Source organism: Pseudomonas shirazensis (assembly GCF_014268785.2).
GTDB lineage: Bacteria > Pseudomonadota > Gammaproteobacteria > Pseudomonadales > Pseudomonadaceae > Aquipseudomonas > Aquipseudomonas shirazensis.
Map to the genome: position 1 here is coordinate 952142 of NZ_JABWRD020000001.1, position 113204 is coordinate 1065345.

The 113204-nt window shown below is 61.5% G+C and carries 107 protein-coding genes and 3 pseudogenes (2 of these 110 running past the window's edge); 56 read left to right on the forward strand and 54 right to left on the reverse strand.

Features of this window, described 5'->3' with window-relative positions:
• The 6 genes from HU736_RS04080 to HU736_RS04105 form a co-directional block, all read left to right on the forward strand.
• Positions 1 to 373, forward strand: the 3' portion of a protein-coding gene (locus HU736_RS04080) for a VOC family protein (protein WP_101319171.1). The gene continues 23 nt to the left of window position 1, outside the view; the window shows 373 of its 396 coding nt (coding positions 24-396); its start codon lies off the left edge, out of view; it ends in the stop codon at positions 371 to 373.
• A complete protein-coding gene (locus HU736_RS04085; protein ID WP_186698228.1) occupies positions 370 to 825 on the forward strand; it encodes a MaoC family dehydratase in 456 nt (151 codons plus the stop codon). Before HU736_RS04080 ends, HU736_RS04085 begins: the two co-directional genes overlap by 4 nt.
• A complete protein-coding gene (locus HU736_RS04090; RefSeq protein WP_186698226.1) occupies positions 822 to 2054 on the forward strand; it encodes a CaiB/BaiF CoA transferase family protein in 1233 nt (410 codons plus the stop codon). The genes HU736_RS04085 and HU736_RS04090 overlap by 4 nt, the downstream gene beginning before the upstream one ends.
• Positions 2051 to 2869, forward strand: coding sequence for a shikimate dehydrogenase (aroE, locus tag HU736_RS04095; protein ID WP_186698224.1), 819 nt, complete (start codon positions 2051 to 2053; stop codon positions 2867 to 2869). Before HU736_RS04090 ends, aroE begins: the two co-directional genes overlap by 4 nt.
• 4 nt (positions 2870 to 2873) lie before the next feature.
• Positions 2874 to 3311 carry a type II 3-dehydroquinate dehydratase gene (gene aroQ / locus HU736_RS04100; protein ID WP_186698222.1) on the forward strand — a complete coding sequence of 146 codons (438 nt, stop codon included), beginning with the start codon at positions 2874 to 2876 and terminating at the stop codon, positions 3309 to 3311.
• Between the two features lie 114 nt (positions 3312 to 3425).
• Entirely contained in the window at positions 3426 to 4301 is an 876-nt protein-coding gene (locus HU736_RS04105; protein WP_101319181.1) for an AEC family transporter, read from the forward strand.
• Positions 4302 to 4310: 9 nt separating this feature from the next.
• Here the strand turns inward: HU736_RS04105 and HU736_RS04110 are convergent, their stop codons facing one another.
• From HU736_RS04110 to HU736_RS04145, 8 genes are all read right to left on the reverse strand, one after another.
• The gene (locus HU736_RS04110) at positions 4311 to 5453 is read right to left on the reverse strand and encodes an HlyD family secretion protein (RefSeq protein ID WP_101319183.1); all 1143 of its coding nucleotides are present in this window, start codon (positions 5451 to 5453) and stop codon (positions 4311 to 4313) included.
• Complete coding sequence (locus HU736_RS04115; RefSeq protein WP_103437247.1) at positions 5450 to 7099, reverse strand: MFS transporter; 1650 nt, start codon at positions 7097 to 7099, stop codon at positions 5450 to 5452. The genes HU736_RS04110 and HU736_RS04115 overlap by 4 nt, the downstream gene beginning before the upstream one ends.
• 86 nt (positions 7100 to 7185) lie before the next feature.
• The gene (locus HU736_RS04120) at positions 7186 to 8208 is read right to left on the reverse strand and encodes an XdhC family protein (RefSeq protein ID WP_186698220.1); all 1023 of its coding nucleotides are present in this window, start codon (positions 8206 to 8208) and stop codon (positions 7186 to 7188) included.
• A 107-nt stretch (positions 8209 to 8315) separates the two neighbouring features.
• Positions 8316 to 9662, reverse strand: coding sequence for a c-type cytochrome (locus tag HU736_RS04125; RefSeq protein ID WP_103437249.1), 1347 nt, complete (start codon positions 9660 to 9662; stop codon positions 8316 to 8318).
• Positions 9663 to 9684: 22 nt separating this feature from the next.
• Positions 9685 to 11928 (reverse strand): xanthine dehydrogenase family protein molybdopterin-binding subunit, encoded by a 2244-nt coding sequence (locus tag HU736_RS04130; RefSeq protein ID WP_186698218.1) that lies wholly within the window; start codon positions 11926 to 11928, stop codon positions 9685 to 9687.
• Positions 11925 to 12383, reverse strand: a complete 459-nt coding sequence (locus HU736_RS04135; protein ID WP_101319193.1) for a (2Fe-2S)-binding protein — start codon at positions 12381 to 12383, stop codon at positions 11925 to 11927. Before HU736_RS04135 ends, HU736_RS04130 begins: the two co-directional genes overlap by 4 nt.
• A gap of 154 nt (positions 12384 to 12537) precedes the next feature.
• Positions 12538 to 13428: a LysR family transcriptional regulator gene (locus HU736_RS04140; RefSeq protein WP_186698216.1), complete on the reverse strand. Its 891-nt coding sequence runs from the start codon at positions 13426 to 13428 to the stop codon at positions 12538 to 12540.
• 179 nt (positions 13429 to 13607) lie between these two features.
• Entirely contained in the window at positions 13608 to 14507 is a 900-nt protein-coding gene (locus HU736_RS04145; protein WP_103437253.1) for a LysR family transcriptional regulator, read from the reverse strand.
• A gap of 99 nt (positions 14508 to 14606) precedes the next feature.
• On the opposite strand from HU736_RS04145, the pseudogene HU736_RS22000 reads away from it, so the two are divergent.
• Positions 14607 to 14663 (forward strand): annotated as a pseudogene (locus HU736_RS22000) (DUF1348 family protein); the annotation flags it as partial.
• 25 nt (positions 14664 to 14688) lie between these two features.
• Here the strand turns inward: HU736_RS22000 and HU736_RS22125 are convergent.
• The 3 genes and pseudogenes from HU736_RS22125 to HU736_RS04160 form a co-directional block, all read right to left on the reverse strand.
• Complete coding sequence (locus HU736_RS22125; RefSeq protein WP_258035208.1) at positions 14689 to 15210, reverse strand: methyl-accepting chemotaxis protein; 522 nt, start codon at positions 15208 to 15210, stop codon at positions 14689 to 14691.
• Between the two features lie 30 nt (positions 15211 to 15240).
• Positions 15241 to 15741 (reverse strand): annotated as a pseudogene (locus tag HU736_RS22130) (PAS domain-containing protein); the annotation flags it as partial.
• A gap of 142 nt (positions 15742 to 15883) precedes the next feature.
• Positions 15884 to 16099 (reverse strand): TIGR02450 family Trp-rich protein, encoded by a 216-nt coding sequence (locus HU736_RS04160; RefSeq protein WP_186698214.1) that lies wholly within the window; start codon positions 16097 to 16099, stop codon positions 15884 to 15886.
• Positions 16100 to 16234: 135 nt separating this feature from the next.
• Between HU736_RS04160 and HU736_RS04165 the strand changes: the two genes are divergently transcribed.
• The 19 genes from HU736_RS04165 (at position 16235) to HU736_RS04255 (ending at position 36210) form a co-directional block, all read left to right on the forward strand.
• Positions 16235 to 16540, forward strand: coding sequence for a DUF6482 family protein (locus HU736_RS04165; protein ID WP_186698525.1), 306 nt, complete (start codon positions 16235 to 16237; stop codon positions 16538 to 16540).
• Positions 16534 to 16716 (forward strand): DUF2256 domain-containing protein, encoded by a 183-nt coding sequence (locus HU736_RS04170; protein WP_103437257.1) that lies wholly within the window; start codon positions 16534 to 16536, stop codon positions 16714 to 16716. The genes HU736_RS04165 and HU736_RS04170 overlap by 7 nt, the downstream gene beginning before the upstream one ends.
• Before the next feature lie 120 nt (positions 16717 to 16836).
• Positions 16837 to 18459: a methyl-accepting chemotaxis protein gene (locus HU736_RS04175; protein WP_186698212.1), complete on the forward strand. Its 1623-nt coding sequence runs from the start codon at positions 16837 to 16839 to the stop codon at positions 18457 to 18459.
• Positions 18460 to 18589: 130 nt separating this feature from the next.
• Positions 18590 to 19831 (forward strand): cystathionine gamma-synthase family protein, encoded by a 1242-nt coding sequence (locus tag HU736_RS04180; protein WP_186698210.1) that lies wholly within the window; start codon positions 18590 to 18592, stop codon positions 19829 to 19831.
• A gap of 141 nt (positions 19832 to 19972) precedes the next feature.
• Entirely contained in the window at positions 19973 to 21412 is a 1440-nt protein-coding gene (locus tag HU736_RS04185) for an amino acid permease (RefSeq protein WP_103437260.1), read from the forward strand.
• A gap of 49 nt (positions 21413 to 21461) precedes the next feature.
• Positions 21462 to 22352, forward strand: a complete 891-nt coding sequence (locus HU736_RS04190; protein WP_186698208.1) for a LysR substrate-binding domain-containing protein — start codon at positions 21462 to 21464, stop codon at positions 22350 to 22352.
• A 32-nt stretch (positions 22353 to 22384) separates the two neighbouring features.
• Positions 22385 to 23773, forward strand: coding sequence for a threonine synthase (thrC, locus tag HU736_RS04195; RefSeq protein WP_186698206.1), 1389 nt, complete (start codon positions 22385 to 22387; stop codon positions 23771 to 23773).
• Entirely contained in the window at positions 23770 to 24207 is a 438-nt protein-coding gene (locus HU736_RS04200) for an Lrp/AsnC family transcriptional regulator (protein ID WP_186698204.1), read from the forward strand. The genes thrC and HU736_RS04200 overlap by 4 nt, the downstream gene beginning before the upstream one ends.
• A gap of 103 nt (positions 24208 to 24310) precedes the next feature.
• A complete protein-coding gene (locus HU736_RS04205) occupies positions 24311 to 25351 on the forward strand; it encodes a homoserine dehydrogenase (protein WP_186698201.1) in 1041 nt (346 codons plus the stop codon).
• Positions 25352 to 25364: 13 nt separating this feature from the next.
• Positions 25365 to 26783: an aldehyde dehydrogenase family protein gene (locus HU736_RS04210; RefSeq protein ID WP_186698199.1), complete on the forward strand. Its 1419-nt coding sequence runs from the start codon at positions 25365 to 25367 to the stop codon at positions 26781 to 26783.
• A 151-nt stretch (positions 26784 to 26934) separates the two neighbouring features.
• Entirely contained in the window at positions 26935 to 27957 is a 1023-nt protein-coding gene (locus HU736_RS04215; protein ID WP_186698197.1) for a LacI family DNA-binding transcriptional regulator, read from the forward strand.
• A gap of 63 nt (positions 27958 to 28020) precedes the next feature.
• Positions 28021 to 28800: a sugar phosphate isomerase/epimerase family protein gene (locus HU736_RS04220; RefSeq protein ID WP_186698195.1), complete on the forward strand. Its 780-nt coding sequence runs from the start codon at positions 28021 to 28023 to the stop codon at positions 28798 to 28800.
• Positions 28793 to 29743: a sugar kinase gene (locus HU736_RS04225; protein ID WP_186698193.1), complete on the forward strand. Its 951-nt coding sequence runs from the start codon at positions 28793 to 28795 to the stop codon at positions 29741 to 29743. Before HU736_RS04220 ends, HU736_RS04225 begins: the two co-directional genes overlap by 8 nt.
• 65 nt (positions 29744 to 29808) lie before the next feature.
• A complete protein-coding gene (locus tag HU736_RS04230) occupies positions 29809 to 31095 on the forward strand; it encodes an MFS transporter (protein WP_186698191.1) in 1287 nt (428 codons plus the stop codon).
• A 9-nt stretch (positions 31096 to 31104) separates the two neighbouring features.
• Positions 31105 to 32085 (forward strand): 2-hydroxyacid dehydrogenase, encoded by a 981-nt coding sequence (locus HU736_RS04235; protein ID WP_186698189.1) that lies wholly within the window; start codon positions 31105 to 31107, stop codon positions 32083 to 32085.
• 153 nt (positions 32086 to 32238) lie between these two features.
• Positions 32239 to 32961 carry a GntR family transcriptional regulator gene (locus HU736_RS04240; RefSeq protein WP_150569301.1) on the forward strand — a complete coding sequence of 241 codons (723 nt, stop codon included), beginning with the start codon at positions 32239 to 32241 and terminating at the stop codon, positions 32959 to 32961.
• Positions 32958 to 33746 (forward strand): SDR family oxidoreductase, encoded by a 789-nt coding sequence (locus tag HU736_RS04245; protein ID WP_101319239.1) that lies wholly within the window; start codon positions 32958 to 32960, stop codon positions 33744 to 33746. The genes HU736_RS04240 and HU736_RS04245 overlap by 4 nt, the downstream gene beginning before the upstream one ends.
• A 92-nt stretch (positions 33747 to 33838) precedes the next feature.
• Positions 33839 to 34771 (forward strand): 3,5-dioxohexanoate:acetyl-CoA acetone transferase, encoded by a 933-nt coding sequence (kce, locus tag HU736_RS04250; RefSeq protein WP_103437273.1) that lies wholly within the window; start codon positions 33839 to 33841, stop codon positions 34769 to 34771.
• 98 nt (positions 34772 to 34869) lie between these two features.
• Positions 34870 to 36210 carry an MFS transporter gene (locus tag HU736_RS04255; RefSeq protein WP_186698187.1) on the forward strand — a complete coding sequence of 447 codons (1341 nt, stop codon included), beginning with the start codon at positions 34870 to 34872 and terminating at the stop codon, positions 36208 to 36210.
• Between the two features lie 67 nt (positions 36211 to 36277).
• Here the strand turns inward: HU736_RS04255 and HU736_RS04260 are convergent, their stop codons facing one another.
• A complete protein-coding gene (locus HU736_RS04260; RefSeq protein ID WP_103437275.1) occupies positions 36278 to 36949 on the reverse strand; it encodes a DUF3313 domain-containing protein in 672 nt (223 codons plus the stop codon).
• A gap of 329 nt (positions 36950 to 37278) precedes the next feature.
• Between HU736_RS04260 and HU736_RS04265 the strand changes: the two genes are divergently transcribed.
• Both HU736_RS04265 and HU736_RS04270 read left to right on the forward strand, forming a co-directional pair.
• A complete protein-coding gene (locus tag HU736_RS04265; RefSeq protein ID WP_437180448.1) occupies positions 37279 to 40146 on the forward strand; it encodes an HD domain-containing phosphohydrolase in 2868 nt (955 codons plus the stop codon).
• A 107-nt stretch (positions 40147 to 40253) separates the two neighbouring features.
• Positions 40254 to 41438 carry an MFS transporter gene (locus HU736_RS04270; RefSeq protein WP_103437276.1) on the forward strand — a complete coding sequence of 395 codons (1185 nt, stop codon included), beginning with the start codon at positions 40254 to 40256 and terminating at the stop codon, positions 41436 to 41438.
• A 44-nt stretch (positions 41439 to 41482) separates the two neighbouring features.
• Here HU736_RS04270 and HU736_RS04275 read toward each other — a convergent pair whose 3' ends face one another.
• Positions 41483 to 42616, reverse strand: a complete 1134-nt coding sequence (locus HU736_RS04275) for an MFS transporter (protein WP_411563200.1) — start codon at positions 42614 to 42616, stop codon at positions 41483 to 41485.
• Positions 42617 to 42811: 195 nt separating this feature from the next.
• Positions 42812 to 43699, reverse strand: a complete 888-nt coding sequence (locus tag HU736_RS04280) for a LysR family transcriptional regulator (RefSeq protein WP_186698183.1) — start codon at positions 43697 to 43699, stop codon at positions 42812 to 42814.
• Between the two features lie 137 nt (positions 43700 to 43836).
• Between HU736_RS04280 and HU736_RS04285 the strand changes: the two genes are divergently transcribed.
• From HU736_RS04285 to HU736_RS04295, 3 genes are all read left to right on the forward strand, one after another.
• A complete protein-coding gene (locus HU736_RS04285; RefSeq protein ID WP_186698180.1) occupies positions 43837 to 45192 on the forward strand; it encodes an MFS transporter in 1356 nt (451 codons plus the stop codon).
• Positions 45193 to 45207: 15 nt separating this feature from the next.
• On the forward strand, positions 45208 to 45645 hold the full coding sequence (aroQ, locus tag HU736_RS04290) for a type II 3-dehydroquinate dehydratase (protein WP_186698178.1): 438 nt from the start codon (positions 45208 to 45210) through the stop codon (positions 45643 to 45645).
• Positions 45646 to 45803: 158 nt separating this feature from the next.
• The gene (locus HU736_RS04295; protein ID WP_186698175.1) at positions 45804 to 46475 is read left to right on the forward strand and encodes a dTMP kinase; all 672 of its coding nucleotides are present in this window, start codon (positions 45804 to 45806) and stop codon (positions 46473 to 46475) included.
• Here HU736_RS04295 and HU736_RS04300 read toward each other — a convergent pair.
• The 5 genes from HU736_RS04300 to HU736_RS04320 all read right to left on the reverse strand — a co-directional run bounded on the left by HU736_RS04300 (position 46465) and on the right by HU736_RS04320 (position 52967).
• Positions 46465 to 47727, reverse strand: a complete 1263-nt coding sequence (locus tag HU736_RS04300) for an OprD family porin (RefSeq protein WP_186698173.1) — start codon at positions 47725 to 47727, stop codon at positions 46465 to 46467. The genes HU736_RS04295 and HU736_RS04300 overlap by 11 nt on opposite strands.
• Before the next feature lie 102 nt (positions 47728 to 47829).
• Entirely contained in the window at positions 47830 to 49482 is a 1653-nt protein-coding gene (locus HU736_RS04305; RefSeq protein ID WP_186698171.1) for an AMP-binding protein, read from the reverse strand.
• Positions 49479 to 50225 (reverse strand): nitroreductase, encoded by a 747-nt coding sequence (locus HU736_RS04310; RefSeq protein WP_186698169.1) that lies wholly within the window; start codon positions 50223 to 50225, stop codon positions 49479 to 49481. Before HU736_RS04310 ends, HU736_RS04305 begins: the two co-directional genes overlap by 4 nt.
• Positions 50226 to 50268: 43 nt before the next feature.
• Entirely contained in the window at positions 50269 to 51615 is a 1347-nt protein-coding gene (locus tag HU736_RS04315) for an MFS transporter (RefSeq protein WP_186698167.1), read from the reverse strand.
• Positions 51616 to 51941: 326 nt separating this feature from the next.
• The gene (locus HU736_RS04320; protein WP_186698165.1) at positions 51942 to 52967 is read right to left on the reverse strand and encodes an AraC family transcriptional regulator; all 1026 of its coding nucleotides are present in this window, start codon (positions 52965 to 52967) and stop codon (positions 51942 to 51944) included.
• Between the two features lie 434 nt (positions 52968 to 53401).
• On the opposite strand from HU736_RS04320, the gene HU736_RS04325 reads away from it, so the two are divergent.
• Positions 53402 to 54967 (forward strand): PQQ-dependent sugar dehydrogenase, encoded by a 1566-nt coding sequence (locus HU736_RS04325; RefSeq protein WP_225912969.1) that lies wholly within the window; start codon positions 53402 to 53404, stop codon positions 54965 to 54967.
• Between the two features lie 6 nt (positions 54968 to 54973).
• On the opposite strand, the gene HU736_RS04330 is transcribed toward HU736_RS04325, so the two are convergent.
• The 5 genes from HU736_RS04330 to HU736_RS04350 form a co-directional block, all read right to left on the reverse strand.
• Positions 54974 to 55708 (reverse strand): proteasome-type protease, encoded by a 735-nt coding sequence (locus tag HU736_RS04330; RefSeq protein WP_186698160.1) that lies wholly within the window; start codon positions 55706 to 55708, stop codon positions 54974 to 54976.
• Between the two features lie 63 nt (positions 55709 to 55771).
• A complete protein-coding gene (locus HU736_RS04335) occupies positions 55772 to 56551 on the reverse strand; it encodes a transglutaminase family protein (protein WP_103437280.1) in 780 nt (259 codons plus the stop codon).
• A complete protein-coding gene (locus HU736_RS04340) occupies positions 56548 to 57498 on the reverse strand; it encodes an alpha-E domain-containing protein (RefSeq protein ID WP_101319263.1) in 951 nt (316 codons plus the stop codon). Before HU736_RS04340 ends, HU736_RS04335 begins: the two co-directional genes overlap by 4 nt.
• 3 nt (positions 57499 to 57501) lie before the next feature.
• Positions 57502 to 58911: a circularly permuted type 2 ATP-grasp protein gene (locus HU736_RS04345; RefSeq protein WP_186698158.1), complete on the reverse strand. Its 1410-nt coding sequence runs from the start codon at positions 58909 to 58911 to the stop codon at positions 57502 to 57504.
• Between the two features lie 255 nt (positions 58912 to 59166).
• On the reverse strand, positions 59167 to 60213 hold the full coding sequence (locus tag HU736_RS04350; protein WP_367615289.1) for a GGDEF domain-containing protein: 1047 nt from the start codon (positions 60211 to 60213) through the stop codon (positions 59167 to 59169).
• Between the two features lie 231 nt (positions 60214 to 60444).
• On the opposite strand from HU736_RS04350, the gene treS reads away from it, so the two are divergent.
• The 5 genes from treS to HU736_RS04375 all read left to right on the forward strand — a co-directional run bounded on the left by treS (position 60445) and on the right by HU736_RS04375 (position 64512).
• Positions 60445 to 62508 (forward strand): maltose alpha-D-glucosyltransferase, encoded by a 2064-nt coding sequence (gene treS / locus HU736_RS04355; protein ID WP_186698156.1) that lies wholly within the window; start codon positions 60445 to 60447, stop codon positions 62506 to 62508.
• 138 nt (positions 62509 to 62646) lie between these two features.
• Positions 62647 to 62874, forward strand: coding sequence for a hypothetical protein (locus HU736_RS04360; RefSeq protein ID WP_186698154.1), 228 nt, complete (start codon positions 62647 to 62649; stop codon positions 62872 to 62874).
• A 77-nt stretch (positions 62875 to 62951) separates the two neighbouring features.
• A complete protein-coding gene (locus tag HU736_RS04365; RefSeq protein ID WP_186698152.1) occupies positions 62952 to 63401 on the forward strand; it encodes a GNAT family N-acetyltransferase in 450 nt (149 codons plus the stop codon).
• A 589-nt stretch (positions 63402 to 63990) separates the two neighbouring features.
• Positions 63991 to 64248 (forward strand): hypothetical protein, encoded by a 258-nt coding sequence (locus HU736_RS04370; RefSeq protein ID WP_186698150.1) that lies wholly within the window; start codon positions 63991 to 63993, stop codon positions 64246 to 64248.
• 27 nt (positions 64249 to 64275) lie between these two features.
• Complete coding sequence (locus HU736_RS04375) at positions 64276 to 64512, forward strand: hypothetical protein (RefSeq protein ID WP_186698147.1); 237 nt, start codon at positions 64276 to 64278, stop codon at positions 64510 to 64512.
• Positions 64513 to 64536: 24 nt separating this feature from the next.
• Here HU736_RS04375 and HU736_RS04380 read toward each other — a convergent pair whose 3' ends face one another.
• Positions 64537 to 68265 carry an autotransporter domain-containing protein gene (locus tag HU736_RS04380; protein ID WP_186698145.1) on the reverse strand — a complete coding sequence of 1243 codons (3729 nt, stop codon included), beginning with the start codon at positions 68263 to 68265 and terminating at the stop codon, positions 64537 to 64539.
• 347 nt (positions 68266 to 68612) lie between these two features.
• Between HU736_RS04380 and HU736_RS04385 the strand changes: the two genes are divergently transcribed.
• From HU736_RS04385 to HU736_RS04400, 4 genes are all read left to right on the forward strand, one after another.
• A complete protein-coding gene (locus tag HU736_RS04385) occupies positions 68613 to 68921 on the forward strand; it encodes a putative quinol monooxygenase (RefSeq protein WP_103438774.1) in 309 nt (102 codons plus the stop codon).
• Between the two features lie 135 nt (positions 68922 to 69056).
• Positions 69057 to 69305, forward strand: coding sequence for a CsbD family protein (locus HU736_RS04390; protein ID WP_101319281.1), 249 nt, complete (start codon positions 69057 to 69059; stop codon positions 69303 to 69305).
• 328 nt (positions 69306 to 69633) lie between these two features.
• Positions 69634 to 70362 carry a helix-turn-helix transcriptional regulator gene (locus tag HU736_RS04395; RefSeq protein WP_186698143.1) on the forward strand — a complete coding sequence of 243 codons (729 nt, stop codon included), beginning with the start codon at positions 69634 to 69636 and terminating at the stop codon, positions 70360 to 70362.
• Positions 70363 to 70441: 79 nt separating this feature from the next.
• Entirely contained in the window at positions 70442 to 71398 is a 957-nt protein-coding gene (locus HU736_RS04400) for a DMT family transporter (protein ID WP_186698140.1), read from the forward strand.
• A gap of 142 nt (positions 71399 to 71540) precedes the next feature.
• Here the strand turns inward: HU736_RS04400 and HU736_RS04405 are convergent, their stop codons facing one another.
• From HU736_RS04405 to HU736_RS04425, 5 genes are all read right to left on the reverse strand, one after another.
• Complete coding sequence (locus HU736_RS04405) at positions 71541 to 72479, reverse strand: alpha/beta hydrolase (protein WP_186698139.1); 939 nt, start codon at positions 72477 to 72479, stop codon at positions 71541 to 71543.
• Positions 72480 to 72540: 61 nt separating this feature from the next.
• Complete coding sequence (locus HU736_RS04410; protein ID WP_103437291.1) at positions 72541 to 73557, reverse strand: transketolase family protein; 1017 nt, start codon at positions 73555 to 73557, stop codon at positions 72541 to 72543.
• Entirely contained in the window at positions 73554 to 74402 is an 849-nt protein-coding gene (locus HU736_RS04415; RefSeq protein ID WP_186698137.1) for a transketolase, read from the reverse strand. Before HU736_RS04415 ends, HU736_RS04410 begins: the two co-directional genes overlap by 4 nt.
• A gap of 17 nt (positions 74403 to 74419) precedes the next feature.
• Positions 74420 to 75718, reverse strand: a complete 1299-nt coding sequence (locus HU736_RS04420) for an MFS transporter (RefSeq protein ID WP_186698135.1) — start codon at positions 75716 to 75718, stop codon at positions 74420 to 74422.
• A gap of 99 nt (positions 75719 to 75817) precedes the next feature.
• A complete protein-coding gene (locus tag HU736_RS04425) occupies positions 75818 to 76567 on the reverse strand; it encodes an SDR family NAD(P)-dependent oxidoreductase (RefSeq protein ID WP_103437294.1) in 750 nt (249 codons plus the stop codon).
• A 195-nt stretch (positions 76568 to 76762) separates the two neighbouring features.
• Between HU736_RS04425 and HU736_RS04430 the strand changes: the two genes are divergently transcribed.
• A complete protein-coding gene (locus tag HU736_RS04430) occupies positions 76763 to 77680 on the forward strand; it encodes a LysR substrate-binding domain-containing protein (protein ID WP_186698133.1) in 918 nt (305 codons plus the stop codon).
• A gap of 29 nt (positions 77681 to 77709) precedes the next feature.
• Here HU736_RS04430 and HU736_RS04435 read toward each other — a convergent pair whose 3' ends face one another.
• The gene (locus HU736_RS04435) at positions 77710 to 78528 is read right to left on the reverse strand and encodes an alpha/beta fold hydrolase (protein ID WP_186698130.1); all 819 of its coding nucleotides are present in this window, start codon (positions 78526 to 78528) and stop codon (positions 77710 to 77712) included.
• Positions 78529 to 78593: 65 nt separating this feature from the next.
• On the opposite strand from HU736_RS04435, the gene HU736_RS04440 reads away from it, so the two are divergent.
• From HU736_RS04440 to HU736_RS04450, 3 genes are all read left to right on the forward strand, one after another.
• Positions 78594 to 78908, forward strand: coding sequence for an ArsR/SmtB family transcription factor (locus HU736_RS04440; RefSeq protein WP_202883882.1), 315 nt, complete (start codon positions 78594 to 78596; stop codon positions 78906 to 78908).
• Between the two features lie 503 nt (positions 78909 to 79411).
• Positions 79412 to 80770 carry an SNIPE associated domain-containing protein gene (locus HU736_RS04445; RefSeq protein WP_186698126.1) on the forward strand — a complete coding sequence of 453 codons (1359 nt, stop codon included), beginning with the start codon at positions 79412 to 79414 and terminating at the stop codon, positions 80768 to 80770.
• Between the two features lie 3 nt (positions 80771 to 80773).
• The gene (locus HU736_RS04450) at positions 80774 to 81124 is read left to right on the forward strand and encodes a hypothetical protein (protein WP_186698124.1); all 351 of its coding nucleotides are present in this window, start codon (positions 80774 to 80776) and stop codon (positions 81122 to 81124) included.
• A 523-nt stretch (positions 81125 to 81647) separates the two neighbouring features.
• On the opposite strand, the gene HU736_RS21745 is transcribed toward HU736_RS04450, so the two are convergent.
• The 8 genes from HU736_RS21745 to HU736_RS04490 form a co-directional block, all read right to left on the reverse strand.
• Complete coding sequence (locus tag HU736_RS21745; RefSeq protein WP_225912970.1) at positions 81648 to 81857, reverse strand: hypothetical protein; 210 nt, start codon at positions 81855 to 81857, stop codon at positions 81648 to 81650.
• Positions 81858 to 81986: 129 nt separating this feature from the next.
• On the reverse strand, positions 81987 to 83297 hold the full coding sequence (locus HU736_RS04460; protein ID WP_186698122.1) for an MFS transporter: 1311 nt from the start codon (positions 83295 to 83297) through the stop codon (positions 81987 to 81989).
• 92 nt (positions 83298 to 83389) lie between these two features.
• The gene (locus tag HU736_RS04465; RefSeq protein ID WP_186698120.1) at positions 83390 to 84607 is read right to left on the reverse strand and encodes a fumarylacetoacetate hydrolase family protein; all 1218 of its coding nucleotides are present in this window, start codon (positions 84605 to 84607) and stop codon (positions 83390 to 83392) included.
• A gap of 26 nt (positions 84608 to 84633) precedes the next feature.
• Complete coding sequence (locus HU736_RS04470) at positions 84634 to 85692, reverse strand: Ldh family oxidoreductase (protein WP_186698118.1); 1059 nt, start codon at positions 85690 to 85692, stop codon at positions 84634 to 84636.
• Between the two features lie 4 nt (positions 85693 to 85696).
• Entirely contained in the window at positions 85697 to 87289 is a 1593-nt protein-coding gene (locus HU736_RS04475) for an aldehyde dehydrogenase (NADP(+)) (protein WP_186698115.1), read from the reverse strand.
• Positions 87290 to 87324: 35 nt separating this feature from the next.
• Positions 87325 to 88866 carry a UxaA family hydrolase gene (locus HU736_RS04480; protein WP_186698113.1) on the reverse strand — a complete coding sequence of 514 codons (1542 nt, stop codon included), beginning with the start codon at positions 88864 to 88866 and terminating at the stop codon, positions 87325 to 87327.
• A 158-nt stretch (positions 88867 to 89024) separates the two neighbouring features.
• Entirely contained in the window at positions 89025 to 89993 is a 969-nt protein-coding gene (locus HU736_RS04485; protein WP_186698111.1) for a LysR family transcriptional regulator, read from the reverse strand.
• 34 nt (positions 89994 to 90027) lie between these two features.
• Positions 90028 to 90978, reverse strand: a complete 951-nt coding sequence (locus HU736_RS04490; RefSeq protein WP_186698108.1) for a LysR family transcriptional regulator — start codon at positions 90976 to 90978, stop codon at positions 90028 to 90030.
• 100 nt (positions 90979 to 91078) lie between these two features.
• Between HU736_RS04490 and HU736_RS04495 the strand changes: the two genes are divergently transcribed.
• The 3 genes from HU736_RS04495 (at position 91079) to HU736_RS04505 (ending at position 94080) form a co-directional block, all read left to right on the forward strand.
• Complete coding sequence (locus HU736_RS04495) at positions 91079 to 92392, forward strand: L-fuconate dehydratase (protein ID WP_186698106.1); 1314 nt, start codon at positions 91079 to 91081, stop codon at positions 92390 to 92392.
• A 66-nt stretch (positions 92393 to 92458) separates the two neighbouring features.
• A complete protein-coding gene (locus HU736_RS04500) occupies positions 92459 to 93760 on the forward strand; it encodes an MFS transporter (RefSeq protein ID WP_103437306.1) in 1302 nt (433 codons plus the stop codon).
• A 152-nt stretch (positions 93761 to 93912) separates the two neighbouring features.
• Positions 93913 to 94080: a hypothetical protein gene (locus HU736_RS04505; protein ID WP_181003859.1), complete on the forward strand. Its 168-nt coding sequence runs from the start codon at positions 93913 to 93915 to the stop codon at positions 94078 to 94080.
• Between the two features lie 96 nt (positions 94081 to 94176).
• Here HU736_RS04505 and HU736_RS04510 read toward each other — a convergent pair whose 3' ends face one another.
• The 4 genes from HU736_RS04510 to HU736_RS04525 form a co-directional block, all read right to left on the reverse strand.
• Positions 94177 to 94455, reverse strand: coding sequence for a DUF6555 family protein (locus HU736_RS04510; RefSeq protein WP_103437307.1), 279 nt, complete (start codon positions 94453 to 94455; stop codon positions 94177 to 94179).
• A gap of 115 nt (positions 94456 to 94570) precedes the next feature.
• Positions 94571 to 95110: a hypothetical protein gene (locus HU736_RS04515; protein ID WP_186698103.1), complete on the reverse strand. Its 540-nt coding sequence runs from the start codon at positions 95108 to 95110 to the stop codon at positions 94571 to 94573.
• Positions 95111 to 95121: 11 nt separating this feature from the next.
• Complete coding sequence (locus HU736_RS04520) at positions 95122 to 96342, reverse strand: zinc-dependent alcohol dehydrogenase (protein ID WP_101319414.1); 1221 nt, start codon at positions 96340 to 96342, stop codon at positions 95122 to 95124.
• Positions 96343 to 96456: 114 nt separating this feature from the next.
• Positions 96457 to 97008 carry an ATP-dependent Clp protease proteolytic subunit gene (locus tag HU736_RS04525; RefSeq protein ID WP_103437310.1) on the reverse strand — a complete coding sequence of 184 codons (552 nt, stop codon included), beginning with the start codon at positions 97006 to 97008 and terminating at the stop codon, positions 96457 to 96459.
• Between the two features lie 186 nt (positions 97009 to 97194).
• Between HU736_RS04525 and HU736_RS04530 the strand changes: the two genes are divergently transcribed.
• Genes HU736_RS04530 through HU736_RS04550 form a run of 5 tightly spaced genes read left to right on the forward strand, consistent with a single transcriptional unit; the run spans position 97195 to position 101531 of the window.
• Complete coding sequence (locus tag HU736_RS04530; RefSeq protein WP_186698101.1) at positions 97195 to 98112, forward strand: DUF72 domain-containing protein; 918 nt, start codon at positions 97195 to 97197, stop codon at positions 98110 to 98112.
• Positions 98109 to 98894, forward strand: a complete 786-nt coding sequence (locus HU736_RS04535) for an endonuclease/exonuclease/phosphatase family protein (RefSeq protein WP_103437312.1) — start codon at positions 98109 to 98111, stop codon at positions 98892 to 98894. Before HU736_RS04530 ends, HU736_RS04535 begins: the two co-directional genes overlap by 4 nt.
• Complete coding sequence (gene clsB, locus HU736_RS04540) at positions 98891 to 100093, forward strand: cardiolipin synthase ClsB (RefSeq protein ID WP_186698099.1); 1203 nt, start codon at positions 98891 to 98893, stop codon at positions 100091 to 100093. Before HU736_RS04535 ends, clsB begins: the two co-directional genes overlap by 4 nt.
• Positions 100093 to 101052, forward strand: coding sequence for a lysylphosphatidylglycerol synthase domain-containing protein (locus tag HU736_RS04545; RefSeq protein ID WP_186698097.1), 960 nt, complete (start codon positions 100093 to 100095; stop codon positions 101050 to 101052). Before clsB ends, HU736_RS04545 begins: the two co-directional genes overlap by 1 nt.
• A gap of 50 nt (positions 101053 to 101102) precedes the next feature.
• Positions 101103 to 101531, forward strand: a complete 429-nt coding sequence (locus HU736_RS04550) for a hypothetical protein (RefSeq protein WP_103437315.1) — start codon at positions 101103 to 101105, stop codon at positions 101529 to 101531.
• A 91-nt stretch (positions 101532 to 101622) separates the two neighbouring features.
• Here the strand turns inward: HU736_RS04550 and HU736_RS04555 are convergent, their stop codons facing one another.
• Positions 101623 to 101853 carry a metallothionein gene (locus HU736_RS04555; RefSeq protein WP_186698095.1) on the reverse strand — a complete coding sequence of 77 codons (231 nt, stop codon included), beginning with the start codon at positions 101851 to 101853 and terminating at the stop codon, positions 101623 to 101625.
• Entirely contained in the window at positions 101850 to 102332 is a 483-nt protein-coding gene (locus HU736_RS04560) for a phosphotransferase system, HPr-related protein (RefSeq protein WP_181106290.1), read from the reverse strand. Before HU736_RS04560 ends, HU736_RS04555 begins: the two co-directional genes overlap by 4 nt.
• A gap of 188 nt (positions 102333 to 102520) precedes the next feature.
• Here HU736_RS04560 and ligD point away from each other — a divergent pair, with 188 nt between their 5' ends.
• Entirely contained in the window at positions 102521 to 105034 is a 2514-nt protein-coding gene (gene ligD / locus HU736_RS04565; protein WP_186698093.1) for a DNA ligase D, read from the forward strand.
• Positions 105034 to 105282 carry a hypothetical protein gene (locus tag HU736_RS04570; protein ID WP_103437319.1) on the forward strand — a complete coding sequence of 83 codons (249 nt, stop codon included), beginning with the start codon at positions 105034 to 105036 and terminating at the stop codon, positions 105280 to 105282. Before ligD ends, HU736_RS04570 begins: the two co-directional genes overlap by 1 nt.
• A gap of 41 nt (positions 105283 to 105323) precedes the next feature.
• Here the strand turns inward: HU736_RS04570 and ku are convergent, their stop codons facing one another.
• Both ku and HU736_RS21990 read right to left on the reverse strand, forming a co-directional pair.
• Complete coding sequence (gene ku / locus HU736_RS04575; protein ID WP_186698090.1) at positions 105324 to 106196, reverse strand: non-homologous end joining protein Ku; 873 nt, start codon at positions 106194 to 106196, stop codon at positions 105324 to 105326.
• Between the two features lie 18 nt (positions 106197 to 106214).
• Positions 106215 to 106343, reverse strand: coding sequence for a PSPA7_2676 family Cys-rich small protein (locus tag HU736_RS21990; RefSeq protein WP_277989744.1), 129 nt, complete (start codon positions 106341 to 106343; stop codon positions 106215 to 106217).
• A gap of 159 nt (positions 106344 to 106502) precedes the next feature.
• Here HU736_RS21990 and HU736_RS04580 point away from each other — a divergent pair, with 159 nt between their 5' ends.
• On the forward strand, positions 106503 to 107006 hold the full coding sequence (locus HU736_RS04580; RefSeq protein WP_181106284.1) for a CinA family protein: 504 nt from the start codon (positions 106503 to 106505) through the stop codon (positions 107004 to 107006).
• A gap of 11 nt (positions 107007 to 107017) precedes the next feature.
• On the opposite strand, the gene HU736_RS04585 is transcribed toward HU736_RS04580, so the two are convergent.
• The 7 genes and pseudogenes from HU736_RS04585 to HU736_RS04615 all read right to left on the reverse strand — a co-directional run.
• Positions 107018 to 108169: a carboxylate-amine ligase gene (locus tag HU736_RS04585; protein ID WP_186698088.1), complete on the reverse strand. Its 1152-nt coding sequence runs from the start codon at positions 108167 to 108169 to the stop codon at positions 107018 to 107020.
• Positions 108170 to 108173: 4 nt separating this feature from the next.
• Positions 108174 to 109127: a methyltransferase gene (locus tag HU736_RS04590; protein WP_186698518.1), complete on the reverse strand. Its 954-nt coding sequence runs from the start codon at positions 109125 to 109127 to the stop codon at positions 108174 to 108176.
• Positions 109127 to 110467: an iron-containing redox enzyme family protein gene (locus HU736_RS04595; RefSeq protein WP_186698086.1), complete on the reverse strand. Its 1341-nt coding sequence runs from the start codon at positions 110465 to 110467 to the stop codon at positions 109127 to 109129. Before HU736_RS04595 ends, HU736_RS04590 begins: the two co-directional genes overlap by 1 nt.
• Positions 110468 to 110485: 18 nt before the next feature.
• Positions 110486 to 110689, reverse strand: coding sequence for a hypothetical protein (locus HU736_RS04600; protein ID WP_186698084.1), 204 nt, complete (start codon positions 110687 to 110689; stop codon positions 110486 to 110488).
• Positions 110690 to 110744: 55 nt separating this feature from the next.
• Positions 110745 to 110864: pseudogene (locus HU736_RS04605) on the reverse strand (KGG domain-containing protein); the annotation flags it as partial.
• A 176-nt stretch (positions 110865 to 111040) separates the two neighbouring features.
• Positions 111041 to 112336, reverse strand: coding sequence for an NTP/NDP exchange transporter (locus HU736_RS04610; protein WP_186698081.1), 1296 nt, complete (start codon positions 112334 to 112336; stop codon positions 111041 to 111043).
• A gap of 4 nt (positions 112337 to 112340) precedes the next feature.
• Positions 112341 to 113204 carry the 3' portion of an aldo/keto reductase gene (locus HU736_RS04615; protein WP_186698079.1) on the reverse strand. 45 nt of this gene lie beyond the right edge of the window, so 864 of the gene's 909 nt are visible here — the last part of the coding sequence; its start codon lies off the right edge, out of view; it ends in the stop codon at positions 112341 to 112343.

The window sequence follows — 113204 nt, forward strand, 5'->3', positions numbered from 1 at the left end:
ACACGTTGCATTCTTCGTCAAGGACATCCACTGGCACATCGGCTTTTTCAGCGAGGTGTGCGGCATGACCATGCGTGAAGTCCAGGGCAGCCTCGAGCAGCCTGCGCAGTACTGGACCCTGGGCGGGTTGCAGTTCATCCATCAGCCGGACTTTGCCGGCCCGGAAGGACGCATGGCCCACCTGGGCATCATGTGCGAAGACCTCGAGGCCAGCCTGGCTGCTGCGCAGCGCTTCGGCGTCACGCCATTGCCGCAAGGCTTCAACTGGTTCCGCCTGCCGGATGGCCTGGCGATCGAGCTGATTCAGGCCCGTCCGGTCAGCTGCGTAGCCCAGGCATTGGCGATTGACCCACGTGCACAGGAGCAAGCATGAACGTAGTGGAAAAATTCTGGGACGATGCCCGTGAAGGCGACGAGTGCATCAGCCCAAGCTATACCGTGACCCGTGAGCGCATTCTGGCCTACGCCGACCTTACCGGTGACCACACCCCGGTCCACGTCGACGAGGCTTACGCCAACGCCAGCCACTTCGGCTGCCTGGTTGCCCATGGCTTGTTCGGCCTGTCGATTGCCGACGGCCTCAAGACCCAATGCGAATACCGCTTCGTGCCCGGCATGTCGCTGGGCTGGACCTGGGACTTCCTCTTGCCGATCAAGGTCAACGACGTGCTCCACGTGCGCATGCGCGTCGGCTCGATGCGCGCAAGCAAAAGTCGCCCAGGCTGGGGAATCGTGGTCTTGCCGTCGGAGCTGATCAACCAGCACGGCGAAGTGGCGCAGCGTGGCGAGCACCGGTTGATGGTCCCAAGGAGGGCGCAGGCATGAGTCAGGCATTACCACTCGCAGGCATCCGCGTCATCGATTACAGCCACTTTCTCGCCGGCCCGTATGTTGGCCGCTGCCTGGCTGCGCTGGGCGCCGAAGTGATCAAGGTCGAGCGCCCAGGTACAGGTGATGCTGGCCGCCAGCATGCCTTTACCCTCGACGAGCAGCAGAGCGGTTACTTTCTGCAACTGAACATGGGCAAGCAGGGCGCCAGCGTCAACATGCGCGACCCGCGCGGCAAGGCCTTCATGCAGCGCCTGACCGACTCGGCCGACGTATTCATCGAAAACTACCGCCCCGGTGCACTGGAAAAGCTCGGTCTGGGCTACAGCGAGCTGTCGGCGCGCAACCCGCGGCTGGTCTATTGCTCGATCTCGGCCTATGGCCACACCGGGCCTGATGCGCACCGCGCAGGCTTCGGCCTGATCGCCGAAGCCAAGAGCGGCATCATGCAGATGGTCGGCGTGCCGGGCGAGGCGCCGCCGTTGCTGCGTATTTCGCTGGGTGACATGTACACCGGCATTCATGCCGTAGCTGCAATCAACGCGGCGCTGTTGGGCCGGGTCAGCAGTGGCCGCGGCCAGCATATCGACATGGCCCTCTACGACACGCTGGTGTCGATGCACGAATACGCCGTGCAGTGCTACACGCTGTCCGACGGCATCGTGCTGCCCGAGCAGACTGGGCATGACATGCCGACGTCGACCCTGTACGGGGTCTTCCGCGCCGCCGATGGTGACCTGGTCATCGCTGCGCAGGTGGACGACGCCTGGCAGCGCTTCGCCGCCATGCTCGAAGCCAACGGCGGCCCGAGCGGCTTTGGCAGCGACAGCCGCTTCCACAGCCTGAACGGGCGCAACGCCAATCGCGAGGACATTCTGGCGGTGGTGCGCGAGTGGGTCGGCGCGCGGCGGGTGGCGGATATACTCGCTTTGCTCGACAGCATCGACATCCCCAGCGCCAAGGTCCAGCGCATCGACGAGGTGCTCGCCGACCCGCAGATCAAAGCCCGCAACATGGTCATCGAACAGGAGCACCCGCGCTACGGCACCTTGCGCCTGCCTAACCTGCCGTTTCGCTTCTCGGACTGCGATACCACCATTCACCAGGTCGCCCCGGACCTCGGCCAGCACAACGCCGAAATCGCCGCCGGGCTTGGTTTCAGCCCTGAACAGATCGCTGCGATGCAGGCAGATGGGGTCTTGTTCAGCCACGGAGATGCAACATGACTGACCGCTATGCAGTGATCGGGCGGCCGATCAACCACACCAAATCGCCGCTGATTCACGGCCTGTTTGCCCAGGTCAGTGAGCAGGTACTTGAATACGGCGCCATCGAAGGCGAACTTGACGGCTTCGAAGCGCAGGTACTGGGCTTTCGCGAGTCGGGCGGGCTGGGCATGAACATCACTGCGCCGTTCAAGCTGCGCGCGTTCGAGCTGGCCGACCGGCGCAGCGAGCGCGCCCAGCTGGCCGGGGCCGCCAACGCGCTGAAGTTCGAAGACGGGCGCATCGTTGCGGACAACTTCGATGGCATCGGCTTGCTGCGCGATATCGAAAGCAACCTTGGCCAGCCGCTGCGCAACCGCCGGGTGCTGTTGCTCGGCGCCGGTGGTGCAGTGCGCGGTGCGCTGCTGCCGTTTCTGCAGGCAGCGCCGCTGGAGCTGGTCATCGTCAACCGCGATATGTCCAAAGCCGTGGCGCTGCGCAATGAAGTCGACCACCCGCTGCTGCGCATCAGCCGTTACGAAGAGCTGCAGGGCGAGACCTTCGATATCGTTATCAATGCCACCTCGGCCAGCCTCAGCGGTGAGCTGCCGCCGGTGCCTGCTGACGTATTGAACGGTGCCCAGCTGGCCTACGAGCTGGCCTATGGCAAGGGCCTCACGCCATTCCTGCGGCTGGCCCGCGAGCAGGGCGTGCCGAACCTGGCCGACGGCGTCGGCATGCTGGTCGAGCAGGCGGCAGAGGCATTTGCCTGGTGGCGCGGGGTGCGGCCTGAGACGCGCACTGTGATCAACCAACTGACCATCCCACTCGAGTAGCGCCATGAGCGTCAATATCCTGATGCTGCACGGCGTCAACCACAACATGTTCGGCAAACGGGACCCACGCCAGTACGGCACGGCCACGTTGGCAGACATCGATCAGGCCTTGCAGGCGCTGGGTGAGGAACTCGGCGCGCGCATCGAGAGCTTTCAGAGCAACTACGAAGGGGCGATGTGCGAGCGTATTCACCAGGCCTACGAAGAGCGGGTCGATGCCGTGCTGATCAATGCCGGGGCCTGGACCCACTACAGCTACGGCATTCGCGATGCGCTAGCGATTCTGGAAGTGCCGGTGGTAGAAGTGCACATGTCGAACATCCATGCCCGCGAGGCGTTTCGTCATCACTCGGTGTTCGCCGAGGTGGTACGCGGGCAAATTTGTGGGTTTGGCGTTGATACTTACCGGCTGGCGTTGCGAGCAGCGATGGGCATGCTCTGATTGCAGCTGATCTGTTTGCGTTTTATCCACCGCCAGAACGCCGACCGCGAGGCTGCTGGGGCATACTGGGATCTTTTTCGGGCGATCAGCGCTGATCGCTGGTGAGGGCAAGGCATGCTGGCTTCGTTGTTCGCTGTTCTGGCACCGGTGTTTATCGTCGCGGGCATTGGCTACGGCTGGGCCCGCAGCGGTATCGACTATCCCACCGAATTCATCGCCCGACTGGTGATGAACATCGGCACCCCAGCCTTGGTGCTGTCGACCTTGAGCCGGACCAAACTGGACCAGTCGGCCTTTACCAATATGGCGTTGGCCTGCGTACTGTGCATGGCTGGCATGGCCTTGGTCGGGCTGCTGGTCAGCCGCTTGTCTGGCCTGCACTGGCGCGTCTTGTTGCCGGCGTTCATGTATCCCAATACCGGCAACATGGGCCTGCCAATCAGCCTGTACGCCTTTGGCGAGCATGGCCTGGCGCTGGCGGTGGCGTTCTTTCTGACCTTGTCGATCTTCCAGTTCACCGTGGGCATTGCCGTGGCTGGCGGCGCCAGCTCGTTCAAGGCGCTGCTGCGCAACCCGATCGTGATCAGCCTGGCGGGGGCCATGCCGATCATCTTTCTGCAATGGGAATTGCCCAAGTGGCTGGCCAATACCGTCAACCTGCTGGGCGGCATGACCATCCCGTTGATGCTGCTGACCCTCGGCGTGTCGCTGGCCAGCATCCGCCTGCAGCAGGTCGGCAAGGGCATGCTGCTGGGCGGGCTGCGGATCGTTCTGGGTGGCGCGGTTGGCTGGGCAGTGGGTGAGCTGCTTGACCTGGAAACCATGGCCAAGGCCATCCTGGTGTTGCAATCGTCGATGCCGGTGGCAGTGTTCAACTACCTGCTGGCCGTGCGCGCCAAGCGCTCACCTGAAGAGGTCGCCAACCTGGTGATGTGCTCGACGATCCTGTCGTTCGTCTGGTTGCCGCTGGTGCTGGCCTGGTGGCTGTAACCCGCAGCCCTAGTCGCTTGAATGCTCGGCGCGGGTATCGATGCCGACCACCACCGACATCCCTGGGCGCAGGCGCTTGGCGTCGGGCTGGTCCGGGTCGACGGTGATCCGCACCGGGATCCGCTGCGCGATCTTGACGAAGTTGCCGGTGGCGTTGTCGGCTTGCAGCAAGGCGAACTCGGAGCCGGTCGCGGGTGAGATCTGCTGCACGTGGCCGCGCAGTTTCAAGTGATCGAGCGCATCGACGCTGAAGGTCACCGGCTGGCCAATGCGTACCTTGGCCATCTGGGTTTCCTTCATGTTGGCGATGATCCAGTGGTTGTCCGGGACCAGCGGCATCAACTGCGCACCTGAATTGACATACGCACCCAGGCGCGTGCCGATCTGGCCGAGCTGGCCATCGCGCGGTGCGGTGACGCGGGTGTTGTCCAGGTCGATGCGGGCCAGCTCGACCGCAGCCTTGGCGTTTTCTACCGAGGCTTCCAGCGAGGCGCGGTTGACGATCACCGTCTCTACGTCCTGGCGCGCGATCTCCAGCGCGGCCTTGGCCTGGGCCAGGCTTGCCACTGATGCTGCATGATTGGCGCGGCTGACATCCAGCTCGCGGCGCGATACCGAACCGTCGCTGACCAGCGCCTGATTGCGGCGCAGGTCAGCCTGGCTCTTGTCGGCCTGGGCGGCAGCATCGGTGATCGCCGCCTGGCGCTGGACGATGGTCGCCTCGGCGCTCTTGCGCTGCTGCAGGTTGTTGGCCAGCGCGGCCTGCTGTTGCTGTAATTGCGCAATGGCCTGGGCCAGGCGCTGGGTGTAGATGCGGTCATCAAGGCGCACCAGCAGGTCGCCGGCCTTGACGTACTGGAAGTCCTGCACCGGCACTTCGACGACATAGCCGGACAGCTGCGGGCCGATCAGCGTGACCTGGCCACGCACCAGCGCGTTTTCGGTGCTCTCGATATCGCTGCCAAATGGCGGCAGTTGCCAGGCATACAGCACCAGCAGGATGCCGGCCAGGGCCACACCGGCAAAGGTCAGGACAGACAATACCCGCACTCGTCGCGAGCCGCCGGGGTTGCTCGGCTGCGTGGGCGGGGTCTGACCTTCCGGAGTTTCGGCAATGGCGTTGGTAGAGGTGATCGGTGTTTCTTCATTCATTGATTCGAAGCGCCGCGGTTTGAGTCGGAAAGGGCCGCCTGGCGGGTCGTGTGCCAGACCCACAGGCTGCGCAGCGAAATCCAGAGCATGGTCAGTATGGCAATCCCGGCGATCAGCAGGAATACATCGTTGTAAGCCAGCACGTTGGCTTCGCGGGTGGCGGCATTGGCCAACAAGCGGGTGCCGACTTCAATGCGCAGGGCCGGGTCGGCAATGACTCCAGCATAGCCGCCGCCACCGCTTTGGACCCGGGCGTTTACCAGGGGTTCGAGGCGGCTCAGCTGTTCGCTGAGGTTGCTCGAGTGGAATTTCTCGCGCACGGTCTGGAAGGTGCCGAGCAAGGCCGCGCCAAGCAAGCCGCCGAGGTTGTTGCAGATGCCGAACAGTACCGAAAAGCTGACCAGGTTGCGCGGGTTGGCGCGCACGTGGCCGATGCCCAACGCCATCGATGGGCCGAGGAAGAAGGTGCTGCCAAACGCCAGCATGAACTGGCTCAGGTACATCTGCGCTGGCCGGGTCAGGTTGCTCGAGCTGCTGTCCATGTAGGCGCCGACAGCCATCAGCGCCAGCGAGCCGAACAGCGGCAGCACCAGGTGCTTGGGGTTGATGGTCAGGGCACTGGTGACCAGCCCGGCCACGGCGCCCAGCAGCATCACCGCATACAGGCTGCGCAGCTGCTCGGTGCCCAGGTTGAGCGTTTGCAGAAACCCCACCGCGCCGGTCGATTGCTCGGAGGTGACCATGCGGATCAGGATCACGCACAGGGCCAGGCGGATCACCGCGGCGCTGCTCAGCCAGCGGGTCATCAACAACGGGTTGCTGCGGTTGTGCTCGATCGCCAGCCCGGCGCAGATCAAACCGATCGAGGCCGCCAGCGCCATGCCGATCCACGGCGTGTCCAGCCACCATTCGATGCGCCCCAGCGACAGCGCGGCGCAGAGCAGGGCGGTGCCGCTGGCCATCAGGCCGAAAGTGAGAAAATCCAGCGGTTCGAAGGTCTTGAAACGGTCGCCAGGCGGCAACTTCAGCAGTAATACGCAGCCCAGCGCGGTCAGCGCCAAGCCCAGTTCGAACATGTACAAACCGCGCCATTCGGCAATCTGCAGCAGGTCTTCGGAGAAGATCCGCGCCAGCGGTATCGCCAGCTGCGAGGCACCCAGGCCGAGCACCATGGCTTTGAGTCGCCAACGCTCGGGGAAGGCCTGAATCATGTAGTACAGGCCCAGCGAGCTCAGCGCTGCACCGACCATACCGTGGGCTGCGCGCACGGCGATGGCCGAGTTAATGTCGTTGACGAACAAGTGGGCGAAGGTGACCAGTGCATACAGCACCAGAAACACCTCGGTGAACGCGCGCAGGCCAAACTGCTGACGAAACTTCACCAGCAGCAGGTTCATCGACACGTTGGTCATCACGAACGCCGCCGGCAGCCAGGCCATTTCGGCGCTGGTGGCACCGAGCGCGCCTTGCAGGAAGGTCAGGTTGGCGGTCACCAGAGCATTGCCCAGGCCGCCGGTGATCGCCACCAGCAGGCCCACCGCGCCGTAGGCGAGGCGGGTCAGCGGTGGATGCAGCGGGGTCGACGGCGAGCCGGGAATGGTCGGCTTTTCGTGGGGGAGCCACTGGCGTGGGGCGTACTTGTCCATCGGAAGGGCTTGGCCTTGGTCAACTTGCGAAACTGTACGTCAGATCAGTCAAGCGGGTGAAGCTGCTGCAGCAATTTTAGCGCTGCTCAACCGGCCAGCAACTCAAGCTCTTGCGCGCGTTTGGCTTCGGTAACCGACAGCTCGCCCGGCAGTTCGACATTGTTTTTGCAAGCGAGAATCTCCGCCATCACACTCACGGCAATCTCGGCTGGGGTCTTGCTGCCAATGTAAATACCGATAGGACCGTGTAACCGTTTGAGTGACGCCTCGGTTTCGCCAAAGTGCTCGATCAACCGCTCACGTCGTTGCTGGCTATTGCGCCGCGAGCCGATTGCGCCGATATAGAACGCCGGGCCGTGCAGGGCTTCGAGCAGGGCCAGGTCATCCAGCTTGGGGTCGTGGCTCAGGGCCAGAATGCAGGTGCGCAGGTCCGGCACGAACGCCCGCACCACGTCATCCGGCATGCCCACCACCTGCTCGACACCGGCAACACTCCAGCCCGCCATGTGTTCCGGTCGCGGATCGCACACGGTGACCTTGAAACCATTGAACTGGGCCATGGTAGCCACATACTCGGCCAAAGCGCCGGCGCCGATCAGCAACATCCGGTAACCAGGACCAAGGGTGCTGACCATGCGCGCGCCGTCGAAGCTGAATTGCTCTGGCGTCGAAGTATGTTCCAGCGTCGCCGTGCCGCTGGCCAGATCCAGGCTGCGTCGGGCCAGGCCGCCTGCATCCAGCCGTTCCAGCAGCAGGCCAAGGGCTTGATGACAGGGGTTGAATTCGAGCACCAACTCCAGGGTGCCGCCGCAGGGCAGGCCAAAGCGGTGGGCTTCATCGGCGCTGACGCCGTAGCACACCACCTGCGGCAAACCGCCGCTCACACCGCTGCCACCGTAGGCGCGGGTGTAGCGGTGGACCAGGTCATCTTCGATGCAGCCGCCGGAAACACTGCCGATCACCCGGCCGTCCTCGCGCAGGGCCATCATCGAGCCGACCGGGCGTGGCGACGAGCCCCAGGTGCGGGCAACGGTCGCCAGCAGCACCTGCTCGCCAGCCGCCAACCAGTCGCGGGCGGTGCGCAGGACCATCAGGTCAATGCTTTCCATCGGTGTTCCTTGATCTGTTTGTGCACTATGCAGTCATGCTCGCTGACGGTAATCGCCCCGCGAGCACTCCTGTCTTACTGAGCATCGCAGCAGGCTTGAGGTTCCTTTCAACGCATCTGCAGGATGATTGGGCTGCTGCTGGCCGGGTCGGTGTGCTCGCGCAGCTTGGCCACGTCCTTGGCGGGCACTGCAGTGCCGGTGTTGCCCCAACTGCTGCGGACAAAGCTCAGTACCTCGGCGATTTGCTGATCGCTCAGCTGCTCGCGGAATGACGGCATGCGGTAGGCATCCGGCACGCCGGCGGCAACCACCCGTTGGGCACCGTTGAGGGTGATGTTGATGGCCGAGGCGTTGTGCTCGGCCAACGCTGAGGTAGCTCCGGCGAGTGGCGGCATCCATTGAGCCTGACCGCGGCCATCCAACCCGTGGCAACTGGCGCAGGCGGTGACGTAGGTATGCGCTCCGGGCTTGTCCAGCTGCTGCGCAGCCGATATGGCTTGATATTGCCAAGGCGGGCCATCGCGTTTCGGGTCGCCCGGCAACGACTTGAGGTAGTGGGCAATCGCTGCCAGGTCTTCATCGCTCATGAACTGCGTCGAGTTGTTGAAGGCCTCGGTCATCGAGCCGTAGACCACCGCATGCTGGTTGCGCCCGGTTTTGAGGAAGCGGGCAATGTCGGCTTCGCTCCAGCGGCCCAGGCCGGTGTTGTGGTCATTGCGCAGGCTCGGCGCGTACCAGCCGTCGAGCAAGGCCCCAGAGACGAAGGTAGCGCCGCGCTCGCTCAGGGCTTTTTCATCAAAGGCGATGCCGCGTGGGGTATGGCAACTGCCGCAATGGCCGGGGCCCTGTACCAGGTAGGCGCCACGGTTCCACTGGGCATTCTGCTCAGGTTTGGCGGCGTAGGGTTCGGCCTCGGTGAACAGGCCGTTCCACAGTGCGATTGGCCAGCGCAGGTTCAACGGCCAGGGGATTTCCCCGGGCTTGTTGGGCTGGTCGGCTGCTTGCACGCCCTGCATGAAGAAGGCGTACAGCGCCTGCACGTCTTCGTCGCTGAGCTTGGCATAGGACGGGTATGGCATGGCTGGGTACAAGCGGCGCCCGCCGGGCGCGACGCCGTGGCGCACGGCTTGGTCGAACTCGGCCAGGCTGTACTTGCCAATGCCGTGATCGGGGTCGGGGGTGATGTTGGTGGCGTAGATTGCCCCCAACGGAGTCGCCATCTTCAGGCCGCCGGCAAACGGCGCGGCCTCCGGCAGGCTGTGGCAGGCCACGCAGTCGCTGAGGCGGGCGACGTACTCCCCGCGCTGGACCAAGGCCAGGTCGGCATTGCTCTGGGGTGTTGCGGTAAACGGCGACGCTGGTTCACGGGTGACGTACCAGGCCAGCAGGCCGGCCGCGATCAGGCACGGCACGGCGAACAGGGCCAAGGGTCTTGCAAGGCTTTTTCGAGTCATGTGCAGGTCGTCCTGGGCCAGCTTAGCTGAAGGTGTAGCGTGACAGTGGCATGCTGCGGATGCGCTGGCCGGTCAGCTGCGCTACCGCGTTGGCGACTGCCGGGGCGACCGCAGGCAAGGGTGGTTCGCCGATGCCGCCCATCTTCTCGCCGCTTTCGACAATGCGTACATGCACCCGGGCCATGCGCGCCGCCGGCAGGATCGGATACAGGTCGTAGTTGCGTGCGCGCGGCTTGCCATCGACGTACACCGCTTCTTCGAGCAATGCTTGCGACAGCCCCAGCGAGACCGCGCCGTTGACCTGAGCCTCGACGATGGCTGGGTTGACGATGCTGCCAGGGTCGATGGCCTGCCAGATGTCATGCACTTTGACCTGGCCGTTCTCGATCGAGACCTCAGCGATTACTGCTGCATGCGAGCCAAACGGTGAGGCCATGGCTACGCCGCGGGCACGCTTGCTGCCGTCTTCGGCGGTGAACGGGCCCCGTTTCCAGCCACCAGACAGGTCGGCCACCGCCTTGAGCAGGGTGCTCAGGCGTTGGTTACCCTGCAGCAGGTGCATGCGCAGCGCATAGGGGTCCTGGCCGCCTTTGTCGGCCAGTTCGTCGAGAAACGCTTCATAGAAGAAGTCGTTCATCGAGTTGCCCACCGAGCGCCAGTAGCCGAGCATTGCCGGGCCCTTGACATAGATCTGCGCGACGCGACGGTTGGCGATCGCGTACGACTTGCCAGACAAACCTTCGAGTGCCGTCGGATCGCCTTTTTCCGCTGGGCTGCCGGCGATTGCTTCGGTCGGGCCTTCGGTAGCGCTGACAGCTTCGATTGCCACCGGCATGCCGTTGGCGTCCAGCCCGGCACGGAACTTGACCACCGCCATCGGCCGTAGTACGTCGCGGACAAATTCTTCTTCGCGGCTCCAGATCAATTTGATCGGCCGGCCGACGGCCTTGGCCAGGGCGATCGCTTGCGGATAGGGGTTGGCGCTGTCGTAAAGGAAATGCCGGCCAAAGAACCCACCGAGCAGCGGCGAGTGCAGGGTGATCTGCGCAAGATCGAGGCCGGTGCGCTTGGCGATGTCGGCGCGGAACATGTCGGGTGCCTGGTTCGGCAGCCAGACTTCGAGCGAGCCATCGTCGTTGTAGCGGGCCAGTGCTGAAGGTGGCTCCAGCTGCGCGTGGTTGACGAACTGATTGTGGTAAGTGGCCTCGACCTTGGTCTTGGCGCCTTCCAGGGCTTTACTGAAATCGCCTTCAAGCTCTTCTTCGCGCTGCGGCCCGGTCTGCGCCGCTAGGTGCTCGCGGAAGCCGTCGCTGGAGAAGTCCGCCGGCATCGGCCGCACCTTGGAGTCCGCAGTCGGCTCCTGCCATTGCACCTGCAGCGCTTCGGCAGCGCGCTTGGCGTGCCACCAGCGCTCGGCAACCACTGCCACTGCGCCCGGCAGCTGATGCACCGAGTGCACGCCCTTCATGGCCTTGACCTGCGCCTCGTTGCGCACATCAGCTACGGTCATGCCCAGGCGTGGCGCGTGCTGCACGGCGGCGTGGAGCATGCCGTCGACTTTCAGGTCGATGGCGTAGACCGCCTTGCCGGTGGATTTGTCGTAGGCGTCGAGACGCTTGACCGGCTTGCCGATCCAGCGGAACTGGCTCGGGTCGCGCAAGGTGATGCTGTCTGGTTCGGGCACCGGCAGGTCCATGGCCGCGCCGGCCAGCTCGCCGTAGCTAAGCGAACGGCCGGAGCTTGCGTGAATGACCCGACCCGGCTCGGTGCTCAGTTCGCTGACCGGTACGCCCAGCTTGGTGCTGGCGGCCTGTACCAGCATGGCCCGGCCGAGGGCGCCCAGGCGCCGCATGACCGGGTAGCTCAGGCGCACCGACATGCTCCCGCCGGTAATACGCATGCCGTTTTCCAGCACCACGTAAGCTTCACCGGGCGGCGCGGCTTCGACCAGGAAGGTGGCAGGATCGGCATCCAGCTCCTCGCCGACAATCTGCGCCATCGCCGTGAAGGTGCCTTGGCCGCCTTCCATGAACGGGCTGAGCAGGCGGATGCTGTTGTCCGGGCGGATTTCCAGGAACGCCGGCACTTGAGTGCCCAGCGCCGGGGTTGCCGCAGCAGCTGCTTGTACCCGCGAAGTGCCTAGCGGCAGACCGAAGCCCAGCACCAGAGCGCCAATGGCGCTGCCGGCGAGAAAGCGCCGGCGCGACAGGTTGACCGGTTGATCGAGCGCGAGCAGATCGGCGGGGTAGGCGACAGGCTTGGTCATACCACGTCCTCCTGCTTGGCCAGTGCATGCACGGCGTCATGGATCGCGTTGTAGGTGCCGCAACGGCAGAGGTTGATCATTGCCGCAGAAATCTGCTCATCGCTGGGCTTAGGGGTGTGCTTGAGCAGGGCAGTGGCGGCCATGACCTGGCCGGACTGGCAGTAGCCGCACTGTGCGACCTGTTTGTCGACCCAGGCAGCGACCACGCGCTTGCCGACATCGTCGGCCTCGATGGCTTCGATGGTGGTGACCTCCCGGCCAACCACGCCGGCAATCGGCGTTACGCAGGCGCGCACCACATTGCCGTCGACCAGCACTGAACAGGCGCCGCATTGGGCCAGGCCGCAGCCGTATTTGGTGCCGGTCATGCCCAGGTCATCACGGATTACCCACAGCAGTGGAGTATCCGCGTCGGCATCGACCTCGTAGGTCTTTTGGTTGATTCGAAGCTGCATGGCTCACCCGTAATCAGTCGGTTGGATGGATCTCTAGTTTTTATCAGGCCGCCAATGCCCCAGGCCCTGCGCACCCCATGCGGAAAAACTAGCACAAGGTGGTCAAGGCGCAGGCCGCGGCTGCTCAAGCGGTCGGCGGCGTTGCTCATTTCATTCAGTTCAGGCGCAGTGCTTCGATCACGACCTGCATGGCGCGTGAGGTCTCGCGCTGCGCCGAGTAATACAAGTGGTAGCCAGGAAAGCTGCGCCACCACGTTTCAAGCACGGGCACAGCCCGGCCAGCCGCCAGATGGGCGGCAGCCAGATCGTGCGGGACATAGGCCAGGCCATGGCCGTCGAGGGCGGCATTGAGCACCTGGTAGATGCCGTTGAACACCAGCCGGCCCTCGACCCGCACGCTGATTTCGCGCTCGCCGTGCTTGAGCTCCCAGGCATACAGGTTGCCCTGGGTCGGCAGGCGCAGGTTGATACAGGCGTGTTGGCTGAGTTGCTCCGGGGTTTCTGGCATGTGCCGTTCGGCGAAATAAGCGGGCGCAGCGATGATTGCCAGGCGCATGTCCGGGCTGATGCACACCGAGCGGATGTCCTTGCCCAGGCTGTCCCCCAGGCGTACGCCAAAGTCAAACCGGCCCTGGACGATATCGGAGAAGGCGTAATCGCTTTGCAGCTCCAGGTTCAAGCGCGGGTAGCGCGCCAGCAGGCTTTGCAATTTTGGCCAGAGCAAGCTGTCGATGGCATGGTCGCTGGCGGTGATGCGCACGGTGCCGCTGGGCATATCGCCGAGTTCGGCGACCGCGTGCAGTTGTGCTTCGATCAGCTCAAGGCGCGGTGCCACCTCGGCGATCAAGCGTTCGCCTGCCTCGGTAACCGAGACGCTGCGCGTTGTGCGCGTCAGCAGGCGCACACCGAGGCGCGTTTCCAGGTCGCGGATGGTGTGGCTGAGCATCGATTGCGACATGGCCAACTGTGCCGCGGCGCGGGTGAAGCTGCGCTCGCGAGCAACGACGATCAACGCCTGAAGTTGGCTGTAATGCTCTCTGGCCATTGCAGCAGTCCTGAAATCCAGTGGCGTGCGCTAATAATTGGCGCAGAGACGACACTGTAGGCGGGAAGGGCGGCCCTAGAAACCTGCATAAACTGCATGCAGCTATGAGCCTGGTTGATAAATACCGGTGTAGCGTGCGTGGCTGTAGCACGTTTGGCGAGCCGGGCAAGGTGATTTGACTAGACGCGCAGTGCCGCGATCAGCAGGGCCATCGCCCCTGACGGTTGCCGCCGACTGGGGTAATAGAGGTGCAGACCGGGCCACACCGGGCTGAAGTCTTCGAGCATCTGCAGCAGCTGCCCGGACTGCACATACTGCCCAACCAGTTCCGCAGGCAGATAGGCGACGCCAAGCCCGGCCAGTACGGCTTCCACGGCGTCGGAGGTGTTGTTGAAGACCAGTTGCCCGTCCACACGCAGATTGACTTCGCGGCCATCGACTGCAAATTCCCACGCCCATAAATTGCCCCGCGTCGGCAGGCGCAGGTTGATGCAGTTGTGCTGCAACAGGTCGCTTGGCGTCTGCGCCATACCGTGATGCTGCAGGTAAGCCGGGGTGGCGACAACTGCATAGGGCGCATCCGCAGCGATGCGCACGGCGATCATATCCTGTGCCACTGCCTCGCCGAGCCTGACGCCGGCATCGAAACGTTCGGCAACAATGTCGACGAAGCCGCTGTTGGTCGACAGCTCGACCTTGATCCCCGGATGTGCCGGCAAAAACAGCTTGAGCTTGGTCATCAGCACCGCCCGCACAGCGTGATCGGAGGCGGTGATGCGGATCGTGCCGGTAGGGCTGTTGCTCAACTCGGTCAGCGCCTGCAACTGCGTATCGATGGCCTCGAATTGTGGGGCGACGTTCGCCAGCAGTTGCTCGCCGGCCTCTGTCATCGTCACGTTGCGCGAGTTGCGTGACAGCAGGCTGACGCCCAGGCGGGCTTCCAGGGCGCGTACGGCGTGGCTGACGGCTGTCTGTGACACGCCCAGCCGCGCTGCCGCTTTGGTGAAACTACGCGCGTGCGCGACGGCAAAGAACACACTCAGGCCGGAGAACGCATCGCGCAAAGTCTTGGGGTCCATGGAGGGCACTTCACTGGGGAACTGTCGGGCAAACTACAGGGATGGCCTGACGATGAACAGCGTTCTGGTTGAGCGCTGGAGTGAGCAGATAGAGCTAGGCGCTTTGCCTACGAGAAGCATGAGGATTCGGGCCGCTGGTTTCGCTCGTATGGCAATGAGAGATCGCTTGGCGGCCCCATGATCAGCGTTGCTGGCGTTGCTCCAGACGCTGGGCGAACTGGCCAATCACTTCAACCACCCGCTGCGCACCGCGCTGAATATCCTCGATCACCGCGCCAGCCTTGTGCGCCAGCTCAACACCTTGCTCGGTCTTCAGCGTACTCGCCTGCATGCTCGCCACAGCCTGGCGGGCCAGTTCGCGGTTCTTGCCGACCACTTCACTGATCGCCACGGTGGCCTTGCTGGTGCGCTGCGCCAGGTTGCGCACTTCATCGGCGACCACGGCAAAGCCGCGGCCTTGGTCGCCGGCGCGGGCGGCTTCGATCGCCGCGTTGAGGGCCAGCAGGTTGGTCTGCTCGGCGATGCTGCGGATGGCATCGACAATGGTGCCGATCTGCTCGGACTGCTCACTCAGCGCACTGATCGCCTGGCCCATCTGCGTGAGCTCGTCGGCAATGCTCTGCACCATGTTTACGGTCTGTTGCACCACTGCAGAACCCTGCTGGGTACACTCATCGGTGTGCTGAGACGTCTCGAAGGCCACCAGTGCAGCTTGCGATTCGGCCTCGCGCTGCTCGATCTCAGGGGTGATATCACTGGCAAACTTGACGATGCCATAGAGCTTGCCGTGCTCGTCATACAGCGGGTTGTAGGTAGCCTGCAGCCAGACGGTGGCGCCGCGACTGTCCAGGCGCGGGAATTGGCCTGCCTTAAACGTGCCACGATTCAGCGCTGCCCAGAACTCGCGATAGGCGTCACTTTTCGCTTCGCTGGCAGAGCAGAACATCTGGTGATGCTGACCGCGTACCTGATCCAGGCGATAGCCCATGACCTTGAGGAAGTTGGCGTTGGCATTGATCACGCGCCCGTCAAGAGCAAACTCGATGACGGCCATCGAACGTTCAATGGCGTTGATGAAGCTGGCCTGTCCCTGGGCGTGCTGCTGGGCTACACCATGCTCGTCCTGGAGCGTGGCGACGGTCTTGCGCAGCGCAGCCACTTCAGCCTCGAGCGCGGCTTGACTGGCGTGTTCCGCATGCAACAACTGCTGGTGGGTGCTGGCGCGGATAAACATGGCGGCGGGCCTCGGGAACAGAATCTGCGTGTTGGCAGAGTGCCCACACAGGAGGTGCCATTAAGCCACTACCGCCAATAATTGTACAAATATTTATTACTGTACAAGTATGAGAACTTAATTGTCCCGTTCGCGGTCAGGCTCACTTCCAGCCCAGCAGCCACCGGGTGGAGTCGCGCAGTTCCTGCCAGTCGAACACTTCACTGCGTCCGGTCAGCACCGCCTGCAGCTCGACTTGCAGCGGTGTGCCTTCGTCATCACACAGCAATTGGGTGACGATGAAGTGCTTCTCGCGGTTTAGCGGCGCGCGTGCTGTCCATTTCGACAGCGCCAGTTTGCGGGGGTTGAACCTGTTCATGAGAGCTCCATGCGCGGTGGCTGCTGATATCTTTGCGTCTAGGCTATAGACTTATACACGTATTGCAAATTGTACAAGAATCGCCATTTTGTCACAGGGAGCTCCCACATGACCGACGCTACCCGCACTACCTCGATCACCTTGCAGCAGTTGCGCAGTCTTGCTGATGCGGGTTCAGTCGACGAGCTTGAACTGCTGTCTCTGGAGGGCGGCATTTACCTGCTCAGGGTGCATACCGCAACAGGCCTGCAGACTTTGGCCGGTGAGGGCGGCAGGCCGATGCACCTGCGCTCGTCGACGCACTTGCGCAGTTTGCTCGCGGGCATCCCGGCAATGCGCTGCGTGCTCGTCCAGCATGTGGTCCACGATGAGATGTGCGGCCAGCGCGAAGGGCAGATCGAGCCATTGCGCCTGCCATTGTCACTGGAGCAGACGTGGTAGCCGCAAGTACTCCGCGACTGGGCCTGATACTCGGTGACCAGCTGTCATTCGACCTGAGTTCGATCCAGGCACTGGACCCGCAGCGTGACATCCTGGATGAGGTGAAATATTGCTCTGAGCGCTGCCGCCGAGCGCGGCGCAGCGCCGTGGGCGAGGACACTCAGGCAGGTTGCTGAGCGCCACGCTGGAACTGTTCGATTATCGAGCATGATCCGCTTTTGAGCGCTCAATTTTGGCCAAAAGGCGCCGAACGTAATGGGTAGTGCAGCTCACCCTTCGCATTCGGAAGTCTAGCCATGTCCTTGCGCCACTTGAATATTGCCACTCGCTCCTACTTGAGTTTCAGCCTGATCGCCGCACTGGTGGTGATCCTCGGCGGGTTTTCCATCAACAAGATCTCCACCATGCGCGAAGCGGTGGTGTACACCGAACAGGTGACCAACGTCGGCACGCGCTACCTTGGCGAAGTGCGCAGCCACATGCTGGGGCTGCGTATCATCACCATGCGCATGGCCATCGCCCGTCAGCCTGCACAACTGGCGCCCACCCTGGCGCGCCTGGAGGAGCTCAAAGGCCTGCTGGACAAGGGCCTGCAGGGCTACAGCGCGGTGATGCCGGCGCAGGCCAAGCCGGTGTTTGCCGAGATGCAGCAATTGATCAGCCAATATCGGGTGCTGCTCGACCAGTACAAGGGCTTGTCCGATCAGAATCGGCTGGAGCCGATGCAGGGCATGCTCAGCGGCACCATGCAGGATATCTCCACCCGCACCGGAGAGCTGTATGACAGCCTGGTCAAGCTCAGCAGCGAGGCGGCCGCCGCACATACCGCCGAGGCCCGCAAGGACTATCAGCGCGCCTTGTGGCTGACTGCGAGCGTGGTCGGCCTGGTACTACTCCTGACAATCAGCCTGGCCTGGCTGCTTACCCGCAGCATTGTCAGCCCGCTGCGTGCGGCGATTGCCGTGGCCCAGGACATCGCCGCCGGTGACCTGTCGCAGGCGGTGGTGGCTAGCGGCAACGATGAAGCCAGCCAGTTGATGCGTGCATTGGCGGCCATGCAGGCGAGCCTCAAGGATGCGCTGCGCCTGATCGGTGACTCGTCCCAGCAACTGGCAGCAGCCAGTGAACAGATGTCGGCGATCACTCGGCAGACCTCCAATGACCTCAGCCGGCAAACCGACGAGATCCAGCAAGCCGCTACGGCAGTCACCGAGATGAGCGTGGCGGTGGAAGAGGTGGCGCGCAACACCGTCAGCACCTCGAGCATTTCACGCGAGTCCGAAGAAGCGGCCCAGCGCGGGCGTGAGCGGGTAGCTGAGGCCATTCGCTCGATCGGCAAGATGCGCCATGACGTGCACGAGGCCTCGGCGCAGATCGAGGCGTTGTCGGTGCAGTCGCAGGAGGTGGGCAAGGTGCTGGATGTGATCGGAGCGATTGCCGGGCAAACCAACCTGCTGGCGCTCAATGCGGCCATCGAAGCCGCACGGGCCGGTGAGGCTGGCCGAGGCTTTGCGGTCGTGGCCGATGAAGTTAGAGCGCTGGCCGCGCGCACCCAGAGCTCGACGCTGGAGATCGAGGAAATGGTCAATGCCATCCGCACCGGTACCGCGCGGGTGGTCGACTCGATGCTCAGCAACAGTCAGCAGGTTGCGCATACCCTGGAAGTGGCGGAGTTGGCCGGCGAGGCGCTGGATGAGATCACCAGCGGCGCCTCGACCATCCACGAGCGCAATCTGGTAGTGGCCAGCGCCACCGAAGAGCAGGCGCAAGTCGCGCGCGAGGTTGATCGTAACCTGCTGAACATCCGCGATCTGGCCCTGCAGACCTCGGAAGGCGCCGACCAGATCAGCGCAGCCAGCCAGGAACTGGCCAACCTGTCGATTGGTTTGAACGGGATGATGAAACGCTTTCAGCTGTGAAACACCCCAGCCATTAAAATAAACCGCCCTCAGGCCAGCATTACATCGTTTTTCAGCGCTGCTGGCCTTCCCTATAGTCCTCGCATACCCAAACGGAGCACCGACGTGCTCCCTTGATGCGAGACTGGCTATGAACAACAAGAAAACCCTCGACGCCAAGGTCGGCGCCGGCACCCGCGTAGTGTGGGGCGGCGAGCAGGTCAGCCACCCTTACAACGCTACCCAGACGCCGATCGTGGCCAGCGCCGCCTATGGCTACGACGATATCGACACCTGGTATGACGTGGCGCTGGGCAATCAGCCTGGGTTTATCTACAGCCGCATGAGCAACCCCACCGTTGCCGTGCTTGAAGACAAACTGTGCGCGCTGGAGGCCGCCGAGTCCGCAGTCGCCTTCAGCTCTGGCATGGCCGCCATCAGTGGCGTGCTGCACAGCCTGCTGGCCTGTGGCCAACGGGTGGTGTCGACCCGCGACAGCTATGGCGGCACCAACAAGATCTTCGAAGAGTTCCTGCCGCGAATGGGCGTTGAGGTAACCCTGTGCGACACCTACGACACCGAGGCCATCGAGCGAGAGATCGCCCGTGGCTGCAACGTGGTGTACCTGGAAACCCCCACCAATCCGACCCTGAAGGTGCTGGACATCCGCCGCCTGGTCGCAGCGGCCAAGCGGGTAGGGGCGCTGGTGGTGGCGGACAATACCTTCGCCACGCCGTTGAACCAGAACCCGCTGGCGCTTGGTGTTGACGTAGTGGTGCACAGCGCAACCAAGTTCCTCTCCGGCCACGGCGATGTGCTGGGCGGTATTGCCTGCGGCGCTGAAAAACTGATGAGCAAGGTGCGCCACTACCGCGAAATCAACGGCGCCGCGCTGGACCCGTTCTCGGCCTACCTGATCATCCGCGGGATCAAGACGCTGGCCCTGCGCCTGCGTCAGCAGCAAGCGAGTGCCCAGGCGCTGGCGGAGTACCTGTGCACCGAGCCTTTGGTCGAAGCAGTCAACTACCCGGGCCTGGCCGAGCACCCTGGGCATGCCATTGCCCGCGCGCAGATGCGTGGCTTTGGCGCGATTGTCAGCTTCGTGCTCAAAGGTGGCATGCGCGATGTAGCGCAGTTGCTGCCGCTGCTCAAGTACGCCCACCGTGCCGGCAACCTGGGTGCGGTAGAAACCATCTATGGCCCGGCGCGCACCACCAGCCATGTTGAAAACACCCTGGAAGAGCGTCAGGCACTGGGCATTTCCGAAGGCCTGGTGCGCATCTCGGTCGGTATCGAAGACACCGCCGACCTGCTCGCGGACCTGCGTGATGCCTGCACCGTGTTGCGCGAGCGACAGCGTACGCAACCTCAGTGCACTGCAGTGCACGCCTAGCGTGAGCTCAAGGCCTGGCGATAAAAACGTCGCCAGGTCGCTTCATGAAAACCGACAATAACAACAACTGCTGGCTGCCGGACTCACCGTGGCGTCATCGCGGCGGGGCGTGTTCGCCATCACTTTCATGAGAATAAAACCATGCACTCTGAGCACAATGACGCACAGGCCGGCAGCGGCCCTGCGTTCAACAAAGACATGCAAACCCGCCACATCGTCATGCTGGCGTTGGGCGGTGTGATCGGCACTGGCCTGTTCCTCACTTCCGGCTACACCGTCAACCAGGCCGGTCCGCTGGGCGCAGTGATCGCCTACATGATTGGCGCGGTAATGGTCTATCTGGTCATGGTCTGCCTGGGCGAGTTGGCCGTGCAGATGCCGGAAACCGGCTCGTTCAGCAGCTACGCCACCCGCTACCTGGGGCCCGGCACCGGCTACACCGTGGCCTGGCTGTACTGGCTGACCTGGGCGGTGGCCATCGGCTCGGAGTTCACCGCCGCCGGCATCCTGATGGTGCGCTGGTTCCCGGAAACGCCGGTGTGGATCTGGAGCGCGCTGTTTGCGCTGGCGGTGTTCATCAGCAATGTAGTGTCGGTGCGGCTGTTTGCCGAAACCGAATTCTGGCTGTCGCTGATCAAGGTCCTGACGGTGGTGGTGTTCATTGCCATCGGCGGTGGCGCGATCTGCGGGCTGTTCGATGTGCAGCATGCGCAGGGCGCGGGGCTGAGCAACTTTACCCGTGAAGGGCTGTTCCCGACCGGCTTCCTGCCGATCGCCATGACCTTGCTGGCGGTGTCGTTCGCGTTCTCCGGGACCGAGCTGATCGGCATTGCCGCAGGTGAAGCGGCCGATCCGCAGACCAGCGTGCCGAAGGCGATCCGCACCACCATCGTGCGCCTGGCGCTGTTCTTCGTCGGCACCATCTTCGTGCTCGCCACCTTGCTGCCGCGCGAACAGGCCGGCCTGGTCGAAAGCCCGTTCGTGCTGGTGTTCGAGCTGATCGGCATTCCGTACTCGGCCGATATCATGAACTTCGTGATCCTCACCGCGCTGCTGTCGGCGGCCAACTCTGGCCTGTATGCAGCCTCGCGGATGCTCTGGACCCTCAGCGATCAGGGCCATATGCCCAAGTGCTATGCCCGCCTGTCGCGGCGCGGCACGCCGGTCAACGCGATCATCCTGAGCATGGCCGGGGCCGTGGCCTCGTTGCTCAGCAGTGTACTGGCGCCGGATACCGTGTACCTGGCACTGGTGTCGATTTCGGGGCTGGCCGTGGTGGTGGTGTGGATGAGCATTGCCGCCAGCCAGATTGCCTTCCGCCGCCACTACGTAGCTAACGGCGGCCGAGTCGAAGATCTGCACTTTCGCGTGCGTGGCTATCCTTGGGTACCCTTGGGCGCGATCGCTTGCTGCCTGCTGGCCTGTATCGGTATTGCCTTTGACCCGGCGCAACGGGTAGCGCTGTACTTCGGCCTGCCGTTCATAGCGTGGTGCTACTTCGTCTACTGGGTGACCCGCAACAAACGTGCGCAACGCCTGCGCGCCGAGGCTGGCGTGCAGCGTCCGGCTAGCGCTGCCTGAGCCGCGCAAGCGATAGTGCACGCAGTCAATTGCCGAAGAGGTTGCGCCGATGAATCAAAAAACCCTACCGCCGCTGAATTGGCTGCGGGCGTTCGAAGTGTCGGCGCGTTACCTCAACTTCACCCACGCGGCCGAGGAGCTGTGCCTGACCCAGGGCGCGGTCAGCCAGCAGATCCGCCAGCTGGAGAGCCACCTTGGGGTCGCGTTGTTCAAGCGCCTGCCACGCGGGCTGGGCCTGACCGAAGAAGGCCAGTCCTATCTGCCGGTGGTGCAGGACGCCATCAGCCGGCTGGCAGTGGGCACCAACGAGATCTTCGGCCACAACCAGCGCCGCCCGGTGAAGGTGCGTGGCAGCTTGAGTTTCCTGCAGTACTGGCTGGCACCACGGCTGGCGGATTTTTGCCGAGAGCACCCGCTGATCGACATCCGTTTCATCAGCAACCTATGGGTGAAAGAGCCTGACGGTGAAGACGATCTGGAGATTCGCTGGGGTGCTGGCAGTTGGCCTGGGCTGGTGTCGCAGCGCTTGACCTGGGATGTGCTGCAACCGGTCTGTTCGCCGGCGCTGCTCGCCGCCGCTCCCCTGCAACACCCGCGCGACCTGGCCCGGCATGCGCTGCTGCATGTGCTGGGTTATGAAGAGGGCTGGGGCTATTGGCTCAAGCGAGTCGGTGCCGATGCCGTGGATTACTCGCGCGGTTTGCAGTTCGACACCATGGTTTCCACCTTGCGCATGGCCGAGCTGGGCCAGGGCGTGGCCTTGGCGCGCTCGTCCATCGTCGAGGATCTGCTCGCGTCTGGCGCGCTGGTCGCGCCGTTCAGCCAGCGTATCGAAGCCAGCGAATCGTTCTATCTGGTCCGCGCCCAGGGCGAAACCCTGAGCACCGAGGCCGCCGCATTTTCCACCTGGCTGGTGGCACAGGCCCATCGTCATTTTTAGACCTTATCGCGTAGCTCTTATCAGGAGTCATCATGCATTACGTAAGCACCCGCGGCGCAGCTGGGCTGGCCGATTTTCGCCGGGTAGTGCTCTCCGGGCTTGCCGACGATGGCGGCTTGTTCGTGCCCCAGGCCGTGCCGCAATACACCCCGGAGCAGATCGGCAGCTGGTCGTGGCTGCCGTTCGACGAGCTGGTCTGGCGGGTGGTCTCGCCCTACGTGGGCGGAGCAATGGACGAAGCTGCGTTGCGCGCGCTGCTCAGTGACAGCTACCGCGACTTCGATCATCGGGCGATCACGCCGTTAAGGCAGATCGGCCATAACGAATGGATTCTAGAGCTGTTCCATGGCCCGACGCAGTCGTCCAAGGATTTTGCTGCGCAGTTGCAGGCGCGCCTGGTTGCGCACTTTCTGCCGCAACAACAGGGCAGGGCGCTGGTGATCGGTGCCACCAACGGCGAGACCGGGCTGGCCGCGATCGAGGCCTTTGCTGGCAGCTCCAACGCTCAACTGGCCGTGTTGTACCCCGAGCAGGGTGTGCCGCCGGCGCAGTTGGCGGCCTTGCACCAGGCAAACCCGCAACAGGTCGCGCTGATCCCGGTAGCGGGCAGTTTCGACGACTGTCAGACCCTGGTGTCGCGCCTGCTGCGCCAGTGGCCGTTGCCTGAGGTGACGCCGATCTGCTTCAACTCGACCAACTGGGTCGGGGTGCTGGCGCAGATCGTCTATTACTTTCACGCCGCGCTGCAGCTTGGCGGCGGCACGCGGCCGGTGGCCTTCAGCGTACCCGCGGCGAGCTTTGCCGAAATCTACGCAGGCTACATCGCGCAGAAGATGGGCTTGCCGATCAACCAGGTGATCGTTTCGACCAACAGCAACGACGCCCTCCATCACTTCATCCAGCGCAACCGCTACTCGACCCGGCAAACCAGCCGCACCTCGTCGCCGGCGATGGACTTCTCACTGTACTCCAACCTTGAGCGGTTTATCTGGGAGCTGTACGACCATGATGGCCATGCGGTGAGGGCGTTGATGGAGCACTTCGAGGCGTGCGGTGAGCTTAGCATCGGCAATCAGCAATGGTTGCGGGCGCGGGTGCTGTTCGACTCACATGCGGTTGAGGAGCTGCAGATTCGCGAAGAAGTCCTGCGCTTGTTTGCCGAGACCGGCGCGGCCGTTGATCCACATACTGCCGTGGGCGCGTTGTCTGGGCGGATTCAGCGACGCAGCCTGGGCGCGCCGATGGTCACCCTCGGGCAAATCGCGCCGAGCAAATCGGCTGGTCTGCTGGCGGAGCTTGGGGTCTGGCCTGGCCCGGTTGCCGCCCTGGCCGAACCGGACGAGGTGCGCACGGGCCTGCAAACGGGGGATCTGGCCAGCTTGATCCAGGCGCTGCGCCAAGCAACGCAGGCGCGGCCATGAAGCGCATTCTTGATCCACTGGACGAACATATCCTGGCCGAGCTGACCGCCAATGCGCGGATCGGCCACGCCGAGCTGGGCGCCAAGGTCAATCTGTCGCGTAACGCGGTGCGCCAGCGGATCGAGCGGCTGGAGCGCGATGGCGCAATCCAGGGCTATACCATCCGCCTCGGCGATTCGCGGCGGGCCTCGTCATTGATCAGCGCGGTGATCTTTGTCTACCGCTATGACCGCATGCGCGGCGCCGATGTGCTGGCCGGCTTGCGCGGCATTCCCGAGGTAGTCCAATGCGAAGTGCTCAGTGGTGAGTTCGACCTGATGCTGCGGGTCAATGCCGCCTCGCCCGAGCGTGTGCACATGGTCTGGAAAGAGATCGCCGGCATGCCCGGGGTGGAAAACACAGTGACCTCGTTCGTGCTCTCGGCCGAGCACTGAGGCGAGCAAAACGACCAACAAATGCAGCATTCTGACCAATTCAACTGACTGCGGTGAACCTTTAGGCTGACTCCATCAAACAACGCCTGAGAGCAACGCAGACATGACTGAATATAAAATTGCATTGGTGGGTTTTGGTGGGGTAAACCGTGGCCTGGCGCAACTGGTTGCCGAGCGTAATGCCCGCTGGCAGGCAAGCCTGGGTTTCAGCCTGAAGATCGTCGGCGTCAGCGATATCTTCCTTGGCTCGATCGTCAACCGCGACGGTCTCGATGCCGCCCAGCTGGTGGCCCTGCCAGCCGAGAAAGGCGCCTGTGCCAAGCTGCACGGTGGCACCGCCGAAGCTTTCACCGAGACAGTGATCAAGCAATCCGGCGCTGACATCATCGCGGAGGCGACTTTCACCAATCCTGTCGACGGCGAACCCGCCACCACTTTCTGCCGCTGGGCGCTGGAAAGCGGCATTCATGTGGTCACCACCAACAAGGGCCCGATTGCCCTGCACGGCAGTGAGCTCAAGGCGCTGGCGCAGCGCAACAACGTCGCGTTCGAGTACGAAGGTTCGGTCATGAGCGGTACGCCGGTGATTCGCCTGGCCAGGCAAGCGCTGGCCGGTGCTGAGGTGCAAGGTTTCGAAGGTATCCTCAACGGCACCTCCAACTATGTTCTTACCCGCATGCAGGAAGGCCTGAGCTTTGCTGCGGCGGTCGCACAGGCGCAGCAGCTGGGCTACGCCGAAGCTGACCCAAGCGCCGATGTCGATGGCTATGACGTGCGCCTGAAAGTGGTGATCCTCGCCAACGAACTGCTCAACGCCAAGCTGCAGATCAGCGACGTCGCCTGCTCGGGTATCAGCAACATCAGCGCTGAAGACATCGCCACCGCCAGCCGCAATGGCCAGTGCTGGAAGCTGATCGGTGCGGCCCAGCGCCAGGCCGACGGCTCGGTGCAAGCCAGCGTCGCTGCACGTTTGTTGCCACTTAGCCATCCACTGGCCGGCATCAGCGGGGCAACCAATGCGGTCTCGTTCACCACTGAGCTGGTCGGTGCAGTCACGGTGTCCGGCCCGGGGGCGGGCAAGATCGAAACCGCCTTTGCCTTGCTCTCGGACATCGTCGCCATCCACACCAGCCAGCAGCAGTAAGCGGAGAGCAGCCATGAGCGTAGCCAGCAAGGTCAATGTGCAACTGGTCGAAGCGCAGCAGATCGATGTGTTCAGCCCTTACGACGGCCGCCTGATCGGCAGCGTGCCATGCCTGGATGCCAGCGCGATACCGGCCATCCTCGATCGTGCCCGCCAAGGTGTGCGCCAGGCCGCGGCAATGCCGCGCCATCAGCGCGCACGTGTGTTGGAGGAGGCGGCGCGGCGGGTGCAGGAGCAAGCCCAGGCGTTTGCCGAATTGATCGTCGCCGAGGCCGGCAAGACCTTGCGCCAGGCCGAGAAAGAGGTCAAACGCTGCGTCAATACCCTCAAGCTGTCGGCTGAAGAGGCGCGGCGCAATGCCGGTGAGGTGGTGCCGTTCGAGGCCTATGAGGGCTCAGAATCGCGCCAGGGCTGGTTCAGCCGAGAGCCGTTGGGGTTAATCGTCGCGATCACCCCGTACAACGACCCGCTCAATCTGGTCGCACACAAGCTCGGGCCAGCGATTGCCGGTGGCAATGGCTTGATCCTGAAACCGTCCGAGCTGGCGCCGCTGTCGGCCCTGAAGCTGGTCGAATGCCTGCTGCAGGCGGGTTTGCCGGAAGCGGTGGTCACTGCCGTGACCGGTGGTGTCGAGTTGGGCAAGGCGCTGGTCGAACTGCGCGAGGTGCGCATGGTGTCGTTCACCGGCGGTTTTGTTACCGGCGAGTCGATTGCCCGCAGTGCTGGCCTGAAAAAGCTGGCGATGGACTTGGGCGGCAACGCGCCGGTGCTGGTGCTGGAAGACTGCGACCTGGAACCCACGGTCGAGTCGTGTGTCTCCGGGGCGTTCTGGGCGGCGGGGCAGAACTGCATCGGCACCCAGCGGATCTTGGTGCAACGGCCGATCTATGAAGCGTTCCGCGCACGCTTTGTCGCCCAGGCACGGGCCTTGGTGCTGGGAGACCCGGCCCTGCGTGAAACCGATGTCGGGCCGATGGTGACCGAACAGGCTGCGCGCCGCACTGAACAGTTGGTCAACGAGGCGCTCAGCGAGGGTGCGCAGCTGCTCTGCGGTCACCAGCGCAAGGGCGCCAGTTACGCGCCAACGGTGCTGGAGCAGGTCAGTCATGCCAGCCAGATCTGGCAGCAAGAGGTGTTTGCGCCGGTGGTGATTCTTGAGCCGTTCGACCAGCTGGACCAAGCAGTGGCGCTGGCCAATGCTCCGGAATACAGCCTGCACGCCGGAGTGTTCACCCGTGACCTGGCCAAGGCGTTGAAGCTTGCCAGGCAGATCGAAGCGGGTGGGGTGATGATCAATGATTCGTCGGACTATCGCTTCGATGCCATGCCGTTTGGCGGCTTCAAATACGGCAGTCTCGGTCGGGAGGGGGTGCGCTTTGCTTATGAGGACATGACCCAGCCGAAAGTGGTGTGCATCAACGATCTGAGCTGACGGCAGCATGCTGTCCTGCGCCGGTTTGGCGGCAGGGCAGCGTGACATGCAGAGCAGATCCGACGAACGGTAGGTGACTTAGGTCTCGACTTTTGATGTATTGAAACCGGTTTCATAACCCGTCTCAAACAATAATCACAAGAGACCTCCGATGACCGATACAGCGTCCAGCCCGCGCGAGCGGGTCACCATCAGCCAGGTTGCACGGGTCGCCGGCGTCTCCAAGGCGACCGTGTCGCGTTATATCGGTGGCGACCGTCAGTTGCTCGCCGATGCCACTGCGCAGCATCTGGCCGAGGTCATCGAGCGCCTTGGCTACCGGCCAAACCAAATGGCCAGGGGCCTCAAGCGCGGCCAGACGCGCCTGATCGGCATGCTGGTTGCCGACATTCTCAACCCCTATTCTGTGGCCGTGATGCGCGGCGTTGAAACTGCCTGTCGCGAGCACGGCTACAGCCTGGTGCTGTGCAACACCAATCGCGATGACGAGCAAGAGAGCCATCACCTGCGCGTGCTGCAGTCATACAACGTCGAAGGGCTGATCGTGAACACCCTTGGCCACCATCAGGGCGAACTGCTGGCGTTGCACCGGGATATCCCCATGGTGCTGGTCGACCGCCAGGTGCCGCAGCTCAATGCCGATATGGTCGGGCTGGATAACGCCGACGCAGTCGAGCAGGCGCTGGACCACCTGCAGGCTCGCGGCTACCGCGACATTCTGGCAGTCAGCGAGCCGCTGGATGGCACCAGCTCGCGACTGGAACGGGTGCAGGCCTTTACCGCATCGATCAATCGCCGCCCCGGCATGCGCCAGCAGATCCTTGAGTGTGCGGCTGATTTGCCCACATGTCTGGGCAATTTCCTCGGTGCCAGCGGGCATGGCCCGCAAGCGATTTTCACCTTCAACGGCGTGGCCACCCTGGCCGTCACTCGCGCCTTGCACGAGCGCGGCTGCAGATTGTTCGAGGATGTCGGCCTGCTCGCCCTCGACGAACTCGACTGGCACCCGTTGGTCGGCAGCGGCATTACCGCGCTGGCGCAACCAACCGAACGCATCGGCGCAATGGCTTTCAATTGCCTGCTTGAGCGGTTGCGTGGCGGTAACGCTGCTGCGCAGCGCATCGACCTCAAGGCCGAACTGATCATTCGCGGATCGACCAACCCCCGTATTTGAACAACGGAGTCACGTCCGTTTGCTTTGCATCGAAATGAAACCGGTTTCATAAGGACAATAACAATGCGCTCGAACCCCGTTTCCATCAGCCTTTCCAGCTACGGCGCCGACTTGGTCCGCCAGCGTGGCCAAGCTAGTTTCGTGCCGATGCTGGCTGCGGCCGGCGTCAATCGAGTCGAGCTGCGCGAAGAACTGTTCGCCAGCCCGCCGGACTGCCCGCAGCTGTCTGCCGCAATCCGCACGTCAGGCATGGAATGCCTGTATTCCTCGCCGCTGGAGCTGTGGCTGGAGGACGGCCAATTGAACCCGGCGTTGCCTGCCAGGCTACAGACCGCCAGAGCAGTGGGCGCGGTGGCACTCAAGGTTTCCCTTGGCCACTATCAGCCGCGCTGTGACCTGACGGCGCTGGCTGCGCAACTCTCGGCGGATGGCCCAATGCTGCTGGTTGAAAACGACCAGACTGCGCACGGAGGGCGGATCGAACCGATGCTGCAGTTTCTTCTGCGCTGTGAATCCATTGCACTGGCGCTGGGCATGACTTTCGATATTGGCAACTGGCGCTGGCAGGGTGAGTCGGTAGTTCAAGCCGCTCACGAGCTGGGCCGCTGGGTGCGCTATGTGCACTGCAAGGCGGTCGAGCTCCAGGCCAATGGCCGCCTGGTCGCAGTGCCGCCACGCGCAGCCGATCTGCTGGCCTGGGAAGCGCTGTTCGCCGAGTTCAGACCGGCTGTGATGCGCGCAGTCGAGTTTCCTCTGGTCGGTGACGACCTGCTGGCGATAACCCGCGCCCAGGTCAACAACCTGGCTCGGCTTGCGCTGACTGCGGAGGTGAGCCATGCCTGACCATGATGTGTTGTGCTTTGGCGAGACCATGGCCATGTTCGTCGCCGAACAAACCGGCGAACTGGCGCAGGTCGGCCAGTTCGGCAAACGCATTGCCGGTGCCGATAGCAATGTTGCGATCGGTTTGTCGCGGCTGGGCTTCAAGGTGCGTTGGCTGAGCCGGGTCGGCAATGACTCGTTGGGCCGCTTCGTGCTGGACAGCCTGCTCAAGGAGGGCCTGGATTGCTCGGCGGTACAAGTCGACCCCGAGCATGCCACCGGCTTTCAGCTCAAGGCCCGCTGCGATGATGGCAGCGACCCCGCCGTCGAATATTTCCGCCGCAACTCGGCTGCCAGTCATCTGTCGCCGCAGCTGCTGAACGCACAATTGATCAGCGCCGGGCATGTGCATGCCACCGGTATTCCGCTGGCGCTGTCGGCGGGCTGCCGGGCGTTGTCGCATGCGCTGATCGACGCCATGCGCAGCGCTGGCCGGAGCATCTCGTTCGACCCCAACCTGCGCCCATCGTTATGGCCTGACCAGGCCAGCATGATCCGCGAGGTCAACGCGCTGGCAGTCAAAGCCAACTGGGTGCTGCCAGGCCTTGAAGAGGGCCGTTTGCTCACCGGTCGACAAAGCCCAGCTGATATCGCCGCGTTTTATCTGCAGCAAGGCGTCGAGCTTGTCGTGATCAAGCTGGGCGGCGAGGGCGCTTATTTCTGCAGCGCAGACGCTGAGGGCTGGGTGCCGGCATTCGCTGTTGCGCAGGTGGTCGATACCGTGGGTGCAGGCGATGCCTTTGCAGTGGGCGTGCTCAGTGGCCTGCTCGAAGGCTACCCGCTGGGTGAAGCGGTTGCCCGCGGCAATTGGTGCGGCAGCCGCGCGGTGCAGTCGCGCGGGGATATGGAAGGCCTGCCGCTGCGCAGTGAACTGGAACTGTACAACCGGCGCAGCTGCGCCTGAAACGCTGATCGCCGGTTAGCCGGCACCTGGTGCAACAAAAACAACCAAGCTCAGGAGCACACCTCATGCAAACGACCAGCCTTGCGCGTCGCCGGTGGTGGTACATCATCCCGATCGTGTTCATTACCTACAGCCTGGCGTATCTGGACCGCGCCAATTACGGCTTTGCCGCAGCTTCCGGCATGGCCGACGACCTCAAGATCACCCCAGCCTTGTCGTCCTTGCTCGGTGCGTTGTTCTTTCTCGGCTACTTCTTCTTTCAGGTGCCCGGGGCGATCTATGCGGAAAAGCGCAGCGTCAAGAAGCTGATCTTCGTCAGCCTGATCCTCTGGGGTGGGCTGGCGACGCTGACCGGGATGATCAGCAATGTCTATTTTCTGATAGCCATTCGCTTTCTGCTCGGGGTGGTCGAGGCGGCAGTGATGCCGGCGATGCTGATCTACCTGTGCCATTGGTTTACTCGCGCCGAACGCTCGCGGGCCAACACCTTCCTGATGCTCGGCAATCCGGTGACGATCCTGTGGATGTCGGTGGTGTCGGGCTACCTGATCAAGCATTACGACTGGCGCTGGATGTTCATCATCGAAGGCCTGCCGGCGGTGCTCTGGGCGTTTATCTGGTGGCGCCTCGCGGCGGACAAACCGGCCCAGGTGAGCTGGCTCAGCAGGCATGAGAAGGACCAGTTGCAAGCGGCGCTGGCGGCTGAGCAGCAGGGCATCAAACCGGTGAAGAATTACCGCGAGGCGTTCCGCTCGCCGCAGGTCATCGTGCTGTCGTTGCAGTACTTCTGCTGGAGCATCGGCGTGTACGGCTTTGTGCTGTGGCTGCCGTCGATCCTCAAGCAGGCCGCCAATGTCGATATCGTCACCGCCGGCTGGTTGTCATCGGTACCGTACCTGGCGGCGGTGCTGGCCATGGTCGGCGTGTCGTGGGCCTCGGACCGGCTGCAGAAGCGCAAGCGCTTCGTCTGGCCACCGCTGCTGATCGCCGCGCTGGCGTTCTACGGCTCGTATGCGCTGGGCAGCGAGCACTTCTGGTGGTCGTACTCCCTGCTGGTCCTGGCCGGAGCCTGCATGTATGCGCCATACGGGCCGTTTTTCGCGATCGTGCCGGAGATTCTGCCGAGCAACGTCGCAGGCGGGGCCATGGCCTTGATCAACAGCATGGGCGCACTGGGCTCGTTCGGTGGCTCGTGGCTGGTGGGCTACCTGAATGGCGCCACCGGCGGGCCAGGCGCCTCTTATCTGTTCATGTGCGGTGCGCTGCTGACGGCGGTTGCCCTCACGGTCGCACTGCGTACCCCTCAGGCTCAGCCCAAGCGTCGCGCTGCGGGCCTGGCATTGAATCACTAAGGAACTGCCATGAAAAAGACCATAGTCCTCTACAAGCGCTTGTCCGATGATTTGCTCGGCCGCCTGCGCGAGCAGGCCGAAGTGATCTTCGTCGACACCGCGCAGGCGGATGGCCTGGCCCGCCTGCGCGATGCCTTGCCCCACGCCCATGGCCTGCTCGGGGCCAGCCTGCGCCTGGACAGCAGCCTGCTGGACCTGGCGCCGCAGCTGGAAGCGGTGGCCAGCGTCTCGGTGGGGGTCGACAACTACGACATCGCTGACCTAACCCGGCGCGGCATCGTCCTTACCAATACCCCCGATGTGCTTACCGAAACCACCGCCGATACTGGCTTTGCCTTGATCCTGGCGACGGCGCGCAGGGTGGTCGAACTTGCCAGTTGGGTGCGGGCAGGGCACTGGCAGGCCAACCTGGGGCCGGCTCACTTCGGCACCGATGTGCACGGCAAAACTCTGGGCATCGTTGGTATGGGACGCATTGGCGAAGCGTTGGTCAAGCGTGCGGCGGCGGGGTTTGGCATGCGCGTGGTGTATCACAGCCGTCAGCCCAAGCCCGCGGTCGAGGCACTTTATGGCGCGGCCTGCCGCAGCCTTGATGGATTGCTGGAAGAGTCTGACTTTGTCTGCCTGACCGTACCGTTGAGTGCTGCTACAGAAGGGCTGATCGGCGCGCGGGAACTTGGCCTGATGAAACCCGAAGCCATCCTCATCAACATCTCGCGTGGCCGGGTGGTGGATGAGACCGCGCTGATCGAAGCGCTACGTGAACAGCGCATTCGCGGGGCTGGGCTGGATGTGTTCGTCAAGGAGCCGTTGGCGGTTGATTCGCCGTTGCTGCAATTGGACAACGTGGTGGCAACGCCGCACATTGGCTCGGCAACCCACGAAACCCGCCAGGCCATGGCCCACTGCGCGGTAGGTAATCTGCTCTGTGCGTTGGCAGATCAGCGGCCGCAGAATTTGGTCAATCCGCAGGTGTGGGCTATGCGCTAGTCGGCATTGCTGGGGCGCCGGACCGGTCGGAAAGGGCTGTAAAGCAGCCCCGGCGTTCTCGAGCAAAACCCACTGTCGCGTTGAAATCAATTGACATATGTTATTTGTGATCACATATTGAAGCCATAACAACGCCAATATGTGAGTCTGTCCATGACTGATCGCCCAACCCTTCTGCCGGTAATGCGCCCGGTGTCGCGCGACACACTGCAGGACCAGGTCTACCGCCAGATCCGTGAAGCGCTGATGAGCGGTCGCTTTCAGCCCGGCCAGAAGCTGACCATCCGCGGCCTGGCCGAAGCCTTGGGCTCAAGCCCGATGCCCGTACGAGAGGCGCTTAACCGCCTGAGTGCCGAAAACGCCTTTGAAGTCACCGAAACAGCCCGCCTGCGGGTGCGCATGATGACTCCAGAGCGCCTGCGCGAAATCCGCGACGCGCGGGTAGCGCTCGAAGGCCTGCTGGCCGAGAAAGCCGTGGTGCTGCTGACCCAGCGCGACCTGACCGAGATCACCCAACTCTGCGAACAGATGCAGCACGCCGCCGACAACGTCGATGTGGCGCGTTATCTGTGGACCAACTTTGCCTTTCACCGGCGCATCTATGCTGTGGCCAACGCCGAGTTGACCGTCGCTGCGGTGGAGAACTTCTGGCTGCACATGGGCCCATGCTTTGCCCTGGTCGCGCCGGACAAGGCCCACCTGCAACGCTCGATGGAGGCGCACAACCGCATCGTCGAAGCCTTGCAGGCCGGTGATGGCGCCGCTGCGCGAGCGGCGGTCACCGACGACATCATGCAGGCGGCCGACTCGCTGGCACGCCTGATCGTCAAGAGCGACCGTTCCAGGTCGCCTGCCTCAGGAGTTAAAAAAGCATGAGCGTTCTGAACCGACTGATCCCCTACAGCGGCCTGCGCGTATTGATCTCTGGCGGCGCCGCCGGCATCGGCGAGGTGCTGGCTGCGGCGTACATGGAGGCCGGCGCCAAGGTGCATGTCTGCGATGTCAGCGAAGCGGCCCTGGCGGCGTTTCGTGATCGCTACCCGAATAGCCTGGCAACCAAGGCTGATGTCGGCGACCCAGCGCAGATCGAAGCCGTGTTCAAGGTCCAGCGCGAGCAGTTCGGCGGCCTCGATGTACTGATCAACAACGCCGGGATCGCCGGGCCGACGGCGGGCATAGACGCCGTCACCGACGAAGAATGGCAGCGCACCGTCGATATCAACCTGACCGGGCAATACCGCTTCGCCCACCATGCGGTGCCGCTGCTCAAAGCCTCGCCGAATGCCCACCTGATTCACATCGCCTCGGTGGCGGGGCGCCTTGGCTATGCCTGGCGTACGCCTTATGCCGCAACCAAATGGGCGATCGTCGGGCTGATGAAGTCCCTGGCCAGCGAGCTGGGCGAGAGCGATATCCGCGTCAACGCCTTGCTCCCGGGCATCGTCGAAGGGCCACGCATGGACGGCGTGATTCGCGCCCGGGCCGAGCAGTTGAACGTGCCTGAGGCGGCGATGCGTGACGAGTACCTGCAGAAGATCTCGCTCAAGCGCATGGTCACCGCCGAAGACGTCGCCGCCATGGCGCTGTTCCTGTGTTCACCGGCGGCACGCAACGTGACCGGCCAGGCCATCAGCGTGGATGGCAACGTCGAGTACCTGTAACGGCTCGACCCCTCATGCAGTAACCGCGGGGGCTGCAACCCTGCTGCTGACGTATTCACTTTCTCACCAAGAACAAGAATGGAGAAATTCGCATGTCCAGAAAACGCCCGATCATCATTACCTGCGCGGTCACTGGCGCTATTCACACGCCGTCGATGTCGCCGCATCTGCCGATCACCCCGCAGCAAATTGCCGATGCCGCCATCGGTGCCGCCGAAGCCGGCGCTGCCATCGTCCACCTGCATGCACGTGACCCGATCGATGGCCGGCCCAGCCAGGACGTCGACCTGTTCCGCCAGTTCTTGCCGCAGATCAAGGCCAAGAGCGATGTCGTCATCAACATCACCACCGGCGGGGCGCCGACCATGGGCGTTGAAGAGCGCCTGCAGCCGGTGGCTCAGCTCAAGCCGGAGTTGGCTTCACTGAACATGGGCTCGATGAACTTCGGCCTGTACGAAATGCTCGAGCGCTTCACCGAGTTCAAGCATGACTGGGAGCGGCCATATCTGGCAGAAAGTGACGACCGGATCTTCCGCAATACCTTCCGCGACATCGCGCACATCCTCAACGCCTGTGCCGAGAACCGCACCCGTTTTGAAATCGAGTGCTACGACATCGGCCACCTGTATACCGCAGCGCACTTCCTCCAGCGCGGCCTGCTCAAGGCACCGATATTCATCCAGTCAGTGTTTGGCCTGCGCGGCGGTATCGGTGGCCACCCGGAAGACCTCGCGCACATGCGCCGTACGGCTGATCGGCTGTTTGGCGACGCCTATCAGTGGTCGATCCTGGGCGCCGGGCGCAACCAGATCCCGCTGGGTACCATGGGCCTGGCAATGGGCAGCCACGTACGGGTTGGCCTGGAGGATTCACTGTGGGACGGCCCAGGCCAACTGGCCGCGTCCAATGCCGACCAGGTCAAACGCATCCGGACAGTGATCGAAGCGCTCGGCGCGCGAGTAGCAACGCCGGATGAAGCCCGGGAAATGCTCGACCTCAAAGGCAAGGACAAGGTCGACTTCTAGCCCCGGCGTGACCTCGCGGATTCTGCGCAGCGGGGCGTCGGGCCCGGCTGCCAGCACCTTCAGCATTCACCGGCTACTCAAGCCATGAGGTTTGTGCGATGACAATTACAAGAAACATCGATAGCGCTGCCACACCCCGTGATTCAGCCACGCTGAACAAGGTTATCTTCATCAAGCTGATGCCGTTGCTGATTGCGGCGTACATCCTGAGCTTTCTCGACCGCACCAACATCGCCCTGGCCAAGCATCAGCTGGATGTGGATCTGGGCATTTCGGCGGCGGCCTATGGGCTGGGCGCCGGCTTGTTCTTTCTGACCTATGCGCTGTCGGAAGTACCCAGCAACCTGATCATGCACAAGGTCGGCGCGCGCTTCTGGATCGCCCGCATCATGGTGACCTGGGGCCTGATCTCGGCCGCGATGGCGTTTGTTCAGGGCGAAACCTCGTTTTACATCCTGCGTCTGCTGCTGGGCGTGGCCGAGGCGGGGCTGTTCCCCGGCGTGATGCTCTATCTAACCTATTGGTTTGGCCGCGAGCAACGTGCGCGGGCGATTGGCTACTTCCTCCTGGGTGTGTGCTTCGCCAATATCATCGGCGGCCCGCTGGGCGCGTTGCTGATGCAGCTGGACGGCCTGTGGGGATGGCGTGGTTGGCAGTGGATGTTCATGCTCGAAGGCCTGCCGGCAGTATTCTTCGCCTATGTTGTATGGAAGAAACTACCGGACCGGCCGAGCAAGGCGCCGTGGCTGAGCCCGGCTGAAGCCGAGCAGATCGAGCGCGGCCTGGCGGCTGAGCAGGACGAAGGCGCAGGGCAGGGCGGCCATTCGCTCAAGCAGTGCCTGACGCCGCAGATCTTCCTGGCGATCCTGGTGTACTTCTGCCATCAGATCACGGTGTATACGGTGATCTTCTTCCTGCCGGGAATCATCGGCAAATACGGCGAGTTGACCACGCTGCAGATCGGCTTGTTGACCTCGTTGCCGTGGATCGCCGCAGCCGTGGGTGCGATGGCGCTGCCGCGCTTTGCCACTACCCCACAACGGGCACGGATGATGCTGGTGTGCGGGTTGCTGACCATGGCCGCCGGGCTGGGTATCGCCTCGCTGGCAGGGCCGGTGCTGAGCCTGATGGGCTTCTGCCTGTCGGCGCTGATGTTCTTTGTTGTGCAGTCGATTATCTTCCTGTACCCGGCCTCACGCCTCAAAGGCGCGGCCCTGGCCGGTGGGCTGGGCTTCGTCAACTCGTGTGGGCTGTTGGGCGGCTTTGTCGGCCCGTCGGTGATGGGTATGATCGAGCAAACCACCGGTAACGCCATGAACGGGATGAAGATCATCGCGGTGATCCTGGTGCTCGCCGCGCTGGCTGCGCTGCGCCTGCGTCAAGGGCATGAGCGCAAGGTCCCCAAGGCTGAAGCGCATGGACGCCGACAGGTAGTTTGAGTCCACGCTGGTCTGCTCTGGCTGACGTTGCCGGCCAGAGCAGCCCTTTTGCGGTTGTAACCTTGGACTATTTGTTGTTGACCTGCTCGAACGACTTGGCCATGTCTCTGGCCCAGCCATCGAGTACCGCTTTCACATCCTTGGTCTGCATGACCTGGTCGGCGTTATCCAGTTCGGCGCCCGCACCTTTGCGCACCACCTGCGCCACCACTTTGTTGTTGCCCGCGTCGATGAAGGCCGCTTCAGTGGCGAGGCTGGTGTCCTGATCACGGATACCGGTCGCGGTGCTCACGCCGGCTGCGATCAAGGCAATCGGGATCACTTCATAGGCTTGCAGGCTCTTGGTGCTCGCACTCACCCCGGTAATCGCCGGCCGCACGATCAACACCCCCGGGCCTGGTCCCTTGGCCAACGGCATGACCTTGGCCATTTCCCGCTGCAGGGCCTGATCGTAGTACTGGGTAATGCCTTGCAGGGTGCTGGCGGGAATCTTGGCCGTGGGCTGCGGCTTTGGATACAGCTGGCTCGGTTCGATATAGACCATGGTGTAGCGGCGTGCATCGAGCTTCGGATCGACCCAGCGCATCACCGGCGCACCGGAAGGTGAAGTCTCCTGCTTGAGCAAACTGTAATCCTTGAGGAATCCAGAATACTGGTTGGACTCGACGTACTTGCTGGCACAGCCAGACACTGCAAGTGTTGCCACGCACAACGCGGTCAGCAGTAACTTTGACTTCATGTTGTTGCTCCTTGTGGACAGATCTCTGCCGAGATCGCACTGCCGAGGGGGAATCGCCACGTCGCGCGGCCTTTCACACTATCCAGCTGCAGCGTTGCGATTGGTGTCAAACAGGGTGGTGCTAGTTGCCCTGTGGGCCCGCATTGCTCATGTAATGAGCCCAGCCGAGTCCAGTACATGACAGCGCTGTTACTTGGCACACCTGGGCAACCGTCAATCAGCATAGTCCAGCCATGTGTAAGTAAAGAGTTGGGCTAGGATTAGCTGGAACAGACGCGGCGGGCATTCGAGCTGCGGACTACAACGAATGCCAAAGAAGGTCCAGACCCTTGAACACCTCACGCCGCGGCTTCTCCCTGCAAGTGCTGATTGGCCTGGCAATCATGTTCAGTACGCTGACGCTTGGGGCAGTGCTGGCCTACCAGGGCTACCGCAGCATCGAGCATACGTTGCTGGCTGCGTCGGCCGACACCAGTCGCCAGTTGGCGCGCACCATCAACGAGCGTGCGCAGCGCTTGATCAACCCGGTACTCAGCTCGATCCGTCTGCTTGCCCATGACTCGCTTGCCGAGGCCGTCACGCTGCAGCAACGGCTTGATCGTTTGCCCTTGCTCGCGGCCAGCCTGGACGCCAACAGCATGCTCAGCGCGGTGTATGTGGGCTATGCCAATGGCGAGTTCGTGCTGTTACGGGCGCTGCGCGACGAGGCCGACAGCCAGAGCGTGCATGCGCCCGCAGGTGCCGCGTACCTGTTGCAAAGCATCAGCCTGGACGGCAGTGGGCAGATGCTCGGTGAGTGGCGCTTTTACGACCGAGGTCTGACGCTGCTGCAAACCCAGGCCAAACCGGACTACCACTTTGACCCGCGGACGCGGCCCTGGTTTGTCGAGGGCCTGGCCAGCGCGACTACCCAGTTGACCAAGCCATATGTCTTTTTCACCACCAAGGAGATCGGCCTGACGGTTGCCCAACGCAGCATCACTGGGCACGCAGTGCTGGGCATGGACGCCTCGGTCAACGACCTGGGCGGCGAAGTGGCTGACCTGCGCACCACCCCCGGCACGCAGATGGCGGTGGTGGGCAGTGATGGCGAGGTAGTGTTTTACCCAGATCTGCAGCGGGTAGTGGTCCAGGACGGTGCGGCGCTGCGTTTGTCGCGCCTGGACGAGCTGGCGGTCGACAGCCTCAGCTGGCTGTTCGTCAACAATTACCAGAGCGCAGACCCGGTCCACTATCAGGCGGCCGGCCAGGACTGGTACGGCGTGCAGGTTCCGCTTTCGTCATTCACCCAGCACGACATCCGCCTGCTGATCGCAGTACCGGCGGCTGAGCTACTGGGCGGCGCGCGGCAGATGCTGATGGCCGAAGCGCGCTGGGCGATTCTTCTGATCGGGGTCCTGCTGCTGATCGGCTGGGCCCTGGCGCGGCGTATTGGCCAGCCGCTGCAGGCGCTGACCGAGCAAGTACAGGCTCTGGCCAGTTTCGACTTCAGCCGGCGCGTCGGGGTCGAGTCGCGGATCAGCGAGGTCAGCGCGCTGAGCGAGGTGCTCGGCGGCATGTCACGCACTATTCACAACTTCCAGGCGATCACCCTCAGCCTGAGCCGGGAAACCAATCTGGAAGATATGCTTCGCCAGGTGCTGGGTGAACTGGTGGAGGCGACTGCCGTAACCAGCGGTGCTGTCTATCTGGCCGGCGAAGACAGCGAGGTATTACGCCTGGCAGCGCACTATCGCGATGAGCGCTATCCCGCTGACCTACAGCTTGGCGTGCACGAGCCGCATCAACTGAATAGCGCAGTGGAGCAGGCGATGCCTGGCCAAACACCGACCATGGCCGTGGCGCTGAATGACCGCAGCGGGCAGCGCCTTGGGCTGTTGGTGTTGCAACTGGGCCCGGCGCAGCTGCACTCGGGCGGCATTGCACCGGCATTTCGCCAGTTCGTCGAGGAGCTGTCCGGGGCGGCCGCAGTGGCCATAGAGACACGCCAGTTGATCGAGGCCCAGCAACGCCTGCTCGACGGCATCATCCAGCTGCTCGCTGATGCCACCGATGCCAAAAGCCCCTATACCGGGGGCCACTGCCAGCGTGTGCCGGTGCTGGCGGAAATGCTCATGGACAGTGTCATTGCCGCAAACAGTGGGCCTTACGCGCAGTTCCACATGGACGCACTGGAACGCTATGAGTTCAGGATCGCGGCGTGGCTGCATGACTGCGGCAAGGTCACCAGCCCGGAGTACGTAGTCGACAAGGCGACCAAGCTGGAGACTTTGAACAACCGCATCCACGAGATCCGCACCCGCTTCGAGGTGCTCTGGCGCGATGCCGAGTTGCTCTATTGGCAGCGCTTGGCTGAGGGTGGCGAGCAGCAGGCGCTGCAAGCAGCGCTGGAGGATGCCCGGGTGCAGTTGCAGGAAGAGTTCGCCTTTATCGCCAATGCCAACATCGGCGGCGAGTTCATGTCCGATGCTGATATCGAGCGCTTGCGCACCATTGGTTCGCGCCCGTGGCTGCGCAACTTCGATAACCGCCTGGGCTTGTCCCGTGACGAGGCAGAACGTCTGGCGCCAGTGGCCTCGGCATTGCTGCCGGCGCCTGAGCAACTACTGGCTGACCGTGTCGACCACCTGGTGCCATGGGGTGAGCGCAAGCCGCCAGTCGACAAGCACGACCCACGCAATATCTGGGGCTTTGACATGCGCCTGCCGGCCCATGCTTACAATTATGGCGAACTGCACAACCTGAGTATCCGTCGCGGCACCCTGACTGACGAAGAGCGCTTCAAGATCAACGAGCACATCGTGCAGACCATCATCATGCTCAACACCTTGCCGTTGCCCAGCCACCTCAAGCGCGTACCGGAGATTGCCGGCAACCATCACGAGAAGATGGACGGCAGCGGCTACCCACGTGGTTTGAAGAGAGACGACATGAGCATCGCCGAACGAGTGATGGCGATTGCCGATATCTTCGAGGCACTGAGTGCGGCTGACCGGCCCTATAAGGCGGCCAAGTCGTTGTCGGAGTCAGTCAAGATTCTCGGCTTCATGGCCCGCGACCAGCACATCGACCCAGGGCTGTTCCGCCTGTTTTTAAGCAGCGGCGTGTACCGCGAGTACGGCGAGCGTTTTCTGCGCAGTGACCAGCTTGACGACGTCGATATCGAGCCTTATCTGCGCGCATTCGCAGGGTCTTGAGGGCGTCTGGAGGGTGCCTGCCGACTATCGATTGCGCTCATGAAAGTTTGACCGATGAGTCAAATCTGCCTAGGGTAGCCCGCTCTGTTTTTCTGTTTGAGCGTGTTATGACTACCCCGTACAAGCTGCCGGCAACCGTCTACCTGCTGGGTTTGACCATCTTCACCCTGGTCACCGCCGAGTTCATGGTCGCCGGGATGATGCCGGCATTGGCTGATGCCTTCTCCGTCAGCCTGGCCCAGGTCGGCAACCTGATTGCTTTCTATGCATTGGGCATGGCCCTCGGTGGGCCGCCGCTCACAGTGCTGTTGATTTCTCGCGGCATCGGTAACAAGCGGGCGTTGATCGCCTTGTTGGTCGTCTATTTATTGGCCGCCGGGGTGTCCGCCGTGGCGCCGAGCTACACCATCCTGCTGGCGGCGCGGGTGATCATGGGTGTGGCCAGTGCAGCCTGCATCGGCCTGTGCATGACTCTGTGTGCCGGGCTGGTACCGTTGGCCGCGCGGGGCAGGGCGATTGCGGTGGTGCTGGCGGGGCTGATGCTGTCGCCGGTGGCCGGCGTGCCGCTGACCACGGTGATCGAGCAGGTCGCCGGCTGGCGCGCCAGTGCCTGGATGATCGTTGCCCTGGCGCTGCTGTGCACCTTACTGGTCGCACGCCAGCTGCCGCAGGACGTCGCCGGCCAGCAGCCCAGCCTGCGTCGGCAACTGGACGACCTGAAAAGCCGCAGCCTGTGGGGTGCCTACGTCACCAGCGGGCTGATCATCGGTGCGACCTTTGCCGCATTCAGCTACATCACACCGATCTTGATCAACGAAGTCGGCATATCGCCCGCTTACGTCGCACCGCTGCTGGCGCTGTACGGCGTCGCCAACGTGCTTGGCAACCTGTTCATCGGACGTATCGCCGAGCGGCACACCTTCCGCGCCTTGGGTTGGGGGCTGGCGTTGTTGGTGCTGGCCATGGCCGGCTTTGCGCTGGGCGGCGAGCATCGCTGGTTGAATTTGCTGTGCTTTATCCTGATCGGTTTTACCGGCGTGGCGCTCAACCCAGCGATGGTCGCGCGGGTGATGAAGGCCGCCGAGCCGGGCGCGTTGGTCAATACCCTGCACACCTCGGTCATCACCGCTGGTTTGGCCTTTGGCAGTTGGGCGGGGGGCGAGGCGATCGATGCGGGCTTTGGCCTGCGTGCGCCGTTGTGGGTTGGCGCGGCGCTGGCCGGACTGGGCCTGATCAGCCTGGCGCGGCCACTGCTCAATGCCCGCACGCCTGCGGCAAGGCCGTATGCCTGATTGAAGCAGGGCGCAACAGTCAGTACTTTGCGCCAACGTGTTGCTTAGTGACCGCCTTTCATGCGGCGCGCCAGCAGATACAGGCCCAGGCCGACCAACGCGGTCGCGGCGCCGATGTAACCCGTGCTGGTCCAGCCCAGTCCAGCAGTAATCGCCATGCCGCCCAGCCACGGCCCCAGCGCATTGGCCAGGTTGAACGCTGCGTGGTTGGATGCCGCCGCCAGGCTCGGCGCCTCGTGAGCGATGTCCATCAAGCGAATCTGCAGCGGCGCTGCCAGGGCGATCATGCTGCCGACCAGGGCGATGCCGAGCATGACTGACCACAGTGCATGGGCGGCGTAGGTGAAGAACAGCAGCACGCCGATCGACCAGAGCAACACCAGGCCTACCGCACGGAACTGCAGCCGATCAAACAGCTTGCCACCGGCAATGTTGCCGATGATGCCGCCGGCGCCAAATGCCGCCAGGGCAAAGGGGATCATCTGTGCCGAAGTGCCGGTCACCTCGAGCATGGTGGGCGCCAGATAGCTGAACACGCAGAACATCCCGGCAAAGCCGACTGCGGCAATGCCCAGCGCCATCCACACTTGCGGCAAGCGGAACGCCTGCAATTCCTTGCGCGGATCGCTGCGTGCTTCATCGTCACGCTGCGGCACGTAACGCCAAACCAGGGCAATGGTGCATAGCGCGATTACGCCCACCAGCAAGAATGCCGACCGCCAGCCAAAGTACTGCCCCAGCAGGGTGGCCACGGGGTTGCCCAGCAGCATGGCCAGGGTCAGCCCGAGCATCACTCGCGCCACCGCCCCGGCCCGCTGGTTACTCGCGACCATGCTCGAGGCCACCACCGCCGCGATACCAAAATAGGCGCCATGGGGCAGGCCGCTGATAAAGCGGAACGCCACCAGGCCGCCGAATGATGGGGCCAAAGCTGTCGCCAGGTTGCCCGCGGCATACAGCGCCATCAGCAACAGCAGCATGTGCTTGCGCAGCAGCTTGGCGCCGAGAATCGCCAGCGCCGGTGCACCGACTACCACGCCCAGGGCGTAGGCACTGATCGCGTGGCCGACTTGGGGTTCGCTCAGGTGCAGGTTGCTGGCAATGTCGGGCATCAGGCCCATGATCGCGAACTCGCCAGTGCCGATGGCGAAGCTGCCCAGGGCCATGGCGGCCTCCATTCTCGCCACGGTGGCTTTGGAGGCGGTTGGGGAAGGGGCTTGGTGAACTGACATCGGGATCCTTGTTGAAATACGCTGAAACGTTTAACTGTGCAGTTTATGGATGTGAACACGCTCCGTCGAGGCGGTTCATCGCTTGGCCAGGCGATGCTGAAAATGCCTGAGGAGTACAGATGTACTCCGCATTGAAAAAGCTCATCTCAACCAACTTTGCGCCTCTTCCAGAAAATGCATGACTGCCCGTGAGCGCTCGTCCACGCGGGTGATCAACGACAGCTCGCTGTGCATGTCGGCCTGCTCGAGTTCGAGCGTACGGATGCCCGGCATGCTCAGTTGGGTGAGGGTTTGCGGGAGAATGCTGATGCCGATACCTGCTGCAATCAGGCCAGGAATGCTCATCAACGAAGGCACTTGCATGACGTTGGCAGGGTGCAACTGATACTGCCGACACAGCTGCAGTATGTGTGAGGTCAGGCCGATGCCGAGCGGGTCCTCGAGGAAGATGAACTTCTCTTGGCGCAGGCTCGCCAGATCGCCGTTGAATGTATCTGCCAGGGGATGGTTGTCAGGCATCAGCAGGACCAGCCTGGATGTACTGAAGCAGTGGGTGCGCAGGCGGGCGGGCAAATGGTCCTTGAAGATCCGGGCGAAGCCGATGTCGAGCGTGCCTTCCAGCAGTTTGTCGAACTGAGCCTGAATGCGCGCATCGAGCAGGGTCACCTTGACTTCCGGATAGCTGCTGAAATAGTGCCGAATCAACTGGGGCAGATTGGCCTCGAGCAGTGCCGAGTGGTAGCCGATGGTAATTTCACCGATCTCTCCGCGCCGAGCGCGCTTGGCGGCGGCCACGGCCAGCTCACTGGAATGCAGGGCATCCCGCGCATGCGGTAGAAACGCCGCGCCAGCGGCGGTCAGTTCGACGCCGCGATTGGCCCGGCGAAACAGCGTGACGGCCAGCTCGCTCTCCAGCGTCTTGATCAGCTGACTCAAGGCAGGTTGGGCAACCTGCAAGTGCTCGGCGGCCTTGCTGAAGTGCTGAAACTCGGCGGCGCAGACGAACGCGCGCAGATGACGTAGCTCCATGATTCGACCTGTATAAGGCTAGCTTATGAGTTTATCCGGTTTTCGATAATTATCTTGCAGGTAAAAGCGCCTAGAGTCGACTCAGATGCACAACCGTCCGCTACGGGCGCTCGATAACAATAATGATTGAGACACTCATGAAAACGACAGATGCCTCTGCTGCAGACAGTCAGATGTCCAGAAAGGCGGTCACCGCCGCCACCATCGGTACCGCGCTGGAGTGGTTCGACTTCACCCTTTACGGCGCGGTAGCTGCAACGGTCCTGCCCAAGCTGTTCTTCCCGGCCATGGAGCCTACCTCCGGCTTGCTCGCCTCGTTGGCGACCTTTGGCGTCGGGCTGGCGGCGCGGCCACTGGGCGCGATCACCTGCGGCTATCTGGGTGACAAACTCGGCCGGCGCAACCTGATGCTCGCGACCGTCAGCTTGATGGGCCTGGCCTCGGTGCTGATGGGGCTGCTACCGACCTACGCGCAGGTGGGGATCTGGGCGCCGATCATGTTGGTAATCCTGCGCATCATCCAGGGCTTCGCGCTGGGCGGCGAGTCGACTGGCGCGCAGCTGATGGCTCTGGAACATGCACGCTCGGATCGGCGCGGGTTCTATTCAGGGCTACTCGGCTTGTGCTCGCCACTCAGTCAGATACTTGCCAACGGCGCATTGCTTGGCCTGGCCGCGTTGCTCAGTACCGAACAGTTCGAGTCGTTCGGTTGGCGGATACCCTTCCTGATGAGTTTCGTGCTGGTGGTGGTCGCCATCTTCATCCGGCTCAAGGTCAGTGAAACACCTGCCTTCGTTGCCCTGCAAAAGACCCAAACGCCCCATGCGGGCAGCCCGCTGAAAGATGTCCTGAAGACCCACTCACGGACCATTCTGCGCTTGATGCTGTTCTTCTGCTCGCCGGCGGCGTTGTTCTACCTGATCGTCATCTTCAGCCTGAGCTACCTGGTCAAAAACCTCGGCATGAGCCAGTCCATGGGCTTCATGTCACTGATGGTGGCCAACGTCTGCGCCATCTTCGGTGCGCTGGCCGGCGGCTACCTGAGCGATCGTTGGGGGCGCAAGAAGGCCTTGGCGTTTGGCTCCTGCATGACCCTGGCGATCCTGATGGTCTACTTCCCGATGCTCAATACCCAGCAACCGGCAATGATCATGGCGGCGATGGGGCTGTTCCTCGGTTTCACCCAGTTCCAGAGTGGCATCCAGCCCGTCGCCTTTGCCGAAGCGTTCCCGACCAACGTGCGTTACAGCGGTTCGGCCCTGGCCTACACGGGTGCCAACCTGCTGATCGGCGGGCCGATGCCTATCCTCGCCGTGTGGCTGATGAGCCAGACCGGCAATTCACCCTGGCTGCTGGTGGCTATCTGCGCCGCGATCAATCTGGTCTCGCTGGCGATGATTCTGATCGGCCCGGAAACCCGCGGCATCGATCTCGACCAAGCCGACGGCGACGCCACTGTGCAGGCCGCCGCGTCACCCCAGTACCTCAAATAAATGCAGAGTCCGACCATGAATCGTTCAGTCTTTATCCTCAACGGCCCCAACCTGAACATGCTGGGCCGCCGCGAACCCGAAATCTACGGCACGACGACTCTGGCCGAGGTGCAGCACGATTGCGCGCAACTGGCCAACAAACTGGACCTGTCCTGTGAGTTTCGCCAGACCAATCATGAAGGGATCATGGTTGACTGGTTGCAGGAAGCCTTCGAGCGCGAGGCGGCAGTGATCATCAACCCCGCAGGCTTTTCGTTCCATTCCATCCCGGTGCTGGATGCGATGAAGTTGATCAAGGCGCCGTTGCTGGAGGTGCATATTTCCAACATCCATGCACGCGATGAACTGCATCGCCATTCGATTACCTCGACGGTGGCCAATGGCGTGATAGCAGGTCTTGGGGTTGAAGGGTATCAACTGGCGCTGCGAGCGATAGCCCGTCGGCTGGGCTGAGGTCAAGGTCGGCACTTGGCTCTTTAGGGACTGCTGCGCAGCCCCAGTTTTGCCAGCCGACATCAATTCAGAAGAATTAACAATGACCATGAGGCGCTAGCTTAAGGCCAAAGCACTTCCCACCCGCACTCACCAAGCAGGGTAGAATGCGGCTCGATATGAGCGCATTGAAGGTAGTGATCTTGCTTAGCGCAGGCCCGGTAAGTCGTCCGTTGTTCATTGCCTTCGATGGCCCCAAAGGCACGGGTAAAACCACGCTTCTGGAAACCGTGACTCAGGCGTTGCGCGTAGAGGGCAACAAAGTCATCCGCCTGTGCGAGAAAAAAAGTGATCCGTTTCGCGGCCAGACCATGGCGCTGGTCAACCAGGTGGCGCGAACGCCTTGTGCGGACCTTGAGTTGCAAATCTGCCTACGCCTGGCAGACAGCCGCGCCTGGATCTCACAGCACGTCCTGCCCAAGCAGCCCGCCGACAGCATTGTCCTGATCGACCGCTGGTATCCCTCCGATGCTGCCTTTCGCCGTCTGGTGCCGTTTGCGCAGATCCTTCAGCTGAACCTTGAACGTGACGTGCAGGTGCCTGACCTGCACGTTGGCGTCGTCACCGCCCCGCACATTTCATGGGCCAGAGCAGCGGCACGCTCGCGCGGGCTGAACAGTACCGTAATGCACACGCTGCAAGAGCATGTCGCCTCCAGCGAAGCATTTGAGCAAGCGATTGCCGAGCACGGCTGGGTGTTGTGCCGTAACGAGGCAACCGTCGAGGAGGCGACGATGCAGGTGGTTGCTGCTATCCGCAGCATCGTGGTTGACGTCAACGCTAGTAGTTGAATGTATAACGCACGATGAAGCGGTTTTCGTTGGCACTGTCGGCGTAGGTGGAGCGGTTGGTGGAGTCGCGCCATTGCAGCGAAACGCCTTTGATCGGGCCGCTCTGTACCACGTAGGTGAGGTCGGTCATGCGCTCCCACTCCTTGCCGTCAGCGCCTTCAGCGCGCAGTGCGGCAGCCTGACGCGTGGTGAGCAACGTGGGGTCTACCTCTTCGCCTTTGGCGTATTTCAGGCCAAGTGTCAGGCCGGGGATGCCCAGGGCCACGAAGTTGTAGTCATAGCGGGCGAACCAGACTTGCTCTTGCGCCGCCGTGAACGTGCTGACCAGCGACTCGGCAAACAGATAGGTGTCGGCGCCATTGACCATCGCAAAGGACGTGTCCCCCCAGGCTCGCTGAAAACCGCCGCCCAAGGTGTGGCCGCCGAGACTGTAGGCGAAATAGCTGCTGAGCGTGCGGTTGTCGACATTGCCCAAGGCCTGATCACCGCTGTCTTTGGCAGCGAAATAGCGGATGTCGCTGATGAGCGCGCCGCTCGACAGCGGCTGGTTGAGCTTCAAGCCAAAGTACTGGCTCCGATACAGGTCTTCCAGCTCGGCGACATGGTAACTGAGGGTCAGGCTTGGCAAGACCTTGTAGTCCAGTGCGAGGTAGTTGAAGTGATCGGCCATGACCGGTCGGTAACCGAACGCGCTGAGCGATTCGAAATCGGTGGAGTTGCGTTGCTTGACTGCGTTGATGCGGTAGGCAGACACGGTTACCGGCTCAAGGTCGGTGGAAACCAGCGAGCCACCCCTGAACACTTGTGGCAGCAGCCGGCTGTTGTTGCTCCACAACAAAGGCATCAGTGGGCTGATGCCGCCGACGCGCAGCTCTGTTTTGGCCAGCCGCGCTTTGGCAGTGAGGGTGATCTTGCCGTATTCGTCCTGCACGTTGCGTTGCGAGTCAAAAGCGAGGATCCCCGAACCGGTGCGATCCGGGCTCGAGTCCAGCTTGACCCCAAGCAAACCCAGAGCGTCCATCCCGAAGCCTACTGTTCCCTGGGTGAAGCCCGATTGCAGACTGAGGATAAAGCCTTGCCCCCACTCATCTCGCTTGGACTGAGCCGCGCCGTCATTGCGAAAGTCGCGATTGTAGTAAAAGTTACGTAGCTCCAGACTGCCCTTGCCATCCTTGAAGAAGTCGGCTGAGGCAAATGGGGTTGGCAGTGAAACCGCCAGGGCTATGCTTAGTTGGGTTGTGGCTTTGAGCATGACAGGCACCTTTGTTTTTATTGTGTGCGTGGCAACGTGCCGCCCGGGGAGGGCGGCAATGAATTGAACGTGTGTATGACGCTGGGGGTGTCGCGCAGTTGATCAGCAGCTGGAGGCAAGCCGCACAATGGCTTCGCGGCTACCGGCACGTTCGCGCAGGACGAACTTCTGAATTTTGCCGGTGGCGGTTTTTGGCAGTTCTTCGAAGATGATGCGCCGCGGGCATTTGTACCTGGCCAGTCGCGTCATGCAGTACGCTATGAGCGCTTCTTCAGTGGGCGCGGCCGTGCCAGGTTTCAGCTCAATGAACGCGCAGGGCACTTCGCCCCATTTATCATCCGCTTGCGCGACAACAGCTGCATGCAGGACGGCTGGATGGCTATGCAGTGCTTCCTCGATCTCGATAGACGAGATGTTCTCGCCACCCGAAATGATCACATCCTTGCAGCGGTCGGTGATCTGGATGTAGCCATTTTCATGCATCACCGCCACGTCTCCGGTGTGGAACCAGCCGCTAGCAAACGCTTTTTGGGTAGCGGCCGGGTTCTTGAAGTAGCCCATCATGTTGGTATTGCCGCGCAGCAGCAGTTCGCCGCTGGTCAATCCATCACGCGGTACCGGCTGGAGGGTTTCCGGGTCTGCCACCATAAGGTCCTCGAACGCAGCCGCCCGTGCGCCCTGACGCACCCTCAGTGCAGATTGTTCGTTGTCTGGCAGACCGTTCCACTGTTCCTGCCAGACGCAGCTGAGCGGCGTGCCGCAGACTTCGGTGATGCCATAGACATGATCCACCTCAAAGCCGAGTGCCGTTACTGCTTTGAGCACAGCGGCCGGCGGTGGCGAACCTGCTGTGAGTACCCGCACAGGCTTGTCCAACGGCGGCCGGTGGGTGGCGCTGGCGATCATCGCCAGCACGATCGGCGCCGCACAGAAGTGGTCAATGGCGTGATTATCGACAGCGTCAAAGACAGTCTCTGCCGAGACTTTGCGCAGGCACACGTGAGTCCCCGCAGCAGCGGTGATGGCCCAGGTGAAACACCAGCCATTGGCATGGAACATTGGCAGTGTCCACAGATAGCGAGGCGCACGCGGGAGCGGCCAGTTGGTCATCTGCAGCAGGCTCATCAGGTAGGTGCTGCGGTGACTGATCACCACGCCCTTGGGATCTCCGGTGGTTCCCGAAGTGTAATTTAGCGCAATCGGTTGCCACTCATCTTCGGGCCAGACCCCAGCGAAGTCAGGCTCGCCCTGGGCCATCAACGTCTCGTAATCACAGCAGCCGATCGCCGGCCCGAGCGCGGCCTGGTGATCATTGATGTCGATCACCAGCGGGCGCTGTTCGAGCAGCTCCAGCGCGGCAGCAGCAAGCTGCGCATATTCGCGATCAACCAGCACCAGCTTGCAGTCGCCATGCCTGAGGATGAACGCAATGCCCTCGGCGTCCAGGCGATAATTGATGCTGTTCAATACCGCGCCAGCCAGTGGCACAGCGAAGTGGGCTTCGAGCATCGCCGGGGTATTGGGCGAGATGATCGAGACCGTATCGCCACGGCCCAGCCCGCGCTGCGACAGCGCACTGGCAAGTCGATAGCAGCGGTCTCGGGTCTCCTGCCAGGAGCGCTGCAGGTCGCCGTGGACGACAGCCACGCGCTGCGGATGAACCAGCGCAGCACGATCGAGGAACCCTAGCGGGGTAAGTGGCAAATGGTTTGCGGGCGTGCGCTCCAGGCCGCTTTCATAGGCGTCAGAAGTCATCGGCTTGTCTCCTTGTTGTTGTTATGAAACGTGGTGAAGGCGCTAACCGGTTCGCGGTCGGTGACCAGACTGTTTTCGACGCAGCTTTCATCGGCATAGCCGAGGCTCATGCCACACACCAGCATTTGCTCTGCGGGGATACCGAGCACTTCTGCAATGACCTCGTGGTACTTGAGGAACGCTGCTTGGGGGCAGGTATCCAGGCCGCGGCCGCGGGCTGCGATCATCACGCTCTGCAGGAACATGCCGTAATCAAGCAGGCTGCCCTCCTGCAGCACCCGGTCAATGGTGAACAGCAAACCCACCGGCGCATCGAAGAAGCGATAATTGCGGCCGTGCTGCTGATGCATGCGTTGTTTCTCGCCTTTGCTGATGCCCAGCAGGCCGTAGAGCTCCCAGCCCACTTGCCGGCGGCGATCGATGTAGGGCGTTGTCCACTCACGGGGGTAGTATTCGTAGCTGTCCTGCAAGCTCGCGCTGATTGCCGGATCGTCATCGATCGCCGCGATAGCCTGGGAAAGGCGCTGCTTGATTTCCCCGGTCACCACATGTACCCGCCACGGCTGCATGTTCACGCCGGTGGCACAGAAGCGGGCGACATTGAGGATTGCCTCGACATCTCCCTGGGCGACCTCGTCAGGCAGAAACGCGCGGATGCTTCGCCTCGAGGTGATCGCCCAGTCGACCGTGTTGCTGAGGATTTCTGATGCAAGCATGGGCAGCGACAAGCGATTCGTGTTCATTGTGTACAGGCTCTTGAAAGGCTATCGGGTGGCTCTTGCAGCTTCATTCGGCGGAAAGTGCAGGCGCTTTCTTTGCGTGCGTGGAGTCGGCGTGAGACTGGTTGATCAAGGTCACCGCCAACGCACCCAACAGCCCGGCCAGGCTGATAGCCATGAAGTTGTGTTCAAGTGGCAAGCTCAGCGACACCAGCCAGCCAATCAGGACTGGCGCAACGATCGCACCGATGCGGCCCACGCCTGATGCAAAGCCGACCCCAGCCGAGCGGATGGTCGATGGATAGAAGTCACCGGCATAGGCATAGGCCAGCAACTGGGTACCCAGCGTCGAGGCGCCAACGATGAAGACCACGGCGTAGAGGAGGGAAACCGAGCGGGTGAAGCCCATCAGTGTCAGGGCGATGGCGCCGACAATGTAGAAGCTGACCAGCACATACTTGATGTTGAACTTGTCGCTGAGCCAGCCGCCGCCCAGCGCCCCGGCGATGGCACCGACGTTGAACACGATGACGAAATTGAGCGCCGAGCCCAGGCTGAAGCCAGCCATGGCCATCAGCTTGGTCAACCAGGAGTTGAGCGCGTAGACCATGAACAAGCCGGTCATGAACGCTGCCCAGATCATCACTGTGCTGAAGCCACGCCCGTCCTTGAACAGGTTGCGCACCGGAGCGTCCTGTTTGCCCAGCACCGCCGGATTGCCGGTCATCTGCGTCTGGTTGGTGATCTGCAAGCCTGGATCGATGCGCAGCGCAATCTCGCGCAGTTGATCCTGGCGACCTTCTTTGAGCATGTAACCGATGGAGTCCGGCATGGTCTTGAGGATGAACGGGATCAACAGGACCGGCAGTGCGGCGACGTAGAATACCCACTGCCAGCCGTGGCTCTCGATCAGTTGCTTGGAGGTGACCGCAACCAGGATGCCGCCCACCGAGTACCCTGCGAACACCAGCGTGACCAGGCGAGTACGCAGCTTCAGAGGGGCGAATTCGCCCATTTGTGCGGTGCAGACTGGTAGCACCCCACCGATCCCCAGGCCAGCGATGAAGCGCATGATGCTGAAACTGACCGGGTCGCTGGTGAAGCCCGCACCGGCGGTGAACAGGCTGAACAACGCGACACAGATCGCGATCATTTTCGGACGGCCGATGCGATCGGCCAGGGTGCCGAGGAAGATCGCCCCGAGCATGGTGCCGAACAGCGCGGAGCCGGCCATGACGCCGGCACTGGTGGGGTCGATCTGCATGTCCTGCATGATCGCTGGCAGCGCGGCGCCGACGATGGCGAGGTCGTAGCCATCGATTATCAGAATCAGTACGCACCAAAACAGTATCAGCCGGTGAAACCGATTGAATTTCGAAGCGCTGGCCAGCGCATACATGTTAACTGTCTGCATTTGTGTCTCCTTCCATCTTGTTTTTGTATGTGAAGTGCACATCGTTCAGGGCGACAGCGGCGCTGGTCACTGCGCGCCAGCGGGCACCGGGCCGGCATTGGCTGCGCCGTCCAGCACGGTCTGCCTGAGTCGCTATCGTAGGTGCACCTGTGATGCTGGCCCATGCCCGCAGACGTCGTTGTGAGTGACCGTTCTGGGCAGTCTTCAGCGAGGGTTCAGAGGATTTTGCAGGCCGGCTTTTGGCAAGGGCGCCCTCAGGCGCCGCGCCTCAGCGCAGAGGTCGGTGTGGGCAGGCTGTGGCAGGGGAGGTAGCTGAGCCGTGCGGTTCAGCCGTCGGCAGGTTCCAGGCTGGAACGGCGATAGGCGCCAGGGCTGACCCCTGTCCATTTCTTGAAGGCCCGGTGAAATGCACTGGTTTCCTGAAAGCCCGTCTGCGCCGCAACTTCGCTCACCGTCAGGTCGGCCCGGCTGAGCAGGTCGATCGCCATGTCGCGGCGCAGGTTGTCTTTCAAGCGTTGGTAGCTGAGCCCTTCGGCCTGCATACGGCGCTGGAAGGTCGAGGAGGACATGCCCAGCAACTGCGCGAGGCTGTCGAGTTCCGGCCAATCTTCAGGGCTGAGTGTTCTCAGCCGTTGGCGAATCCTGCTGCTGAGACTTGCCTCGTTACGATACTGGACCAGCAGGCTGCCAGGCGAATCTTTCATGAACGCAGCGAGCGCCGCGGGCGTCTGCACGACCTTGAGTGCAAGATAACTGCGCTTTATGCGCACCGATGAAACAGGCGCAGTGAACTCGATGTTCTCGCAGAAACGGATGCGATAGTCGCTGCTGTCGGCCGGCTTTGCCGGGCGCAGGGTCAAGGCCTTGATCGGGATGCGCCGGTTGCCCAGCCAGCACAGCAGCCCGTGCACCAGGATCAGCCAGGTGCCGTAGCAGAACAACCGACGTTCTACGCCATGGTCATGCATGATGATCACGGCGTTGTCGTCCTCGTAGACCAGTTCACCGTAGATGTCATTGAGGACTACGCGTAGAAACGCCAGGATTCGGCGCAGGGCTTGCTCGAGTGTTTCACAGCCAAGCGTGGCCTGGCACATCAGCTTGAAACCACCTCGACGCAGTGGATGACTGTCGATCGCGAAGAACTCGTCATCCAGCAGGTCAGCCAGCTCGATCCACAATCTGGAAAAGCTCGCGGCAGTCACACGCGCCTGCGGCGCAGTCAGCAACTCGCGATCAATGCGCGCCTTGAGCAAAACAGGCGAGACGTCGATACCGCGCTGGATCGCGCCATATAACGCCTCGTTGACCAGGCTTATCGACGTGGTCCCTTTGTCAGGGTTGAGCACCATTGGTTCTCCATTGAGCAGGGTTGACGCTGACCGACTGCTGAAGCTGCCACGGCGCTGGACAACCGTCCAGAGGGTCATAGGGGTAACGCCGCTATTGTTGTATTAATCTCATCCGTGCATCTATCGCCTGGGGGGTAGTTGCTGCGCCGGGCGTGCTTCAGCTTTAGCGCGACCGCAGCCTGGTCACGGTAACCGTGAATATCTGCTGAAATAAACGGTCTGCTTTACGCATGCGCGCGACTCGACGGATAGGGCAGACTGCATAACGTTCTCAACTCAGGCAGGCAACAAGTGCCGAACCAACCACGTCGGGTGTCCACTGATGGAAGTGGCAACTGAAAACTCCTGTAAGCGCCTAGGTGCCGTGCGAATTCTGCCTCAGCGAAGGGGCCATCTCAATGCGCTATAACGCCGGTTGGCCTCAGGCGCGCTCAATGATCGCGGTACTCGCCGCTGGCCTGATCACGGCTGGGCTCGCCAGTATCATCCAGACGCAGGTGGTACTCAGCGAGCTGATCGACTTGGGGGCGCCGATCACGATGCTGGTAAGGATACGCACGACCCTGGCGGACTTGATGACTTTTGCGCCGGTCATGATGGCTATTGCAGTGGCAACGCTTACCCCGGCGTTGTTGCTGGCGCATTGGCTATTGCGCAAGGTGACAGCCGTGCCAGGTGCGGTGGTTTTCGCTGCTGCTTGCGTATGCGCGCTGTGGACGGTGCTCTGGCTGATGCGCTCGGTCATACCGATGCCGCCTATACCCGGCAGCAGAACGCTGCTTGGCCAGGTGTTGATGTCTTCGCCAGGGATTGTCGCGGGATTGCTGTATGCCCATCTGACCTCGCCGAGGCGTATTGACGAAGGCGGCCGGCCACTGACCGTAGTCGCACTGATAGGTATTCCGACTCTTCTGTTTTTTGTCACCGCACCTGCCAGCGTCGAGCCACCTGCTGGCGTGGATGCGGCTAGCTACAAGGTGCAGACAGTGGCCAGTGGGTTGCAGCAGCCGTGGTCGGTTGCACCACTGCCGGATGGCCGCGCATTGGTGACGGAGATGGCAGGGCGGCTGCTGGCCGTGAGCGGCGACGGTTCAATTGCACAGATAAGCCTTGATGGGCTGCCGTTGTTGTTCCAGCAAGGATCGATTACTGGCTTGATGGATGTCGTACTGGATCCGCAGTTCGAGCACAATGGCGTGCTGTACCTGACCATGGGTTACGGCGAGGCGGGCGCCAATGGCACACAGCTGGTGCGGGCCAGACTGGTTGGCAATGCGCTGGATGATGTCCGCGTGCTGTTCAAATCGACACTCAAGCCCAGCGCTGGCAACAACGGCGGACGTCTGGCATTTCTCGCCGATGAGACCCTGGTGCTGACCGTAGGCGATGGCAGCACGCGCCGCGAAGAGGCGCAAAACCGGGGCAATTCGCTGGGCAGCGTGGTCAGGCTCGACCGCGATGGCCGGCCACCGGCGGACAATCCCTTCATCGGTCAGGCAGGCACCGCTGCCGAGCTCTACAGCCTGGGCCATCGCAACCCGCAGGGCATCGCGGTCGATCCTGCAACCGGCGAGTTGCTGCTCAGCGAACACGGCCCCCGCGGTGGTGACGAGATCAATCAGATAGTGCCGGGCGGCAACTATGGCTGGCCCATCGTTACCGGCGGAGTTGACTATCCGTTTGCGCAGGTAACACCACTACGTCAGCTGGCGGGCTATCAAGATCCAGTCGTGCAGTGGACACCATCGATCGCACCGGCCGGCCTTGCCGTCTATCGCGGCACGATGTTCCCAGACTGGCGTGGCAATTTGCTGGTACCTGCGCTCAAGGAACGGGCGGTGCGTCGAGTATTGCGCAACGGCCGCCAAGTGGTCGGGCAGCAACTGCTGCTGGCAGACCTGAAGGAGCGGATGCGCGATGTGAAGGTTGCACCGGACGGTTCAATCTACGTCCTCACCGACGGGCCTGACGCCAGTCTATTGCGCATCGTCGAACCATGAGCCGGATCAATCGGCCATGAACTCACGCGGCGGCGGCTGCAGATCGGCCAGCAGATTCTTCAGACCATCGCTCCATTGCCGGCGAATATGGCTGTAGTACGGGTCATCCTGATGGATGCGCACCGGCGCCTTAGCGGCAAAGCTGTCCTTGGCATACACCAGCAGATCCAGCGGCATGCCAACTGACAGATTGCTGCGGATGGTCGAGTCGAACGAAATCAGGCCGCAGCGCAGGGCCTCGTCCAAAGGGGTGTGGTAGGTCAGGTTGCGATCAAGAATCGGCCGGCCGTACTTGCTCTCGCCAAGCTGCAGAAACGGCGTGTCCTGGGTGGCCTGGAAGAAGTTTCCCTGGGCGTAGACGTTATAGATGCCCATCTCGGCGCCGGCGATCTGTCCGCCGACCATGATCGTGCAGCTCAGGTCGATCAGTGCGGTCAGCTTGCTGCGGTCGCGGCTCATGACTTCGCGCAGCGTATCGGCAACCAGCACCGTGGCGTCGTACAGCGAGGTGACATTCAGCATGTGGGTGCCGCTGCCTCGGCTACGCTGTTCGAGCAGGCTGACCACCGATTGCGAAGTGGCCAGGTTGCCTGCGGTCTGCAACACGATCAGGCGTTCACCTGGCGCGCTGAAGACGAACAACTTGCGAAAAGTGGAGATCTGGTCGATGCCTGCGTTGGTGCGTGAGTCGCAGATGAACACCAGTCCGTCTGCCACGTGCATGGCGACGCAATAGGTCATGCTGGTTACCTTGTGCTGTGGGAATAGAGGCCCCGTCCTGGCGAACCTGACGGGGCTTTGCTGCTACTGGCGATGGACGTGAACGCTGGCCTGCATCGACTCGGTGCCGCCACCGCGGCGTACACCGCGGACCGGGCAGGCATCCAGGTAGTCGAGGCCGACTGCCAGTTTCAGGTGGCGCTCGGGGCGGGTGATGCGGTTGGTCACATCGAAGCTGTACCAGGCGTCATCGATCCAGGCTTCGGCCCAGGCGTGGCTGGCCAGGTGGGTTTCGTCCTCGGTGCACAGATAGCCGGACACATAGCGCGCCGGAACGCCCAAACTGCGGGCGCAGGCGAGAAAGGCGTGGGTGTGGTCCTGGCATACACCGGCACCGCCGTTGAAGGCTTCGATGGCGGTAGTGACTACCGAGGTTGTTCCCGGGCTGTACGGCATCTGGTCGGCTAGGCCCTGCATCAGTGCGGTCAGGGCTGCGCGGTCACGGTGTTCGCCGCAATGCTCAATGGCAAAGGCCTTGAGCGTGTCATCGGCCTGGGTCAGGTGGCTGGTGCGCAAGAACGGCAGGGGCGACTGCTCGCCGGCTTCCTGCTCGCATTCGGAGTCGATTTCGACTTGGCCGCTGGCGGTCAGGGCCAGGTGCCCGTGGGGTTTGTCCAGCGTCAGCACATGCAGGATGTTGCCGTAGGGATCGATCTGGCTGTTGACCTTGCGCGGCAGCTCCAGCTGCCAGTCGAGGATACGCTGGCGCTCGCTGCTGCGCGGGGTCAGGCGCAGCAGCTGGATGCTGTTGCTGACATCGCTGGCGTAGCTGTAGGTGGTGTCGTGACGGATAGACAGTTTCATACGACCTCCAGGTAGGAATTGTGCACGCTCTGCCCCAACTGGTGGATACGGCCGATGAAATCGGTCAGCCACAGGTGCAGGCCGGCGTCGAGGATTTCGTCGATGCCGGTGTAGCGCAGGCGCGCATTGAGTTCGGCGGCCATGCGCTGGGCCGCGCGACCGGTGTTGCCCGGCAAGCCGGCGAGGATCTGGTCTAGCTCGTCGATACAGGAATGCAGCGAGCGCGGTACGTCGACCCGCAACAACAACAGCTCCGACACCGGCCGTGCGCTGGGCGCGTTACGGTAGATCTCGTTGAACGCCTCATAAGAGGTCAGGGCGCGCAGCAGGGCGCTCCACTGGTAATAGCCGCGGGCCGAGTCGTCGCTGACTTCTTCGGAGGTTTCGCCGAACATTTCATAACGCGCATCGAGCAGGCGCAGGGTGTTGTCGGCACGCTCGAGAAAGGTTCCCAGGCGGATGAAGCTGTAAGCATCGTTGCGCATGATGGTGCCGGAGGTGGCGCCGCGGAACAGGTGCGAACGCTCCTTGACCCAGTCACAGAACTGGCTGATGCCATAGCGGCCGAGGCCGTTGCTGGCGATGTTGCGCATCTCGATCCAGGTGGCGTTGATGTTTTCCCACATGTCAGCGGTGATGCGTCCGCGCACGGCGTGGGCATTGGTCCGCGCTGCCTGTAGGCAGCAATAGATGCTGCTGGGGTTTTCCGCATCGAGGGCGAAGAAGTGCAGCATGCGCTCGGAGTCGAGCTCGGTGTGCTTGCGCAGGTAGTCATCGAGGGTGCCCGAGGCCAGCAGCGACATGGCCAGTTCAGCGTGGCCATCGGAGCGGCCGGCCTGGGGCATCAACGACAGTGAATAGCTGACTTCAAGCATGCGCGCGAGGTTTTCGGCGCGCTCCAGGTAGCGCGACATCCAGTACAGATCGGAAGCGGTTCTTGAGAGCATCGGTCAGTCCTCCACCACCCAGGTGTCCTTGGTACCACCGCCCTGCGACGAGTTCACCACCAGCGAGCCTTCCTGCAACGCCACGCGGGTGAGGCCGCCAGGCACCAGGCGGGTCTCACTGCCGGACAAAACGAACGGGCGCAGGTCGATATGGCGCGGGGCGATGCCTTGTTCGATAAAGGTCGGGCAGGTCGACAGGCACAAGGTCGGCTGGGCGATGTAGGCATGCGGGCGGGCTTTGATGCGCGCGCGGAAGTCCTCGATCTGCGCTGCCGTTGCCGCCGGCCCAACCAACATGCCGTAACCGCCGGAGCCCTGGGTCTCTTTGACCACCAGTTCAGGCAAGTTGGCCAGCACGTGGGACAAGTCGGCAGGCTTGCGGCATTGCCAGGTGGGGACGTTCTTGAGGATGGGCTCTTCGCTGAGGTAGAAGCGGATCATGTCGCCCACATAGGGGTAGATCGACTTGTCGTCGGCCACGCCGGTGCCGACGGCATTGGCCAGCACCACATTGCCGGCGCGGTACACCGAGATCAGGCCGGGCACGCCAAGGGTCGAGTCCGGGTTGAAAGACAACGGGTCGAGGTAGTCGTCATCCAGGCGTCGGTAGATCACGTCGACCCGCTGCGGCCCGGCGGTGGTGCGCATATACAGATGCTCGTCACGCACGAACAGGTCGGCGCCTTCGACCAGTTCGACGCCCATCTCGCGGGCAAGAAACGCATGTTCGAAATAGGCACTGTTGAAGCGCCCGGGGGTGAGCACCACGGCGGTCGGGTTGTCCAGCGGGCTGGCGCTCTTGAGTGTGTCCAGCAGCATGTTCGGGTAGTGGTCGATCGGTGCGATGCGCTGCGCGGCGAACAGCTCGGGGAACAGGCGCATCATCATCTTGCGGTCTTCAAGCATGTAGCTGACGCCGCTTGGGGTGCGCAGGTTGTCTTCCAGCACGTAATAAGTGCCATCGCTGTCGCGCACCAGATCGACACCGGCGATGTGCGCGTACAGCCCACGGTGCAGGTTCAAGCCCTGCATTGCGACCTGATAGCCCTCGTTGGCCAATACCTGTTCGGGCGGAATGATGCCGGCCTTGAGAATGCGTTGGTCGTGGTAGATGTCGTGCAGGAACAGGTTCAGCGCCTGCACCCGCTGAATGCAGCCGCGCTCGACAATGCGCCATTCACTGGCGCGGATGCTGCGCGGGATAATGTCGAAGGGGATCAGGCGCTCGGTGTCCTGCGCGTCACCATAGAGAGTAAAGGTGATGCCCGCGCGGTGGAACAGCAGGTCGGCCTCGCGTCGACGTTGTTCCAGCAATTCCAGCGGTGTATTGGCCAACCAGCGCGAAAAAGCCTGGTAGTGGGAGCGGCAACTTCCGTTTGCCTCATACATTTCATCGAAAAAAGCCCGGGACATACCCACTCCTTGCTACGCATCGTCAGCAGCGTTGTCGCATACCTGATCAGCGTTGCAATGAAGGTGCCGAAACGGGCAGGGCAGTGTGGCTAGGGCTCGAATTGATGCAGAAATTGCGATTGCGCGCTGTTTAGCATCAGAAAAACGACGCAGTGAAGGCTTTTACGCTCAATCCACGTCAACGGCGGGAAGGCGTGGCGCATCAAACAGGTGCGCGTTGGCAGGCTTTGCCAAAGTTGCCCCAAACGGGGGCGCTCAGGCGGTGGTGCGAGCGTGCTCGACCAGTTCAACCCGGTTGCGGCCGGCGGCCTTGGCGCGGTACATGGCCTTGTCGGCGCAGACCAGCAATGCGTCCAGATCACTTTCGGCAGTTGTGGCACAGACCAGGCCGATGCTTGCCGTCACGCCGTGCTCGCTGCTCACGTTGAGTTGGGCAATCAATGCCCGCAGGCGCTCGGCAATCTCGACGGCCTCGGCCTGGGGCGTGTTGGGCAGCAACAGTGCGAACTCTTCACCGCCGAGCCTGCCGGCGATGCCATCGTCGCGCAGGCAGTCACTGATGACCGTGCCGATGCGTTGCAGGACCCGATCCCCCGCCGCATGGCCGAAGGTGTCATTGATCTGTTTGAAATAGTCGATGTCCAGCATCAACACAGCGACCAGCCCGCTCTGCTGCTTACATAAGGCATGCTGGGCCGAGGCATGATCGAAGAACGCCCGGCGATTGTTCAAACCGGTCAGCCCGTCTGTGCAGGAGGCAATGATAGCCAGCCGGTGAGCATGTTCCATCTCATGCTTCAGGCGCCAAGCAGTCTCCAGTGCTGAAGACAGACTGCGGGTGGCACTGACGACAAACGAGGCAAACACCAGCACCGCCAGGGCTATGCCTTGTTGCAAGGCAGAAGGCTGCAGTAACAACCAGATCGTGCAAGGCAGCAGCACCAGAGCAATGGACACCAGGGTCATATTGCGAAAGGACGAGTAACACGACACCGCGCTGACCGACATGCCTACTGCAAACAGAATGATCAGCGTCTGCCCGACCAGATCACCGACCGGCATCACCGCAAGCGCGCCAAGGCCCCAGATGCCTGCCGACAATGCCAAGGTCAGCCAGTAGCGGCGCTCCCACTGTTGCGGCGAGCGCTGGTTGGGCGCGGCGCGGCGGTAGGTGATGAACATCACGGTACGCAGCAGCGTGGTCGCGGTCAGCACGCTCATCCAGGTGATCACCGCTTCGTGATCAAAGCGCTCCCAGCCCATCCAGCACAGCATCGCTGCAGCCAGGTAGCTGCCCAGCACCGCCGGCGCCGATTGCACGAACAGCTGCTTGAGCCGATCGGTCCTGACGTGCTGGGTGATCTCGGGGCGAAGGTCGGGGGCGTTCATGGCGTGAGGCCGCAGCTCTGGATACGGGTGCGGCATTGTGTCATTGCGCCAGCGCCGCGCAAAGCGCTCCAGGCGAACGTTCATTGCTGCCATGCGTCATACCCTAAAGCCTGCGTACATTCACTTTTGCCTTGTGGGGAGCTTATGACAGATCAGGACGAGTACATTAAATGGCTCGAAGCGCGTTCCATGCTCAAGATTTCCCAGGACCGGGCCAAGCTCTACGGCGGCCAGTCGCGGCTGTGGATGAACGCCTATGCCGAGTCGCAGCCGCGCCGGGCGATTGAAATATCCTCGGTGTGGTTGACGGTGTACCCCGATGCGATTGTCTCGCCTGACGGGTCTTCGGTACTTCAGGCGCTGGGCCATGAAGCGCTCTGGAAGCAGTTGTCCGAGATTGGCATCCAAGGCATTCACACCGGTCCGATCAAGCAGGCCGGCGGGATCAGCGGTGATCAGTTCACACCAAGCGTGGACGGTAATTTCGACCGCATCAGTTTTGACGTCGACCCGCTGTTCGGTACCGAAGAAGAATTGGTGCGCATGAGCAGGATCGCCGCCGCGCACAACGCGGTGACCATCGATGACCTGATCCCCGCACACACCGGCAAGGGCGCGGACTTCAGGCTGGCCGAGCGGGCCTATGGCTTGTATCCGGGCTTGTATCACATGGTCGAGATTCGTCAGGAAGACTGGCACCTGCTGCCTGACGTGCCCGCGGGCCGCGACGCCGTCAACCTGTCACCAGCGGTGTGCGACGAGTTGAAGGCGCGGCATTACATTGTCGGCCAGTTGCAACGGGTGATCTTCTTCGAGCCGGGGGTCAAGGACACCGATTGGAGCGCAACACCAGCGATCACCGGCGTCGACGGCATCGAACGGCGCTGGGTCTATCTGCATTATTTCAAGGAAGGGCAGCCGTCGCTGAACTGGCTCGATCCATCGTTTACCGCCCAGCAGATGATCCTCGGTGACGCGCTGTATGCCCTCGACTGCCATGGCGCACGCGGTATCCGCCTGGATGCCAACGGCTTCCTCGGCGTCGAAGCCCGCGCCGAAGGCCCGGCCTGGTCCGAGAGCCATCCGTTATCGATCACCGGCAACCAGATCCTCGGTGGGATGATCCGCAAGGCCGGCGGCTTCAGCTTCCAGGAACTGAACCTGACCCTGGATGACATCGCCCAAATGTCCAAGGGCGGCGCCGATCTATCCTACGACTTCGTTACTCGGCCAGCCTACCAGCACGCACTGCTGACTGGCGATACCGAGTTCCTGCGCCTGATGCTGCAGCAGATGCACGCGTTCAAGATCGACCCTGCCTCGCTGATCCATGCCCTGCAGAACCATGACGAGTTGACCACCGAGCTGGTGCATTTCTGGACCCTGCATGCCCATGACATGTTCATGTACAAGGGCCAGACCATCCCCGGCAGCATCCTGCGCGAGCATATTCGTGAAGAGATGCATGAGCGCCTGTCTGGCGAGCATGCGCCGTACAACCTGCGCTTCGTCACCAACGGCATCTCCTGCACCACCGCGAGCTTGATCACTGCCACGCTGGGGATTCGTGACTTGGAGCTGATCACCGAGGACGATATTGCTCAGATCCAGAAGATCCACCTGTTGCTGGTGATGTACAACGCCATGCAGCCTGGGGTGTTTGCGCTGTCAGGCTGGGACATGGTCGGCGCACTGCCACTGCCGGCCGAGGCTGTCGCCGAGCGCATGCTCGATGGTGACACGCGCTGGATTCACCGCGGTGGCTATGACCTGGCGGGGCTGGCACCTGAGGAGCAAGCATCTGTGCGGGGTATCCCAAAGGCCCGCGACCTGTATGGCAGCCTGGACAGCCAGCTGCAACGCAGCGATTCGTTTGCCAGCATGGTGAAAAAGATCCTCGCGGTGCGTCAGGCCTATGGCATCGCCAGCAGCAAGCAGATTCTGGTGCCGGAAGTCGACAGTCCTGGCTTGCTGGTCATGGTGCATGAACTGCCTGCCGGCAAGGGTATCCAGATCAGCGCGCTCAACTTCGGTGCTGTAGTCATCAGCGAGGAGCTGACACTGGCCGGCTTCACGCCGGGGACCGTGGTCGACATGATCAATGAAACGGTCGAGGGCGACCTCAGCGAGGACGGGCGCTTGATGATCAACCTGGAACCTTACGAAGCGCTGTCGCTGCGGATCGTCAACAGCAGCGGCCATTTCTGAAGCCCGGCCTCGTTCTGTGATACCAGGCCAGCGACCGCGCTGGTCTGGTTTTCCTGAGCGTGGCTAGAAGCCAATCGAACCAAAAAGCTGTCTCTCTGGTCAGGATAAGGGTCTAGTCCAGCACATGAGAATCTGACCATGCATACCTTTACCTTGGAATACCTCTTCAACGGCGAGCGCCGCACTCACCAGCTCGAGCTCAAGCAGGTCAAGCTCGCTACCCACGACGCCGCGTTGCACCTGATCATGTTGCACCATGGTGATGGTGAAAACAGCCTGGTCATGCCTGACGCCGAGGCGACCCCTGCAGAAGTTCTGGAACAAGCGGCGTTGCTTGGCATAACTGAAGTCAGCGTAGTGTTTTAAAGTCCATCAACTGGTAAAAGTACCTTCCGCTGGGCGCCATACAGTACCGGCGTTTGAAATAGCTGAAGGGACTCGTCATGCAGAAAACAATCAGGCTGGCCAACAGCGCTGATATCGATGCGATTTTCCACATCCGTACAAGCGTTCGAGAAAATCACCTGTCGCGTGAGCAACTGACGCAGATGGGCATCATCCCGGAAGCCATTCAGCAAGCACTCGCTGATGCCCCGTGCATCTGGATTGCTGAAGTCGAGGGTGTCCCGGCAGGCTTTTCAATGGCTGATAGCGGTGATGCTTGTGTGTTCGCAGCATTCGTACTGCCCCAGTTCGAGGGGCAGGGCCTGGGTCGCTGCCTTATGGAACGCGCAGAGTGCTTCCTTTTTCAGCAGCATGAGACGATATGGCTGGAAACCGCGGAGGCCAGTCGCGCCAGCGGTTTTTATCGCAAGCTCGGCTGGCGCTGCGTGGAGCAGTTGCCTGGAGGCGATATTCGAATGGAGAAGCGCCGGCAGCAGGCTGATACATAGTTTGCCGGCACCCCTGACTTGATTCACCTGGCGGCTGACACGTTGTTGAGCCTTGAAGAGCTCCGCCTGCATACGCTCTAGCACCATCGCCCTACACCACAGGGCTTCATTGGCTGGTCAGACTGGCTAAGCGCTTTTGGCAGGGCGATCGCGCAAGATACGCCTGGTAAGGTGTTTGATAGCTACCCGCTGATGCTGCAGGCAGCAGTAGCGGGCACGGCGTGGCTCTCGGATGGCGCTACAGTGCGGGAAACTGATCGAGGAGGGGGCTTTAATTCAAGTGTGTGCCGAATCCATTCCTCTGCCCGATGCCCTTTCTGTCTACACAGCACAAGGCGCGGCTGAACGGGCTGAAGTGCAGGCGCTGCTCGCGTGGCTCCGGGAAGAGTTGCTGGAGCGGTAACACCCGCGGGCTGGCCCCGATTAGAGTCAATGGTTGCGACTCCCTGGCCTGTCCAATCATCCAGCATGGATGCAAAGCCAGTACCCCACCTGGCGTGTACATAGTAGCGTTGCACATTCGACGAACTGCCACGGTCCGTTGTCTGCCTGCCCACGGATCGGGCCACTCACGAACTAGGATGTCAGCATGGAACGTGTTCAAGCGGTAAACCAAGCGGCGATTGATGAGGCGCTGATCGTCTTTGCTCGTTATAAGATTGGAGCGATCAGGATTTTCGACCTGGAGCGCGCCATGAGTTACGAAGTTGGCGAAGCGTTGGCCAAAAGTGATCTGGTGAGGTTTTCGATTGCCAAGATGGCTTCCGGTCGTTATCGCATCAGTGATGAAGGGGAGAACGCCATTACCGAAGCCGGTCGCGCTCGCCTAGAGCGGCTGCGGGGGTAAGGAGACAAAGCTTCCTGGGAGCAGCCGATGAGCATACGCAGCCTCGTGAAAAACTTGCCGGCGGACCCTGCCAGACCAGGCTGGGTGCTGGGCTGGGGCGTGCTGCGCGACCGCCATCCGTGGCATCTGGTCGATGTGTATGTCGACCAGACTACCGCCAGAATAGAAGCCGAACGCCGCGGCGACAGTTACGTCGTGGAGTTCGGCTCACACCGTATCGGTTCAAGCGATTTCATCTGCGGCGTCAGTTTGCCCGAGGGCTGATGGGCAACCAGGCCGCGGGGGATGTTAAAACCGATAGGCAGCGCGCAGCGACAGCGCATCCGAGCGCGACTGCCGCCCCAGTGCCCGCGTGCCTTGGTAGCCAATCCCGGTGCTCAGCCCCGATGTCCACAGCAGATCCAGCCCGAGCGATGCAGCCAGGGTGTCGTCACCGAAGCCTTCGGTCGTGATCGTGTAGGTTGAATTGCCAACATCGGCATAGCCCAGGCGGGCGCTTGATTCGGAGTTGAAGGTGTGGCTGAATTCCAGGCGCGAGCGCAGCGTCAGGTAGGCCCAGCTCAGCGGAATCCCGTACTGGCCACGCAGACCAGCCACGCCCGACACCAGCGAAAAGCGCTGCTGGGCGTAATCGAGATTGTTGGTATCCGCATTCGACTCCTGATAGCCGTGCAGCCAGGTCGTGGAGGTATCCAGGCGGCCATAGGGCGATACCAGCCAGTTCTGGCTTTTCAGCTCGTAGCCAGAGCTTAGTGAGGCAAACAGCTGATCACCGTCGCGGCTGCCTTTGGCGTAGCCGCCGGAGTCAGTCACGAAGCGCTCACTGTCGAATTGCAGGCGGCTGTAGCCGAGCAGTGCATCGACAAATACCGCGCTCGGGTGATAACTGGCATAAGCAGCCACGCTGTAGGACTTGCCGCGGTTAGTGCTGCCAGCAGAGCCGATATCACTCTTGTCGCTGCCATAGCCAACGCCCACGCCGGCTGTCAGCGCACGGCTCAGGCGAAAGTCGATCCCGCTGCTGACGCCAATCAGGGTGCTGCTGACCTCGCTGCCGCCGCGCTCGGTATTGCCGAAATCAACATAGCCCCCTGTCCACACCGACACATTGCCGGTGGCAGGCGCAGTGGCGTCCTGGTCGGTTGAATCTGCATGCATCAGTTGCGGCTGGTCATCAGCCAGCATTTGTGTGGCTGCGAGCAGATCGAGATCGGTCTGCTCGCTGTCGGCCGCCTTGCCTGGCTTGTTCCGTGCGTGCGCCTGCGTGGGGTTGAAGCGCAGGTTGAAGGCGTTGCGGTGCCCGTCCGGGCTATGCAGTTGCTCAAGACGGTCAGTGAAGTTGGTGACCTGCGCTCGGGCGAACTGCTGAGCACTTTGGGTCTGAGCATTGAGCACGCCGATCACTTCGGCGTCCTTGCCCGGGTCGGGGCGTGCATTGATCTGCAGCGTCAGTGTTGCAACCTGCGAGACACCCCAGGCATTTGCCAGGGTGAAGCGCAAGGTGACGGTGCCACTGGCCCTGGCCGCTGCCGTGAATTCAAGGGCGGTCTGGTTCAGGCGTACGCTGCCCAACGCCTGCGACGGTGTGTCGAGCAGGGTTGCAGAGGTGAACGGGCCACCGGTCGCGCCCGCAGTCAGGTTCAGGGCGACACTCTGGCCGGCCGCAACCGACGCACTGACATCGGCTGCCTCGGGGGTGACGCCGCTGCTGACCAGCGAGTAATTGGCCGTCAGCTGTGTGCCGTTGGCGTCGGTCACGCTGATCGAAAATGAGCCACTGCCGGTTGCAGTCGGCGTGCCGAACAGGCTGCCGGATACCGGGTCCAGCGTCAGCCCGGCCGGCAGCCCGGCGGCACTGAAGCGATAGGGGCTGACGCCGCCGCTGGCGCTCACATTCTGCCGGTAGACGCTGCCCACGGTGGCAGCGGGCAACGCGCCGGCTGCCGGCACCAGAACCAGCGTAGCAGGGCTGACAGTGATGGAAACGCTGGCAGCGGCCGAAGTGCCACTGGCATTGCTGGCACTGTAGCTGAAGCTGTCGCTGCCCGAGAATCCTGCTTGGGGCGTGTAGCGAATGCTGGTGCCACTGGCGACCGCCGTGCCATGCAACGGCAGCGATGTGACGGTAACGGTGGTAGCAGTGCCACCCGTGAGCCCCAAGGCAATGAGATTGTTCGACGAGTTGGCGGCGACCACTGCGGATACCGCCGCGACCGTGGGCAAGGCCGTGCCAATGGCCAGCGTGTAGTTGGTAATGCCGGCATTGCCAACATTATCCGTGGCCGTGACTGCAACGCTATAGGCGCCGGCCAGGGTAGGTGTGCCGCTGATCACTCCGCTGCTGGTGTCGAGGGTCAAGCCGCTCGGCAAGCCGGTCGCGGCATAGTGATAAGGCGCAGTGCCGCCGGATGCCTGCAGCGAGGTGCTGTAACTGGACGCGACCGTACCGCCGGGGAGCGGGCCGCTGGCCGGGCTGAGTGCAAGCGTCACCGCCGTGACGGTAATGGTCACAGTCGCCGGCGCAGAAGTGCCGGCCGCGTTGGTGACGGTGTAACTGAAACTGTCGACCCCGGCGAAGCCCGCTGCAGGCGTATAGCGCAGGGCAAGGCCAGACGCCGTGGCGGTGCCATGCACGGGCTGGCTGGCAATCGCCGCGCTGTCGGCAGGGCCGCCGGACAGGTTGAGGGTGAGGGCGTTGCCTGTGCTGTTGGCGGCAACGCTTGCCGATACGGCGCTCGCCACCGGCGCCTGCGCCACGATCGAGAGGGTGTAGTTGGTGGTGGCGGTCGCGCCGTAGGCGTCGGTGACGATGACCGATGGCGCGTAGCTGCCGGCAGTGGTGGGCGTCCCGCTGAGCACGCCTGAAGAGGCATTCAGCGACAGCCCAGCTGGCAGTCCGTTGGCTGCGTAGCCATAGGACGCCGTGCCCCCAGCACTGCTGATGGTCTGGCTGTAACCGCTGCCGACCTGGCCTGTGGGTAATGCACCGGCAGACGGAGTGATGATCAGTGTTGGTTGCGAAACGGTCACAGTGACCGTCGCCGGCGCAGAAGTGCCTGAGCTGTTGGTCGCGGTATAGGTGAAGGTGTCGCTGCCTGAATAGCCCGCGACAGGCGTGTAACTGATGCTGGTTCCGCTCGCCGTGGCTGTGCCATGGCTGGCTGCAGTGGCGACGGCGACCGAACTGGCTGTGCCGGTAATGGCCAGGCTGATCGGGTTGTTTGCGCTGTTGGCACTCACGTTGGCCGTAACCGCACTGGGCTGCGGTGCGGCTTGGGCCCTGTCGATGGTGATGGTGTAGGACTTGGTAGTAACGCCATCCGCAGCCGTGATCAGCAGTGTGAAGACGTTCGAACCCACTGCGAGGCCGGTGGGCGGGGAAGCGCTGCCTGAGCTTACCGGTGTGCCGTTCACTGTGACCGTGCTGTTGTTGTCTGTGGTGGTCGGTGTGAGGGAGAGGGTGGTTGTAGCGTTGCCGACCGAAGCGGTGTAGCTGGTGGTGGCCGTGCTGAAAGCTGGCGTCAGGCTGCCTGTCGACAGTGTCAGGCTGGATAGCGTGGCATCCGTGGATACTGCGCTGAGGCTGGTGCAGTTGAACACCAGGTTGCTGATCTGGCCATTGGAGGTGGTAGCCCGAATGGCTGCACCATTGGCCTCCAGACTGCCGGCGGGCACGGTCAAGCTGACCGTGTGCGGCGTATTGGTGCTGCTGTTCGCTGCGTTGTAGGTCTGAAAACCGGCAAGGCTGTAGCTAGCGAGACTAAGGCTGTCAGCAGCGGTGGGATTGCCCTGGAACGCCGTCCCGCTATCACTGAACGTCAGCGTCAGCGCGTCCCCCGGGAGAAAGTCCGAGGCGGGGTATCTGTTTGCACCGAATGACAGCGCAGTCGAACCGGACAAGTTGTTTATCGCCGTGCAGCCGTTCGACAGCGCAAATACCGGAGCGACGTTGAATACGGTCAATGCGGCCACGGCCACCCCAGCACGCAGCCACTGGCCCAACGTTATACGGCGCATTTATCACCCGGTGCTTAGGCTTTTATCAAGCAGTTATTGGTAGCTGGCGAAACGGATAACGCCGGTGTCTTGCCATGAATACTCACTACAGCCTCAGAGCTGTTAGATAGAGCAGGGCGCCGAGAGGGGCCAGGATGGCGCTTGGTCAGTCGCTCTGAGGGATATCGGCACGTGCGTACCGAACTTGACGCCTTGCCGTTGAGGAACGCGATATTTCGCGCCTTCATTTTCACCGTTAAAGCGAAAGTGTTGCCGGAATGCGGGGGTTTTTCTGCGGGGTTTGCCAGGTGAAGATCATCGCCAAGGACCAGGTGGGTCCCAAAGCTCATTATTCTGGAGAACTTATGATGGATGCATCCGCCAAAGCGTTGGTATCAATTGCCGTACTCAAGGCCAAGCCTGGTCAACGAAAAGCCTTGAAGGATGCACTGCTGGCGTTGGTCGAACCGACCCGTGCCGAGCCGGGCAACCTGGACTACGTATTGTTCGAGCTGCGTGATGAGCGTGGCACGTTTTACATGCGCGAGGCCTTCGCAGATCAGGCGGCACTCGACGCGCATTTCGCCATGCCGTATTTCCAGCACTTTGCTGGCATCGCTGATGATCTGCTGGCTGAGCCATTGCAACTGATCTTCCTTGAGCAGGTGTCGGCGTAGCATGTCGTTTCGCGATATGACCGGTGCGCATCGACGTTGAACTATTCATGACGCCTGTCACCCTAACCTTGTGCAGCTATCTACCGGCTCAGGCAGACCCTGAGCCTCCCCACTGACACACGAAGGTTTGACGACATGAAGAGTGAACAGGTTGAAGGCGTAGTAGAACAAGTTGCCGGTAAAGCCCAGAGCGCTGTCGGGAAACTGTTTGGTGATTCCAGCCTCGAGGCAGAGGGTGCGGGCCGCCAGGCATGCGGTCAAGTGACCCAGGCCTACGGCGATGCAATGAACAGTGTGTCCACCTTCGTCAAAGAAAAGCCAGTGACTGCGATGGCTATTGGCGCGATTGCCCTGTTGGTGCTGGATCGCGTTCTGCGCCGCTGAGTCCAGGCAGGAGCTTCTAGTAATTTTCCCGGTTAGCCGTTGAATGCGAGAGGCACTGCTTGAGCTTCCGCGAGCTCCAGCATTAAACACAATCTATACTACTGCTGGGCCTCCGCCTGATTAGCCGGAGGCTCAATTGTTTGCGCACCTCCTTGAACCATCCGTTAGCACACCGCGAGGAATCTGCTGTCCTGCAGGAAAGCAGGCCATGAGCAAAAGGGATATGATCCGGTGAGTTCCAAGGCCGCTCGCGCTGACAGTGTTAAGGACTGTGGAGTAGGGCAGTAACACACACATCGGATAACCTGCCGGAGCGGAAGGTGCAGTAATGTTTTTGAGCCTCGAAGTGCGCAGCTATGAGCGGGACACCCCTCACCATCACCACGATCACGCTCAATTGGTCCTGCCGATTCGCGGCCGAATGGACATAGACGTAAACGGTCGCGGCGGCTGCATCGATCAGTCATTGGCGGCACTTGTGGAACCTGGCTCAGAACACTCGCAAGACTGCGACATTGACAGCCGCTTTTTGGTCCTGGACTGCGCGCCTTCCACGCTGGAAACGCTCCACATCGAGCGCTTTGCTCGAAACATCTATGTACCGATTCCTCCCGCAACGCGTCGCCTCATCGAGTTCGCCGAGTTGATAGGTAACGCGCAACTGTCCATCGCAACCTGCCAGCTGGGGCCTTTGCTGTTGTCCTCCCTGAGCCCGGACATTGCCAATTTCACCGACCCTATGGAGCGGTTGATTGGTCGTCTTCGGAGCAATCCTGCAGCCCATTGGAACAATGAAGCAATGGCGCGGTTTGCCAACATGAGCGTGAGCCAGCTGCACCAGCGATTCCGGCAAGTGTTCGACATGAGCCCGCAGGCGTGGTTGACCGAGTTGCGGGTGCAGGAAGCGCAGCGATGGTTACGTGGAACTGCCTTGCCCATTGCTGAAATAGCCTTGCGTGCGGGCTTCAGCGACCAGGCATCGCTGACACGCACCATGCAGCGCCTGAAAGCCACGACCCCGGCGGCCTACCGTCGTGCGGAGCAACAGCCTGGGTAAAAAATCCCGCAGTTAACGACAATACGCACCGCATCAGCTGCTCCAGACTTCACCCATCAAGTTTTGGAGCGCGGGTGAAATGGGTGCGGATCGATTATTGCTCAAGGGTCTCTTCTACGGCGTGTGTGCGGGCTTGTGCTGGGGGGTGATTTTCCTCGGCCCACAGCTGACCCTCGAACTGAGCGGGCTGCAATTCGCCGTGCTGAGGTTTCTTTGTTACGGCGTGATTTCGGCGGTGCTGCTCGGACCTCGCTGGAAGCGAGTTTGCGCCAAGCTCACCCTGGCAGACTGGAAGTCACTGTTCTGGCTCAGCCTGATCGGCAACCTCATCTACTACACGCTGGTCGGCACCGGTGTGCAGCTGGTTGGCATAGCTACAACTTCTTTGATTGTCGGGCTGATTCCAGTACTCATCACACTGGCAGGTCGGCATGACGAAAATGCCGTTGCGCTGCACAAGCTGGTGCCTTCGCTGTGCTGCTGCGTAGGCGGAGTTACGCTCATCAGTTGGCATGCAATTACCTACGGCGACCGAACCGATATCCTCACCAACATCGCAGGGATTCTGTGCGCGGCGGGCGCGTTAGTGACTTGGAGCTGGTTCGCGGTGAGTAACGCTCGGCGTCTGGTTGAGGTGGCCAGCGTTTCCTCCAATGACTGGGCTCTGCTGACTGGGGTCATGACGGGTGCCCAGTCACTGTTCCTGGCGCTTCCTGTATTGGGGTGGCAGACCGGCTCGCACGACAGCGCTGAATGGGTGGATTTTCTGCTGGTAGCTGGCGGAGTGGCTTTTCTGTCTTCCGTGGTGGGCGGCGCTTGCTGGAACCAGGCGAGCCGGCTTCTACCCTTAGCACTGAGCGGGCAAGTGCTCGTGATAGAGACATTGGCGGCGCTGCTTATTGGCTTTTTATGGGAGCATCGGCTTCCTGACCCATACGAAATTGCAGCAATGGCGCTGCTGGTTACAGGTGTTGTCTGGTGTCTGAATTGTCACCGGACTCAGCATCACGGGGATAGCCGGGTCATCCCGCTTTAGGAAGCGCACCGGGTGAGCAATGGCAGCTACTGCCACATGACGGATCACGCTCAATGTCGCACTGACTGTTAGACACCACCATGGCTTCGCCAGCTCAAGCCGTATCGATGATCTCCAAGCGGCTCCTGGCCGGTGCGTCAACCTAGCCTAGGAGTCGCTCAAGCGCTCGTTCGATATCGAGTTTGGCCTGCGACGTGATCGTCCCAGGGTATTGGTCGAACATATGCGGTGCCCCAGGGTAAACATGAAGTTCTACCGGCGCACCGGCGCGAGACAACCTCATCGCGAAGTCGACGCTCTCTTCCATGAACAAATCCAGCGCACCTACCGAGATAAAGGTGGGCGGTAAATTGTTCAGGTCCTGCTGCATAGCTGCTGAAAAGTAGCCAATGTGCTCGTCGTCAAGACCGTAGTTTCCACGCAGGGCTTCCCAGCAAAACTGATTGGCTTGAGGCGGCCAGCCAATTTTCCCTGTGGTGATATTGGTCAACGGCGATTCGGCACTACCTGAGCGATAGTCCAGCATCGGATAGATCAAGACCTGACCCATGAGCGGATACTCACCCCGGTCGCGCGCCAATATTGCCAGGGCTGCAGCGAGCCCACCGCCTGCACTGTGCCCCATCACCACTAATTTTCGGGTGTCAGCGTTGAGGTATTGATGATTGCTGAATATCCAGCCAAGCGCTGTGTAGCAATCTTCAAGTGGAGCAGGGAATGGATGTTCAGGTGCAAGTCGGTAATCAACAGCGACGATCACCGTTTGCAGGTATTGCGCAAGATCGGCCAGATAATCATCTGCCATTTCAGGCTGACCGAGGACGAAACCGCCGCCGTGAACGTAGAGAATCACTGGACAGATTTTGCCATCTGTTACGGTGTCGGGTCTGTAGAGACAAAGGCGCAGTCGTGCACCATCCAGCCCATCCGTCCAGACCGTCTGACAACGCGCATGGTCTGGTGACGTGAAAGTCGCATGGACACGCTTTCTGATGCCAGGCAGCGCATCCAGCGACCAAGTCTCAGCGCCGCTGGCTAAAAAGCTGCGGAAATCGGGGTCAAGCAGTTCATGTGGTTTCACTGTTGCGCACCTTTTCCCGTCGTGATGAGGCGCTTCTGATCGAAGCGCCCTGAAGATTACGCTACAGCCACGCTTTGATTTGCGCACAAACGGCTGTGGTGGAGATGCCATATCGATCATGCAGCGTCGGCAGCGCACCGGCGTCGAGGAAGGCATCAGGCAGCGCAATCTGCCTGAAAGTTGGCGTCACGCCATTGCGTAGCAGCAAGCCGGCAACCGCCTCACCCAAACCGCCGATGATCGAGCTGTTTTCTGCGGTGACGACCAAACGTCCAGACTTGCGCGCCTCGGCGAGGATGGTTTGTTCGTCCAGCGGCTTGATTGTCGGTACGTGCAGCACGGCGACGTCTACGCCATCGGCTTGCAGTGCCTTGGCTGCTTCCAGCGAGCGCATGGTCATGAGCCCGGTTGAGATGATCAGGACATCTTTGCCAGTGCGCAGCGTCTTGGCCTTGCCGATCTCGAATTTATAGCCGTATTCATCCAACACCAGCGGCACGTTGCCGCGCAGCAGGCGCATATAAACCGGGCCTTGATGCGCTGCGATCGCAGGCACTGCCTGTTCTATCTCCAAGGCATCGCACGGGTCGACGATCATAAGGTTAGGCATGGCACGGAAGATCGCCAGATCGTCAGTCGCCTGGTGGCTTGGGCCATAGCCGGTGGTGAGCCCAGGCAAGCCGCAGACGATCTTGACGTTGAGGTTCTCTTCGGCGATGGCCATGCAGATGAAATCATAAGCGCGGCGTGAAGCGAACACGGCGTAGGTGGTGGCAAAAGGCACGAAGCCTTCGCGGGCCATACCGGCCGCGGCGCTCATCAGCAATTGCTCGGCCATGCCCATCTGATAGAAGCGATCGGGGTGCGCTTTGGCGAAGATATGCAGGTCGGTGTACTTGGACAGGTCAGCGGAGAGGCCGACGATATCCGCACGTTGCTCGGCAAGCGCCGCCAGGGCATGGCCGAACGGTGCCGATCTGGTGGCCTGGCCTTCAGAGGCAATGGAGGCAATCATCGCCGAGGTGGTCAGGCGCTTCTTGGCCGGTGCGCCAGTCGAAGTAGGGGCGGCGTTGCTCATTGGTGTTTTCCTTCTTCAAGGTTGTTCAGGGCCAGATCCCATTCGTGTTCTTCCACGCGAATGAAGTGGGTTTTCTCTCGGGTTTCCAGGAACGGCACACCCTTGCCCATTTTTGTGTCGCAGATGATCACGCGGGGCTGTGCGCCTGGGTGGCTGCGGGCAGCATCGAAGGCGGCGACCAGTGCATCGATGTCATTGCCATCGACCCGCTGGGTAAACCAGCCAAACGACTGCCAGCGCTCAACGATGGGTTCGAAAGACAGGATTTCACTCGAATAACCGTCGGCCTGCTGGTTGTTCACATCGACAATGGCGATCAGGTTGTCGAGCTTCCAGTGCGAGGCCGACATCACCGCTTCCCAGGTAGAGCCTTCATTCAGCTCGCCGTCAGACAGCAGGTTGTAAACGAAGGAGGCTGAATCTTTGCGCTTGAGCGCGAGGCAGGCGCCAACCGCAATGCCCAGGCCTTGGCCCAACGAGCCACCGGTAATTTCCATGCCAGGGGTGTAGGCGGCCATGCCCGACATCGGCAGGCGGCTGTCGTCGGCCCCGTAGGTTTCCAGCTCTTCGAGCGGGATGATCTGCGCTTCGATCAAGGCTGCATACAGCGCAATGGCGTAGTGCCCAATCGACAGGTAGAAGCGGTCACGCTGCTCCCACTCGAGATCTTCGGGGCGATGGTTCATTGCGTGAAAATACGAAACCGCAAGCAGATCCGCAGCACCGAGGGCTTGGCCAACATAGCCTTGACCCTGGACTTGACCCATTTTCAGCGCATGCCGGCGGATGTTGTGTGCGCGGTCGACAAGGGTAATGGCGGCTGCGGATGAAGGATTGTTAGTCATGATGAAACTCCATTAACTCAACGATTGACCAGGGCGGCAGGGATGCGCAGTACCAGCGTGGCGCCGGCAAACAGCACGCCGGTAATCAGGTACATGCCGATGGCGCTGGAGCCGGTCACTGTGGTGATCCAGCCAATCAAGTAAGGCGAGCAGAATCCAGCGAGGTTGGCGAAGCTGTTGACCGCCGCAATACCCGCCGCCGCAGAAACGCCACCCAGCAATGTGGTGGGCAGCATCCAGAACAAGGACGTTGCGGATAGGATTCCGGAGGCAGCAAGGCAGAGACTGAGGATGGACAGGGTCACATTGCCACCCACCATCGCGGCCAGGCTCAGGCCGATAGCGCCGGCGATCATGGGCACGATCAGGTGCCAGCGCCGCTCGCGGTATTTGTCACCACTGCGCCCGACCAGCAGCATTGCCACGATCGCGCAGAGGTAGGGCAGGCTGGTCAGAAAACCGATATGCAATGGATCGGTAACTCCCGCGTTACGTACCAGGGTCGGCAACCAGAAGGTGATCGCGTACTGGCCCATCACCACGCAGAAGTAGATGGCGGCCAGCAACCACAGACGGCGGTCGCGAATGAACTCGCCGACGGAGGCATGGGTGACTTTCTGCTGGTTGTCTTCTGCCAGTTCACGGGTGATCAAGGCCTTTTCTTCGTCATTCAGCCAAGTGGCTTGATGCACCCCATCTTTGAGGTAACTCAACACCAGCAGGCCGACAACGACTGTCGGAATCGCCTCCAGGACGAACATCCATTGCCATCCCGCCCAACCATGCACGCCGGCAAAGTGGTTCATGATCCAGCCGGAAAGAGGGCCACCGACCATGCCCGAGAGTGGAATGGCGATGAACCACAGCACGGTCATGCGAGCACGACGATAAGACGGGAACCAGTAGGTGAGATACAGCAGTAGCCCGGGCGCGAGGCCGGCTTCGGCGATGCCGAGAAAGAAACGCAGCGCGTAGAACTGCCAGGCTGTCTCGACGAAGGCGAACAGCGCAGAAATGATCCCCCAGGTGATCATGATCCGGGCGATCCACATCCGTGCGCCAACCTTGTGCAGGATGATGTTGCTCGGTACCTCGCAAAGGAAGTAACCGATGAAGAACATGCCGGCGCCAAGCCCGTACACCGTTTCGCTGAGGGCCAGGTCGTTCATCATTTGCAGCTTGGCAAAGCCGACGTTGACGCGATCAAGGTACGCGCACAGGTAGCACAGCATCAGGAACGGCATCAGGCGCCAGGCCGTTTTACGGTAGGCGGAGGCACGCACGGTCGAAACCGCTTCCAGCGACAGGGTAGTCATGATGGTCTGATCTCTTGTTTTTATTGACTGCCAGGCCAACAGACCTGGCTATGTCATCGATCCAGAACCGCACGGGCCGCACAGGCCCGCCAGGTGTGATCAGTGAATCAGCATGCCGCCGTTCACATCCAGCGTGATGCCTGTGAGGTAAGAGGATAGGTCGCTGGCCAGGAACAGGGCAGCGTTGGCAACGTCCTGCGCGGCGCCTAGGCGGCCCAGCGGAATGCCTTCGATGATCGCGTGGCGGCGCTCGTCCTGCATCAGCCCGCCAGTGATATCGGTGTGGATCAAACCAGGGGTGATCGAGTTGACGCGAATGTTGTCAGGCCCCAGTTCACGCGCCATGGCTTTGCCCAGGCCCAGAACGCCGGCCTTGGCTGCGCTGTAGTGCGGGCCGCCGAAGATACCGCCGCCACGCTGGGCAGAAACCGAAGACATGCACACGATGCTGCCGGCAGACTGTTGACGCATCAGCGGGATCACGGCTTGGGACATCAGCAGCGTGCCACGCAGGCTCACATCCAGCACCTTGTCGTAGTCTGAAGGGCGGATGTCGAGGGTCTTCAGCGGTTGGGTGATGCCCGCATTGTTGATGAGCACATCGATGCGACCGTAGTGCTCGATGACCTTGGCGACGGCCTGCTGAACCTGCGCTTCGTCGGCAACGTTGGCAGCGAGGCCGAGGTGGCCTTCGCCGAGCGATGCAGCGGCATCGCGGGCAGCGGATTCGTCCAGGTCAATGATCACCACATGAGCGCCGTGCTGGGCAAACGTGGTAGCGGTAGCGCGGCCAATGCCACGGGCAGATGCAGCACCGGTGATGATTGCGACTTTGCCTTGAAGAAGCATGGTGGGTTACCTCGAATTGTTTTTATTAAGGTCGATCTGCGAAAAATCGATGGGCTCAGCTTGTTCTCCACAGGTGGCCTGAGCAATAAGCCGAATGTCACTCGATGCTGAAAAAAATTCAGCACTCGTCAAGGCCGCAGCGTGGTGATTGAATGGAAGTAGTCCGATACCTACAAGAAATGCCATGGAGGTGCCATGCGCACTGCTGCCGATTCACCGATCATCCTGCCACCGCTGAGAGCAATTCAGGCCTTCGAGCAAACGGCTCGCTTCGGCAACGTCGCCAGGGCAGCGGAAGTGCTGGATTTGACTCCGTCAGCGGTCAGCCATCAACTGGCCAAGCTCGAGGGCATGATCGGCAGGCAATTATTTGTCCGGGCCGCACGCGGTGTTTCTCTAACGCCGGTCGGGGAGCAATACCTCAAGGAAATCTCCGGCATCCTGCATAGCCTTGCCGTGGCCACCGAACGCGCCGCCAGCGATGTCAGCCTCGACTGTTTGCGCCTGCACTCATCGCCCAGCTTTGGCCTGCTCTGGCTGATGCCCCGACTGGAAGCTTTTCGCGCGAGTCACCCAGATATTCAGCTCAATCTTTCCTGCTCATACGAGTCGCTGCACTTCAGCCGGGACAAGATCGATGTGGACATCCGCCATGGCACGCCCAACTGGCCCAGTTACGAGGTGCGTACCGTGCGCAACGAGAAATTTGCTGTGCTGTGTTCGCCTAAGCTGCTCGCGCAGTGGCCTGTCGGAGCGGCAGCGGATCTGCTGGACCGCGATCTGGTGCTGTCGGAAGCCACGCTGCTGAAGTGGCCACAGTGGTTTGCCCAGCATGGTTTGGCTCGGCCTGAACGGCCCTATGCACTGAGTTTCGATCGGTCTTACATGTCGCTGGAAGCCGCCAGCCACGGGCTTGGGTTCGCACTGGAAAGCACCTTACTTGCGCAGAAGTACCTGGCGGCTGGCACGTTGGTCGAGGTTGCGCCGCAATCACTTAGCGCGGCGGTGGCGGCGCATCATCTTGTGTTTCCGAAGGCCCACTCGAACTTTCCACGCGTACGGCGCTTTCTGGAGTGGATGGAAAGTGAGCTGGGGCATGAGTTTGCTTATTGAAGCCGCCGGCATCCAGTGGGAACGACTATTCAGCCTGCGCCGATTTGTTTCAACAGCGCCGCCACAATGGCCTCTGGCCGGTCTTCTTGCATGAGATGACCGCAATTCTCGACTCGAATACAGGGCTGCTGGGCAATCAGCTCGGCAAGACGCTCGCCCTGCGCATACGGAATCCAAGCGTCTTCAGCGCCCCACAAAACCGACACCGGGCAACCAAGGCTTGTATATAGCGGCTGAATCTCGTCAGTGAACGCTTGATCCATCTGCGCGATCTGCCGATAGAACGCAGGCTGACCAACTTCACCCACCCAAGGGGCACTGTAGATGCGCAGGGCTTCTTCACTCAACGGGTTCGCTGCTGAGGTTTGCAGGTAAGCAGCCAGCAGCGCGCGGTGCATGTAATCGGGCATTCCAGCAAATGCTGCCTCGTGTTGGCGGACATGCTGGACGAACGGCGAGCCCCACGGAGCCAAAGCGACTGCGTCGAACAGGGTAAGAGACGCGTAGCGCAGGCCGTTCAGGTAGTACGCTCGCAGGGCAGTAGCACCGCCGAAGTCATGTGCGAGCACGTCTGGCCGGTTCAAGCCCCATTGTTTGAAGAGCGCAGTGAGCACGTTGTTCTGGACGGCCAGCGAAACGTCTTGACCCGCCCTCATCTCAGACTGGCCATACCCGACCAGATCGAAGTAGTACACAGTGCGATGGCCAGCTAGCAGGGGAACGATGCGCCTCCAGACCTGGGAGGAAAAAGGCGTCCCGTGGATGGCTACCAAGGGGGCGCCTGACCCCATCTTTCCCCATCTGACGGCGTTGCCTTCGATGATTGACGTGCAGGGTAGATCCAGCATGGCTCACCTCATATTGTCATTTAGCTAAATGACAATATGATGCCGCAATGGACAGATCAATACAGATGAAAGCGATGAGCAGCGAGGTTCGGGTAATGATACTTCGATTGCTTGCCAAGCCTCATGAACACTTTGCAGATCAGTGGTCGGCAGATCCTGCTGAACTCGGCGTTTGCATGACGCTAATTGCCAAGGCGCTGGGTGTCGCTCAGCCGACCGCAAGCCGGCATTTGGAGATTCTTGTGCAGGCGGGGTTTGTAACGGTGGCCAAGAAGCACAGATGGTCGTATTGCGCGCGTAATGAGCCGATGATCGCCGAGTATCTAGAGTGGCTGGCGCGGGAGTTGGCGATAGGGAAGGGCTCACAGCACGCGGTGTGAGCAAACTCGGTGTACGTGGAGTCTTTCCAGATGGGTCGTGCGCCCTGAAATTTGGCTATCTTTTGATCAGGAAGCTTGTCCTCACGTTCGGATTATCTGACTCTGGGCGTAAGCATTAGTAAAAAGTCGCTTCTTACGGTCTTCAGGCCGCCTAGCTTTGCTTTCGTGCTCAAACTTGCTACCGGCGGGCGACTGCCCCGAATGTGCTGGGTTTTTGTTGTCCTGTATCTCGCCTCCTGTTTCTCAGCAGTGGCGCCGATCGTATTCGAGTGGCAAGAAAGCAGGTTGGAATGAGCAGCAGAGCGCTCCTGTAAACCTCTACAACCTAGCTGTCCTTGTGATGGCTTTATGACTTCACTCCGGTTACGCTCATTTCTCAGCAGGGAGGTGGGCATTGACCTAATGCAGCTTGGGCTTTGCGCGGCTAAACGTTGTAGAGCGTTCAGATACCTACCTCGTGCTTCTCCGGTCTATGCATTCGACTCAAATCGAGGAAGGAACCCATGTCGTTTAGTGACTATCTGAAAGGGCCGGCTCACCGGCAGCGTGCAGAAGCTCTTGAGGCCCAGCTTGCGGAACTTCAGGTGCAGCATTCTCAGCTGCAAGAGCTCGTCACGAAAATCGGCGCCATGGACGTGGTGAATATCCAGAAGCTGATTGAGCAAGAGCAAGCGAGGCTAGCGGATGTACGCGAGCAAAACCAACGCTCAGAGAGAGAGTTGGCTGCACTGGCACAGCGCTCCAATGATCTGCAGGGGCAGATACTTGTCTGGGAAGAGACGGTGCTCCTGGAAAGCTTCGCCCTCTATGAGCCTAAGTTCAAGCTGACGACCAGCCAGGAGTACAAGTCTCGGCTGGATCACGTTCGCGATCGTCAGAAAGTCCTGATCAAGAATGGCCAGGCAGCCACCGGCAATTCGAACTGGACGGTGAACAACAGCCAGGCCCAAGGTCGCAAGCTTGTGAACGACATGATCAAGCTGGTGATCCGCTCGTTCAACAACGAAGCTGATGCCTGCGTGGCTAACGTCAAATTCGACAACGTCGAGCTCGGCGAGAAGCGAATCCTCAAATCCTTTGAAGCTTGCAATCGGTTAGGCAAGATCATGAGCGTCGAGATATCTGGTGTCTACGTTGACCTCAAGCTTGATGAGTTGCACCTTGCTCATGAATTCCAGATCAAGAAGCAAGAGGAGAAGGAAGAGGCCAAGCGCGCCCGAGAAGAGCTTAGAGAGCAGCAGAAGCTCGAGCAGGAAATTCGTGCGGCGCGTGAGAAAATTGCCAAGGAGCGGAAGCACTTCACCACCGCAATGCGTGACCTCCAGGCTCGCCTTGAACAGGTGCAATCTGATGAGGAGCGTTCAGCGCTGCTGGTAAAACTGGCCGAGGTTGAGGCAGGTCGTGCCGAGCTTGAGAGCGAAGAAAAGCTCATTGATTACCGTGAGCAAAATGCCAAAGCCGGATATGTCTACGTGATTTCTAATCTTGGGGCGTTCGGAGAAGGCATTTACAAGATCGGCATGACTCGCCGCCTTGAGCCTATGGATCGAGTTGATGAGCTCGGCGACGCCTCGGTGCCGTTCTGGTTCGATGTGCATGCGATGGTTTTCTCGAACAACGCTCCTGCATTGGAAGCGAAGCTGCACGAGCATTTTGCATCTGGTCGGCTCAACAAGGTCAACGGGCGGAAAGAATTCTTCCGAGCCGAGATTGCTGAGATCGAGAAGGTCATTCGAGAAAATTACGATGCTGTCGTAGAGGTCATGCATGAGGCGCCGGCGGAGCAGTATCGTGAAAGCCTGCGCATGGCATTGCCCAAGCCAGCGATCCAGCAATCAGAGCGCATGGCTGCGGAAAGTTAATTCGTGATCGAATGCCTGTGTGGAGTAAAGATTGAGCTTCTGTTACTAGAGGGTCTGTGGGCGATTCATACCTGGCACCCAGCTAAGGTTGAAGAGCGGCAAGTGGTGAGAACGATCATCCTCCCTTGCAAGCGCCTGAATCGCACGCAGGCGCGCTGCGACGGTGTCCTATGCACGGTGCTTGAGCCTGAGCTGGACTTAGATAAATGGGACCAGCTTGGGCAGTGGTGCAGCTGGACCATCCCGCACAAGCAGTGGCGCTGGCTGACCGGACGGGAAACGACACAAAACCAGCTTCATTGGCAGCCACCTCATTCAGGACGCGCCATGAACACGAAAGGCATGGCCCGTTGAGAGAATGGACGCCAGAAGCGGATTCGTCGAATCAATGTCTTACGAGGCTCATACACATTCCTGACATAGCATCTGATTTAACATAATATACATTATGCGTATATTCGTATTGAGCTGCCGGGGCATTGGTTGGCCAGATTTGAAGCCTGCATTCTGTCTTGATCACTGCGCTGCAGATCGAGCTTGGACCTCCGCGATGTAACCCAACACGAACGAAACTCGCGAGCCTCGCTCCTTGTAATAGCCATTCACGCTGGCCAACGCCCACCGCAGCAACCTCATCAATACTGGATCGGAAAAATCCCAGCTGGCCCACTCGTACTGATACCGGCTGCTGGTGAACAAATAGCGATACCGTTCGAATGAGTGTTCCTGACTGTTCAGGGCCAGGCTCTCGCGAATCGCTCCAGGCATAGCGTGAAACAGCGTAAGCAAATCGTGAGCGTCACGCTTCTGTTTGGGTGGAATCTTGCCGATTGTCTGCAGCCTACTGATGAGCCGTTTTGAGTGCATCGACGTCGAGCTAGTAGGTTTCACCGGCCGTACCTTGATGCTGATCTGGCACGGAAATAAAGCTTTTCAACAGTATTTCCAGGCCGATCTCTGCGTTGACCATGGCAACGCTGGAGAGATTTTGGGCGTCCAAAAGCTCAGAGGCTTTGAGGTATCTATGGGTGCTTTCAAGCATCCAGCCAGGAAAGTGACTCATTGAAAGGGTGCTCTTGAGGGTCATGCCAGCTGAAGGTAGCCCACCAGGTGAGCTACCCTGCCCTTATTATATGACTCAAAAGAATAGCTACGCTAAATAGTCATTTAGTTTAGTTATATATAGTCCTTTCCTTTCACCAGGCCTGTACGCCTTTCACTGCGTCACCTCCCGCAGCACCTCGTCCTTGACCACCGACCCACCAATCGGCGCCTTAAGCAGCAGGAAGTACGCCACCGCCGAACACAACGCCACCACTGCGCTGATCATGAACGCCGTATTGAACGACCCCGAGTACTGAATACTAAAGCCCGTAACGATCGGCGCGACCGACCCGGCAATATACCCTCCAAAGTTCTGGATCGAACCAAACGAGGCCACCCGCGGGCTGTCGACGATGGTGTTGACGATCATCCACGCCGTGGCACTGGCCATGTTAATGCTGAATAACGCCAGGCACAGCAGAATCACACACCCGGTAAGCCCGGTGACGTACGACAGCGGCAAGGTAAACAGCGCTGCCAGCACCAGGCCGGTGATCACGCTGAACTTGCGGCTACCGAGAATGCTCATGCCCCGCTTCACCAGCCGATCACAGAAGCGGCCGGCGACGATGGTCCCTACCGCACCAAAGCCATAGGCCAACGACACCACCCAGGCAGTCTTGTATAAGTCCAGGCCATGCTCGCGCTCAAAGTAACCGGGTAGCCAGGTCAGGTGCAGCCAGAGCATGTAGATCACGCCCATGAAACCCAGCACGGCGCCCCAAGTGCTGCGATGCTTGAACAGGTCGAGCCAGCCGGCAAAGTACGACACCTTGGGTGCTTGCGGGGCGGCGGCAGGTGCCACGTACTCGCTGGGCAGCGCTTTGCCTTCGGCCGCCAGCTCGGCCAGGTACTGCGCCTTGCTTTTGTAGAAGGTCAGCCAGCACACCGCCAGCACTACGCCCAGCAACCCAGTGATGATGAACATGCCGCGCCAGCCGTAGTTGACCATCAACAGCGTCAACAATGGAGGTGCCAGGCAAGGCCCGAGGCAGGTCGACGACCAGACGATGCCGGTAGGTGTTCCGCGTTCGTTGGCATCGAACCATTCCGACAGCGCCTTGGCTGCCGACGGGAACATCGGCGCTTCGCCGATCCCCAGCAGCACGCGCAGGCCCATGAAGCCGGCGAAGCTGTTGACCAGGCCGAAGGTAGTCTGGGCGACCGACCAGGCCAGCAACGATGCGCCAAGGGCGATCTTGCTGCCCAGGCGGTCGATGATCATGCCCATCGGTAACTGGGCGAAGGCATAGGCAATGGAGAACGCCGACAGCAGGATGCCCATCTGTGAGGGGCTGATCATCATGTCTTTCTGGATCGAGGTGTTGGCGATCGACAGCGCACTGCGGTCCAGGTAGTTGACGATACCGATCAACAGCAGGAACACCACCGTGATGCTCTGGTACTTCTTCAGTTTGTTCATTGCGTGGCCTTTATTATTATTGTTGCAGCGCGTTCAGCGCCTAGGCGATCCGTCATTGCTGTCGCGTTCATCCATGGTCGGTTACGGTTGGATCAGGGTTGCCGCGCGGTCACTGCCGCGTCGAGCAGGCCGCGGCGGCTGAGGCTGTCAATCAGCGAGCGCAGGCCGAAGTTCCAGTGCGGCGCCTGGTCGCTGGTGGTCACCCGATTGCTCAAGGCACCCAGCTGTGCGCTGCTGATGGTGACTACGTCGCCAGGCTTGTGAGTAAAGCCATTGCCCGGTTGGTCGCGGTCTTGCTTGGGGGCGAACAGGGTGCCGAGAAACAGCACCAGGCCGTCCGGGTACTGGTGATTTTCGTTGAGGGTCTGCTGCACCAGGTCGAGCGGGTCGCGGCTGATCTGCTGCATCGAGCTGCGGCCCGAGAGGATGAAGCCCTCCTCCCCTTCAACCCGCAGGTCGACTTCGGCGTTACGCACGTCGTCGAGGCTGAAACCTTCGTCGAACAGACGCAGCAGCGGGCCCAGCGAGGTCGAGGCGTTGTTGTCCTTGGCTTTGGACAGCAGCAAGGCACTGCGCCCTTCGAAGTCACGCAGGTTGACGTCGTTACCAAGCATGGCGCCCTTGATGCTGCCGTCGCTGGACACTGCCAGTACCACTTCCGGTTCCGGGTTATTCCAGCTTGATTTGGGATGGATGCCGATGTCGGCGCCGTGCCCGACTGCCGACAGCGGCTGGGCCTTGGTGAAGACTTCGGCATCCGGGCCGATGCCGACCTCCAGATACTGCGACCACAAGCCCTGCTCCACCAGCACGGCGCGCAACGCCTCGGCCTGGGCCGAACCTGGAACGATCTGTGACAGGTCGGCACCGATCCGGCTGGCCAGCGTGTCGCGGATCGCATCAGCCTTGGCCGGGTCGCCCTTGGCTTGCTCCTCGACCACACGTTCCAGCAGGCTGGCGGCAAAGGTCACGCCGGCAGCTTTGACGGCCTGCAGATCAATCGGTGCCAGCAGCCAGGGTTTGCTGATGTCACGTTGGCGCGGATCGCTGTTGGCAAGCAGCGCCGGCAGCTCGGTCAGCGCATCGGCCAACGGCAGCGAGCGCAGATAAGCCACCGGGTCAGCGACTTCGAGCAGCGCCGAAACCGTGGCGACGTGGGCGCTGATGTCATGCACTGCGCCCTCCTTCACCAATACTACTGCCGGGCCTTGCTCGGGCAGCCATACCCGCCCTACCCAGCTGCCACTGTTACAAACGGCGGCATCGTGGCTCAACGGCAACGACGGCTTGCTGTTCGATTGATCTGTCATGTCTCTACCTTTTTTGTAGTTGTCTATCAGTGACCAAGCGCGGCCACTTGCAATTGGGCGGCGAGCTGGTTGAGGTCTGCGACCAGAGTCGGCGCCAGGCTTACGCCCTGGGCCAAGGCCTTGCTGCGCAGGGCCAGGCCGGCTTGCCCAGGCAGGCGCACCGGGCGCTCCGGATCTACTGGGCGGCTGGCGAGGATCAGTTGGCCGAGGAAGCTGGTTTCGTCTGTAAACGCCTGTAGGCCGCCAAAGAAGCGCGGATCAATTACTACCGCAGTGGCCGACGCGCCCCATTGATCAGGGCAGTCCTTGCGGCCATGGCCGGCCAGGCCCGAGGTCAGCGCTTCGACCAGAATCGCCAGAGCGAAGCCCTTGTGGCCGAAGCCCTGGCCACCCAGCGGCAAGATGCTGCCCTGCGGGCTGGTGAAGAAGTCCGCAGGGTCATCACTCGCCTTGCCTGCGTTGCTCATCAGCACCGGGTGCGCCAGTTTGCTGCCGTTATCCCGGCATTGGCTGACCATGGCCATGGTCACGGTGGACATGCTCACATCCAGCAGGATCGGTTCGCCGCGGGTAGGGATACCGGCAGCAATCGGGTTCGGTGTGTAGATCGGGTCAACGCCGCCATGGGCGCAGACCAACCCCACAGAGGGATCTGAGGAATACACCAGCGCGACCAAGCCACGGTCGGTGTATGGCTTCAGGTAGGCCGCCAGGCAGCCAATATGCGCAGCGCGGCGGACCACGGCGATGCCGATGCCCTGCGCGCTGGCCCCGCTGGCCGCACAGTCCAACGCACGGCTGACGCAGTACGGGCCGAGTACATAGTTGCCGTCGAACAGGCTGGCAACACCGCTGTCGGAGACCTGCTCCAGCGCTGCCGCCTGAGCCTTGACCTGGCCACTCAACATGCCGCCAATGTAGCGGCTGACCAGATTCAGGCCATGGGTGCGATGGCCGAGCAACTCGCCTTCGAGCAGCACTCGGGTTACCACTTGGGCGACCTCCGCGTCGGCGCCGGCATTTTCAAACAGGCGCTCGACAAACGTGCTGAGCGCGTTCACTTCATAGCGGATGGCTTCGCTCATACGCTCAGCTCCCGGTTTGGTTGAGCGCTGCCGAGCTCGGCTGACCATCCACCAGGCGCTGAATGCCCAGCGGGTTGGCGTTCTGCAAGGCCGGCGGCAGCATGGCGTCAGGGATGTTCTGGTAACACACCGGGCGCAGGAAGCGGTCGATGGCCAGGGTGCCAACCGAGGTGCCACGGGCATCGGAGGTCGCCGGATACGGGCCGCCATGCACCATCGCATCGCACACCTCGACGCCGGTCGGATAGCCGTTGAGCAACACTCGGCCGACCTTCACTTCCAGTGCGCCAAGCAGCGAGCCGTGGTCAGCCAGGTCTTGCTCATCCGCCAGCAACGTTGCTGTCAGCTGGCCGCGCAGAGCGTTCACGGCTTGCAGGAGTTGCTCGGCATCATCGACCCGAACCACCACAGTGCACGGACCAAACACCTCTTCCTGCAGCAGCTCGTCCTGTTCCAGCAGCAGGCTGACATCTGCCTCGAACAGCTGCGGCTGGGCCTGATTGCCCTGTTGCCGGGCACCGCTCAGGTGCTCGATACCAGGGTGCGCGAGCAACGTCTGCAGGCCTTTGTCGTAGCTGCGCAGGGTGCCGGGATTGAGCATGGTTTGCGCCGGCTGATCAGCCATGTGCCCGCGCAATTGCTCGATAAAAGCGGTGAAGTCCGGCGAGCGAATGCCCAGCACCAGGCCGGGATTGGTGCAGAATTGACCGCAGCCCTGTACAACCGATGCGGTCAGGTCCTTGGCTAGCTGGGCACCGCGACTTGCCAGAGCCTTCGGCAGTGCCAGCACCGGGTTTATGCTCGACATCTCGGCAAATACCGGGATCGGCTGCGGCCGCGCTGCCGCCATATCGCACAACGCCCGCCCGCCTTTGAGCGAACCGGTAAAGCCCACCGCCTGGATGCCCGGGTGCTTGACCAGCGCTTCCCCCACGCCGCTGCCGAAGATCATGTTGAACACGCCCGCCGGCATGCCAGTGCGCTCGGCGGCGCGGATCAACGCTTCGGCAACGCGCTCGGCGGTAGCCATATGGCCGCTGTGGGCTTTGAACACGACCGGGCAGCCGGCGGCCAATGCCGCAGCGGTATCGCCTCCCGCGGTGGAGAACGCCAGCGGGAAGTTGCTGGCACCGAACACGGCCACCGGGCCAACGCCGATGCGGTATTGACGCAGGTCGGGGCGTGGCAACGGCGTGCGCGCTGGCAGCGCTTGATCAATACGAGCGCCATAGAAATCGCCACGGCGCAGGACCTTGGCAAACAGACGCATCTGGCCGCTGGTGCGACCCCGTTCGCCTTGGATTCGCGCGCTGGGCAGCGCGGTTTCCTGGCAGGTCAGGTTGACGAAGTCTTCACCGAGGGTATCGAGCTCGTCGGCGATCGCCTCAAGAAACTCTGCGCGGCGCACTGCCGGCAAATTGCGAAACGTTGGGAACGCAGCACTGGCCGCCGCCACGGCGTTGTCGACCTCGGTCAAGGTCGCTTGATGAAAGCCGCCCGCTAGCTGCTCGCCGGTATGGGCGTCGATGCTGTAGACCAGGGTGTCGCCAAGTGCGCTGCGCTGGCCGCCGATGAAGTTGAATCCGTTAACGTGCATAAAAAATTGCCTCGAAAGATGAAGGGGGCTGTCAGTCAGGTCACGGCACCGATCTGCCAGGGCACGAACTCGTTCTGCCCATAGCCGTGCTGTTCGCTCTTGCTGCGCTCACCCGAGGCGATGCGCAGCATCTGTTGAAAGATGTAGGCACCACGTTCTTCGATACTGGTGGAGCCATCGGCGATGCCGCCGCAGTTGACGTCCATGTCCTCTTCCTGGTGCTCGAACACCCGGCTGTTGGTGGCCAGCTTGATCGACGGCGCGGGCGCGCAGCCGTAGGCCGAGCCCCGGCCGGTGGTGAAGGCAATCAGGTTGGCGCCGCCTGCGACCTGGCCGGTGGCGGAGACGGGGTCATAACCTGGAGTATCCATGAACACCAGGCCTTGAGCGCGCACCGCCTCGGCGTATTGATAGACGTCGACCAGATTGCTCGAGCCGGCCTTGGCCACCGCTCCGAGGGATTTCTCCAGAATGGTGGTCAGGCCCCCGGCTTTGTTACCCGCCGAAGGGTTGTTGTTGAGCTCGGCGTTCATGCGCTGGCAGTAGTCTTCCCACCAATGAATGCGTGCGATCAGTTTCTCGCCGACCTCACGGCTCACCGCCCGGCGCGTCAGCAGGTGCTCGGCGCCATAGATCTCCGGTGTTTCCGACAGGATTGCGGTGCCGCCTGCCGCGACCAGGCGGTCAACTGCATTGCCCAGTGCCGGGTTGGCGGTGATCCCCGAGTAACCATCGGAGCCGCCGCATTGCAGGCCAACCACGAGGTGCCGAGCGCTGACCGGCTCACGTTTGACTCGGTTGGCGTCGGCCAGCAGCGTCTTGACCTGCTCGATGCCGGCGGCGATGGTCTTTGAGGTGCCGCCAATGCCCTGGATAGTAAAGGTGCGCAGTTGCTCGCTGGCTTTCAGGCCCTGGGTTTCCAGCAGACTCTCGATCTGGTTGGTTTCACAGCCCAGACCGATGATCAGCACAGCGGCGAAATTGGGATGTATCGCATAGCCTGCCAAGGTACGGCGCAACAGACCCAGCGCTTCGCCACTGGGGTCCACTGCGCAACCGGCACCGTGGGTCAGGGCGACCACGCCGTCAATATTCGGGTAGTCGGCGAGTGCCTCGGGGTGGATATCGCGGCGGAAATGATCAGCCACTGCCCGGGCGACGGTTGCCGAGCAATTCACCGAGGTAAGGATGCCAATGTAGTTGCGTGTGGCGACGCGGCCGTCGCCGCGCACAATCCCCTGAAACACTGCTTCAGTAGCAGCTAGGCTGCGTGTATCGACGCCAAAGGCATAGTCGCGGGAGAAGTCACCCATCTGCACGTTGTGCACATGGACGTGATCGCCAGGTTCGATGGTTTGCGAGGCGAAACCGATAATCTGGCCGTAACGGCGCAGTGGCTGGCCCTGCTCCAAACGCTCGGTAGCAACTTTGTGCCCCGACGGGATGGGTTGGCGCACGGTGATCGCTTCGCCGTCCAGCTCAAGGCCTTCAGGCAGCGCCTGGCGTGCAATCAGGACGTTGTCCAGCGGGTTGAGGCGGATGACCGCAGGGTCGGCGCAGCGGGCAATCAGTTCCATGGGACCTCTCAGGGTACGGCTGACTTCTTGTTATGGCGTCGCCCGTTTGCTGCTGGGCGAATCTGCCACCACTGTATGAAGCCTTACCGATAATTCCCAATGAGATGAACCGATCAGCCGATAACCGGGGGTTATCAATGCGTCAAATCGACCCCCGTTTAGAAATCGCTACCGCTGCCCTCCTCCATGCGCCGCTGCTGGGCAAACTCCAGCAGGATATCGATGAACTCCCGCGCAGAGCCGGTTGGCGGCTGATCCTTGCGGGTGATCACGCCGTACTCCAGCGGCGATAGATGCAGCGGGCTCTGCAGCTCCTTGAACAGGCCGCTGCTCAGCTGCGCGGCAACCATCGAGCGCGGCAGCATGGCGATCATCGGTGCCGACTGCAGCAGTTGCAGGAACATCGGCATTGAGATGGTTTCAACGCTATCGGCGGGTGTGGCAATGCCGGCCACCTTGAAGGCCTGCTCCAGCCGCCCGCGCAACGGCGTACCCAGCGGGTACAGCACCCACGGCCAGTCCGCGAGCGCCTCGAGCGGCGTGCTGGCCAGCTGATTAAGCGGGTGACTGCTGTTGACCACCAAGGCAAACGGTTCAGGTTCCAGCGGCTGAAAGTCGAACACCTGGCTGAAGCGCTCCTCGGTGAAACGGCCGATCATGATGTCGAGCTTGTTCTGCTCGAGCATCGTCAGCAGGTGGTCACTGGAATGCTCCACCACCTCGATCGACAGCAACGGGCTACGTGCTTTGATCGCAGCGATGGCCTGCGGCAGCACCCGCGGCGTCGAGGCAAAAATCCCGCCCACCCGGATAAACCCATGGCCGCCCTTGCGCAGGCGGTTGAGCTGGTCGACAAACTGCTGCGACTCGGCCAATGCGCCCTGGGCGTACTTGACCACGTATTCGCCAAGCTCGGTCGGCGGCATGCTGCGCGGCAGACGCTCGAACAGAGCAAAGCCAAACTGCTCCTCGAGATCGCGCAGCATCTTGCTCAACGCTGGCTGGCTCAGGTTCATCAGGTTGGCGGTGGCGTGCATGTTGCGGGTACGGGCCAGGCTGTCGATCAGCACCAGGTGCTTGAAGCGCAGCCAGTTGCAAAAGCTGGAGTGGATGATGTCGGACGGCATCAGAAAACGGCCTCAGGCAGGTAGACAAACATGGCTATTGTGGGGCTCGCAGGTACTGCAGCAACGTTTCCAGTGCCACCGAGCGCGGCCGTGAACGCAGCGTCAGCAAACCCAGGTTGGCCAGGCTGATCGGCAGCTCCACCGGCAGGATCGAGACCATCCCGTACTGGGCGTAATGCGCGGCGACATCGTTTGGCACCACGGCGATCATGTCGGAAGCCTCCAGCATGGCGGTGGTCGCCAGAATCGAGGCAGTCTCGACGATGTCCAGCGATTGCACCATCCCCCCGGCCTGCAGCGCACTCTCGACCCGCCGCCGCATCGGGCTGCCGATCGGGTGCAGGATCCACGTCAACGCGACCAGATCAGCCAGCTGCAATGTGCTCGCTGCAGCCATTGGGTGGCCAGCGCGGGCGATCACGCGCATCTGTTCACCGCCTTCGAACAACTCGATGTTGAGGTCCTGGCTGTCGCTCTGATCCGGCAAGCGCCCTACCACAAGGTCGAAGTCACCGCGCAGCAACGCCGGCAGCAAGGTATCGCTGGTACCCACTTCAAGCGAGATGCGCACCTTGGGGTGGTCGCGCTTGTAGGCCAGCACGGCCTTGGTCAGCAAGCCCGGCACCGGCCCCATTACGCTGCCTACCCGCACCAGCCCGGCGGCGCCACGCGCAAGCTCGGCTATCTGCGCCTGGGCGTGCTCGAACTCGTGCAGCGCACTTTGCGCGTAGCGAATCATCACCTCGCCGTACAGGGTTGGCTGCATGCCACGCGGCAGGCGCTCGAACAAGCGCACTTCAAGGCGCTCCTCGAGCTGTTGCAGCAGCAGGCTCGCAGCAGGCTGGGTGGTGTGCATGGCCACAGCAGCGCGGCGCAGGTTGCCGAACTCGCCCAAGGCGTTGAGCAGGGTTATCTGACGGCTGGAGATCTTCAGCGGGCCAAGACTGCGCGGCGCCTGCGAGGTGTCTGCTGGGGTCTGAGGCATATCAATTCTGATATCCATAGTTAGGAATTGGCGATTATGCCTGTATCGCTCAGCAACCTACAGTCAGGTCTCCAGAGGTAACCCAGAACAAGAGACCGCCATGAGCATACGCATTACCCATCTAAGCGTTCGCGACATTCGCTTTCCGACTTCGCTGTCACTGGACGGCTCCGATGCCATGAACAGCGCGCCTGACTACTCAGCCGCCTACGTCGTGCTGCACACCGATGCCGGCGAGCTCGAAGGCCATGGCTTGACCTTCACCATTGGCCGCGGCAACGAGATCTGCGCCGCTGCGGTGCAGTCGTTGGCGCCGCTGATCGTCGGCCAGACCCTGGAAGAGATCACTGCAGACATGGGTGGTTTCTGGCACCGCTTCACCGTGGGTGACAGCCAACTGCGCTGGCTCGGCCCGGAAAAAGGCGTCATCCACCTGGCCACTGCCGCCATCGTCAACGCCGTGTGGGACTTGTGGGCAAAGCATGAAGGCAAGCCAGTGTGGAAGCTGCTGGCCGACATGAGCCCCGAGCAACTGGTCGCGTGCCTGGACTTCAGCTACGTCACCGACGTGCTCACCCCGGAAGAAGCCATCGCCCTGCTCCGCCGCCAGGTGCCGGGCAAGGCCCAACGCGAGGCGCAGATGCTTCGCGAAGGTTACCCCGGCTACACCACCGCGCCCGGCTGGCTCGGCTACAGCGAAGAGAAGATGCGCCGCCTGGCACGTGAAGCGGTCGAGGACGGCTGGACCCATATCAAGCAGAAGATCGGCGCCGACCTGGAAGAAGACATTCGCCGCGCCAGCATCCTGCGTGACGAGCTCGGCTGGGAGCGAACCTTGATGATGGACGCCAACCAGGTCTGGGGGGTCGAGGAGTCTGTCAGCAACATGCGCCGGCTGGCAGCCTTTGCCCCGCTGTGGATCGAAGAGCCGACCAGCCCCGATGACATTCTTGGCCATGCAACGATCCGCCAGCGCATCGCGCCGATTGGCGTCGCCACCGGCGAGCATTGCCACAACCGGGTGATGTTCAAGCAGATGTTCCAGGCCGGCGCGCTGGACTTCTGTCAGCTCGATGCCGCACGCCTGGGCGGCCTCAACGAGGTACTGATCGTGCTGCTGATGGCTGCCAAGTACGACGTACCGGTGTGCCCGCACGGCGGCGGTGTCGGCCTGTGCGAGTATGTGCAGAACATTGCCCTGTTCGACTACATCGCCGTTTCCGCCTCGCTGCACAACCGGGTGCTGGAGTACGTCGACCATCTGCATGAACACTTCATCGACCCCGTGGTGATCCGCCGCGGCCGCTACATGCCGCCGCAGCGCCCGGGCTACAGCATTGAAATGCACGCCGAGACCCTGGAGCGTTACCAGTATCCCGACGGCGCAGTCTGGCTGGACATCCAGCGTGGTTGATTGACCTACCGCAGCGCGACGCACCACCGCGGCGCGCTGTTACTCATAGCTTTCGGGGAAAAAACAATGACAATCCTCACGCAACCGACAGCGGCCGCCGCGCCTGCTGTTGCGGCTGATCAGCGCCTGAACAGCCTGCTTCTGCGCAAACTGATGCCACTGCTGGTCATCGTCTATGTAATGAGTTTTCTCGACCGCACCAACATCGCCCTGGCCAAGGCCAGCATGGGCGTTGACCTCGGCTTGTCGGCTGCTGCGTATGGGCTGGGCGCGGGTCTGTTCTTCCTGACCTACGCCTTGGCCGAGGTGCCGAGCAACCTGATCATGCAACGGGTCGGCGCGCGCTTCTGGATTACACGCATCATGATCACCTGGGGCCTGCTGTCTGCCGGCATGGCTTTCGTCGAGGGGGAGACTTCGTTCTACGTCATGCGCCTGCTGCTGGGCGTCGCCGAGGCGGGACTGTTTCCCGGCGTCATGCTCTACTTGACCTACTGGTTCGACCGTGAGCAACGCGCCCGCGCCACGGGCTACTTCCTGCTCGGTGTGTGCCTGGCCAATATCCTCAGCGGGCCGCTGGGCGGTGCCTTGCTGGAAATGGACGGCGTGCTCGGCTGGCATGGTTGGCAGTGGTTGTTCGTGCTTGAAGGCTTGCCCGCCGTAGCGCTGGCGTATGTCGTCTGGAAAAAGCTGCCCGATGGGCCGAGTTCGGCACCGTGGTTATCGCCCGCTGATGCGCAGGACATCGAGCGCCGGCTGGCGGCTGAACGTGCCGCTGCACCGCAGCAGAGCAAGCTGTCGCAGATGTTTCGCGACAAGCAGATCTGGTTGGCGATCGCCGTGTACTTTGTGCATCAGATCACTATCTACACCGTGATCTTCTTCCTGCCTGGGATAATCGGCACTTACGGCGCACTGTCGCCCTTGCAGATTGGCCTGCTCACGTCGGTGCCGTGGATCGCTGCTGCAATTGGCGCGGCAACCCTGCCACGCCTGGCCACTTCACCAAACCGTTGCCGCACGCTGCTGTTCTTCGGCCTGCTGACCATGGCCGCCGGGCTGCTGCTGGCTTCGGTAGCCAACTCGTTCATTGGCCTGATCGGGTTCTCGTTGACAGCATTGATGCTGTTCGTGGTGCAGTCGGTCATCTTCGTCTTCCCCTCCAGTCGCTTGAGCGGCAATGCGCTGGCTGCCGGGCTGGCATTCGTCACGACCTGCGGTTTGCTCGGGGGCTTTGTCGGCCCATCTGTGATGGGCTTGATCGAGCAAGCAACCGGCAGCACCCGTAATGGCTTGTGGATCATTGCTTCGATGCTGGTTCTGGCTGCGCTGCTCAGCATGCGCTTGCGCCAGGGTCAGGAGCAGTAACCGCCATTGGTCGGGGAACCTCCCTTTGCAAACGACTGCTACCCGCCCACAGCGCTCATAACTACTGAGGGTGGTGCAACGGCGTCACCCCTCACTCCTGTGCTTGGCCTGCCTGCTGGCGGGCCTTTTTTCATTCAGCCGAGGGAATGATCATGCGCGAGCAACTGATGATGGGTGGCGGTAGTGTTGAAGACGATTGGCCAGAATTGGTCCCGGACCGCCCCGATGGGCAAGCAGACGACCCAGATGCTGACCCTAACCTGACTGACCCGGACGAGCGCCCTGGCGTCCCCGCCAGTGATCCTGAATCAGGCGCCTGACCTGGCCGTATACTTCCAGCAGACAAAACAAAGCCGCTCCCAATCAGGAGCGGCTTTGTTCACACAGCCCGGCAGTAACTGCTGCCTACCGCTTGTTCAGGCAGTAGGCAGCATCGACTGGTTGGCACCGGCACTGGAGGTAGGTTTGCTACCCGATGGCCTCCAGCTCACTTCACTGATCCCGTATCGTTCGGCCATGGGCCTGCTGACCTTGCGAATTTTTTCACGACCAAACTTGGGAATAATGCCAATACCGGCGTCACAACTAGCCCAGTGCCAAGCCTCGGCGTTATCCATCCGATCCAGCCGGATGATGAAGCTGCGCGTTTCACCGTGCAGCTTGTAATCGACGATATAAAGCTCTGGGGTAGGCATCGCAGGGGGCCTCCTCTTCTCCATGGATGACAACTAGTGGAACCGGTGCGATCACGAAGATTCAAATTTTTGTCGAACAATGCACATCAACGGCTTGCGGCGCCCCCGCGCGCGTTCAGGCACCGGCAGGGTCGAGCTGCAGCAGCAGGCCGAATCCACCCAGCAAGACCCAGAAAATCAGAAACAACCACGGCGTACGGATCGAAAACAGCAGCGATTTGCGGTAACCACGATGGGTTGACTCAGACTCGCTGAACAACGGCCAATCATCGTACGCAAAACCCATGCTTGGCTCGTTGTGTAACAGGTGACTTTGCTTGAAATGCCAGTGGTCGATGATGCCGTACGAGGCGCGAATTCCAGGCCACGCATTGAGTGAGCTGATGATGCCCAGCAATGCCAAAAACGCAGGCACAACCAGCGTGAAAAGCCTGCCCCAGCTGGGATTGCCGTTGGCCATGCAGGACGCATAGGCAATTACCAGAAAAGACTGTGCCGACAGATAAGCATCTGTGCGGTTGGCAAGAATCGTGGTCTCGAACTGGATTTCTCGGCGGTAGAACTCCAACCGCTCGCGGGGGGTTTCGAATGTCACCCCCTGCGGCGGCGGAGCAAGATCCTCGCTGGTGACCGATGTGATGATACGTTCCGTCATTACTACTCCTCTCAGCTGCTCGCAGCGGGTCCAAGCCGCCCATTGGTTACCGGGTCTGTGGCAACACCTGGGGTCAATACGACCTTGCGGCAGCGTTCTTGCTGTTCGTCGAACATCTCATAGCCGCGCACGGCATCTTCCAGGCTGAGGCGATGGGTGATGATTGCTTCGGGATTGAGCCGTCCTGCTTCGATATGTTCGAGCAGTTCAGGCAGGAAACGTTGTACGTGGGTTTGGCCCATCTTGAAGGTCAGGCCTTTGTCGAATGCATCACCGAACAAGAAGCCATGGATGAAGCCGGCATATACGCCGGGCACACTGACTACGCCACCACGGCGCACTGCTGCCATGCACTGGCGCAGCGCCTTGCCGTTGCTCCCTTCAAGCTTCAGCGCAGTCAGTACCGATTCCGCAGTACTGCCCTTGGCCTCAAAACCCACTGCATCAATGGCCGCGTCAACGCCGCGCATGCCTGCGGTCTGGCGAATGATGGTGTCAGCAGGGTCGTCGTCATGATCAAAATCGATCGGAATCACGCCGTAGGCGCGCTTGGCGTAGTCCAGCCGATAAGCATGCTTATCAACCATGAAAATCTGCTCGACCCCGAGCATGCGTGCGCACGCAGCACTCAGCAGTCCTACCGGACCTGCCCCATAAATAGCCAGAGAAGAACCCTGGCCAACTCCTGCATTGGTCACAGCCTGCCAGGCGGTGGGCAGAATGTCTGACAGGAACAGGACTTTGTCATCGCTCAGCGTGCCTGGCACCTTGAACGGACCGACATTGGCCTTCGGCACCCGTACATACTCGGCCTGGCCGCCGGGAATGCCGCCATACAGGTGGCTATAGCCAAACAACGCCGCACCGGAGGGGATCAACTTCTTATTGAGGATCGCCCCGCGTCCGGTATTGGTCGTCTCACAAGCGGCAAACAGGTCATTTTGGCAAAAGAAGCAGCTGCCACAGGCAATCACGAACGGGATGACAACACGATCTCCACGCTGAACCGCGGTGACTTCGCTGCCAACGTCTTCAACAATCCCCATGAACTCATGACCGAGAATATCGCCCTCTTCGAGCGCAGGTATCCTGCCGTGATACAGGTGCAGATCGGAGCCACAGATGGCAGTGGCGGTTACTCGCAGCAGAATGTCGTCCTTCTCTTGAATGCCAGGGTCAGCAACAGTATCAACCCGGACATCTCCAGCGCCGTGAAAGGTCAATGCGCGCATATTTGTCGCCTCCAAGTGCAGCTGCTCAGTAGTTACGAGCCGGCCCAAATGGGATCGGCTCCATCAACATTCGCTGCGACTGACCAGCGGCGCCAAATACCGCCCTGTAAGATTTCAGGCGTGAACGCTCCATTGAACCGAATCGATACTGATCGGCAGCTCATCGATAGTGTGGATCAGGCCACCCGCAATTGCCTCCTCAGCATTCAAGATGCGTGGTTTGGCCAACAAATAGTGCTCTGTATCCAATGGTTGCTCAGCGCCAGCCGTGCGCTCCGCGACTATTTGCGCGTAGAACTGCAAGTCGTAATCAAGGCTCATGGCGTACTCGGACATACGTGCGTGATCGACTGAGCCGTGCAGCGTCCAGTGGAATGGGTGAAAGAGGAACTTGCTCATGCGACAGGCCGTGCGCTGTTCACCCGCCAGAAACAGGATATTGCCCATCGATTCGACCGTGCCGAGATTGTGCGTATGGACCAGTACCGGCAACGAGCGCAGGAAGTTGTACAGCGTGAAACCGTAACTGCAGTCGCCGCCCATGGTGGCGATGTTCAACTGAAGTGTTTGCGCGCCTTGGTTGAGGGCTCGCGAACAGGTGTTGATCAGGTTACCGCAGGTCGAAGAAGTGATCGGGCCGGTGAAGTGAATGATGTGACGGGCCATGCGTGCCTCCTGAGGTGGTGGGCCTTGGATGCCGGTGCATATATCAAGGTGGAATCTTCAAGCCAGGCAAAGTTCAAAATTGCTGGTGGCGCTGCGTAACAGGGCGCCCACTGGTCAACCCACGCTGAACCCTGACGCTCACGCAGAGGTCGCAGTTAAAGACTGATTCTGCACAAGGACTCCACCGTGAGCGACATTCGCATCGGCATATCCGGATGGCGTTATGGCCCCTGGCGCAAGGACTTCTACCCGGAAGGCCTGCGCCAGAAGGATGAGCTCGCGTTTGCGTCACGAGCAGTCAACAGCATTGAAATCAACGGCTCTTTCTACGCGCTGCAAACCCCAGCACGATATGCGCAATGGCGCGATGAAACACCAGACGACTTCATCTTCTCGATCAAGGCCCCGCGCTATATCACTCATACCCGCCGGCTCAAGGATATCGAAGAGCCGTTGGCGAATTTCTTCGCCTCCGGTCCACTGATGCTGGGTGACAAGCTTGGTCCGATGCTGTGGCAGTTCCCGGCCACGATGAAGTTCGATGAAGAACGCTTCAAGGATTTCTTCGAGCAGCTCCCTCGCGATCGCCGGGCCGCCTGCCGCTGTGCCGAGCAGTGCGCCGAACGCCTGCGCGGCAATGGCGCGACCGCCATCACCGGTAATGCCCCCTTGCGCCACGCCATCGAGATCCGTCACGAGAGCTTCCTCTGCGCCGCATTCATCAAACTGCTTCGCAAACACAACATTGCTCTGGTGGTCGCCGACAGTGCCGGCAAATGGCCCTATGTCGAAGACGTGACCGCAGATTTTGTCTATATGCGCCTGCATGGCGATGTCGAGCTCTACAGCAGCGGCTATACCGCACGCGCCCTGCGCCGCTGGCGCCAGCGCATCGAAGCCTGGAGCCAAGGTGGCCAGGCGGAAGACGCCCATCTGGTGGTGCCCGGCGCACCGCGCAAGCGCTCCCAGCGCGACGTCTACTGCTACTTCGACAACGACCAGAAAGTCCATGCCCCTTATGACGCACGGCGTCTGTTATCCAAGCTCAAGCTCGATGGCGAACTGGTCACCGAGCCTGGCGTCGAACCGCAGGTGGATCTATGAACCAACCGCTACACGAAGCGCGCTGCAGCGTAGGCAGCGTTACTGCCGTGCATGGCATTAACGTGCTGACGATCAACGTGCACAAAGGTTTTACCTTCTTCAATCGGCGCTTCATCTTGCCCGAGCTGCGCGAAGCGGTACGCAGCACCGGCGCCGATCTGGTGTTTCTGCAAGAAGTACATGGCACTCATCTGCAACATGCCGAGCGCCATCCGACCTGGCCAACCACGCCGCAATACGAGTTTCTTGCCGACAGCATGTGGTCGCAGTTCGCCTACGGGCGCAACGCGGTGTACCCCCATGGCGACCACGGCAACGCGTTGCTTTCCAAATTCCCCATCATCGAGCACCGTAATCTGGACGTCTCGATCGACGGTAATGAAGAGCGCGGCCTGCTCCACTGCCGCCTGCAGGTGCCTGGCCATGATCAGGTGCACGCGGTGTGTGTTCATCTAGGCCTGCGTGAGGCTCACCGGCAACGCCAGGTGCAGCTGTTGCTGGAATTGCTCGACAGCTTGCCGGCCAAGGCACCGGTGATCGTCGCCGGCGACTTCAACGACTGGCGCCTCAAGGCCGACAGCGTTCTCAGCGAGCACCTGGTCGAGGCCTTTGGCGACCGCTTCGGCATGCCTGCGCGCAGCTTCCCGGCCCGCCTGCCGCTGCTGCGGCTGGACCGCATCTACCTACGCAATGCCCTGCCGCGCTCGGCGCAGGTTCTATCCAAATACCCATGGTCGCATCTGTCCGACCATGCCCCCCTGGCCGCGGAGATCAGCCTATGACGTTATCCTGGACTGAAGGCAACACTGTGCAGTTGCTGATCAATGGCGAGGAGTTTTACCCCCGTGTCTTCGAGGCAATGGGCGAAGCGCAGGAGGAAATCCTGCTTGAGACGTTCATCATCTTCGATGACAAGGTTGGCCAGCAGCTGCAGCGGGTGCTGATCGAAGCTGCCCAGCGCGGCGTGCGTGTCGAACTGGTGGCTGACGGCTACGGCACCGCCGAGCTGCCGGATGCGTTCATCGCAGCGATGACCGAAGCGGGTGTGCGCTTCCACGCCTTCGATCCGCAGCCGAAAGTGGCTGGCATGCGTACCAACCTGTTCCATCGCCTGCACCGCAAGATCGTGGTGATCGACGCTGAGCGGGCGTTCATTGGCGGGATCAATTACAGCGCCGATCACCTGGGCGACTTCGGGCCGATGGCCAAGCAGGATTACGCGGTGGAAGTCACCGGTCCCGTGGTCGCCCAGGTGCACGCTTCGAGTATCAGGCTGATGAAGCCGGTGCTGGCCGGACCCAAGCGGGTCAAACCGGTGACCAAGCCGGCTGGGTCGGTGCGCGCCGTGCTGGTCGAGCGTGACAACCGCAAGCACCGCAACGATATCGAAGAGCAGTATCTGCAGGCCATACGCGGTGCGCGCAAGCGCATCATCATCGCCAATGCGTATTTCTTCCCGGGCTACAGGCTGCTGCGCGAGCTACGCAATGCCTCTCGCCGTGGCATCGAGGTAACGCTCATTCTGCAAGGGCAACCAGACATGCGTTGGGTGCGCGCGCTGTCGCGACTGCTCTACAACTACCTGCTACGCGACAACGTACAGATTCACGAATACTGCCAGCGCCCATTGCACGGCAAGGTTGCCCTGGTCGATGACGAATGGTCGACAGTCGGCTCGAGCAACCTCGACCCGCTAAGCCTTGCGTTCAATCTGGAAGCCAACCTGCTGATCAAGGATCGTGCGTTTAACCAGCAACTGTACGAGCACCTCAGCCAACTGGCCGGCAATCACTGCAAGACCGTCACCCTTGAGCGGATGATTCGTGGCTACTGGTGGCGAGCGCCATTGATTTTTGCCGGCTTCCACCTGACCCGATACTTCCCGCGGATTGCCGGCGTGCTGCCAGCCCATCGGCAACGGCTGAAATCGCTGCAACCTGAAGTCAGTACCCAAGGTGGACTGCGTGAGGGCAATACCTGATGGAACGGAAAACCTGGCTCACCTGGGGCAAGCGCCTGTTCACCCTGCTGTTCATGTTGATGATCCCGGTATTGCTGTACTACCTGGCGCGCAACCTCGACTGGAATGAAGTCCGTCAGTCGCTGCTGGCCTACAAGCCTGGCACGTTGATCGTCGGCCTCGGCCTGGCTCTTTGCAGTTATCTGGTGTTCGCCAGCTACGATCTGCTCGGGCGCGCCTACACCGGCCACAAGCTGCCTGCCCGGCAGGTACTGCCGGTGGCCTTCGTCTGCTATGCGTTCAACCTCAACTTCACCACCTGGGTCGGCGGGGTCGCCCTGCGCTACCGCCTGTACGGCCGTCTGGGCCTGGATAACGCCACCATCACGCGCATCCTCACCTTGGGTCTGTTGACCAACTGGATGGGCTACATGCTGCTGGCCGGTAGCGTGTTTGCCATGCGCCTGGTCAAGCTGCCTGAGAGCTGGTCGGTGGGTGCCACCGGGCTGCAACTCATCGGTGTGCTGATGATCGCCGTATCGGTCGGCTACGTGCTGGCCTGCGGTTACGCCAAACGGCGCACCTGGCATATCCGCAAGCACGAGATCACCCTGCCCTCCCTACGCCTGGCGCTGTGTCAGGTTGCCTTGGGCGCCAGCAACTGGGCGCTGATGGCAGTGCTGATCTATTGGCTGCTGCCGGGTGATGTGTTCTATCCGTCCATTCTCGGTGTATTGCTGATCAGTTGTGTAGCGGGCGTGGTGGCGCACATCCCGGCCGGGCTCGGTGTGCTGGAAACGGTGTTCCTGGCCCTGCTGCAAGGCCAGCTCAGCCAGGGCAGCCTGGTCGCCGGGCTACTCGGTTATCGCACCCTGTACTACCTGATACCGCTGGTGCTGGCGGTGATCGCTTATCTGATTCTGGAGAAACGCGCCAAGGCCCTGCGCCAGCAGGACAAGGCGCAATTGCACAAAACCTGAGCATCAACAAAAGCGGCCGACCGTAAAGGCCAAGGCCCGGGAGACAAACCATGTGTATCCGTGCCTTGCTTTTACTCGGTGCATGCCTGGCAAGCAGTCACGTGCTGGCTGAGGCCTGCGACGTCGTGACCCGCTCCTCCAGCGACGCAGTCAAGCCTGTTGAAGGCCACACCTGCTACAGCTACAGCAACATGCCCGCCGAGGCCATCAACTGGTCGTGCAGCAACGAGAGCAAGGAGATGCTCAGCACCGACAAGCGCAAGGTCGCGAAATGCGCCGAAGGCAGTGTCGGTAGCTGTATTGCCCAGTTGACCCAGGAAACCCTGGCCAATCCCAAGTCGATGGGCCGCGATGAACCCGCCACGCGGCCAGCGATCGGCAAGGACGCCCGGGTGATCACTTACTACTACGACACGCCAAGCCTGGGCCAGGCGCGCACGGATTGCGACCGCAGCAACGGTATCTGGCAGACCCACTAGAAGTGGTCCGACACAGGTCGGCCCCGGCCTGGCTCGAAGCTGCTCAACCTGCAGCAGCCTCGAGCCACACCGGGGCCGATTTCAGGACGGCTCAGGGCGAGATGGGATCGCTGGCCGGGAAAGTCTCATCAAGGGCGTTGTCGACACTGCTTTCATTCGGTTGCGCAGTCTCGCCGCATTTGCAGTCGCCCATGCGGCAAGGCTCGCCATTGCGGTGACCGCTGGCGCAGGCTTCGCAGCAGTAGCCCTTGCCGTCTTGCAGGAGGGTATTGGCATTTATCGTGCAAGCGCAGTCAAGGCATGCACAGCGTAGTTCGGTCATGATTCGCGGCTCCGGTTGGATGCTTCATCGTCTACAGGTGAGACCTCATCGGTCCATGGCTCGCCATCTAGCGGCGCTGAGCGCGCCAGCTCTGCTTCGTCGAGGCCAAATCCGCCGCCGATTTCCTCGACGTCTACTTCGCGCAAGACCTGGTCGGCCGGGTCTCCACCATCACCTGGCTCGTGCGGGTCGCGAGCGCCGGTCTGATCGAACAAAGTGTCTGGGCTCAGGTCGTCCAAGGTCACGTTGTCTTCGTGCAGGCTCTCGGTCAGAGCCTCGCCACCGGTCATGCCGCTCTCGGCCACACGCTCTGGCGGGAAGTCATGTTCGACTTCAGCCAGTGAGCGTTCGTCGCCGGCCCGGCCCTGGCGCTCATCGTCGCGGTCGCTGAAGTCCAGCTCGTGCACACTGCCCATCCGATCCTGAATGTCGTCGATCTCGGCAGGCGTGCGGGTTTTCGGGTCGTTAGGCTGAGCCATGTGCTGCTCTCCATCAGGTGGGTTCATAAAGTCGACCACCCCGGTTCGCAGATGACTCAAATTTGTTTATCAGGTGCAGACCAAATCCTCGCAGCCGTTGATATCCCCCCGCCCGTCACAGATGGAACTCCCTGCGCCGCCCTCGCCTCCCAAGTTCATAGAGCCTGGGATTTGAACAGGAGCCCGAGATGAGCGAACCCCTGCAGGAATATCAACGCAAACGCGATTTCAACGCCACCCCCGAACCCGCCGGCAAGCCACGCCGCAGCAAAAAGCCACAGGCATTGCAGTACTGCATCCAGAAACACGATGCCAGCCACCTGCACTACGATTTCCGCCTGGAACTGGACGGCACCCTGAAAAGCTGGGCAATTCCCAAAGGCCCTTCACTGGACCCAAAAGTGCGCAGGCTCGCTGTACATGTCGAAGACCATCCGCTGGATTACGCCGAATTCGAAGGCAATATCCCCGACGGCCACTATGGCGCCGGCGACGTGATTGTCTGGGACCGTGGTGTGTGGGAGCCCGAAGGTGACGTACACGCAGCCTACGCCAAGGGCAAGCTGCGCTTCCGCCTGCAGGGCGAAAAACTCTCAGGCGTATGGAATCTGTTTCGTACTCGTCTGGTAGGCAAGAAAGAACAATGGATGCTGGTCAAATCGCATGACGGCGATGCGCGTAGTGAAGACGAATACAGCATCGTCGAGGCTCTACCTGACAGCGTGATCAGTGACCGCACACTGGTGCCGCGCAAAGCAGTAAAGTCTCCCGCCAAAACGGCCAAGAAAGCAACGCCTGCTGCCAAGCGAAGCGCCAGTAAAACCAAAGCCGAGCTACCTGAAAAACTGCAGCCTCAGCTGGCCACTCTTGTCGATGCCGCGCCTGCCGGCGACTGGCGCTACGAGGTCAAGTTCGACGGCTACCGTATCCTTGCCCGGATCGATGGCGATGATGTACGCCTGTTTACTCGCAATGGCCACGACTGGAGCGCGAAGATGCCCCACCAGGTCGAGGCGCTGCGCACGCTCAAGCTAAAGCAAGCCTGGCTCGATGGTGAAATGGTGGTGGCCAACGAACAGGGCGCTGCAGACTTTCAGGCATTGCAGAATGCCTTCGATACGCAGAACGACGAGCAGATTACCTATTACCTGTTCGACCTGCTGTTCCTGGGTGGCGAAGACCTGCGTCAGGTGCCGCTGCAAGATCGCCGTGAAGCGTTGCGCCAGCTGCTTGAGCACAATGAGCGGGACTGCCTCAAGTACTCGGCCGACTTCGACGAGCCGGTCGAATCGCTGCTGCAGAGTGCCTGCAAGCTGGAACTTGAAGGGCTGATCGGCAAGCGAGCCGACAGCGTCTACTCAGGCCGACGCAGCAATGACTGGATCAAGCTCAAGTGCCAGCTGCGCCAGGAGTTCGTGATCGTCGGCTATACCGATCCTAAAGGCAGCCGCAGCGGGTTTGGCGCCTTGCTGCTGGCCCTGCACGACAAGCCCAGCGGTGAGCTGCGCTATGCCGGCAAGGTGGGCACCGGCTTTACTGCCACGACGTTGGCCAGCATCCATGCACGCCTGAAACCTCTCGAAGTCGCCAAGCCGGCGCTCGCCAAACCTCCAACAGGCGCAGATGCGCGTGGCGTGCATTGGCTCAAACCGAAACTGCTGGCCGAAATCGCCTACGCACAGGTCACCCGCGACGGCAGTGTGCGCCATGCGGTTTTCCACGGTCTGCGTGACGACAAACCGGCCAAGGCCATCGATCTGGAGCGTGCAATGCCAGAAGCCGCCGTTGCTAAAAAATCCTCTAACAAATCCAGCGATGAAGAAAACCTCGGTGAACTGCGCCTGACTCACCCCGACCGGGTGATCGACGCCAGCAGCGGCGCCACCAAGCGGCAGGTCGCCGAGTACTATGCCTCGGTCGCCGAATGGCTCATGCCGCAACTCAAGGACCGCCCAGTGGCACTGGTACGCGCACCGGATGGGCTGGAAGGCGAACTGTTCTTCCAGAAAAACGCCGGCCAGCTGCACCTGCCCGGCGTGCTTGGCTACGACAAGGTCGAGGCTGGCCAGGCGGCCATGGTCATCAACAGGCCTGAGACCTTGCTTGGCGCGGTACAGATGAACACGCTCGAGCTGCACACCTGGAACGCCACCGACAAGGATTTCGACAAGCCAGACCGCTTCGTGCTTGACCTCGATCCTGATCCTGCGCTGCCTTGGAAAGCCATGCTGGAGGCCACCCAGCTGACCCTGACCCTGCTCGATGAGCTTGGTCTCAAAGTATTTCTCAAGACCAGCGGCGGCAAGGGCATCCACGTGGTGGTGCCGCTGACCCGCCGCGCCGGATGGGACGAGGTCAAAGACTTCAGCCATGCTTTGGTCAATTACCTGGCCAAGCTGTTCCCCGAGCGCCTGAGCGCCGTGTCCGGGCCAAAGAACCGCGTCGGGCGGATCTTTATCGACTACCTGCGCAATGGCAAAGGCGCCACCACTGCGTGCGCCTACAGCCTGCGCGCACGCGAAGGCCTGCCGGTGTCGGTCCCGATCTGGCGTGAGGAGCTGACCGAGCTCAAGGGTGCCAACCAATGGACGATCAATAACCTGCACGAGCGTTTGGCTGAGGTTGAAGATCCATGGGCCGATATGGCCAAGACGCGCCAGTCAATTACCGCTGGCATGCGCAAAAAGATGGGGCTGAAGTGATGGTGGACTGGATCGACCTTCTGCAGTGGCCGGCCATGCTGCTTACCGTAATTGCCGCCTGGTGCATCGGTTCACGCCGACCCCATCGGCGGCGGATGGGTTTCTGCTGCTTTATCAGCAGTAATCTGTTGTGGGTGATCTGGGGCTGGTCGATCGAGGCCTGGGCGTTGATTGCACTGCAGTTCTGCCTGGGCGCGATGAACCTGCGCGGCTGGAAGAAAAACCTGCAGGCCGAAATGACTCACTGACCGTACAAAGGGGTTGCCGCGCAACCCCTCGTCGGTACGCCTCAGGAGGCTTTGCGTGTGCGCTTGGCGGGTTTCTTTTGCGTAGTCTTGGCAGGCTCGGGCGCTTTCTTCTTGGCTGCACCGGGCTTGCCCCCGAGGCTGCGTTTGAGCAACTCGGTAAGGTCGATAATATCTGCGCTTTTCTCGCCCTTGCCGCCCTCGGCCTTCTCCACCACGGCAATCTTGCCCTTGCTGGCCTTCTCTTCGACCAGGTCCATGATCGTCTGCCGGAACGCATCATGATATTCGTCCGGCGTCCACGGCCCGCTCATGTCTTCGACCAGGCGCTTGGCCATGTCCAGTTCACGCTTGTCGACCTTGATATCGGTTACGCTCTTGTCCAGCTCCAGCGTATCGAGGCCGCGCACTTCTTCTGGCCAGCGCAGGGTGATCATCACCAGTGCATCATCCAGCGGGCGCAACAGCGCCAAGTGCTGGCGGGTATGCAAGACCACCGTGGCCAAGGCCACCTTGCCGGTGCTTTCCAGGGTTTCGCGCAGCAGCGCATAAACCTTGCCACCGCGCTTGTCCGGGCTCAGGTAGTACGGCGTATCAAAGTGCTGCAGGGGAATATCGCCGGCCTCGACAAATGAGAAGATATCGATGGTCTGGGTGGCCTCAGGGCGCGCCTTGCGGATCTCGTCTTCACTGATCACCACATATTGGCCTTTCTGGTATTCCACGCCTTTGACGATGTTGTCCTTGTCGATTTCCTTGCCGGTGACCTTGTTAATGCGCTTGTAGCCCACCGGCTCCATGCTGCGTTTGTCGAGCCAGTCGAAATCGACCCGTTCGGTACGCACGGCGGTATTGAGTGAAACGGGGATGTGCACGAGGCCAAAACTGATCGCGCCTTTCCAGATTGCCCGGGCCATGGTCAGCTCCTGAAATTGCTAAGGTTGTCCAGGCTGGAATGAGCGCAGCGCACCGCAGCGCTCGCAACATTGGCATTCCAGCCCGGCTTGTCGGTGATTGAGCAGGGTCCGCCATTGGCAGCCCCGCAGCAGGCAGTAAAACTTCATCAGCCACCTCCACGGCCTGAACCACTTCAGGCCCTTAATGTAAATGACTGCGTGGCGAGATGAAGGTTTGATCGGGATGCCGCACGGCCTGGCTCAAGCGCTCTGAACCAATCATCAGGTCCAAGCGTCAATCGCAAAAGACACTCAAGGTGCCCCGTCATGCCGCAAGCTCAAGTCCAGGCTGTACTCGATTATCTGAAGCAGCAACACCTGCTGCTGACCACTGCCGAGTCCTGCACCGCAGGGCGCATGGTTGCGTTGCTGGCCGAAAGCCCAGGCACCGGCGAGGTGCTCGAGAGCGGCTATGTGGTGTACTCGCCTGAAGCGAAAAAACGCCTGCTGGGGGTGAGCGATATCACCATCGAGCGCTATGGATTGACCAGTGAGGCGGTAGCTTGGGAAATGGCGATGGGTGCCCTGCGCGACAGCACCGCTACCGTTGCAATCGCCACCACCGGAGTTGCCGGGCCAGAGAGTGCCGACGGTATAGCGCCGGGAACACTATGCTTTGCCTGGGCCTTCGCCGGCGAGCCGCTGGCGGTTTTCACCCGAACCCAACGCTTTTTCGGAACTCGCACCGAGGTGCTGCAACAGGGCGCGCTGTATGGATTGACACGCTTGAGCCATTACCACCAACGCTGGTTACGCGGTGAGCGGGCTTGATCCAGATCGGCTCAGGGCTGAGTAAGGTTGAGGTTACTGATCGGCCAGGCGCCTTGACCTTCTGCAACGACCATTTCAACCACCTCGCGCAGCCCCTGGCGTTTATCTCGCCCGGCCAATCTCGCATGTTCGAGGCATTCCAGCTGTCGATCAGCACTGGTGCCTTCAGTCAAAATGCGCTGCGCCTGCATGAATGCCCGTTCGGCATCGACCGAGTCAGGCGGGTGCTGCCCGCGTAGCTGCGCCAGCCAACCAAACGCGGATACCGGCTGTTGCTGTTCAAGCCCGATGAACTGCCCATGGCGACCATGACGCATAGCCCGCCAGTAGTTCTCTTGGGTAATCCAGTGAGTTTCGCGACTGGCCGGCGCCGGAGCGTAATGAGGCATGACGCAACACTCCACCAGATGGCGAAACAAACCCGCAATGCACAGCGCATCTTCCAGCCGAGGGCAACCATCGCTGATACGCAGTTCCACGGTGGCAAAGCGCTGGGATGGCCGCAGCGCCCACCAGAATGCGCCATCGCTAGCCAGCGAGCCGGTCCGCTGCAGCAACCCGCGATAGCGTTGATACGCAGTCCAGTCTGCCAGCGGCTCTGGCAGGCCCATATGTGGCCACTCGCCGCAAATCGCCCGGCGGTAGCTCATGTAGCCAGTGTTCTCCCCGCTCCACAGCGGTGAAGAACTGCTCAGCAGCAGGAACATCGGCAACCAGTACACCACTTGGTTGATCAGCTGAATGCGATCGCAGCCAGGTGGCACGCCGACATGCACATGCAGCCCCGAGAGCAGACTACGCCGCGCCACGTGCTGGTAATCATCGAATAATTGCCAGTATCGCGGGGTGGTCCTCGGACGCTGGCGTTGCCACTGCGCGCTGGGGTGACTGCCAGCACAATAGAGGGCAGCGCCCTCCTCGGCCAACGCTTCGTTCAGGCGCTGGCGGCTATCACCGAAAAACTGCTGGGCCTGGCGCACGTGATCGAATATCGGCGAGGCGACTTCGATCTGGCAGCGGAACATTTCTTCGGCGAAATACTGCCCCATGACTTCGCGGCACAGATTACCCACCACTGGCGAAGGTGTAGCCAGCACCTTGCCGGTGGCTGTTTCTACCAGCAGGTATTCTTCTTCGATGCCGAAGGTACAAGGCTTGAACATACGCTCATCCGATTCGGGTAACGCTTAACGCAACTGCTGCAATCCGCTCGACCTGCTCATAACCTGGTTCACTCAACTGTTCGCCGAACACATCCGGATCAAGCTCGCGGTAGACCCAACTCCAGCGTGGCCCGGCCAAAAGCGCACGTGCCGCTTCAAGCAATGGGTCACGGCCGTCGATCATGGCCACTCCGGTATACAGCAGCAGCGTGCCCCCCGGGCCGAGGCGCTCACAGCCTTGTTCGATGATCTGTAATGACAACTGCGCGCCTAGTGAGCCGCCGCCGTGGCGATACTGGCGCTGCTGGGTGTCGAGCATGTAGGGGGGATTGGCGACGATCAGGTCGAACGTGCCAGTGACACCGTCGAGAATATTGCTGCGCTGCACTGAAACATTGGTCAACCCTGCCAGGGCGGCATTAACTGTGGTGTAACGCAGCGCCAGCGGGTTGATATCCACCGCACTGACCTGAGCGTGCTGGGCAGCCCTGGCGATCAGCAGCGCGCCAACCCCGCTGCCGCAGCCAATATCTACTGCATGCTCCACGGGCGTTGTGCAGCGCTGCAGATGCTCGTGGATGACCTGGGCAAATCGGTAACTGTCCGGGCCGAAGAATACTGCATCGCTGGCCTCGGTCGGATAGGCAGAATGCACCAGGAGCAGATCTTCCAGAGTCGACCAGCGCACCTTGCTGCGCAGCGACTCGCCGTGCTCGTCCAATACCTGAGCCTCGGCCAGCTGCTGCAGTTGGTCCGCCGACAAAAGCCCCGCAGCAAATGGCCTGCTCCAGCCAAAAACGTCGCGCAGTGTGCAAGCGCGCTGGGCCTCAGGTCGCGCATTGTTACGCGCATGAGTGGCTGGGCTGACGCAGGTAAACCTATAGCCGTCAGCACGCAGGCGCTTGCCTAATTGCAACAAGGCCTCGTCAGCCTGAATCTGTTCTTCGCTGGCTGGAATCAATGAGCGTTCTCCTGGATAAGACCGGTAGCGCGAATAAACGCTCGGGTAGCTTCCAACCCCGTCGGCAAGGCATGCCGGTTACCTGCCATACGGGCGATGAGCGTTTCCAACGGTGCGGTCGAATGCTTCTGCACACTGCTTGGCGCGTCAAGCTGCAGCCCAGTCTCCCAGCTTCCGGGGGCAACGCGGCGGATTCTTGGGCCTTGCCAATCAGCGCTGATCCAGTCGTACCACAGCTGCTTTTCATAAGCGCTGAACACGCCGAACATAGGTGCAGTGGGGCCCTCCATGACGCGCCAGAAGCGGCTCTCGGCCGGGTCCTGTCCGCGCACAACCCACTTTTGCGCTTGCAGCGCATCGAGGAAGCCGGCCATGCCGTCTGGTTCAGCCAGCCATTGATTGATGGTGCGGCCCTGCAGGCGGCAATGGTCGGAATGCATGAACTGGCCGAACAGGCGCTTGCGTTCCAGCGAGCTGATCAGTTCCTGTTCAAGATCGAAGCTGGCGATAAGCGCGGTGGCAGATTCACCGAGCTCGTTCAGCCGATAACCCTGACGAACCCGTTGGTAGTAGGCCCCGGCGTCGCTTTCCGGCAGCAATTGCAGCAGTGCCTGAATCGATTTGTGCGCGTGGCCGGTTGCAGCATTGTCGATGGTGACGTGCAGCTGGAAGTAGTGGCCGTCGATGCCCAGTTCTGCCAGTTCATAGGTGGTGATCAACAGGTGCAGCGGCGGTTGCTCATAGCCCAAGTTGTAGCCAATAGCCTCGGCCTCGAAGGCATCGCCGTGCGCGCCCAGGGCCAGTTGAACGGAACCTTGCAGATAACGCTCATCGACAAGTGGCAGCAGCTCCAGGCAGCCAAGGCGGCTGAGCAGGCGCTGATAGATCAGTACGTGGTTGCAACGCGGATCACCGTCACCCAGCTCTTCTAAAAAGGTACGGATAAGGCCGTGATAGCGAGGGTCCCGCCAGTGCTGCAAAAAGCCATGCAGCCAGGCACCATCGACCGCTTTGGTCGGGGCCACTTGCTGGATGTACCACAGTGCCTGGGCGCGGTTGGCAAAATAACGGCGTGGCCCGCCTTCGCGGCGCTGGGTCAGGTAAGTCGCGAACTCCGCAGCCACCTGAGCACTGTGGCGAACCGCCCAGCCGCTCAGCTGAGCAGGCGAAGCTGGCAGATCATCCGCCAGTTGCTCGGCGCGCTTGAGCTGCCTGGCAAGCCATTGCGCGCTGTCGACGCTGTGGCCGTGCAGGAGTGCCTGGTAGCGCTGTTCGAAGCTGTCTTCCGTGGTCAAGGCCGGAACCATGGGGGCGGCCTTGCGGGTCATCACCGTCATGACTCATTCCTCGTGCACTTATTGGTTGTTGTTGTCCTGCGGCATGGGCTCTGGCCCTGGCGCGGGTTGTGGAGCGGGTGTCTGGTGCTGCTGCATCTGCAGTGAGGGCTTGCTTTCATCGGCATCTTTGGCTGGGTGGCTGTCGTCGCGGTCGAAACAGCCGGTCAGTACTGCCAGGCTGCCGAGCAGGCAAACGGTAGGTGCTATAGACCGTGGGCGCATGATCTGTCTCCTTCAGCAACGCCGCGCCGGCGGGACCGGCGCGGCGTCATTTCACTTACGAACGTCCGCCCTTGCGGCCGGAATCACTGGACTCACCACCACCTGACTTCTGTCCGCCCTTACGGCCGGCTTCAGAAGCTTTTTCGCGATCATTAGCGAAGTTGCCCGGGTTTTTCGTTCCACCCTGGCTACCGGTCTTGTTGGTGTCTTTCTTGTCCATGGTGCGTAACCTCTCGTAGCTACTGGAATGCACGGTGATGAGCCGCACATAGCTGGGAGTGCCGCGATAACAGCGGATTCGCTTTATTTCCGAAAAGTTCGGACCAATGGCATTAAAAGCCCGATCAGGCGTTATTTAGCGCGCAACGCTTGGGCAGGTTGCTCGAGCTGGCGTTGCCGACGTCCTAGCCAGCCGCCGACCCCGGCCCAGCTCAAGGCAAGAGCTGCGCCGATCAGCATCGCCAGCTGCGGATGCTCGCCGAGGAGGTCCAGGCCGCGCTTGAGCCAACCACTCAAGGCGTCGCCACCGCGATAGACCACAGTGTCGATAAAGCTCTTGGCCTTGTACTTGGCTTCGGCCGGTAGCACCGTAAAAAGCATCTCGCGACCGGGCCGCACCAGTGCGTACTCGCCAGCACGGCGTATCACCATCACCCCTACAAACACGGCAAAGGTCGGCGCCAGGGCCAGCCAGACAAAGCCCAGGGCCATCAGCAGCGGTACGCCAATCAGCAGCACGCCGACACCCAACCGCCGCGCGAGCCTGCCAGTGATAAACAGCTGGGTGAGGATCGCCAGCGCTTGCACCACGCTGTCGATAAGACCGAACACCTGCGTCTGCTGAGTCCGATCAGTGAAGGTTTCACTAACAATGCGGGCCTGTTCGAAGTACAAAAAGGTGCTGACACTGGCAAGCAGCACCACGAACAGGGCAATGCCCAGCAGATAGGGCGAACGCAAGACTGCCGTCGCCCCGGCAAATGGATTGCCACCCAGCGGCTTGTTCGGCGGCAGTTCAGCAGTCAGCTCCAGAGGATGCTGCGAACGCCAGTGCAGCAGGTAAGCGCTCGCGGCGATGCTGCCGAGCAGCAGCAGGCTGGCCAATAACAGCAATCCGCTGTGGCCCAAGGGTGCGACCAGCAAGGTTCCCAGCACTGGCCCAGCCAAACCACCTGCGCTGGCTCCGGCAGCAAGCAAACCGAACAGGCGCTTGCCCTGTTCTGTGGAAAATAGGTCCGCCAGCACGCTCCAGGCCAGGGAAATCGCCAGCAGATTGAACACAGATAACCAGATGTAGAACGCACGGGCTGTCCACAGCGCCTGTTGGTCGACGGCAAACAGCCCCGCAAACAACATCAGGTTGCTGACAAAGAAGCCGTAGGTCCACGGCAGAATGCGCTTGCGTTTGACCCGCGATGCCAGCCAGCCAAACAGCGGCAGGCACATCAGCGTGGCGATGAAGGTGCCGGTGAACAGCCACTGCAGATTGTCGATGCCGCCGGCGATGCCCATGGTTTCGCGCACCGGGCGCAGCATGAAATAGCCGGTAAACAGCAGAAAGAACATCACCAGGCCGGCGGCCACTGCCGGCCCTTCGCCAGGTTGCAGGTTCAGGCTGTTGCCCAGCCGCTCACGCCAATGGCTCATGAGCCTAGCCAAACAGTTTAATCAGCGCGCGCTGTTGCGCCTCGCTCAGCAACTGACCTTGGCCGGCTTTGAGCTGGTCGATCTGGCGATCGGGGCGGCCGGTGGCGGGGATCACCGCCGTCACGGCCGGGTGGCTGATGGCGAACTTCAGAAACAGCTGCGCCCAACTGCTTGCGCCTACCTGTGCCGCCCAGTCTGGCAAGGCCATGTCCTTGACCCGGGCAAACAGGCGGCCATCGTCAAAGGCACGATTGATCAGCACCGCAACGCCCTTGTCCTGGCACAACGGCAACAATTGGCGAGCGGCCTCGGGCGCATTTACCGAGTAATTGATCTGGACGAAATCCAGCGGCTCCTTGCGCACGATCTGCGCGACCTGTTCATGACTGCTGGACAGGTAATGAGTGATGCCGACATAGCGGGTCTTGCCCTGCGCCTTCAGTTCACGGGCATAAGGCAGCTGCCGCTGCCAGTCGCGCAGGTTGTGGATCTGCAATAGGTCAACCCGATCGGTGCGCAGGCTGCGCAAGGTGCCCGCCCACTGCGCCTCGGCAGCGGCCTTGCTGTCAGCGGCAATTTTGGTCGCAAGGAAGCACCGGCGATGCCAGCCGCCCTGCTCCAGTAACTGGCCCAGAATGGCATCGGCACCGCCGTAATTGGGCGAGGTGTCGATGATTCGCCCGCCGCCAGCAAAGAACGCCTGCAGAACCTGCTGGAGCCGCTGATACTCGGCACTCCCTGCTTCCACTTCGAAGCTGCCAGAGGTGCCGGCGCCAATCACCGGCAGCGCCTCGCCAGTGCCGGGCACCTTGCGGGTCAGCAAGCTGTCGGCGGAAGCTGCCAGCAACCAGGGGCTGCTGGCCAGCAA

What these genes read in the sequence shown, in the direction of transcription:
- HU736_RS04085 (WP_186698228.1), top strand. Translation starts at nt 370, where the DNA reads ATGAACGTAGTGGAAAAATTCTGGGACGATGCCCGTGAAGGCGACGAG.
- HU736_RS04090 (WP_186698226.1), top strand. Translation starts at nt 822, where the DNA reads ATGAGTCAGGCATTACCACTCGCAGGCATCCGCGTCATCGATTACAGC.
- aroE (WP_186698224.1), top strand. Translation starts at nt 2,051, where the DNA reads ATGACTGACCGCTATGCAGTGATCGGGCGGCCGATCAACCACACCAAA.
- aroQ (WP_186698222.1), top strand. Translation starts at nt 2,874, where the DNA reads ATGAGCGTCAATATCCTGATGCTGCACGGCGTCAACCACAACATGTTC.
- HU736_RS04105 (WP_101319181.1), top strand. Translation starts at nt 3,426, where the DNA reads ATGCTGGCTTCGTTGTTCGCTGTTCTGGCACCGGTGTTTATCGTCGCG.
- HU736_RS04110 (WP_101319183.1), bottom strand. Translation starts at nt 5,453, where the DNA reads ATGAATGAAGAAACACCGATCACCTCTACCAACGCCATTGCCGAAACT.
- HU736_RS04115 (WP_103437247.1), bottom strand. Translation starts at nt 7,099, where the DNA reads ATGGACAAGTACGCCCCACGCCAGTGGCTCCCCCACGAAAAGCCGACC.
- HU736_RS04120 (WP_186698220.1), bottom strand. Translation starts at nt 8,208, where the DNA reads ATGGAAAGCATTGACCTGATGGTCCTGCGCACCGCCCGCGACTGGTTG.
- HU736_RS04125 (WP_103437249.1), bottom strand. Translation starts at nt 9,662, where the DNA reads ATGACTCGAAAAAGCCTTGCAAGACCCTTGGCCCTGTTCGCCGTGCCG.
- HU736_RS04130 (WP_186698218.1), bottom strand. Translation starts at nt 11,928, where the DNA reads ATGACCAAGCCTGTCGCCTACCCCGCCGATCTGCTCGCGCTCGATCAA.
- HU736_RS04135 (WP_101319193.1), bottom strand. Translation starts at nt 12,383, where the DNA reads ATGCAGCTTCGAATCAACCAAAAGACCTACGAGGTCGATGCCGACGCG.
- HU736_RS04140 (WP_186698216.1), bottom strand. Translation starts at nt 13,428, where the DNA reads ATGGCCAGAGAGCATTACAGCCAACTTCAGGCGTTGATCGTCGTTGCT.
- HU736_RS04145 (WP_103437253.1), bottom strand. Translation starts at nt 14,507, where the DNA reads ATGGACCCCAAGACTTTGCGCGATGCGTTCTCCGGCCTGAGTGTGTTC.
- HU736_RS04160 (WP_186698214.1), bottom strand. Translation starts at nt 16,099, where the DNA reads ATGAACAGGTTCAACCCCCGCAAACTGGCGCTGTCGAAATGGACAGCA.
- HU736_RS04175 (WP_186698212.1), top strand. Translation starts at nt 16,837, where the DNA reads ATGTCCTTGCGCCACTTGAATATTGCCACTCGCTCCTACTTGAGTTTC.
- HU736_RS04180 (WP_186698210.1), top strand. Translation starts at nt 18,590, where the DNA reads ATGAACAACAAGAAAACCCTCGACGCCAAGGTCGGCGCCGGCACCCGC.
- HU736_RS04185 (WP_103437260.1), top strand. Translation starts at nt 19,973, where the DNA reads ATGCACTCTGAGCACAATGACGCACAGGCCGGCAGCGGCCCTGCGTTC.
- HU736_RS04190 (WP_186698208.1), top strand. Translation starts at nt 21,462, where the DNA reads ATGAATCAAAAAACCCTACCGCCGCTGAATTGGCTGCGGGCGTTCGAA.
- thrC (WP_186698206.1), top strand. Translation starts at nt 22,385, where the DNA reads ATGCATTACGTAAGCACCCGCGGCGCAGCTGGGCTGGCCGATTTTCGC.
- HU736_RS04200 (WP_186698204.1), top strand. Translation starts at nt 23,770, where the DNA reads ATGAAGCGCATTCTTGATCCACTGGACGAACATATCCTGGCCGAGCTG.
- HU736_RS04205 (WP_186698201.1), top strand. Translation starts at nt 24,311, where the DNA reads ATGACTGAATATAAAATTGCATTGGTGGGTTTTGGTGGGGTAAACCGT.
- HU736_RS04210 (WP_186698199.1), top strand. Translation starts at nt 25,365, where the DNA reads ATGAGCGTAGCCAGCAAGGTCAATGTGCAACTGGTCGAAGCGCAGCAG.
- HU736_RS04215 (WP_186698197.1), top strand. Translation starts at nt 26,935, where the DNA reads ATGACCGATACAGCGTCCAGCCCGCGCGAGCGGGTCACCATCAGCCAG.
- HU736_RS04220 (WP_186698195.1), top strand. Translation starts at nt 28,021, where the DNA reads ATGCGCTCGAACCCCGTTTCCATCAGCCTTTCCAGCTACGGCGCCGAC.
- HU736_RS04225 (WP_186698193.1), top strand. Translation starts at nt 28,793, where the DNA reads ATGCCTGACCATGATGTGTTGTGCTTTGGCGAGACCATGGCCATGTTC.
- HU736_RS04230 (WP_186698191.1), top strand. Translation starts at nt 29,809, where the DNA reads ATGCAAACGACCAGCCTTGCGCGTCGCCGGTGGTGGTACATCATCCCG.
- HU736_RS04235 (WP_186698189.1), top strand. Translation starts at nt 31,105, where the DNA reads ATGAAAAAGACCATAGTCCTCTACAAGCGCTTGTCCGATGATTTGCTC.
- HU736_RS04240 (WP_150569301.1), top strand. Translation starts at nt 32,239, where the DNA reads ATGACTGATCGCCCAACCCTTCTGCCGGTAATGCGCCCGGTGTCGCGC.
- HU736_RS04245 (WP_101319239.1), top strand. Translation starts at nt 32,958, where the DNA reads ATGAGCGTTCTGAACCGACTGATCCCCTACAGCGGCCTGCGCGTATTG.
- kce (WP_103437273.1), top strand. Translation starts at nt 33,839, where the DNA reads ATGTCCAGAAAACGCCCGATCATCATTACCTGCGCGGTCACTGGCGCT.
- HU736_RS04255 (WP_186698187.1), top strand. Translation starts at nt 34,870, where the DNA reads ATGACAATTACAAGAAACATCGATAGCGCTGCCACACCCCGTGATTCA.
- HU736_RS04260 (WP_103437275.1), bottom strand. Translation starts at nt 36,949, where the DNA reads ATGAAGTCAAAGTTACTGCTGACCGCGTTGTGCGTGGCAACACTTGCA.
- HU736_RS04270 (WP_103437276.1), top strand. Translation starts at nt 40,254, where the DNA reads ATGACTACCCCGTACAAGCTGCCGGCAACCGTCTACCTGCTGGGTTTG.
- HU736_RS04275 (WP_411563200.1), bottom strand. Translation starts at nt 42,616, where the DNA reads ATGGAGGCCGCCATGGCCCTGGGCAGCTTCGCCATCGGCACTGGCGAG.
- HU736_RS04280 (WP_186698183.1), bottom strand. Translation starts at nt 43,699, where the DNA reads ATGGAGCTACGTCATCTGCGCGCGTTCGTCTGCGCCGCCGAGTTTCAG.
- HU736_RS04285 (WP_186698180.1), top strand. Translation starts at nt 43,837, where the DNA reads ATGAAAACGACAGATGCCTCTGCTGCAGACAGTCAGATGTCCAGAAAG.
- aroQ (WP_186698178.1), top strand. Translation starts at nt 45,208, where the DNA reads ATGAATCGTTCAGTCTTTATCCTCAACGGCCCCAACCTGAACATGCTG.
- HU736_RS04295 (WP_186698175.1), top strand. Translation starts at nt 45,804, where the DNA reads ATGAGCGCATTGAAGGTAGTGATCTTGCTTAGCGCAGGCCCGGTAAGT.
- HU736_RS04300 (WP_186698173.1), bottom strand. Translation starts at nt 47,727, where the DNA reads ATGCTCAAAGCCACAACCCAACTAAGCATAGCCCTGGCGGTTTCACTG.
- HU736_RS04305 (WP_186698171.1), bottom strand. Translation starts at nt 49,482, where the DNA reads ATGACTTCTGACGCCTATGAAAGCGGCCTGGAGCGCACGCCCGCAAAC.
- HU736_RS04310 (WP_186698169.1), bottom strand. Translation starts at nt 50,225, where the DNA reads ATGAACACGAATCGCTTGTCGCTGCCCATGCTTGCATCAGAAATCCTC.
- HU736_RS04315 (WP_186698167.1), bottom strand. Translation starts at nt 51,615, where the DNA reads ATGCAGACAGTTAACATGTATGCGCTGGCCAGCGCTTCGAAATTCAAT.
- HU736_RS04320 (WP_186698165.1), bottom strand. Translation starts at nt 52,967, where the DNA reads ATGGTGCTCAACCCTGACAAAGGGACCACGTCGATAAGCCTGGTCAAC.
- HU736_RS04325 (WP_225912969.1), top strand. Translation starts at nt 53,402, where the DNA reads ATGATCGCGGTACTCGCCGCTGGCCTGATCACGGCTGGGCTCGCCAGT.
- HU736_RS04330 (WP_186698160.1), bottom strand. Translation starts at nt 55,708, where the DNA reads ATGACCTATTGCGTCGCCATGCACGTGGCAGACGGACTGGTGTTCATC.
- HU736_RS04335 (WP_103437280.1), bottom strand. Translation starts at nt 56,551, where the DNA reads ATGAAACTGTCTATCCGTCACGACACCACCTACAGCTACGCCAGCGAT.
- HU736_RS04340 (WP_101319263.1), bottom strand. Translation starts at nt 57,498, where the DNA reads ATGCTCTCAAGAACCGCTTCCGATCTGTACTGGATGTCGCGCTACCTG.
- HU736_RS04345 (WP_186698158.1), bottom strand. Translation starts at nt 58,911, where the DNA reads ATGTCCCGGGCTTTTTTCGATGAAATGTATGAGGCAAACGGAAGTTGC.
- treS (WP_186698156.1), top strand. Translation starts at nt 60,445, where the DNA reads ATGACAGATCAGGACGAGTACATTAAATGGCTCGAAGCGCGTTCCATG.
- HU736_RS04360 (WP_186698154.1), top strand. Translation starts at nt 62,647, where the DNA reads ATGCATACCTTTACCTTGGAATACCTCTTCAACGGCGAGCGCCGCACT.
- HU736_RS04365 (WP_186698152.1), top strand. Translation starts at nt 62,952, where the DNA reads ATGCAGAAAACAATCAGGCTGGCCAACAGCGCTGATATCGATGCGATT.
- HU736_RS04370 (WP_186698150.1), top strand. Translation starts at nt 63,991, where the DNA reads ATGGAACGTGTTCAAGCGGTAAACCAAGCGGCGATTGATGAGGCGCTG.
- HU736_RS04375 (WP_186698147.1), top strand. Translation starts at nt 64,276, where the DNA reads ATGAGCATACGCAGCCTCGTGAAAAACTTGCCGGCGGACCCTGCCAGA.
- HU736_RS04380 (WP_186698145.1), bottom strand. Translation starts at nt 68,265, where the DNA reads ATGCGCCGTATAACGTTGGGCCAGTGGCTGCGTGCTGGGGTGGCCGTG.
- HU736_RS04385 (WP_103438774.1), top strand. Translation starts at nt 68,613, where the DNA reads ATGGATGCATCCGCCAAAGCGTTGGTATCAATTGCCGTACTCAAGGCC.
- HU736_RS04390 (WP_101319281.1), top strand. Translation starts at nt 69,057, where the DNA reads ATGAAGAGTGAACAGGTTGAAGGCGTAGTAGAACAAGTTGCCGGTAAA.
- HU736_RS04395 (WP_186698143.1), top strand. Translation starts at nt 69,634, where the DNA reads ATGTTTTTGAGCCTCGAAGTGCGCAGCTATGAGCGGGACACCCCTCAC.
- HU736_RS04400 (WP_186698140.1), top strand. Translation starts at nt 70,442, where the DNA reads ATGGGTGCGGATCGATTATTGCTCAAGGGTCTCTTCTACGGCGTGTGT.
- HU736_RS04410 (WP_103437291.1), bottom strand. Translation starts at nt 73,557, where the DNA reads ATGAGCAACGCCGCCCCTACTTCGACTGGCGCACCGGCCAAGAAGCGC.
- HU736_RS04415 (WP_186698137.1), bottom strand. Translation starts at nt 74,402, where the DNA reads ATGACTAACAATCCTTCATCCGCAGCCGCCATTACCCTTGTCGACCGC.
- HU736_RS04420 (WP_186698135.1), bottom strand. Translation starts at nt 75,718, where the DNA reads ATGACTACCCTGTCGCTGGAAGCGGTTTCGACCGTGCGTGCCTCCGCC.
- HU736_RS04425 (WP_103437294.1), bottom strand. Translation starts at nt 76,567, where the DNA reads ATGCTTCTTCAAGGCAAAGTCGCAATCATCACCGGTGCTGCATCTGCC.
- HU736_RS04430 (WP_186698133.1), top strand. Translation starts at nt 76,763, where the DNA reads ATGCGCACTGCTGCCGATTCACCGATCATCCTGCCACCGCTGAGAGCA.
- HU736_RS04435 (WP_186698130.1), bottom strand. Translation starts at nt 78,528, where the DNA reads ATGCTGGATCTACCCTGCACGTCAATCATCGAAGGCAACGCCGTCAGA.
- HU736_RS04440 (WP_202883882.1), top strand. Translation starts at nt 78,594, where the DNA reads ATGAAAGCGATGAGCAGCGAGGTTCGGGTAATGATACTTCGATTGCTT.
- HU736_RS04445 (WP_186698126.1), top strand. Translation starts at nt 79,412, where the DNA reads ATGTCGTTTAGTGACTATCTGAAAGGGCCGGCTCACCGGCAGCGTGCA.
- HU736_RS21745 (WP_225912970.1), bottom strand. Translation starts at nt 81,857, where the DNA reads ATGACCCTCAAGAGCACCCTTTCAATGAGTCACTTTCCTGGCTGGATG.
- HU736_RS04460 (WP_186698122.1), bottom strand. Translation starts at nt 83,297, where the DNA reads ATGAACAAACTGAAGAAGTACCAGAGCATCACGGTGGTGTTCCTGCTG.
- HU736_RS04465 (WP_186698120.1), bottom strand. Translation starts at nt 84,607, where the DNA reads ATGACAGATCAATCGAACAGCAAGCCGTCGTTGCCGTTGAGCCACGAT.
- HU736_RS04470 (WP_186698118.1), bottom strand. Translation starts at nt 85,692, where the DNA reads ATGAGCGAAGCCATCCGCTATGAAGTGAACGCGCTCAGCACGTTTGTC.
- HU736_RS04475 (WP_186698115.1), bottom strand. Translation starts at nt 87,289, where the DNA reads ATGCACGTTAACGGATTCAACTTCATCGGCGGCCAGCGCAGCGCACTT.
- HU736_RS04480 (WP_186698113.1), bottom strand. Translation starts at nt 88,866, where the DNA reads ATGGAACTGATTGCCCGCTGCGCCGACCCTGCGGTCATCCGCCTCAAC.
- HU736_RS04485 (WP_186698111.1), bottom strand. Translation starts at nt 89,993, where the DNA reads ATGCCGTCCGACATCATCCACTCCAGCTTTTGCAACTGGCTGCGCTTC.
- HU736_RS04490 (WP_186698108.1), bottom strand. Translation starts at nt 90,978, where the DNA reads ATGCCTCAGACCCCAGCAGACACCTCGCAGGCGCCGCGCAGTCTTGGC.
- HU736_RS04495 (WP_186698106.1), top strand. Translation starts at nt 91,079, where the DNA reads ATGAGCATACGCATTACCCATCTAAGCGTTCGCGACATTCGCTTTCCG.
- HU736_RS04500 (WP_103437306.1), top strand. Translation starts at nt 92,459, where the DNA reads ATGACAATCCTCACGCAACCGACAGCGGCCGCCGCGCCTGCTGTTGCG.
- HU736_RS04505 (WP_181003859.1), top strand. Translation starts at nt 93,913, where the DNA reads ATGCGCGAGCAACTGATGATGGGTGGCGGTAGTGTTGAAGACGATTGG.
- HU736_RS04510 (WP_103437307.1), bottom strand. Translation starts at nt 94,455, where the DNA reads ATGCCTACCCCAGAGCTTTATATCGTCGATTACAAGCTGCACGGTGAA.
- HU736_RS04515 (WP_186698103.1), bottom strand. Translation starts at nt 95,110, where the DNA reads ATGACGGAACGTATCATCACATCGGTCACCAGCGAGGATCTTGCTCCG.
- HU736_RS04520 (WP_101319414.1), bottom strand. Translation starts at nt 96,342, where the DNA reads ATGCGCGCATTGACCTTTCACGGCGCTGGAGATGTCCGGGTTGATACT.
- HU736_RS04525 (WP_103437310.1), bottom strand. Translation starts at nt 97,008, where the DNA reads ATGGCCCGTCACATCATTCACTTCACCGGCCCGATCACTTCTTCGACC.
- HU736_RS04535 (WP_103437312.1), top strand. Translation starts at nt 98,109, where the DNA reads ATGAACCAACCGCTACACGAAGCGCGCTGCAGCGTAGGCAGCGTTACT.
- clsB (WP_186698099.1), top strand. Translation starts at nt 98,891, where the DNA reads ATGACGTTATCCTGGACTGAAGGCAACACTGTGCAGTTGCTGATCAAT.
- HU736_RS04545 (WP_186698097.1), top strand. Translation starts at nt 100,093, where the DNA reads ATGGAACGGAAAACCTGGCTCACCTGGGGCAAGCGCCTGTTCACCCTG.
- HU736_RS04550 (WP_103437315.1), top strand. Translation starts at nt 101,103, where the DNA reads ATGTGTATCCGTGCCTTGCTTTTACTCGGTGCATGCCTGGCAAGCAGT.
- HU736_RS04555 (WP_186698095.1), bottom strand. Translation starts at nt 101,853, where the DNA reads ATGACCGAACTACGCTGTGCATGCCTTGACTGCGCTTGCACGATAAAT.
- HU736_RS04560 (WP_181106290.1), bottom strand. Translation starts at nt 102,332, where the DNA reads ATGGCTCAGCCTAACGACCCGAAAACCCGCACGCCTGCCGAGATCGAC.
- ligD (WP_186698093.1), top strand. Translation starts at nt 102,521, where the DNA reads ATGAGCGAACCCCTGCAGGAATATCAACGCAAACGCGATTTCAACGCC.
- HU736_RS04570 (WP_103437319.1), top strand. Translation starts at nt 105,034, where the DNA reads ATGGTGGACTGGATCGACCTTCTGCAGTGGCCGGCCATGCTGCTTACC.
- ku (WP_186698090.1), bottom strand. Translation starts at nt 106,196, where the DNA reads ATGGCCCGGGCAATCTGGAAAGGCGCGATCAGTTTTGGCCTCGTGCAC.
- HU736_RS21990 (WP_277989744.1), bottom strand. Translation starts at nt 106,343, where the DNA reads ATGAAGTTTTACTGCCTGCTGCGGGGCTGCCAATGGCGGACCCTGCTC.
- HU736_RS04580 (WP_181106284.1), top strand. Translation starts at nt 106,503, where the DNA reads ATGCCGCAAGCTCAAGTCCAGGCTGTACTCGATTATCTGAAGCAGCAA.
- HU736_RS04585 (WP_186698088.1), bottom strand. Translation starts at nt 108,169, where the DNA reads ATGTTCAAGCCTTGTACCTTCGGCATCGAAGAAGAATACCTGCTGGTA.
- HU736_RS04595 (WP_186698086.1), bottom strand. Translation starts at nt 110,467, where the DNA reads ATGACGGTGATGACCCGCAAGGCCGCCCCCATGGTTCCGGCCTTGACC.
- HU736_RS04600 (WP_186698084.1), bottom strand. Translation starts at nt 110,689, where the DNA reads ATGCGCCCACGGTCTATAGCACCTACCGTTTGCCTGCTCGGCAGCCTG.
- HU736_RS04610 (WP_186698081.1), bottom strand. Translation starts at nt 112,336, where the DNA reads ATGAGCCATTGGCGTGAGCGGCTGGGCAACAGCCTGAACCTGCAACCT.